The organism is Massilimicrobiota sp. mt181, from assembly GCF_055420065.1.
In genome coordinates this window covers 1-107,845 of sequence record NZ_JBVAYN010000007.1, presented here as the reverse complement: position 1 = coordinate 107,845, position 107,845 = coordinate 1, and the positions used below count along the sequence as shown (strand labels likewise).

106 protein-coding genes, 2 tRNA genes, 1 CRISPR repeat array, 1 riboswitch and 4 other annotated features are annotated in these 107,845 nt (G+C 31.8%); of the genes, 19 read left to right on the top strand and 89 right to left on the bottom strand.

Features of this window, described 5'->3' with window-relative positions:
• Window positions 1-83: 83 nt before the first annotated feature.
• From rplT to ACZYT4_RS05955, 9 genes are all read right to left on the bottom strand, one after another.
• Entirely contained in the window at window positions 84-443 is a 360-nt protein-coding gene (gene rplT / locus ACZYT4_RS05995; protein WP_463783514.1) for a 50S ribosomal protein L20, read from the bottom strand.
• A gap of 18 nt (window positions 444-461) precedes the next feature.
• Entirely contained in the window at window positions 462-656 is a 195-nt protein-coding gene (rpmI, locus tag ACZYT4_RS05990) for a 50S ribosomal protein L35 (protein WP_087243200.1), read from the bottom strand.
• A gap of 16 nt (window positions 657-672) precedes the next feature.
• Entirely contained in the window at window positions 673-1,212 is a 540-nt protein-coding gene (infC, locus tag ACZYT4_RS05985) for a translation initiation factor IF-3 (protein WP_463783512.1), read from the bottom strand.
• 16 nt (window positions 1,213-1,228) lie between these two features.
• Window positions 1,229-1,349 (bottom strand) — a sequence feature (ribosomal protein L20 leader region).
• 44 nt (window positions 1,350-1,393) lie between these two features.
• A complete protein-coding gene (locus ACZYT4_RS05980; RefSeq protein WP_463783510.1) occupies window positions 1,394-2,233 on the bottom strand; it encodes an RluA family pseudouridine synthase in 840 nt (279 codons plus the stop codon).
• Complete coding sequence (locus tag ACZYT4_RS05975; RefSeq protein WP_463783508.1) at window positions 2,223-3,344, bottom strand: glycerate kinase; 1,122 nt, start codon at window positions 3,342-3,344, stop codon at window positions 2,223-2,225. Before ACZYT4_RS05975 ends, ACZYT4_RS05980 begins: the two co-directional genes overlap by 11 nt.
• Before the next feature lie 31 nt (window positions 3,345-3,375).
• A complete protein-coding gene (locus ACZYT4_RS05970; protein WP_463783506.1) occupies window positions 3,376-5,322 on the bottom strand; it encodes a P-type ATPase actuator domain-containing protein in 1,947 nt (648 codons plus the stop codon).
• A 53-nt stretch (window positions 5,323-5,375) separates the two neighbouring features.
• Window positions 5,376-5,621, bottom strand: a complete 246-nt coding sequence (locus ACZYT4_RS05965; protein WP_463783502.1) for a hypothetical protein — start codon at window positions 5,619-5,621, stop codon at window positions 5,376-5,378.
• Between the two features lie 129 nt (window positions 5,622-5,750).
• Window positions 5,751-7,340, bottom strand: a complete 1,590-nt coding sequence (locus ACZYT4_RS05960; RefSeq protein WP_463783500.1) for a peptide chain release factor 3 — start codon at window positions 7,338-7,340, stop codon at window positions 5,751-5,753.
• 61 nt (window positions 7,341-7,401) lie between these two features.
• On the bottom strand, window positions 7,402-8,619 hold the full coding sequence (locus ACZYT4_RS05955; protein WP_463783498.1) for an aminopeptidase: 1,218 nt from the start codon (window positions 8,617-8,619) through the stop codon (window positions 7,402-7,404).
• Window positions 8,620-8,833: 214 nt separating this feature from the next.
• Here ACZYT4_RS05955 and ACZYT4_RS05950 point away from each other — a divergent pair, with 214 nt between their 5' ends.
• Complete coding sequence (locus tag ACZYT4_RS05950; protein WP_463783496.1) at window positions 8,834-9,040, top strand: cold-shock protein; 207 nt, start codon at window positions 8,834-8,836, stop codon at window positions 9,038-9,040.
• A 42-nt stretch (window positions 9,041-9,082) separates the two neighbouring features.
• Here ACZYT4_RS05950 and ACZYT4_RS05945 read toward each other — a convergent pair whose 3' ends face one another.
• From ACZYT4_RS05945 to ACZYT4_RS05835, 23 genes are all read right to left on the bottom strand, one after another.
• On the bottom strand, window positions 9,083-9,460 hold the full coding sequence (locus tag ACZYT4_RS05945; protein ID WP_463783493.1) for a YbaN family protein: 378 nt from the start codon (window positions 9,458-9,460) through the stop codon (window positions 9,083-9,085).
• 11 nt (window positions 9,461-9,471) lie between these two features.
• Window positions 9,472-9,759, bottom strand: coding sequence for a nitrous oxide-stimulated promoter family protein (locus ACZYT4_RS05940; protein ID WP_463783491.1), 288 nt, complete (start codon window positions 9,757-9,759; stop codon window positions 9,472-9,474).
• Window positions 9,759-11,414 carry an amino acid ABC transporter ATP-binding/permease protein gene (locus ACZYT4_RS05935; protein ID WP_463783489.1) on the bottom strand — a complete coding sequence of 552 codons (1,656 nt, stop codon included), beginning with the start codon at window positions 11,412-11,414 and terminating at the stop codon, window positions 9,759-9,761. Before ACZYT4_RS05935 ends, ACZYT4_RS05940 begins: the two co-directional genes overlap by 1 nt.
• Window positions 11,401-13,122, bottom strand: coding sequence for an ABC transporter ATP-binding protein/permease (locus ACZYT4_RS05930; protein ID WP_463783487.1), 1,722 nt, complete (start codon window positions 13,120-13,122; stop codon window positions 11,401-11,403). Before ACZYT4_RS05930 ends, ACZYT4_RS05935 begins: the two co-directional genes overlap by 14 nt.
• Before the next feature lie 107 nt (window positions 13,123-13,229).
• Complete coding sequence (locus ACZYT4_RS05925; RefSeq protein WP_463783482.1) at window positions 13,230-14,036, bottom strand: metallophosphoesterase; 807 nt, start codon at window positions 14,034-14,036, stop codon at window positions 13,230-13,232.
• A 30-nt stretch (window positions 14,037-14,066) separates the two neighbouring features.
• Window positions 14,067-14,642 carry an SMC-Scp complex subunit ScpB gene (gene scpB / locus ACZYT4_RS05920; protein WP_463783480.1) on the bottom strand — a complete coding sequence of 192 codons (576 nt, stop codon included), beginning with the start codon at window positions 14,640-14,642 and terminating at the stop codon, window positions 14,067-14,069.
• Complete coding sequence (locus ACZYT4_RS05915) at window positions 14,642-15,370, bottom strand: segregation/condensation protein A (RefSeq protein ID WP_463783476.1); 729 nt, start codon at window positions 15,368-15,370, stop codon at window positions 14,642-14,644. Before ACZYT4_RS05915 ends, scpB begins: the two co-directional genes overlap by 1 nt.
• Window positions 15,371-15,459: 89 nt before the next feature.
• Window positions 15,460-16,728: an L-cysteine desulfidase family protein gene (locus tag ACZYT4_RS05910; protein WP_463783473.1), complete on the bottom strand. Its 1,269-nt coding sequence runs from the start codon at window positions 16,726-16,728 to the stop codon at window positions 15,460-15,462.
• 117 nt (window positions 16,729-16,845) lie between these two features.
• Entirely contained in the window at window positions 16,846-18,144 is a 1,299-nt protein-coding gene (locus ACZYT4_RS05905; protein ID WP_463783471.1) for a spore germination protein, read from the bottom strand.
• Window positions 18,141-18,491 (bottom strand): stage V sporulation protein AE, encoded by a 351-nt coding sequence (gene spoVAE / locus ACZYT4_RS05900; protein WP_463783468.1) that lies wholly within the window; start codon window positions 18,489-18,491, stop codon window positions 18,141-18,143. The genes ACZYT4_RS05905 and spoVAE overlap by 4 nt, the downstream gene beginning before the upstream one ends.
• Window positions 18,488-19,495, bottom strand: coding sequence for a stage V sporulation protein AD (gene spoVAD, locus ACZYT4_RS05895; RefSeq protein ID WP_463783466.1), 1,008 nt, complete (start codon window positions 19,493-19,495; stop codon window positions 18,488-18,490). Before spoVAD ends, spoVAE begins: the two co-directional genes overlap by 4 nt.
• Window positions 19,473-19,916, bottom strand: a complete 444-nt coding sequence (spoVAC, locus tag ACZYT4_RS05890) for a stage V sporulation protein AC (protein WP_463783464.1) — start codon at window positions 19,914-19,916, stop codon at window positions 19,473-19,475. The genes spoVAD and spoVAC overlap by 23 nt, the downstream gene beginning before the upstream one ends.
• 271 nt (window positions 19,917-20,187) lie before the next feature.
• Window positions 20,188-21,003, bottom strand: a complete 816-nt coding sequence (locus ACZYT4_RS05885; RefSeq protein WP_463783463.1) for a folate family ECF transporter S component — start codon at window positions 21,001-21,003, stop codon at window positions 20,188-20,190.
• A 145-nt stretch (window positions 21,004-21,148) separates the two neighbouring features.
• Complete coding sequence (locus ACZYT4_RS05880; RefSeq protein ID WP_463783461.1) at window positions 21,149-22,540, bottom strand: D-2-hydroxyacid dehydrogenase; 1,392 nt, start codon at window positions 22,538-22,540, stop codon at window positions 21,149-21,151.
• On the bottom strand, window positions 22,512-23,996 hold the full coding sequence (locus ACZYT4_RS05875) for a metallophosphoesterase family protein (protein WP_463783459.1): 1,485 nt from the start codon (window positions 23,994-23,996) through the stop codon (window positions 22,512-22,514). The genes ACZYT4_RS05880 and ACZYT4_RS05875 overlap by 29 nt, the downstream gene beginning before the upstream one ends.
• A gap of 81 nt (window positions 23,997-24,077) precedes the next feature.
• Window positions 24,078-25,463: an asparagine--tRNA ligase gene (asnS, locus tag ACZYT4_RS05870; RefSeq protein ID WP_463783456.1), complete on the bottom strand. Its 1,386-nt coding sequence runs from the start codon at window positions 25,461-25,463 to the stop codon at window positions 24,078-24,080.
• Between the two features lie 33 nt (window positions 25,464-25,496).
• Window positions 25,497-25,709: a binding site (T-box leader), on the bottom strand.
• 37 nt (window positions 25,710-25,746) lie between these two features.
• A complete protein-coding gene (locus ACZYT4_RS05865) occupies window positions 25,747-26,385 on the bottom strand; it encodes a redox-sensing transcriptional repressor Rex (RefSeq protein WP_463783453.1) in 639 nt (212 codons plus the stop codon).
• Window positions 26,385-27,395, bottom strand: coding sequence for a tRNA (adenosine(37)-N6)-threonylcarbamoyltransferase complex transferase subunit TsaD (gene tsaD / locus ACZYT4_RS05860; protein ID WP_463783450.1), 1,011 nt, complete (start codon window positions 27,393-27,395; stop codon window positions 26,385-26,387). Before tsaD ends, ACZYT4_RS05865 begins: the two co-directional genes overlap by 1 nt.
• Entirely contained in the window at window positions 27,392-27,841 is a 450-nt protein-coding gene (rimI, locus tag ACZYT4_RS05855) for a ribosomal protein S18-alanine N-acetyltransferase (protein ID WP_463783446.1), read from the bottom strand. Before rimI ends, tsaD begins: the two co-directional genes overlap by 4 nt.
• Entirely contained in the window at window positions 27,832-28,437 is a 606-nt protein-coding gene (gene tsaB, locus ACZYT4_RS05850; protein ID WP_463783443.1) for a tRNA (adenosine(37)-N6)-threonylcarbamoyltransferase complex dimerization subunit type 1 TsaB, read from the bottom strand. Before tsaB ends, rimI begins: the two co-directional genes overlap by 10 nt.
• Entirely contained in the window at window positions 28,425-28,874 is a 450-nt protein-coding gene (gene tsaE / locus ACZYT4_RS05845) for a tRNA (adenosine(37)-N6)-threonylcarbamoyltransferase complex ATPase subunit type 1 TsaE (RefSeq protein WP_463783441.1), read from the bottom strand. The genes tsaB and tsaE overlap by 13 nt, the downstream gene beginning before the upstream one ends.
• Window positions 28,858-29,421 carry a DUF402 domain-containing protein gene (locus ACZYT4_RS05840; protein ID WP_463783439.1) on the bottom strand — a complete coding sequence of 188 codons (564 nt, stop codon included), beginning with the start codon at window positions 29,419-29,421 and terminating at the stop codon, window positions 28,858-28,860. The genes tsaE and ACZYT4_RS05840 overlap by 17 nt, the downstream gene beginning before the upstream one ends.
• Window positions 29,422-29,556: 135 nt before the next feature.
• Window positions 29,557-30,105, bottom strand: a complete 549-nt coding sequence (locus tag ACZYT4_RS05835) for an energy-coupled thiamine transporter ThiT (RefSeq protein WP_463783437.1) — start codon at window positions 30,103-30,105, stop codon at window positions 29,557-29,559.
• 64 nt (window positions 30,106-30,169) lie between these two features.
• Window positions 30,170-30,269: riboswitch (TPP riboswitch) on the bottom strand.
• Between the two features lie 126 nt (window positions 30,270-30,395).
• Here ACZYT4_RS05835 and ACZYT4_RS05830 point away from each other — a divergent pair.
• Complete coding sequence (locus ACZYT4_RS05830; protein ID WP_463783434.1) at window positions 30,396-31,586, top strand: acetate/propionate family kinase; 1,191 nt, start codon at window positions 30,396-30,398, stop codon at window positions 31,584-31,586.
• 260 nt (window positions 31,587-31,846) lie between these two features.
• Here the strand turns inward: ACZYT4_RS05830 and ACZYT4_RS05825 are convergent, their stop codons facing one another.
• The 4 genes from ACZYT4_RS05825 to ACZYT4_RS05810 form a co-directional block, all read right to left on the bottom strand.
• Window positions 31,847-35,710 (bottom strand): SpaA isopeptide-forming pilin-related protein, encoded by a 3,864-nt coding sequence (locus ACZYT4_RS05825; protein WP_463783432.1) that lies wholly within the window; start codon window positions 35,708-35,710, stop codon window positions 31,847-31,849.
• A gap of 171 nt (window positions 35,711-35,881) precedes the next feature.
• Window positions 35,882-36,193 carry an AzlD domain-containing protein gene (locus ACZYT4_RS05820; RefSeq protein WP_463783430.1) on the bottom strand — a complete coding sequence of 104 codons (312 nt, stop codon included), beginning with the start codon at window positions 36,191-36,193 and terminating at the stop codon, window positions 35,882-35,884.
• Entirely contained in the window at window positions 36,190-36,888 is a 699-nt protein-coding gene (locus ACZYT4_RS05815) for an AzlC family ABC transporter permease (RefSeq protein ID WP_463783427.1), read from the bottom strand. The genes ACZYT4_RS05820 and ACZYT4_RS05815 overlap by 4 nt, the downstream gene beginning before the upstream one ends.
• A gap of 41 nt (window positions 36,889-36,929) precedes the next feature.
• On the bottom strand, window positions 36,930-37,454 hold the full coding sequence (locus ACZYT4_RS05810) for a hypothetical protein (protein WP_463783424.1): 525 nt from the start codon (window positions 37,452-37,454) through the stop codon (window positions 36,930-36,932).
• A 369-nt stretch (window positions 37,455-37,823) separates the two neighbouring features.
• On the opposite strand from ACZYT4_RS05810, the gene glmS reads away from it, so the two are divergent.
• Window positions 37,824-39,626 (top strand): glutamine--fructose-6-phosphate transaminase (isomerizing), encoded by a 1,803-nt coding sequence (gene glmS, locus ACZYT4_RS05805; RefSeq protein WP_463783420.1) that lies wholly within the window; start codon window positions 37,824-37,826, stop codon window positions 39,624-39,626.
• Window positions 39,627-39,673: 47 nt separating this feature from the next.
• Here the strand turns inward: glmS and ACZYT4_RS05800 are convergent, their stop codons facing one another.
• Window positions 39,674-40,120, bottom strand: coding sequence for an Rrf2 family transcriptional regulator (locus ACZYT4_RS05800; RefSeq protein WP_463783418.1), 447 nt, complete (start codon window positions 40,118-40,120; stop codon window positions 39,674-39,676).
• Window positions 40,121-40,310: 190 nt separating this feature from the next.
• On the opposite strand from ACZYT4_RS05800, the gene ACZYT4_RS05795 reads away from it, so the two are divergent.
• The 5 genes from ACZYT4_RS05795 to ACZYT4_RS05775 all read left to right on the top strand — a co-directional run bounded on the left by ACZYT4_RS05795 (window position 40,311) and on the right by ACZYT4_RS05775 (window position 45,511).
• Window positions 40,311-41,558: a hypothetical protein gene (locus ACZYT4_RS05795; protein WP_463783415.1), complete on the top strand. Its 1,248-nt coding sequence runs from the start codon at window positions 40,311-40,313 to the stop codon at window positions 41,556-41,558.
• 69 nt (window positions 41,559-41,627) lie between these two features.
• Window positions 41,628-42,416 (top strand): ZIP family metal transporter, encoded by a 789-nt coding sequence (locus ACZYT4_RS05790; protein ID WP_463783412.1) that lies wholly within the window; start codon window positions 41,628-41,630, stop codon window positions 42,414-42,416.
• A 130-nt stretch (window positions 42,417-42,546) separates the two neighbouring features.
• Window positions 42,547-42,769, top strand: a binding site (T-box leader).
• Window positions 42,770-42,820: 51 nt separating this feature from the next.
• On the top strand, window positions 42,821-43,795 hold the full coding sequence (locus ACZYT4_RS05785; RefSeq protein ID WP_463783411.1) for an ABC transporter substrate-binding protein: 975 nt from the start codon (window positions 42,821-42,823) through the stop codon (window positions 43,793-43,795).
• A 2-nt stretch (window positions 43,796-43,797) separates the two neighbouring features.
• A complete protein-coding gene (locus tag ACZYT4_RS05780; protein WP_463783407.1) occupies window positions 43,798-44,724 on the top strand; it encodes an ABC transporter permease in 927 nt (308 codons plus the stop codon).
• A complete protein-coding gene (locus tag ACZYT4_RS05775; RefSeq protein ID WP_463783405.1) occupies window positions 44,717-45,511 on the top strand; it encodes an ABC transporter ATP-binding protein in 795 nt (264 codons plus the stop codon). The genes ACZYT4_RS05780 and ACZYT4_RS05775 overlap by 8 nt, the downstream gene beginning before the upstream one ends.
• Before the next feature lie 4 nt (window positions 45,512-45,515).
• Here ACZYT4_RS05775 and ACZYT4_RS05770 read toward each other — a convergent pair whose 3' ends face one another.
• A complete protein-coding gene (locus ACZYT4_RS05770; RefSeq protein WP_463783401.1) occupies window positions 45,516-46,151 on the bottom strand; it encodes a DUF421 domain-containing protein in 636 nt (211 codons plus the stop codon).
• Between the two features lie 40 nt (window positions 46,152-46,191).
• On the opposite strand from ACZYT4_RS05770, the gene ACZYT4_RS05765 reads away from it, so the two are divergent.
• Window positions 46,192-46,545 carry a DUF3792 domain-containing protein gene (locus ACZYT4_RS05765; protein ID WP_463783397.1) on the top strand — a complete coding sequence of 118 codons (354 nt, stop codon included), beginning with the start codon at window positions 46,192-46,194 and terminating at the stop codon, window positions 46,543-46,545.
• Window positions 46,546-46,571: 26 nt separating this feature from the next.
• Here the strand turns inward: ACZYT4_RS05765 and ACZYT4_RS05760 are convergent, their stop codons facing one another.
• Window positions 46,572-46,868 (bottom strand): hypothetical protein, encoded by a 297-nt coding sequence (locus ACZYT4_RS05760; RefSeq protein WP_463783394.1) that lies wholly within the window; start codon window positions 46,866-46,868, stop codon window positions 46,572-46,574.
• A gap of 155 nt (window positions 46,869-47,023) precedes the next feature.
• Here ACZYT4_RS05760 and ACZYT4_RS05755 point away from each other — a divergent pair, with 155 nt between their 5' ends.
• Complete coding sequence (locus tag ACZYT4_RS05755; protein WP_463783393.1) at window positions 47,024-47,356, top strand: PTS sugar transporter subunit IIB; 333 nt, start codon at window positions 47,024-47,026, stop codon at window positions 47,354-47,356.
• Window positions 47,357-47,452: 96 nt separating this feature from the next.
• Here ACZYT4_RS05755 and greA read toward each other — a convergent pair whose 3' ends face one another.
• The 11 genes from greA to alaS all read right to left on the bottom strand — a co-directional run bounded on the left by greA (window position 47,453) and on the right by alaS (window position 57,288).
• Window positions 47,453-47,938, bottom strand: coding sequence for a transcription elongation factor GreA (gene greA / locus ACZYT4_RS05750; protein WP_463783391.1), 486 nt, complete (start codon window positions 47,936-47,938; stop codon window positions 47,453-47,455).
• Window positions 47,939-47,986: 48 nt separating this feature from the next.
• The gene (gene udk / locus ACZYT4_RS05745) at window positions 47,987-48,625 is read right to left on the bottom strand and encodes a uridine kinase (RefSeq protein WP_463783390.1); all 639 of its coding nucleotides are present in this window, start codon (window positions 48,623-48,625) and stop codon (window positions 47,987-47,989) included.
• Complete coding sequence (locus tag ACZYT4_RS05740) at window positions 48,622-49,872, bottom strand: peptidase U32 family protein (RefSeq protein ID WP_463783387.1); 1,251 nt, start codon at window positions 49,870-49,872, stop codon at window positions 48,622-48,624. The genes udk and ACZYT4_RS05740 overlap by 4 nt, the downstream gene beginning before the upstream one ends.
• Window positions 49,847-50,779, bottom strand: a complete 933-nt coding sequence (locus ACZYT4_RS05735) for a peptidase U32 family protein (RefSeq protein WP_463783385.1) — start codon at window positions 50,777-50,779, stop codon at window positions 49,847-49,849. The genes ACZYT4_RS05740 and ACZYT4_RS05735 overlap by 26 nt, the downstream gene beginning before the upstream one ends.
• Window positions 50,776-51,375, bottom strand: a complete 600-nt coding sequence (locus ACZYT4_RS05730; RefSeq protein ID WP_463783382.1) for an O-methyltransferase — start codon at window positions 51,373-51,375, stop codon at window positions 50,776-50,778. Before ACZYT4_RS05730 ends, ACZYT4_RS05735 begins: the two co-directional genes overlap by 4 nt.
• 1 nt (window position 51,376) lies before the next feature.
• Window positions 51,377-52,417, bottom strand: a complete 1,041-nt coding sequence (gene mltG / locus ACZYT4_RS05725) for an endolytic transglycosylase MltG (protein ID WP_463783378.1) — start codon at window positions 52,415-52,417, stop codon at window positions 51,377-51,379.
• A 102-nt stretch (window positions 52,418-52,519) separates the two neighbouring features.
• Window positions 52,520-53,599 (bottom strand): lactonase family protein, encoded by a 1,080-nt coding sequence (locus ACZYT4_RS05720; RefSeq protein ID WP_463783374.1) that lies wholly within the window; start codon window positions 53,597-53,599, stop codon window positions 52,520-52,522.
• A 57-nt stretch (window positions 53,600-53,656) separates the two neighbouring features.
• Complete coding sequence (locus ACZYT4_RS05715) at window positions 53,657-53,932, bottom strand: DUF1292 domain-containing protein (protein WP_463783370.1); 276 nt, start codon at window positions 53,930-53,932, stop codon at window positions 53,657-53,659.
• Window positions 53,933-53,934: 2 nt separating this feature from the next.
• Entirely contained in the window at window positions 53,935-54,357 is a 423-nt protein-coding gene (gene ruvX / locus ACZYT4_RS05710) for a Holliday junction resolvase RuvX (protein ID WP_463783367.1), read from the bottom strand.
• On the bottom strand, window positions 54,357-54,614 hold the full coding sequence (locus ACZYT4_RS05705) for an IreB family regulatory phosphoprotein (RefSeq protein ID WP_087243145.1): 258 nt from the start codon (window positions 54,612-54,614) through the stop codon (window positions 54,357-54,359). The genes ruvX and ACZYT4_RS05705 overlap by 1 nt, the downstream gene beginning before the upstream one ends.
• Before the next feature lie 64 nt (window positions 54,615-54,678).
• The gene (gene alaS / locus ACZYT4_RS05700; protein WP_463783361.1) at window positions 54,679-57,288 is read right to left on the bottom strand and encodes an alanine--tRNA ligase; all 2,610 of its coding nucleotides are present in this window, start codon (window positions 57,286-57,288) and stop codon (window positions 54,679-54,681) included.
• Window positions 57,289-57,324: 36 nt separating this feature from the next.
• Window positions 57,325-57,524 (bottom strand) — a binding site (T-box leader).
• A gap of 117 nt (window positions 57,525-57,641) precedes the next feature.
• Here alaS and ACZYT4_RS05695 point away from each other — a divergent pair.
• Window positions 57,642-58,499, top strand: a complete 858-nt coding sequence (locus ACZYT4_RS05695; RefSeq protein WP_463783358.1) for a MurR/RpiR family transcriptional regulator — start codon at window positions 57,642-57,644, stop codon at window positions 58,497-58,499.
• A gap of 56 nt (window positions 58,500-58,555) precedes the next feature.
• Here ACZYT4_RS05695 and ACZYT4_RS05690 read toward each other — a convergent pair whose 3' ends face one another.
• The 10 genes from ACZYT4_RS05690 to ACZYT4_RS05645 all read right to left on the bottom strand — a co-directional run bounded on the left by ACZYT4_RS05690 (window position 58,556) and on the right by ACZYT4_RS05645 (window position 70,519).
• Entirely contained in the window at window positions 58,556-62,176 is a 3,621-nt protein-coding gene (locus tag ACZYT4_RS05690; RefSeq protein WP_463783356.1) for a carbohydrate binding domain-containing protein, read from the bottom strand.
• A 118-nt stretch (window positions 62,177-62,294) separates the two neighbouring features.
• Window positions 62,295-62,639, bottom strand: coding sequence for a dihydrofolate reductase family protein (locus ACZYT4_RS05685; protein ID WP_463783353.1), 345 nt, complete (start codon window positions 62,637-62,639; stop codon window positions 62,295-62,297).
• A 3-nt stretch (window positions 62,640-62,642) separates the two neighbouring features.
• The gene (locus tag ACZYT4_RS05680; RefSeq protein ID WP_463783350.1) at window positions 62,643-62,825 is read right to left on the bottom strand and encodes a dihydrofolate reductase family protein; all 183 of its coding nucleotides are present in this window, start codon (window positions 62,823-62,825) and stop codon (window positions 62,643-62,645) included.
• Window positions 62,822-63,787, bottom strand: a complete 966-nt coding sequence (locus tag ACZYT4_RS05675; protein WP_463783347.1) for a Na/Pi cotransporter family protein — start codon at window positions 63,785-63,787, stop codon at window positions 62,822-62,824. The genes ACZYT4_RS05680 and ACZYT4_RS05675 overlap by 4 nt, the downstream gene beginning before the upstream one ends.
• A gap of 56 nt (window positions 63,788-63,843) precedes the next feature.
• Window positions 63,844-64,881 (bottom strand): AI-2E family transporter, encoded by a 1,038-nt coding sequence (locus ACZYT4_RS05670; protein WP_463783344.1) that lies wholly within the window; start codon window positions 64,879-64,881, stop codon window positions 63,844-63,846.
• A gap of 52 nt (window positions 64,882-64,933) precedes the next feature.
• Window positions 64,934-65,071, bottom strand: coding sequence for a hypothetical protein (locus tag ACZYT4_RS05665; RefSeq protein WP_158093958.1), 138 nt, complete (start codon window positions 65,069-65,071; stop codon window positions 64,934-64,936).
• Between the two features lie 42 nt (window positions 65,072-65,113).
• Window positions 65,114-67,306, bottom strand: coding sequence for an SF1B family DNA helicase RecD2 (gene recD2 / locus ACZYT4_RS05660; RefSeq protein WP_463783342.1), 2,193 nt, complete (start codon window positions 67,304-67,306; stop codon window positions 65,114-65,116).
• Complete coding sequence (gene mnmA, locus ACZYT4_RS05655; protein WP_463783340.1) at window positions 67,306-68,439, bottom strand: tRNA 2-thiouridine(34) synthase MnmA; 1,134 nt, start codon at window positions 68,437-68,439, stop codon at window positions 67,306-67,308. The genes recD2 and mnmA overlap by 1 nt, the downstream gene beginning before the upstream one ends.
• A 124-nt stretch (window positions 68,440-68,563) precedes the next feature.
• Window positions 68,564-69,484: an ROK family protein gene (locus tag ACZYT4_RS05650; protein WP_463783338.1), complete on the bottom strand. Its 921-nt coding sequence runs from the start codon at window positions 69,482-69,484 to the stop codon at window positions 68,564-68,566.
• A gap of 60 nt (window positions 69,485-69,544) precedes the next feature.
• A complete protein-coding gene (locus ACZYT4_RS05645; protein ID WP_463783337.1) occupies window positions 69,545-70,519 on the bottom strand; it encodes an RluA family pseudouridine synthase in 975 nt (324 codons plus the stop codon).
• Between the two features lie 229 nt (window positions 70,520-70,748).
• Here ACZYT4_RS05645 and ACZYT4_RS05640 point away from each other — a divergent pair, with 229 nt between their 5' ends.
• The gene (locus tag ACZYT4_RS05640) at window positions 70,749-71,279 is read left to right on the top strand and encodes an NUDIX hydrolase (protein ID WP_463783334.1); all 531 of its coding nucleotides are present in this window, start codon (window positions 70,749-70,751) and stop codon (window positions 71,277-71,279) included.
• A gap of 47 nt (window positions 71,280-71,326) precedes the next feature.
• On the opposite strand, the gene ACZYT4_RS05635 is transcribed toward ACZYT4_RS05640, so the two are convergent.
• The 3 genes from ACZYT4_RS05635 to ACZYT4_RS05625 form a co-directional block, all read right to left on the bottom strand.
• Window positions 71,327-71,403 (bottom strand) — tRNA-Asp (locus ACZYT4_RS05635).
• A 28-nt stretch (window positions 71,404-71,431) separates the two neighbouring features.
• Window positions 71,432-71,522: transfer RNA gene (locus ACZYT4_RS05630), tRNA-Ser, on the bottom strand.
• A 96-nt stretch (window positions 71,523-71,618) separates the two neighbouring features.
• Window positions 71,619-72,947, bottom strand: a complete 1,329-nt coding sequence (locus ACZYT4_RS05625; RefSeq protein WP_463783333.1) for a 6-phospho-beta-glucosidase — start codon at window positions 72,945-72,947, stop codon at window positions 71,619-71,621.
• 133 nt (window positions 72,948-73,080) lie between these two features.
• Between ACZYT4_RS05625 and ACZYT4_RS05620 the strand changes: the two genes are divergently transcribed.
• Window positions 73,081-74,424, top strand: coding sequence for an aminotransferase-like domain-containing protein (locus ACZYT4_RS05620; RefSeq protein ID WP_463783332.1), 1,344 nt, complete (start codon window positions 73,081-73,083; stop codon window positions 74,422-74,424).
• On the opposite strand, the gene ACZYT4_RS05615 is transcribed toward ACZYT4_RS05620, so the two are convergent.
• The 3 genes from ACZYT4_RS05615 to ACZYT4_RS05605 are packed head-to-tail and all read right to left on the bottom strand — an operon-like array spanning window position 74,419 to window position 76,158.
• A complete protein-coding gene (locus ACZYT4_RS05615; RefSeq protein WP_463783330.1) occupies window positions 74,419-75,345 on the bottom strand; it encodes a magnesium transporter CorA family protein in 927 nt (308 codons plus the stop codon). The two genes, ACZYT4_RS05620 and ACZYT4_RS05615, sit on opposite strands and share 6 nt — an antisense overlap.
• 33 nt (window positions 75,346-75,378) lie before the next feature.
• The gene (locus ACZYT4_RS05610; RefSeq protein ID WP_463783327.1) at window positions 75,379-75,600 is read right to left on the bottom strand and encodes an acyl carrier protein; all 222 of its coding nucleotides are present in this window, start codon (window positions 75,598-75,600) and stop codon (window positions 75,379-75,381) included.
• A 57-nt stretch (window positions 75,601-75,657) separates the two neighbouring features.
• Window positions 75,658-76,158, bottom strand: a complete 501-nt coding sequence (locus ACZYT4_RS05605; RefSeq protein ID WP_463783324.1) for a DMP19 family protein — start codon at window positions 76,156-76,158, stop codon at window positions 75,658-75,660.
• Window positions 76,159-76,257: 99 nt separating this feature from the next.
• On the opposite strand from ACZYT4_RS05605, the gene ACZYT4_RS05600 reads away from it, so the two are divergent.
• Window positions 76,258-77,211 (top strand): biotin--[acetyl-CoA-carboxylase] ligase, encoded by a 954-nt coding sequence (locus tag ACZYT4_RS05600; RefSeq protein WP_463783321.1) that lies wholly within the window; start codon window positions 76,258-76,260, stop codon window positions 77,209-77,211.
• Between the two features lie 10 nt (window positions 77,212-77,221).
• Here ACZYT4_RS05600 and ACZYT4_RS05595 read toward each other — a convergent pair whose 3' ends face one another.
• From ACZYT4_RS05595 to ACZYT4_RS05570, 6 genes are all read right to left on the bottom strand, one after another.
• On the bottom strand, window positions 77,222-78,154 hold the full coding sequence (locus tag ACZYT4_RS05595) for a GTP-binding protein (RefSeq protein WP_463783319.1): 933 nt from the start codon (window positions 78,152-78,154) through the stop codon (window positions 77,222-77,224).
• Between the two features lie 24 nt (window positions 78,155-78,178).
• Window positions 78,179-78,895 carry a DUF554 domain-containing protein gene (locus tag ACZYT4_RS05590; protein WP_463783317.1) on the bottom strand — a complete coding sequence of 239 codons (717 nt, stop codon included), beginning with the start codon at window positions 78,893-78,895 and terminating at the stop codon, window positions 78,179-78,181.
• Window positions 78,896-79,003: 108 nt separating this feature from the next.
• Complete coding sequence (gene ucpA, locus ACZYT4_RS05585; RefSeq protein WP_463783316.1) at window positions 79,004-79,804, bottom strand: SDR family oxidoreductase UcpA; 801 nt, start codon at window positions 79,802-79,804, stop codon at window positions 79,004-79,006.
• A gap of 69 nt (window positions 79,805-79,873) precedes the next feature.
• The gene (locus tag ACZYT4_RS05580; protein WP_463783313.1) at window positions 79,874-80,434 is read right to left on the bottom strand and encodes an RNA 2'-phosphotransferase; all 561 of its coding nucleotides are present in this window, start codon (window positions 80,432-80,434) and stop codon (window positions 79,874-79,876) included.
• A 40-nt stretch (window positions 80,435-80,474) separates the two neighbouring features.
• Window positions 80,475-80,939, bottom strand: coding sequence for a hypothetical protein (locus ACZYT4_RS05575; RefSeq protein ID WP_463783311.1), 465 nt, complete (start codon window positions 80,937-80,939; stop codon window positions 80,475-80,477).
• An 83-nt stretch (window positions 80,940-81,022) separates the two neighbouring features.
• On the bottom strand, window positions 81,023-81,523 hold the full coding sequence (locus ACZYT4_RS05570) for a hypothetical protein (RefSeq protein WP_463783310.1): 501 nt from the start codon (window positions 81,521-81,523) through the stop codon (window positions 81,023-81,025).
• Window positions 81,524-81,705: 182 nt separating this feature from the next.
• Between ACZYT4_RS05570 and ACZYT4_RS05565 the strand changes: the two genes are divergently transcribed.
• Entirely contained in the window at window positions 81,706-83,061 is a 1,356-nt protein-coding gene (locus ACZYT4_RS05565; RefSeq protein WP_463783307.1) for an NCS2 family permease, read from the top strand.
• Between the two features lie 56 nt (window positions 83,062-83,117).
• Here the strand turns inward: ACZYT4_RS05565 and ACZYT4_RS05560 are convergent, their stop codons facing one another.
• From ACZYT4_RS05560 to cas9, 6 genes are all read right to left on the bottom strand, one after another.
• A complete protein-coding gene (locus ACZYT4_RS05560) occupies window positions 83,118-84,575 on the bottom strand; it encodes a DNA-directed RNA polymerase subunit alpha C-terminal domain-containing protein (RefSeq protein WP_463783304.1) in 1,458 nt (485 codons plus the stop codon).
• 10 nt (window positions 84,576-84,585) lie between these two features.
• Window positions 84,586-87,822, bottom strand: coding sequence for a DEAD/DEAH box helicase (locus ACZYT4_RS05555; RefSeq protein ID WP_463783302.1), 3,237 nt, complete (start codon window positions 87,820-87,822; stop codon window positions 84,586-84,588).
• A 94-nt stretch (window positions 87,823-87,916) separates the two neighbouring features.
• Window positions 87,917-89,538: direct repeats of the CRISPR family, unit length 36 nt; unit sequence GTCTTATTCTAGCAAAAATCCATATGGTAACAAAAC.
• Between the two features lie 47 nt (window positions 89,539-89,585).
• A complete protein-coding gene (locus ACZYT4_RS05550) occupies window positions 89,586-90,377 on the bottom strand; it encodes a hypothetical protein (RefSeq protein ID WP_463783299.1) in 792 nt (263 codons plus the stop codon).
• Window positions 90,378-90,430: 53 nt separating this feature from the next.
• Window positions 90,431-90,739 carry a CRISPR-associated endonuclease Cas2 gene (gene cas2, locus ACZYT4_RS05545; protein ID WP_239480190.1) on the bottom strand — a complete coding sequence of 103 codons (309 nt, stop codon included), beginning with the start codon at window positions 90,737-90,739 and terminating at the stop codon, window positions 90,431-90,433.
• 4 nt (window positions 90,740-90,743) lie between these two features.
• Window positions 90,744-91,637 (bottom strand): type II CRISPR-associated endonuclease Cas1, encoded by an 894-nt coding sequence (cas1, locus tag ACZYT4_RS05540; protein WP_205091030.1) that lies wholly within the window; start codon window positions 91,635-91,637, stop codon window positions 90,744-90,746.
• 100 nt (window positions 91,638-91,737) lie between these two features.
• On the bottom strand, window positions 91,738-95,052 hold the full coding sequence (cas9, locus tag ACZYT4_RS05535) for a type II CRISPR RNA-guided endonuclease Cas9 (RefSeq protein ID WP_463783296.1): 3,315 nt from the start codon (window positions 95,050-95,052) through the stop codon (window positions 91,738-91,740).
• A gap of 245 nt (window positions 95,053-95,297) precedes the next feature.
• Between cas9 and ACZYT4_RS05530 the strand changes: the two genes are divergently transcribed.
• The gene (locus ACZYT4_RS05530) at window positions 95,298-95,711 is read left to right on the top strand and encodes a hypothetical protein (RefSeq protein WP_463783294.1); all 414 of its coding nucleotides are present in this window, start codon (window positions 95,298-95,300) and stop codon (window positions 95,709-95,711) included.
• Here ACZYT4_RS05530 and ACZYT4_RS05525 read toward each other — a convergent pair.
• From ACZYT4_RS05525 to ACZYT4_RS05500, 6 genes are all read right to left on the bottom strand, one after another.
• Entirely contained in the window at window positions 95,693-95,971 is a 279-nt protein-coding gene (locus tag ACZYT4_RS05525; RefSeq protein ID WP_463783291.1) for a cell division protein SepF, read from the bottom strand. The genes ACZYT4_RS05530 and ACZYT4_RS05525 overlap by 19 nt on opposite strands.
• A 98-nt stretch (window positions 95,972-96,069) precedes the next feature.
• Window positions 96,070-96,933, bottom strand: a complete 864-nt coding sequence (locus ACZYT4_RS05520) for a hypothetical protein (RefSeq protein ID WP_463783289.1) — start codon at window positions 96,931-96,933, stop codon at window positions 96,070-96,072.
• Between the two features lie 6 nt (window positions 96,934-96,939).
• Window positions 96,940-97,263: a hypothetical protein gene (locus tag ACZYT4_RS05515; RefSeq protein WP_463783288.1), complete on the bottom strand. Its 324-nt coding sequence runs from the start codon at window positions 97,261-97,263 to the stop codon at window positions 96,940-96,942.
• A gap of 48 nt (window positions 97,264-97,311) precedes the next feature.
• Entirely contained in the window at window positions 97,312-97,677 is a 366-nt protein-coding gene (locus tag ACZYT4_RS05510) for a hypothetical protein (RefSeq protein WP_463783286.1), read from the bottom strand.
• 11 nt (window positions 97,678-97,688) lie between these two features.
• Window positions 97,689-98,483, bottom strand: coding sequence for a hypothetical protein (locus ACZYT4_RS05505; protein WP_463783283.1), 795 nt, complete (start codon window positions 98,481-98,483; stop codon window positions 97,689-97,691).
• Window positions 98,484-98,486: 3 nt separating this feature from the next.
• Window positions 98,487-99,461, bottom strand: a complete 975-nt coding sequence (locus ACZYT4_RS05500) for a hypothetical protein (protein WP_463783281.1) — start codon at window positions 99,459-99,461, stop codon at window positions 98,487-98,489.
• Between the two features lie 127 nt (window positions 99,462-99,588).
• On the opposite strand from ACZYT4_RS05500, the gene ACZYT4_RS05495 reads away from it, so the two are divergent.
• On the top strand, window positions 99,589-100,599 hold the full coding sequence (locus ACZYT4_RS05495) for an HAD domain-containing protein (protein WP_289527867.1): 1,011 nt from the start codon (window positions 99,589-99,591) through the stop codon (window positions 100,597-100,599).
• 358 nt (window positions 100,600-100,957) lie between these two features.
• On the opposite strand, the gene ACZYT4_RS05490 is transcribed toward ACZYT4_RS05495, so the two are convergent.
• Window positions 100,958-101,860: a restriction endonuclease gene (locus ACZYT4_RS05490; RefSeq protein ID WP_463783278.1), complete on the bottom strand. Its 903-nt coding sequence runs from the start codon at window positions 101,858-101,860 to the stop codon at window positions 100,958-100,960.
• Between the two features lie 40 nt (window positions 101,861-101,900).
• Complete coding sequence (locus tag ACZYT4_RS05485; RefSeq protein WP_463783275.1) at window positions 101,901-102,512, bottom strand: hypothetical protein; 612 nt, start codon at window positions 102,510-102,512, stop codon at window positions 101,901-101,903.
• Window positions 102,513-102,617: 105 nt separating this feature from the next.
• Between ACZYT4_RS05485 and ACZYT4_RS05480 the strand changes: the two genes are divergently transcribed.
• Together ACZYT4_RS05480 and ACZYT4_RS05475 are read left to right on the top strand one after the other, a co-directional pair.
• Entirely contained in the window at window positions 102,618-103,361 is a 744-nt protein-coding gene (locus tag ACZYT4_RS05480) for a Type 1 glutamine amidotransferase-like domain-containing protein (protein WP_463783273.1), read from the top strand.
• 145 nt (window positions 103,362-103,506) lie between these two features.
• Window positions 103,507-104,766, top strand: a complete 1,260-nt coding sequence (locus tag ACZYT4_RS05475) for a methionine gamma-lyase family protein (RefSeq protein WP_463783271.1) — start codon at window positions 103,507-103,509, stop codon at window positions 104,764-104,766.
• Here ACZYT4_RS05475 and ACZYT4_RS05470 read toward each other — a convergent pair.
• The 3 genes from ACZYT4_RS05470 to pnuC all read right to left on the bottom strand — a co-directional run bounded on the left by ACZYT4_RS05470 (window position 104,763) and on the right by pnuC (window position 107,390).
• Window positions 104,763-105,509: an SDR family NAD(P)-dependent oxidoreductase gene (locus ACZYT4_RS05470; protein ID WP_463783269.1), complete on the bottom strand. Its 747-nt coding sequence runs from the start codon at window positions 105,507-105,509 to the stop codon at window positions 104,763-104,765. The two genes, ACZYT4_RS05475 and ACZYT4_RS05470, sit on opposite strands and share 4 nt — an antisense overlap.
• A gap of 20 nt (window positions 105,510-105,529) precedes the next feature.
• A complete protein-coding gene (gene efp, locus ACZYT4_RS05465) occupies window positions 105,530-106,087 on the bottom strand; it encodes an elongation factor P (protein ID WP_087244004.1) in 558 nt (185 codons plus the stop codon).
• A 73-nt stretch (window positions 106,088-106,160) separates the two neighbouring features.
• Window positions 106,161-107,390 (bottom strand): nicotinamide riboside transporter PnuC, encoded by a 1,230-nt coding sequence (pnuC, locus tag ACZYT4_RS05460; RefSeq protein WP_463783265.1) that lies wholly within the window; start codon window positions 107,388-107,390, stop codon window positions 106,161-106,163.
• Window positions 107,391-107,845 lie beyond the last annotated feature (455 nt).

Below are 107,845 nucleotides of genomic sequence, written 5' to 3'. Positions count from 1 at the left end.
TGTTTTATGATAGGAGTTTTAAAAATTATTCCCATTTTTAACAACCATAAAACATGATAAATAAAAAAGAGGTTATCCCTCTTTTACTGTGCTAATGCTTTTTTAGCTGTATCTACAATAGCTGTAAATCCTTGAGGATCAGCGATTGCAATTTCAGATAACATTTTTCTGTTGATATCAACATTAGCTAATTTTAAACCGTGCATTAATTTTGAATAAGAAATATCATTCATTCTTGCAGCTGCATTAATACGTGCAATCCATAATTTTCTCATTTCACGTTTTAAATTTCTTCTATCTCTATATGCATATTCTAAAGAGTTCATGACTTGTTCATGAGCAGTTTTATATAATGCATGTTTAGAACCAAAATATCCTTTGGCTAATTTTAAGACTTTCTTTCTTCTACGTCTTGTTGTATATCCACCTTTAACTCTTGCCATTTTTTATCCTCCTATTCATTACCCTTGTAATCTTGATTTAATACGTTTCATATCTGAAGGGTGTACTAAAGTTGCTTTTGCTAAATGTTTCTTTTGTTTATGAGTCTTGTTATGAGACAAATGTGAAACATACGCATGTCCACGTTTATATTTTCCTGAACCAGTTCTTTTTAAACGTTTTTTAAGTCCACTGTGAGATTTCATTTTTGGCATAATATAATCCTCCTGTTTATTTTTTCTTTGGCGCTAATATAGCAGTTAATGTTCGTCCCTCTAATTTAGCAGGTTTTTCAATCACACAATAATCTGCACATTCAGCGACGAAATCATCTAGTATCTTTTGACCAATATCAATATGAGCAAGTTGTCTTCCTCTAAAACGAACCGCAATTTTGACTTTGTCACCAGCTTCTAACCATTTTAATGTTCTTTTTAATTTGACATTTTTATCATGAACATCAATTGTTGGTGATAACTGCGTTTCTTTCAAAGAAACTGTTTTTGAATTTTTCTTCATTTCCTTTTGTTTCTTTTGTTGTTCAAAACGATACTTACCATAATCCATAATACGACATACAGGTGTTTTAGCCTTTGGTGCAACACATACCAAATCTAAATCTTGATCATAAGCTGTGTTAATTGCCTGATTACGTGACATAACACCTAATTGGTCTCCGTTTTGATCAATCACTAAAACTTCTTTGAAACGAATCTTTTCATTAACTAAATCCTCATTTGATTGATTGTTATACTTGCTAATAATAGACACCTCCTATAAATTGTGTAGTTTAAATAAAAAGTGAGTACATAAAGCACCCACAAATTGACATTAAGATATTAATCTTAGTGACATAAGCCTAGCATCCTTGACACTCAGGCGAGAAGTAGGCACTTCTTCTTTCCACTACTTTTCATTTACTGCTATATCATAATAGATTTTTTTCCATATGTCAATGATTTTTAAATAGTTTTTCAAATGATTGTGGCGTTTGTGATACAAAACGCATTTGTCTTTTTGTTAATGGATGAATAAACATCAATTCATTGGCATGTAACCCTAGTCGTTTTAAAGGATTTGTTGTGGCATGATATTTATCATCTCCCACAATAGGATGATGTAATGAAGACAGATGAACACGAATCTGATTTTTACGACCTGTATCTAAATTAATTTTTAAAAGACTATATTGTGGTGTAGAAGCAATGACCTGATAATGTGTAATGGCCTTTTTGCCTTTTTGCTTACTGGTGATATAAACGGTCTGTGTTTTAGATTCAGCTAGATAATTTTCAATTGTTCCCTTCTTTTTGGTCATCCTTCCTTCAACAACAGCTATATAGCCACGCGTCTTAACATAATGATTCCAATCACTTGTCAGTATTTCATAAAGCTTTTTTGATTTGACAAACATCAATACACCTGATGTATATTGATCCAAACGATGCACTAAAAAAGTATTTTCCTTTTTTAAAGATAAATAATTTTTAACAATCGCAAAAGCTGTTTTCTGTTTTTCATTGGCTGTTGCTTCACTTAAAAGTCCACATGGTTTATCAATGACAATCAATTCTTTATCTTCATAAAGAATTGGAAAAGGTAAACTTTCTTTTTTCTTGCCAATCTCAACGCTTTGTCCCTTCTTTAAAGGATATGCGTAATGCGTCTGAATATGACCATCAACAAAAATACGTTCATATTTTAAAAAGTTTTTAATATCAGCACGTTTATAAGAAGTTTTCTCCAACAAAAAAGTCATTAACGTTGTCTCATTGTCTACTTTATATGCCATGAATCATATCCTCCATATGGTTGAAAACACATTTTTTGATATTTTCTTTTCCCTCTTTTAAAGCTTGAGAAAGTTCCATTGAAGGTGGTGTAATCGCCCAGACATTTTGAAATCCCAATTTTTTTAAAACATCACGATCCTCAACTTTCCCAGCAAAAGCATAAACCTTCTTGTGATATTTTTGAGCCAACAACAAAACACCATAAGGTGTCTTACCATATTGTGTCTGATAATCCATTTTACCTTCTCCAACAATTACGCAGTCGCATTCCAAAATAGCTTTTTCTAAATCTGTCATTTGACTGACAACACCAAAGCCACGCTGAAGAACACCATGGCATATTAATAAGGCAAAACCTAGTCCACCAGCCGCGCCTGCTCCTGCTTGATGATGAAAAGCCCTACCAAAATGTTCTTCTACAAGTTTAGCATAATGATGCATATTTTGATCAACTTGCTGACAATCCTCTTTTTGAAGACCTTTTTGTCGTCCATAAACATAAGTAGCTCCTTGCTGCCCACAAAGTGGATTGCTGACATCACAGACACCAATCAAATGAACATGCTTTAATCGTTGATCCAAATGAGACCAGTCAATCATTTTTAAATCCTGCAGTCCTGCCATTGTCAGAGTTACACTTTGCTGATGCTCATCTAAAAAAGAAACACCTAATGCTGATAACATCCCTATACCACCATCATTTGTGGCACTTCCACCTAGGCAAATCAAAATACGTGATACAGCAAGGTCTAAAGCTTTTAAAATCAGTTCCCCTAGACCATAAGTTGTTGTCTGTGCTGGATCTTTTTCATTATCATTCAACAATTCTAATCCACAAACTTTAGCACATTCAATAATTGCTGTATCCTTAACAATTCCTATTGGAACTTTTCTTTTACGAAATCTCACATCAGTTACCTCAAATTCTTCAATCCTTCCACCCATGGAAGATATCAAAGTATCCAGTGTCCCTTCACCACCATCGGCCAAAGGAATACATTTTGTTGATATGGTTGCATCATAATGATGAATGGCTTCTTCTATTTGTAAACTTGCTTCTAAAGCGCTCATGCTTTCTTTAAAAGAATCTGGTGCAATAAGAATTTTCATAACTTCACCTCCAAAAAAAGAGTAGATATCTCTACTCTAAAATACATGTTGAATTTCTAATCACAAAAGCTTTCAATAAGATTTCAATCAAGACAATCAGCCATAAAGGAACCAAATGCCAGCTCAATGCGACAATCAACATAATGACTTTCATTGATACCGTCAAAATATTATTGGCAATAGCTATTGTTCGCATTTTTCTAGCAATGACAAATGTCTCATAAACTCTATTTAAGTTGGCATCAATCAAAACAATATCACTGTTTTCAACAACTTTAGGATCAGCCAATCCTCCACGTGAAATACCTACATAACTCTTTTGTAATAATTCAATATCTTTGAATGTATCTCCAATATAAACAACTGGAGAAACCATCTCATCCATCTTTTGCATTTTTTCTTCATTTGTTAAATTATTATAAATCTGATACTGATCATCTTCCAAAGCAACAGGTCCATCATTATAAATAACAAAAGTTCTTCCCATATGCGAAAGTTTCTTAAAAAGATTCAACTCTTCATTTGTCACTTCAACACCATCAAAACGATCATAAACAATTGTCTGAGCAGCATTGATTGAATCCAAACCTAAAGAAGATTCCACAACAATACCATTTTGAAATGCCTTCGCAAAACCTGCCAACATCCCTAAAGACGTTGCCTGATCACTAGAAAGTGCTCCAGAAATAATGAGTAAAATAGCCCCAACATGAATAAAAGAACTATAATCTTCAAAATTAATAATTGGTAAGACAATACCTAAAAATAAACCTAAGACAACCATCACAGGTGTATAAAACTTTGCTAAAATCTTCGTGTATTTTTCTGTTTTTGACTCATAAACAGGCGCAACACTGGCAATATTCATTAAATTCATATAATTTGAACTTTTATAAGTTTCATTCACTTTCACAAAAAGAGGCATTTCACCAACATTGACATCACCACTATGTAATAAACTACCTTTTTTGACAACAACAGGGGTATAAGTACTTGTATTTGTATAAGTACTCATCTCTGAAACACCTTTTTCTACAATTCCCGGTATGGAAACTGTATCTCCTGGGCGCACTAATAAAATATCACCAATTTCCACATCATAAAGTGAAACTTCCTCTTCTTCTTCATCTTTGATACGAATTCCTGTTTCAGGCATTTCGACTGCTGTATCAATCTTATGTAATGAATGTTCTAAAACTTTATTTAAGAATGGTGTTGAAAGTTCATAAATCCCTAAAGCAATACATGTTTCAATATACGCTCCAGAAATAACACCAAAGACCATAGCAATAAAAATCAATAGAGATTCACTCAAAATCTTTTTAGACATGATATCACGCCAAGCATTTCTTAAAAGTGGAATTCCTAACAAAATAACAGTTAACAGCCATAAAAAAGGTGTCATAAAACTTTGATCTCTAGATGTTACCAATGCCAAAGCAATAACAACCAGTAAAATCCCAATACGAATATATGTATGAAGATATTTTTCATTAAATACATCTTGTGAACGAATAGGACGATGATGTTCAATAATTTCAATAGATGGATTGATTTTAAATAATTCTTTACGCAACAAACTTAATACATCACGTTGACTTGATGTTAATAAAAGAAGCTTATTTTGAGCATCATAACGCACATTTTGATAACGATCATCTTTTTCAATTCTTTCAATCAAAACATATATATCATCTTCTGTAATCATATTTTTAAACATAAAATAATATGATCGTTCTTTTTTTTGTGCAAAATCATATTGACGTTTTTTACCATCAACGACTTCTTTGACAATGAGATCTTTATTGATACTTTGAATCAAACTTAATAAAGCATCAATATCAAGACAATAAAAAACAATACTATCTTTACCTATTTTAATATGAGAAACCTGTTCTTTCTCATTTAACTTTAAACTTAAATGATTTAATTCTTCAGTTGATTGAATATTTGAGATTTCAAAAGTCTTTTTTGTCAAAACAATCACCCTTTCTACGACATCATAACATATTTTTTATAAAAAACAAAGAGTTAGCATGATTTATCATAGGATTGACTATGTTTGACAATATGAAAATATTCTTTAAATTCTGCTTCACTACAACTCAATGAAAACTCCTCACCATAAATTTTATAAAAAGTAACTTCCGTGTCACCTGTACGAATCACGCAAGAATAAATCTGATTTTTTTGAAAAATAATCAAATCTTCTTTGCCAACAACCATATGCATATCCTGAATACAACGACAATAACATCGTTTTCCTTCATTAGCCACAGATGACACCTCCTTGTCATTATTCTATCACTTTTGAAATGTCTACAAAAGAGAAATCATTTTGAATGTTATCTAAAAAAATCATAAAAAAAAGAAATCAATCATGATGATTCATTTCTTTTATGATCATTAATTTTGTGAAAATTCTGCTAACTGTAAATCAGGGTTCTTATCCGTTGCCCAACGTACACCCCATTCATTAGAAAACAACAGCAAATATTGTCCTTTGAGATCCTGAACTTTCTTTGTATCAGAAGATAAATTCAATTTCTTGAAATCCACCTGATCATTTTTAATCCAACGTATAAATTGATAAGGAAGTGGTGTACTGATGATATCTACATTATATTCATTTTTTAAACGATATGTTAAAACCTCAAATTGTAAGATACCTACAACACCAACAATGATTTCTTCCATTCCACCACCTAATTCAGTAAAAATCTGAATAGCACCTTCTTGGGCAATCTGTTCTACACCTTTAACAAATTGCTTACGTTTCATTGTGTCTTTATTTCTAATCATCGCAAAATGTTCTGGCGCAAATGTTGGAATACCTTCATAAGCAAATTTATTTTTGGCTGTACATAACGTATCTCCAATTGAAAAGATACCAGGATCAAAAACACCAATAATATCTCCTGAGTAAGCCTCTTCAACTTCTTCACGATTTTCAGCCATTAATTGTTTAGACTGATTTAACTTAATCTTTTTGTTTCCCTGATAATGGAAAACTTCCATCCCTTTGGTAAACTTTCCAGAACAAATACGAATAAAAGCCATACGGTCACGATGCGCCTTATTCATATTGGCCTGAATTTTAAAGACAAAAGCACTGAATTCTTCTGAAAAAGGATCAATTTCTCCAATATTACTTTTGCGTGGTAATGGTGCAGTAGTCATAGCTAAGAAGTGCTTCAGGAAAGGTTCAACACCAAAATTTGTGAGTGCTGATCCAAAACAAACTGGTGAAAGTTCTCCTTTTTGTACACGATCTAAATCAAATTCTACTCCAGCTCCATCCAGTAATTCAATATCATCCTGTAACTGCTGATACAAGCTATCTCCAATAAGCTCTTTTAATGATTCATCGTGAGCACTACGTATTTCTACGTCTACTTCTTTTTTTCCACCCTGAACTGGAATAAAGCGAATCACTTCTTCTTTTTGTCTTTCATAGACACCCTTGAATTCTTTTCCGCATCCAATTGGCCAGTTGATAGCACATGTTTCAACTCCCAATTCACGCTCAATTTCTTCCATTAATTCATAAGGATCTTTGGCTTCTCTATCCATTTTATTAATAAATGTAAAAATAGGAATATGACGCATGGCACATACTTTAAACAACTTACGTGTCTGATCTTCGACCCCTTTAGATCCATCTATAACCATCACAGCACTATCTGCTGCCATCAAAGTACGATATGTATCTTCTGAGAAGTCCTGGTGTCCAGGTGTATCCAAAATATTGATACAAAAACCATCATAATTAAACTGTAATACTGATGATGTGACTGAAATTCCTCTTTGTTTTTCAATATCCATCCAGTCACTGACAGCATGTCTTGACTGTTTTTTTCCTTTAACCATCCCAGCTTCCTGGATAGCTCCTCCATAAAGAAGGAATTTTTCTGTTAAAGTTGTCTTACCAGCATCCGGATGTGAAATAATTGCAAATGTTCTACGCTTTTGAACTTCTTCTCTAAATTCTGACATGATTTCCCTCCTTTATGTCTCCAGAAAAACATATTAATGAAAATCTGAATATTTGTCAATTTTAAAATGCAAAGTTGCCATCTTTAAAAATCACAAATTTTTCTCCATTTTCCAAAATGGCTTCAATCGATAAATCTTTTGTTCCTATCATAAAATCAACATGTGTCAAAGAATCATTAATACCTTGTTGATAAAGTTCTTCTTTACTCATTTGAAGACCATCTTTGATACATTCACCAAAACCTTTTCCAATAGCCAGATGACATGATGCATTTTCATCAAAAAGTGTATTATAGAAAACCAGATTCATACGACGAATTGGAGAATCATAGGGCACAAAGGCCACCTCACCTAAATAATGACTTCCCTCATCCGTTTCAATAATACTTTTTAAAACATCTGCCCCCTGTTGAGCTTCATAATCAATGATACGACCATCTTTAAATGTCATGTAAAACTGATCAACAATATGCCCCTGATAATGCAAAGGCATTGAGCTATAAACTGTTCCATTGACCTGATGAAAATCAGGTGATGTAAAAATTTCTTCTGTTGGCATATTAGGGAAAGAGTAAATACCATCTGTTGTATAACTTCCTCCTCCGGCAAACAGATAATGAGGATTCATACCAATAGTCAAATCCGTTCCCAATCCATTTTGATAATGTAAGGATTGAATTTTCTTTTCATTTAATATTTGAACTCTTCTTTCAAAAGAACGACGATGTTCATTCCATGCTTCAACAGGATCATCCTGGTCACAGCGAGTCGCCTTGAAAATAGCCTTCCATAAAGCCTCAACAGCCTCTTTATCACTCATTTCAGGGAAGACTTTATTCGCCCAACCAACACTTGGAGCAGCAACGATACACCAGCGATTCACACCTAAATCTAGGGCATCATAAAATGGCTGACAAGCCTGACGAACCGCCTTACTCCATGTTTGAATCTTGATTGGATCAATGTCTTTTAATAATTCAGGATCAGATGATTCAATAGAAACCAAAGCAGCATGTCTTGCTGCATATTGGTTGCGAAGTTCCTGAATATAAAGAGGCACTGTTTCAAAATGTTCCTGATGACAATATTCATATCTTAAACGTGAGACTTCTTCATCACGATAATTGACAATAACATCTTTTGCGCCTACTTCGTAAGCTTTTTTTGTAAGTAAACGTACTAACTGATAACTATCTATAGATGCATCAATCAGCAATTCCTGTCCAACTTGTAAATTTACTCCCTGTTTGATAATAAGTTCAGCATATTTTTCTAGCATGATTATCCACCTTTCTCTTATTCAAATGATACCCTAATTCTACCTAAAGTCAACAAGAACTTGTACGAAAAAAAAGTCTATGTTATAATAAAATAGCAAAGGAACATAGCACGTATTTTTAAAAGTATTAGTTATTCTTCAATCCAAAGATCTATTAGTCGTTTAAAAATGAAGTACTGGTTTTTTGCGAATTTTCTTAAGGAGGTACTTCATAATGAGTACAGGTAAAGTCAAATGGTTTAAATCTGATAAAGGTTATGGTTTCATTACTATGGAAGGTGAAGAAAAAGACATTTTCGTTCATTTTTCTTCAATCAACGCTGAAGGATTTAAAACTTTAGAGGAAGGTCAAACTGTTGAATTCGATATCGTTGAAGGAGATAGAGGACCTCAAGCAACTAATGTAACTGTTATCGATTAAACCAAAAAGAAGCCATCATGTGATACATGATGTGCTTCTTTTTTATATTCTCTCTCTTGGAGCAGAGACAGTTTTAATTTTAAAAATGAAATAATAATATTTAAAAACATAAAGAAAAAGAATAAAGATTTTTAATAGAAGATGATCAGTGAAAATCAATGGAAACAGCAACATGAAACTTGCAAAACTTAAAATACAAACTTTTGTTTTCAAAGTCATGGCTCTTTCTTTCACAAACGAATCAAGATGTTTCTGATAAATCTTTGAAGAAACAAACCATTCGTGAACACGCTTGGAACTTCTTGCAAAACAAAAACCTGCTAACAAAAGAAAAGGTGTTGTTGGTAAAATAGGTAATACGATACCGATAACACCAAATCCTAAACTGATGATACCAATGAATAAATAAATATAACGCATATCGTTTCCTCCTAAATTTTCAAAGCATGCCTGATAGCCATAATAGGATGATACAAAATCATTCTAGGACCGCTATATCGCATGACTTTTTTAATTTGTTCCTGCATATCTTGACGATAACAATGAATCTGACATTGACTACAAAAAGTCTTATCTTCCATCCTTGGACATTTTTGAATACGCTCTCTAGCATATTGTGATAATTTTTCCTCTTGAATATCATCATGATGTAAACAATACAAATGAATCATGAGTGTGACAATCTCTATTTCTCTTTGTCTTTTTTTATCTAAATTCATTAACTCATCCTTCCTTGATCCATTGTCATGACTTTTTGAGCGATTTTCATTGTAGATTCACGATGCGATACCAAAATAATCGTTCTTTCTTTTTCATTTTGCAAAGCTTTTAAAATAATAGCTTCATTTAATACATCTAAATTACTTGTTGGTTCATCTAATAAAATACATTCTGCCTGACTTAAAAAAGCTCTTGCTAGACCAAGACGCTGTCTTTCGCCTCCTGATAATGAACTTCCTAACTCACTGACTTTTGTGGCATAGCCATCAGGTAAAGACATAATCCAGTCATGAATGCTTGCCTTTTGACATGCTTTTTGTATATCTTCTAAACTGGCATCAAGTCTGGCAATTCGCAAATTATTTTCAATAGAATCATGAAATAAGACTGTTTCTTGTGTGACATAGGCAAACATATGTCGCATATCAAAAGTATTAATCATCTGAAGCTCTTTTTCACCAATTCTTATCACACCATCTACTGGATCATAAAAACGCATCAGAAGTTTCAACAAAGTTGATTTTCCACTACCACTTTTCCCAATAATTCCTGTGACTTGCCCTTTTTGAAAATCAGTAGTCAAATCATGAATAATTTCATCTTGAGAATCATAATCAAATGAAACATGATCAACATGAATAGTATCAAAAAGAGTTTCTGGTTGCTGCGTCACTTTTGGAATCAACGCTTCTTCTTCCAATAAAGACATAACACGGCGTCCACTGCTAAGTGTTGATAATAAATTATTAGCCAAATTCGACAATGCCATAACTGGCCCAAAGCTAGAAAGCATCAAAACAACGGCCATAATGACACGATAAACACTGATTTCACCTTGGCTATATAACATAAACATGACAACAAACATCACCATGGCAGAGAATGAAATCAATAATTGTGATACAACTGTCTGCTTTGCTTCAATCTTTTTCATACGACCCTGTAATTGTTCTATATCATCACTCTTTTTCATCATATCTTCTAATCTTTTTTGACCTGCATGATATTGAAAAAGAGTAGATAATCCGCGATAGCTTTCTAGTAAGAAACTACTCATGTTACCAATTTCATCACGATTTTTCTGACCAATATCATGTCCCTGATGATGAACATAAAAAGGAATGACAATCGCCATTGTGATGTAGGCAACAAGAGCAATCAGCATCGCGATAGGATGTAAATGTGCAAAAAATTTCAATAGAATAAGAGATGTGAAAAAGGCAATCACAACCGGTGAAATTGTATGGGCATAGAAAACTTCAAGCAATTCTACATCATTTGTAATCAAAGAAATCAAATTTCCTTTATCCTGTCCATCTAATTTTGCAGGAGCAAGGCGTCTTAAAGCCGTATAGACACGATCACGAATGATAGCCAGTAATTTAAAGGCAATATAATGATTGGCTGCCTGTTCTCCATAATGCAAAACACCTCTTAAAATTGCCATAGAAAGTAGTATCATCAATAAATACTCAAGAGGAAAATGTGGATACATACCACTGATTTGTAAAATTGCCATCACAGAAATAACAGGTATACCAATAGCACATAAAAAACCAAGCACTCCTATGAATATCGCTAATAACATAGGCAATGTTAAAGGCTTCACAAGTCTCAACATCTTCAAAATCACTTGGACATTACTCACAACCATACACCTCCAATTCCTGTTGTTTTTGATACATTTTGTGATAAATTCCCCCAGTATTGAAAAGTTCTACATGTGTTCCACTTTCACTTAAACATCCTTTATCCATCACATAGATACAATCACAATCTTTGACAGTCTTTAAACGATGTGTTATGAAAATCACAGTTTTTGTTTTGGACAATTCCTGAATCACTTTAAGAATCTGTTCTTCACTTTCCACATCAATATTACTTGTCGCTTCATCAAAAATATAAAGATCACTATTTTTTAATAGAGCTCTTGCTAGATTTAAACGTTGTTTTTGACCACCTGAAAGGTTGCTTCCACCTTCTAATAAGAAAGTCTTTAAACCATCCTGTTCTTGAAAGAAAAGATCCAAATGAACTTTTTTAAGAACCTGCCATAACTCTTCATCACGATACTGATGAAAAATATCTAAACAGTCTCTTAATGTTCCTTTAAAAATCATTGGATCATGGGTTACATACATCACATGTTCCATAAAATTTTGATCATCAATATCATAACGTTGTTTTCCTTGAATCCATAAATTTCCCTGCTGATAATGATGGTAACCCATAATCAATTTAGCGATTGTACTCTTTCCACTTCCACTTTCCCCAATAATTCCAATAAATTGATGAGGTTGTACTTTTAATGAGACATCTTTTAAAATAGGACGATCCTTCTCATACTGGAAAAAAAGATGGTCCAAACAAATATCAAAATGAGAATCCATTTTCAAATGACCTTGTTTTTCAACTGGTAAATCTAAAATTTTAAAGATTTTCTCACTAGCAGCAATACCATTCATCGCAATATGGAAAAATGATCCAAGCTGTCTTAAAGGAATGAAAAACTCAAATGACATCAGCACAATAAATAAAGCACCAAATAAAGAAAGGGTTTGATGCTGATAATGGAAAATAGCTAGAAAGCTTCCTAACCCAGCCCCACCATAAGCTACAATATCCATAACACTAATGCTGTTTAACTGCATAATCAAAACACGCATTGTGACACGACGGAAATTTTCTGCTTCCTGATTCATCTGTTGTTGTTTATAGCCATCACTCTGATAAATCTTTAAAGTCGTTAATCCTTGAAGATTTTCTAAGAAGCTATCACCAAGAGTTGTATAACTATTCCAGTATTTTGCCAGTAATCTTTTGGCAAATTTCTGTACAAGGACAATGGATATAGGAATCAAAGGCACGCAAATAAATAAAAGTACAGCACTCTTCCAATCCCAAAAAGCTGTTATGATAAATAATGTCAAAGGAGCTAAAACACTATAAAAAAGCTGTGGCACATATAAAGAAAAGTATGTTTCTAACTGATTAATTCCTTCAACAGAAAGCTGCACTAGCTCACTCGTTCTCACATAATCCTGATAATGATTTCCTAAATCTAAAACTTTTTCAAATACACGTTGACGCAAAGTCTTTTTGACAACACTAGCTCCTAAATAGGAATAATGTGTTACCTTCTTTAAAACCAAGGCTCTTATGACTAATAAAATCAACATGCTTATCAAAACATTTATGATCATCTGCATGGTTATCTGATTTTCATACAAATGAATAAATAAAAAACATATCAATAAAGTAAACAGAATATTCATCAATAATGCAATCCATTGACAAAATACCTGTTTAAAAATATATGGTCTCGCGTTTGGCATTTCTTTTAATAATCTTTTGTCAAACATATTTTACTCCCTTCGTCGTTAGCTTTATCTAACTAAAAATATTCTTAATGTTAGCATAGAGTAACTTTTAAGTCAATAAAAAAAGTGATTCACTTTGATCACTTTCTTTACAATAAAGACGGAATATCATAACTGATCCACTGCCCCTTCTCTTTAATCCATCCTTGATATTGATATGTTTGACAATGAAATGCCAGTAAATTTAAATGCTGACTCTGAGCAACTGAAGAATCCAGATATATAAAGTCTCCTAGGCGACAAATACGATGAAATGTAGGATCATTGACTATCTGATGTGTTCCCACATGTCCAGCAATCACTGTTTTATAGAAACTCCCCTTTTCTGGCGGATACTTCATACAAAAAATATTCTCATCAGAAAGATCTTTCCATGCCTCCTCAAATCCCAAAACAACCTCAATTCCTGCATGGACAAATATCTGTTGATAGGCACTTTCATAATAATATGGCAGTTTTTCCAGCCATTCAATCAGATAACCATACTTTTGACAAATTTGCTTTCGACATTGTTGATACATATCTTCCAAAAGAGAATAACGCTCCTGATAATGTTGCGCTGAGTGTTGATAGATGCGTGTGAATTCTTCTTCCCCAATAAAACTTTCTAAAGTCTGAAAATTCTGCTGTATCTGAACTGACAGACGACTTGGACGATTTCGTAAAAATGATAATAGCCATTCTTCATGATTTCCCATCAGTACAATAACCTGTTGCGGATATAATTTTTGAAGCTGATAAATCTTTTCAAGTGTTGTATAGGAATCTCCTCCATCCACATAATCACCTAATAAGACAAGAACATCTCCTATTTCAAAATGTAGGCGTTCTCTTACCATTTCTTCTAACAAATCATATCTACCATGAATATCTGATATTGCATAAATATAAGACATTTTCTCTTCTTCATTTCTAAAAAAAGCACATTAAAGTGCTTTATCCTCAGTATACTTTGTATTAAAAATATCTCCCTGATCAAAATCTTCTTTCATTTCTTTCAGTTCAGGTAACTCATCTAAAGATGTCAAAGAAAAAGCATCCATAAATTCATCTGTCACACCATATAAAATCGGTTTCCCCGGTGTATCTTCTCTTCCGACTTCCTTAATCAATGCCTTAGCAACCAGCTTTCTAATCATAGCATCACAACCAACACCTCTAATTTCTTCAACACCTACACGTGTAATAGGCTGATTATAAGCAATAATCGCTAAAGTTTCTAAAGCAGCATTTGACAATGTATTTTCACTCTGTTCAATCATGCGTTGATAATATTCGTGATGTTGTGGTAGTGTCGCAAATTTATAGACACCTCCAAAGTTGACAAGCTCAAATCCTTTGACTTCTCTTTGATGTTCTATTTGCATTAACTCATCCATATACTGTGTTGCTTCTTTTTTACTTAACTGTAAGACATTACTGATTTGTTTGATTGTTAAACCATCATCTCCAGCCAAAAACAACATTCCTTCGATAACACTTAAGATTTCCTTATCTTCCATCAAGTTCGCTCCTTTAAATAGATATCTTCAAAATTACCATTTTGTTCTATGATCAACTCATTTTTATTGACCAGAACCAATATTGATAAAAATGTAATCACAAAATATATCTTTGTTGGTTCATCAAATAGATCTTCTAATTTGACTTTCTGATTTTTATGTATACGGAAATATTGTCTAATCTGATCACTACGTTCATCAATAGAAATTTCAATACGTGCAATTTTTGATTCTAAAGGTGCCATTAAAGCTTTTCTTTGAAACATTTTTTGCATTGCACGAATGAGATCATAAACTTCAAGATTTTGAGGAATCATTTCACTTGTATCAACCACATAATCATCCATTAAAGCAGGTGCCTTGGTATGAATAAGCTGACGTTTTTCATATTGCTCTTTAAAATCTTCCAAAACATCTTTATATCTTTTATATTCAATCAATCTTTGAATTAACTGTTCACGTGGATCAGGTTGATATTCATCTTCTAACTCAACCTTTTCACTAGGTAAAAGCATTTTACTCTTCATTTCAATGAGCTGGGCAGCCATTACAAGATATTCTGAAACTGTTTCTAATTGTTGTGGATCCATCTGGTCAATATAAGCTAAATATTGATCTGTAATCACTGAAACTTCCAATGTTTCTAAATCCATTTCCTTTTCTTTTATCAAATGTAATAATAAATCTAACGGACCCTGAAAATCATCAAGAACAACTTCGTATGCCATACTTTCACCCCTAACTTTTGTATTATAGCATAAAAAATTCAAAAATACTTTACTATTTTTTAAAAAGAAAACAAGGAAAATCATCCTTGTTAACGGCACATCAATCTAATAATTTCTTTATCTGTTTCTTTCATTCCATCACGTGACAATCGTCCAATATTTTGAATCGTATTTTCTACACCTTTTAAAACCAAACCTTCTCCATCTTTGAATTCACAACCATTTTTATACATGTAATATCCTAAAATACCGGCATCAACACTGCTGGCTATCTTCCCAGCACATGAAGGCTTCGCACCATCACAAACGATTCCTGAAACAATGGCCAAACCATTGACCATAGTATGACAGATGGCTTCATAATCGCCACCTAATAAATAAGCAATCCCACATCCTGCACCAATACCGGCACTGACAGCTCCACAATAGGCTGATAAACGTCCAATACCTGTCTTTTGATGAATTGTACATAGATTTGATACAATCAATGCACGATAAAGGTCTTCTTGGCTTTTCTGATATTCTTTGGCATAGACAATGACTGGTAAAGAGGCACTCATACCCTGATTACCACTTCCTGAATTGATAACTACAGGAAGTTCACAACCACTCATTCTCGCATCACTACCTGCTGCCGCATAAGCTTTAGCCTTGACTTTGACATCATCACCATAAGTCTTTAATAAAATCTTACCAATGTTTGCACCCCAAGAATTTTTTAACCCTTCACAGGCAATCGCATAATTATAATCAATTTGTCTCTGTAGAATATCTTTGATATCCTCTATTTTCACTTGATTAGCAAATTCATATATATCATGGATATTTAATAAACTACGATCAGTCAAGGATTCATCACTAGAAGATACAACACCACAATGATAAAGCACTTGCTGATCTCTTTCAATATAAACAATATGTGTATGATATCCTGCGATTCTCACTTTTGCATCATGATGAGAACCAATCAAATGAATCATCATGTCTAATACATTTTCACTTTCCATTGGCGATATATCAACAGGCACCTGTTCTAACCATTGTTTCATCTGTTGCTTTTGTTCTTCCTGCACATGAGCAATGACTTCTAAAACATTTTCAGTAATTCCAGCAACAACGCCTGCTGCCACACTTGCCGCTATACCTTTAAGACCTCCAGTATTAGGTACAACAACACTTTTCACATTTTTAAGAATATTACCGCTGACTTGAACTTCAGCTTTGACAATGTCATCATCTAAAATATCACGACATTTACTGGCACAATAGGCCAGCGCAATAGGTTCTGTACACCCCATGGCTGGAACCAGTTCCTCTTTTAAAATGCGAATATATTGATGATAGATTTTTTCTTTCATAATTCTGTCTCCCCATTTCTTTCCTATTGTATCATTGTTTATCTAAACAAGAAAGAAAATTCTTCAATTTTTATGTCCTTAGTGAATTTTTGAGAGCACAGAATGATAAAATCAACTTTAAATTTGTGAGGACTCTTTTGAGACTTGATTTTTCTTAGATTGTCTAATTAAGAATTGAAAAAGTGCTTTTCCATCATAAGGATACAATGGATAAAGATAGGAAACACCAAATGTCTTAATCCTTGATAGACTTATCCATAAAATCAGATTAAAAATGACAAAACCAAAAATATTAAAAAACATAATACTTATCAGCATCATGACTTTAATATATTTATTGGTTAATGATAATTCATAATTCGGTGTTGCAAAACCACCTACTGTACCAATCGCACAGAACATTAAAATATCTTCCGAAAAAAAGCCTAACTGAATCGCAAACTCACCCAATAATATGGCTGCTATCAATCCCATTGCATTTGACAAAGATTGAGGGGTATGAACAGTTGCTATTCTTAAAAGTTCTATAGACAATTCCATAATTAAGATTTGAATAAAAAATGAATAATCCCAAACCATAAAAGAGGAAATCAAGGCAAATAGCGGAACCAGATATACAGAAAGAAAAACTGCAGCCATACGAATAAGACGAATAAAAGTCCCAATCAATGGTGTTTGACGATGTTCTTCGACATGTTCTAAAATTTCAAAAAGAGTCGTTGGCAACATCACAACGGAAGAAGATGTATCACATAAAATAGCGATAAAACCATGTTGGATATGTGTTGCAACAATATCAGGTCTTTCACTATACCGTACTAATGGAAAAGGATTGTATCCCTGATTCAATAATACTTCTTCAATAGCACGATCACTCATAATAAATTCCTGGGCCTGAACATCTTCTATACGTTTAAGAAGCTGTTTTAAAATGTGCTGATCAACTTTATTTTCTAAATACACAACAGCAATATCAATAGGATTTTCAGTTCCCATAGTTGTCAAATGAAAGCATAATTCTGGAGATTTAATACGACGACGAATCAAACCTGTATTATTTAAAATCGATTCATTAAATCCATCTTTGGCACCACGAACACTTTTTTCTGTTTCTGGTTCTTCAATGGAACGATTTGGGTAATTTTTTGAATCCATAAGATAGGTTGTTTCTCCATCAAATAATGCACAATTCCCACCCAATAAAGCCTGTTGAATTCTTTGAATATTATTGGTTGAAACGATTTCCACATCCCCCATATTTAAACAGTTCTCCAGATCTTTTCCTTGTCTATTTTCAATGCCTTCAACCAATCGTGAAATTAAAACATCGTTTGATAAACTTGCTAGAAAATAAAGATGAAGCAAGCGTCCTTTAAAATTGAGAATACGATGTTTTAAATCATAAGAATTATTCATGAGCGTGGTTTAAATAAAATAGCGACAAGGAAACCAAACAGAATTGCTGCAGTGATTCCAGCAGCTGTTAAATCAAACATCCCCATAGCAATACCAAAGATGCCATATTCTTTGGTAGCAGCCATAGCGCCATGCATTAAAGAATGACCAAAGCTGGTAATAGGTATCAAAGCCCCTGCATGAAAGATTTCAATCAAGCGATCATAAATATGAAATAAATCTAAAAAAGAACCTAATACAACAAATAGACTGGTAATATGTCCAGGGGTGAAATGGCTATGATCATAAATCAGTTGAGCAATCAAACATATAAGACCACTAAATAAAAAAGCCATGATATAATTCATTCTACCGCCTCCAAACTTATGGCATGGGCAACACAGGGAATACTTTCTTTTTGTGAAGTCATCATAGGTGAAAGCAAAGCTCCGGTCGCCACAACAAGAATACGTTTCATCTTCTTTTCTCTTAATTGAGGATAAAGTGAGCCCATTGTCACCAAAGCACTACAAACACAACCACTCCCACCTTGAAAAACTTCCTGTGAAGATAAATCATAAAGCATACATCCACAATCATTATAATGAACAACATCAATCTTATGACGTAATAGCATTTCCTTTAAAATCTGGTGCCCATACATTGATAAATCTCCAGTCACTACCAAATCATAATCATGGAAAGACCTTTTGAGATCTTGAAAATGATTCATTAAAGTATCAAAAGCTGCTGGTGCCATAGCACGTCCCATATCATTGACATCATTTTGACTGTAATCAATCACTCTGCCAAGTGTTAAAGCTTCGACTCTGACTGGCTGTGGTTGTGAACTTAATAAGGTAGAAACAGCACCTGTTGCAGTAAAGGTTGTTGTCTCTCTTTTTTGAGCACCATATTCTACAGGATAGCGATATTGACGTTCAGCTGTTGCATTATGACTGGAAACCATAGTGACCACTTTTTCCATAAATCCAGCTTCAATAAACAAGGCAGCAGTTGCCATTGATAAAGCAAATCCCGAACAAGCTCCATAAACACCAATAAATGGTCGTGGTAATTCTCTAGCTAGATAATGAACTGTCGTGATCTGATTCATCAAATCACTACCTAAATACAAATCAATATCCTTATATTTCAGACGTTCTCTTTTTAAACAAATATCCAAGGCATCCCTTAACATTTTGCGTTCAGCTTTTTCAAATGATTTTTCACCATAATGATAATCCTGTATACTTTTATCAAAACATGCACCTAATGGTCCCTGATGTTCCAATGGTCCACAGACCGTTCCCGATGATTCAATATATACATGATTGATTTTTAATGAATTACCCAAAAAGCGTAATGACATAACGAATCACTCCCAGCAATGCTGAACTCACAATTCCATAAGTAATCACAGTGCCACCCAATTTAAACATATTACTGCCAATGCCCATGACAAGACCTTCACTTTTGCAATCTAAGGCACTTGATGTCATACTATTTGCAAAACCAGTAATCGGAATAAAAGTTCCAGCCCCAGCTTTTTGAGCCAATTTATCATAAATGCCTAATCCTGTAAGCAAACAACTTATCAGTACTAATGTAATAATCATCATAGGTGTTGCATCTTCTTGACTGATTTTATAGAAATTCATAAAAAATTCTAAAACACCTTGAGCAATGATACCAATCACTCCACCATATAAGAATGCATAAAATGCATTTTTTATTTTATGTCCCGCTGGCTTTAATTCATCAGCCAACTGATCATATTCCTTACGATCCATTTTTTTCACCTCTTACATAGTGTTTACATTTTTTTATATTTCAAACATGATTTTTTTCATAAAAACATAAACTATAAATGAAAGGGATGAAAAATATTGAAAATAAAAAATCTTTTAACTCGTATTTTTGAATATTTTTTTGAAGTTATTGAAGTTGATGAAGATGGTCATGAAATCAAAAAGCAACAGGAATCTTAATATTCTTGTTGCTTTTGATATATATTCTATTTTTAATGCGTGTCAATTTACTAAACAAGCCATAAAAAATGTATTATTTTTCTAAACGTATCCATATTCTTTGTATGAGTGGTATTAAACAATATCCTATAAATATCTCAATTGGTAATACAGCACATTCTTTCACAACTCTTATACATAGTGAAATTGTCCAAGGAATGTGATACATCATATCCAGCCATAATGGTGTTAAACAAAGTGTGACAACAATTTCTGTCGCAACTACACATAATATCCATGTTGAAAAAGTTTTGGCTTCCTGTACATTAATCCTATGTTTAATGATATAAATGATGACAATAAATATCATCATCAATAATAAACATAAAGAAATCAATGTGATTTTTTGTTGAAAATGTAACTGATAAGTCGTTTCTGAAATACTTATGGAATCAAGCTGTCCAATATAAATAGAAGCCCCTATCCCTAAAACAAAAATCAACCCCACAACAATACGTAGTACATTCTGTGGACTGATTTTTTTAGAATGTTCACGAATCAGTGAAGGAATGACACTGACAAGAATTGTTCCTAAAGTAAATCCAAAAAATGGAAATCCAGTAGGAACCAAAATCAAACCAATCACATCACTACATAAACCAACTACAAAGGCATAACTGGGTGATAAAAAATATCCTGCTAACATTAAAGGAATATATTCAAATCCAATCTTAAGACTCTCTGCTCCAAATAATGGAATCATAATAGCTAATCTTTTACAGATAGCCGTTAAAATAATGAAAATGGCTCCAATAACCAGTTTCATAACATTTCCTTTTTCAAAAGGATAAAACTTAAACACATAAAAACCTAAGGCAATAATCACTATTGCAATAATCAATTGTTCCATAACACTATGCTACTGATAACAAATTTTCCTGCTTCGTCCTCATTTCTAGTCCACAGGCGTTAATTCCGATCTGATGACCGTACATGCTTTGCTACTGACGTAGACTCCTCCTTCTTTTTATATTTTTTCTATCATACATCATTTCTTATAGATTGACAATACTGCGATCTTCACCTTTAAGAAAAGCCAAAATATTTTGATAAACTTCATTGACACATCTTTGTCTAGCTTCAATAGATCCCCATGCAATATGTGGTGTTAAAATCACTTTATCCATATCTTGAATCTGATAAATCACATCATCTTCTAATAATGGTTCATGTTCAAAAACATCTAAACCAACACCTGATAGATGTCCTTCATTTAATACCTTAACAAGAGCTTTTTCTTCAATAATGCCACCACGTCCAACATTAATCAGATAAGCTGTCTTTTTCATTTTTCTTAAAGCTTCTTCATTAAATAAATAATGTGTCTGATCATTTAACGGTGCATGAATCGTGATGATATCAGATGTTTTTAATAAAGTATCAAAATCTACCTGCTGATAATCACTTGTTGCATTTTTTCCACTTGTTGAATAATATTGCACTTTAGCCCCCATAGCAGTCGCAATACCTGCAACCTGTCGACCAATATGACCCAATCCAACAATTCCCCATGTCATAGATGACACATCGTGGAAAACATCATCAAAATAGCTAAAACGTTCACTTCTTGCGTACTCTTTTGATTTCACAAAATGATCATAAGCTACATTTTTTTCAACCAAATGCATTAATAAAGCCAATGTATGTTGAGCCACAGTTGTTGTTGAATAATCTTTAACATTTGCAACTTTAATACCATGTTCTCGACAATATGTTAAATCAACATTATTTGTTCCTGTCGCAAACAGACATATCAATTTCAAACGGTTTAAACCTTCCAGAACTTCTTTTGTCATTTGATTTTTATTGGTAATGACAATATCTGCTCCTAAGATACGTCCTCTTATTTCTGAAGGCTTGGTATCTTCATACATCGTCACTTGTCCTAACGAACAAATTTGAGATAAATCTATATCCTTTCCAACAGAAGCACTCTGTAAAACAACAATATGAACATCTTCTTGACGAAGTAAAGTCATAAAATCTTCCAAGGATACATTTTGAAACATCTTTCCTAATTGAATAGCTTCATTTAAATCTAAAATATCTGTTGGTAAAGCCACGCCACACATAGTTGTATCAACAATTTCAAACTTTAAAATACGTTGAATCATAGCTACACCTAAAGCTTTTGAAGTCATTGTCTTATCATTTTCAATATCTTCTAAGATATGTTGTTTAAAATGTTCATCTTTTTGTACACCTTGATATATACATTCCTGAAGTGATGTTAAAGATAAAATATGTTCTCTTATAAAATCATTATAAAGAAGTGGTAAAACCACATCATAAAGTTCTATAGGAACAGGTTGTCCATAACCTTTTGTAAAATTATAAAGTAAAGCTGTTCCTAATTCTTCATCCTTCATGCGATCCACAAGTTTCATGATTATTTCCTCCTTCAAATAAATAAACTTCAACACGCTGCCTTTCTGCTTTGGCTTTATCATCATAAAAAATCATACAGATTTTCATTTTTTTCTCACGCATATCATATTTCATAATATTATAAGAAATATAACGACTGCGACTTTCTTTCAATCCTCCAGTTGCACTACCTGCTCCTATATAGTAACAATCATCTTCTTTTCTAAAAAACGGAAGATGTTTATGTCCATGAAAAACATAATGAATATGTCTTTTTTGAATCCAATCAATCAATAATGGTGCATCCACTAAAACCTTTGAAGTTTCAATGATACGATTGATAAATGTTTTTTCATGCCATTTTGTCTTAATAAACTCTGCTTTGTTAATTGGATAAACATGATGATGCAGCATAAGCAGTAAAGTATAATCTTCAATATGGTCAATTGCTGATAATTCATCATCAATTTCTGCCAATTGTCTTTCTCCAACTTTTCCTCTAGCCAGATTCCCTTCACTGGTTGTATCCATCTTAATAATAATAATTTTCTCCTGTTCCAGAACTTTAATATTCTCTCCTAACAGATAAGCGATAACCTTACTTTTTTGGTTTCTGGCAAAGTTAAAGCCATGCACAATAACATCATGATTTCCCAAAATAAAAGTCACATTCGCTTTATATCTTTTTTTAAGACTGTTCATAAAATCATTCGCCAGATACATATTTTTTCGATTAGGTGATTCCATCAAATCTCCTGTAATCAAAATCTGAATAGGCCATGGAGATGGTAATCTCGGAATCAATTCATCCAAAGATGCATAAAGACGCGTGAGCCCCCTTTGACGTTTATCCTTTCCTAAATGTAAATCACTCAATTGAATAAAATACGCATCATTTTGATAGTAATTATTATAGACTTCAAAAAGATTGACTTCTTGTTCAATATAATGAAACAATTGTTTCATATCTTCCTGCTTATGGATGGGTGCAAAAACAGCTTGCTGTCCCTTAAAAATTAAACATCCAGGCCATAAATCAACATGACGTAAAGCACAGAAAAAAGCAGGAAAAGGATCAAAGAAAGACAGATCACTGCGATGAAAATATCCTGGAATATGATAAAAATATATATGATTATAAGAATTTGTTTCTAAAAAATCATTTGAGACTTCTTGAAATCCAGGGACATATAAGATATGTGTTGCATCTTCATATTCCCGTGCCAAGTTTTCCATTTCTATAGAAAAAGGCTTATGCAAAACATGGTCAACATCTTCTGCTTTCATCAAACGAGATAAAAAAGCATATTCGTCTTCAGTAATAGAGCATAAAACAGGACATTCTATCTGACGTTTATCCAGCCATTGGATAAAATTTTGCATATATTGATAAGATATCATAAAATCTCGCATATAAGCTAATTCATTACGAAAAACAATATTGAAAAAAGTATTGATAAAGATGATTTCATTCACTATTTTTTCACCTCGTGTTTTCATTATACTACAAAATAAAATGAATGAATATGAAAAAATATAACGGTTTTCCGTTATATTTTAAAATTTTAAATTTCTTGGTGTTCTTGGGAATGGTTCAACATCTCTAATGTTTTGCATACCAGTTAAATACATCAAGAAACGATCAAATCCTAAACCAAAACCAGCATGTTTACATCCACCAAATCTTCTTAAATCCATATACCATTGAAGACCTTCTTTAGACATTTGTTTTTCATCCATAATTTTTTCAAGAACTTCATATCTTTCTTCACGTTGGCTTCCTCCAACAAGTTCCCCAATACCTGGAACCAGTAAATCACATGCAGCCACTGTTTTTCCATCATCATTTAAACGCATATAAAAGGCTTTGATTTCTTTTGGATAATCTGTTAGGAACACTGGTCCACCAACAATCTGTTCACAAATATAACGTTCATGTTCACTATTTAAATCCATACCCCATTCAACTTTATTCTCAAATTTAACATCTGCTTTTTCAAGAATTTCAATAGCTTCAGTATAAGTCATACGTTTAAATTCACTATTTTTGACATGTGTAATTCTTTGAATACAATCTTTATCAATCATCTGTTCAAAGAATTTCATTTCCTCAGGTGCATTTTCTAAAACGTAATCAATACAATATTTAACCATGTCTTCAATCAAATCCATATCATCTTCCAAATCGGCAAAAGCAATTTCTGGTTCAATCATCCAAAACTCACTTGCATGACGTGAAGTATTAGAATTTTCAGCTCTAAAAGCAGGTCCAAATGTATAGACATCTCTAAATGCCATACAGAAAGCTTCAACATGAAGCTGTCCTGTAACTGTTAAGAAAGCTTCTTTACCAAAGAAATCTTTATCAAAATTTGTATCATCAATTGTTGTGGCTCTAAACATTTCGCCAGCACCTTCACCATCATTACTTGTAATAATAGGTGTATGAACATAAACGAATCCTTGTGACTGGAAAAATTCATGAATAGCCATAGACAAGACACTTCTTAATCTAAAAATCGCATAAAATGTATTGGCACGAGGACGAAGATGTGGGATTTCACGCATATATTCAAAAGAGTGTCTCTTCTTTTGTAATGGGAAATCATCGTCACAGGCACCTTCTACAACAACTTGGGTTGCTTCAATTTCAAATGGCTGTTTCGCATCAGGTGTCAATTTAAATTTTCCTAATACACGTATAGCACTTCCTGTGCTGATATGTTTTACTTCATCATAATTAGATAAGTTTTCCTGTAAATATACAATCTGACAGTTTCTAAAATACGTTCCATCATTTAATGCAATAAAACCAACTTTACCATTATCACGATTTGTACGTACCCAACCATCTAATTCCACATATTCCAGGCTTTCTGTTTCCATGGCTTCTCCAGCTAACACCATTTCATATAATTCTCTTACAGTCATAAACTCAAACATTGTTTTCTCCTCCTAACAAAAAAAGTCATTCCTTAAAGGAACGACTTGAAATATCGCGGTACCATCCTCATTCATCATCTGACGATCATGCTCTCTTACCATAACGCAGTCTTGCGGGATAGTCTACTCACATTTCTCCTATCCAGTTCATTGAGTGTTCCACATTATATATGTTTCTTTTGCTTTCACCATCCAAAAGTCGCTTTTAAACATGTTTATAAGGTGTTCTCAAATCATAACTTTATAAATATTATTACCATCTTTTTGATGAAATTTCAATACTTTATTCATCATTTGCATGCATTTTTAAAACAAGCTCCTGAATAGCGACAACAACATCCACAGTTTGAACAACAACATCAGGATGAACAGTAAAATGAGTATGTGTAAAATCAACAATGCCTTTGACCCCTAAATCCATCAAACGATCAACAGTTTGTTGAACATCCTGACTAATAGCCAATATAGCAATTTTACAGCCTTCAGGGAAAGTTTTTTCCAAATCATCAATATGTTGAATTTTCACACCAAAACGTTCTCCAACTTTATTTTGATCAGAATCATAACCACAGACAATTTTACCCACTGTATACTGCCAACGATTATATTTTAAAATGGCACTACCCAAATTGCCTACCCCAATCAAAATAATAGGTTCATCTAATCCTAATCCTAAAACATTATTTAAAATATTTATAATATCTTTTGTATCGTAACCGATACCACGTTTTCCTAAAGATTCTTTTGTTGTTAAAAAGCTAAAATCACGACGAATTGTCGTATCTAAGATACCTGTTGCTTCAGCCAATTCGCTTGACAAGAAATTATTTTTCCCTTCATGTTGCATATTGCGCAATGCTTTTAAATACACAGGAAAACGAGACATTGTTGCTTTTGAAATTTTATGTTGTTTTTTTTCCATTATGATTCACCAAGACTTTCCTCTTCTAAATCATATGACGGTTTTACCATTAAGTCAAGCGGTGAAAAACATTGATGTTCAAACATAATACGGGCTGCTGATGCAATCATCGCTGCATTATCCGTACAATAACGCATTGGTGGGAATAAAACAGGTATAGGGCTTTGTTTTGTCAAGGCCTGTCTTAAGCCCTGATTGGCACTGACTCCACCCGCTACAATAATCTGTTTAGCATGGTAATCCTGTGCAGCTTTAATTGTTTTAGAAACGAGTACATCTACAGCAACTTCCTGAAAAGAACATGCTAAATCTTCTGGCACAATGTCTTCTCCACGTTGTTTGGCATTATGGCAAAGATTAATCACAGCTGACTTTAATCCACTAAAAGAAAAATTATAACTTTCATCATTTAACGGAAGTGGCAAGGCATAACTATGTTTTCCTTGTGCTGCCATACGATCAATCACTGGGCCTCCAGGATATGGCAAATGTAAAACACGTCCTACTTTATCATAAGCTTCACCAATGGCATCATCCAATGTTTGACCAATGACTTCAAAAGAGAATTCATGTTCCATATAAACAAGTTCACTATGCCCTCCACTGACAACCAGACAGAGACATGGATATTGAATATCTTCCACCAGCTCATTAGCATAAATATGTCCAGCAATGTGATGAACACCTATCAAAGGTTTATGATAGGCCAAAGCCAAAGTTTTAGCAGCCTGCATACCAACATGCAAAGAACCTACCAGTCCAGGACCTTTCGTCACAGCTATAGCATCAATGTCATGCATATCAATCTGTGCCTGAGATAAGGCTGTTTTTAAAACTGTAGAGACACACTCTACATGCATACGACTGGCAATCTCAGGTACAACGCCCCCAAACAAACGATGGGTATCAATCTGTGAAGCCACAACATTACATAACAATTCTCTTTTATCTTTTAAAATGGCGACAGCCATTTCATCACAACTTGATTCAATAGCTAAAATAAGACTCATCTTTTTCCCTCCATTTCCTTAACCATCAAATAGGCATCTTCATGATTATCCTGATAATAATTTTTTCGTATACTTTGAATCTGAAATCCATTTTTTTGATAAAGCGCAATTGCATGCTGATTGGACTGTCGCACTTCAAGGCTCATAACTTCAACTCCTGATTGTTCAGCTATTTTCATTGCATATGACAGTAACTGCTGCCCAAATCCTTGAGACTGCTTATCCCGACGCACACCAATTGTAGAAATCTGCGCCTGTTCATACATGATCCATAAATCAACATACCCAAAAATCTGTTGTTGATCTTTTAATACAAAAAGATGAGCAAATGGATTCTGATTCAATTCATAATCAAAATCTTCTAATCGCCATGGTGTTTCTATCAATGACTCTTCAATATCAGTGATTTCCTTTAAATCTTCTTTTTTTAAAGGCTCTATAAACATATTTTCTTGGCCTCTACATCTTTGAGATATCGTGGCACCAGTGCATCTACATTATCAACGGCATCTTGTAATTTTGCCAGTTCATGTAAATGAGCTGCTAAATTCACTTCATGAAGTGGAAAGTCAACAACCTCACTTTGTCCAACTACCTGATAACCTTGATAATCATTCATCAATTGAGAAAATTGCGAAATTTCAATCATCTGTTCTGGCATTAACGCTTTGCCATGATTATAGGTACAAACAAAAACTTTTTGACTGCGTGCATCAATGACAGAGACACATTTTTCTAACCCGGCATAAGCCGCCAATGATGAAATAGCTTTTATGCGTACAGAAGAAATGACGCTTAAAGTTTTCGCAATAGTCAAAGCAACTCTTTCTCCCGTATATGATCCTGGTCCTATTGTCACAACCATTTCATCTACATCTAATAATTCTTTATTGTATTTTTTTAATAACTTTTCTAAATAAGGAATAGCATTTTCAGATTGACGTTTTGATCCCAGTTCCTGAATAGATTCTAAACATTTTTCATCTTCATACAAAGCAACTACTAAATACTGATTTGATGTATCCATGATCAGTTGTAACATATTCCCATCTCCTTTAATAATTGCTGATATTTTTCTCCATGTGGAAAAAACTTTAGACTGCGTGTCTGATCTTTATTTTTTGTCATATGTATTTCCAGTTTTTCAGCTGGTAAAATATCCTGAATATATTCAGGCCATTCAATCACACAAACACCATCCGCTTCAAACATTTCTTCAAATCCCAATTCATCATCCTGTCCTTCTAGACGATAGGCATCAAAATGATAAAGTGGCCATTTCCCTTGATATTGTTTAACAATGGTAAAAGTCGGTGAATTAATAATCTTTTGAACTCCCAAACCTTTTCCAATACCTTTTGTAAAAGTTGTTTTCCCAACGCCCAAATCACCTTCCAAGGTAATAATAGCATTTGGAAATAAATGTTGAGCTAATTTTTCTCCAAAATCAATCATTTCCTGTTCATTTTGAAAATCCACTATGATCTCTCCTTTTTTTGTATTCTCCGCTCTGATAAAAATGATACCAATGCTGTGCAAAACCAGGTCTAAATGGTCCAGACATATTCATGGTCATTTCAATAAGCTGGCTCAACTGTTGATGTAAAATATAATCTAATTCATCACTATAATGCATGATAGCCTTATGTTGGCGATACTCTTCTTCATCTAAAATCTTATATTTATAATCAGGAAAAACCTTTAAATCTAAATCATAATCAATATATTTCAAGGCTTCACCATCGTATAATGTTGGAGAGGCAATATTACAATAAAAATGAACACCTGTTTTACGAATCATACAAATCACATTATACCATTTCCTTTTTGGAAAATAACAGATGGCCGGTTCTCTTGTATACCATTTACGACCATCAGACTCTGTAACTAACGTTCTATTATTGACAACAATAAAATGATGTGGTGTTTCTTCTAAAACAAGCCCTTTGTCCCAACAACGATGAATACTTCCATCATGTTTATAACAATGAATAAGAATGTTTTGACCAACAAATGTCTTATTCATAATCATAACCTCTTTCTATAACATTCACATTATACACAAGTTCGCGCTTTTTTTAAAGCAGTTTTACCTGATAAATGAATGGAAGATGCATTTCTTATCTTTAATCAAATAAAAAAATCTCTCATTGAAGAGAGATTATGCAAAAACTCTTTTTAATCGTGAATATAATAATGGAACAGCAATCATACACAACACAAGTGTTGGTGCCACATAGATAATATTATATCCTAATGAATAAACAATTGGATTCATTCCTTCTGGTGCATAAGATGCAAATAAGAAAGCTCCTGATGCAAAATGTGATAAATATTTCAAAACCATCACAAATAAAACACCCCAACAAATAGGAACACCACCAATCTTTGTTGTCTTAACCAATGGCGTTAATCCACATACGGCAAGTGGCAATACATAATCAAGTAAAACTGACCATGGCCCATAATAAGTTGCCAAACCTAAAACAAACTGTAAAATAGAAACTCCAACCCCACAAATAACACCATATCCAGCTCCCATAAGATATCCACACAGCATGATGGCAATGACATCAACGGAGATTGTCCCTCCTTGTGGAAGGGATGGAATGATTTCATTGACATAGCTCAAAACAAGTGTAATGGCCATAAACATGGCAAGTTGGCACATGCTTTTCACTGTCAAATTAACTTTTAAAAATTTTTTCATAACTCTTCTCCTTTCATTCAAGCCACAAATAAAAAAGACTTTTCTACCCACGTAAAAAAGTCACAAAAAACATTATTTGCACTCTCTACGCTGGCATTACCCAGTTCAGATCATAAGGGACAAGGCTTTCACCTTTCTCAGCAAATGCGCCCCTGGCTCATATCTATTATATTCTTTTTTAGAAAAAATACAAACCTTTTTTATAGTGTTTATTGATGGACGTAACATTTTTCTCTAGTTTTTTTATAAATAAATGCTATAATAAAGATGAATTAAGGGAGGATAAGAAAATGGCAAAAATTATTGCAGTGAATGCTGGTAGTTCATCATTAAAATTCCAGTTATTTGAAATGGATGATGAATCTGTCATTACTTCTGGTGTTGTTGAAAGAATTGGTTTAGATGATTCTATTTTTACCATTAAATATAATGGAGAAAAAGAGGTTCGTACTTTACCTATTCCAACACATAAAGAAGCTGTACATTTATTATTAGATACATTATTAGAGAAGAATATTGTTTCTTCATTAGATGATATTAAAGGTGTTGGACACAGAGTTGTTCAAGGGGGTTCTTATTTTAAAGAATCAGCTATTATTGATGAAGATGTTGTTCAAAAAATTGATGAATTAAAAGCTTTAGCACCTTTACATAATCCTGCACACTTAACAGGATATTATGCATTTAAAGAAGCAATTCCTAATGCAGGTGCAGTCGCTGTATTCGATACAGCTTTCCATCAGACACTTGAACCTAGATGTTATATCTATCCTATTCCATATCATTTCTATACAGATTATAAAGTAAGAAAATATGGAGCTCACGGAACTTCTCATTTCTATGTTTCTCAAAAAGTTATTGAAAAACTAGGAAATCCAGAACATTCTAAAATCATTGTTGCTCATTTAGGAGCTGGTGGTTCTTTAACAGCTATTAAAGATGGAAAATCTATCAATACATCTATGGGATTCACACCTCTTGCTGGTATCATGATGGGAACTCGTAGTGGGGATCTGGATCCTTCAATCATTGATTATCTTATTGAACAAGTCGGTATGGATATGAAAGAAGTTATTCATATGCTTAACAAAGAATCTGGTTTACTTGGTGTATCAGGTGTATCAAGTGATTTTAGAGATGTCTTAAATGCTGCAAACGAAGGAAATGAAAGAGCAAAACTTGCGATTGATATTTTCTTTAGAAGAGTTATTGCTTATATCGGTAGATACTTTATTGCATTAGGTGGTTGTGATGCTATTGCCTTTACTGCTGGAATTGGTGAAAATTCTGCTTATGCAAGAAAAGAAATCTTATCACTTGTCAGTGAAGCTTTAGGTATTGTGGTGGATGATGATGCTAATGAAAATGGTGAAGGTGAACGTTTAATTTCAAAACCTGAATCAAAAATCAAAGTTTATGTCATTCCTACAAATGAAGAACTTGTTATTGCAAGAGACACAAAACGTTTATTGAATTTATAAAATGATGAAAAAAGGGGTTTTAGCGAAATCGTAATTTCGTTAAAACCCTTTTTCATTTGCAAGTCATTTAAACTATCATTATCAATCACTCATATATTCCCTATCACATTTCAACGACAACACTTTTTCAATACTCTTTCAATCATGTTCTTTTGATTCTCCAATGATTCTTTAAAAACAAGATTGTTAAAAGCATCCATACGCTTGAATATGTTAATAAAAATATAAAAAGTGCAATCACCATTACATGCATTATCTTTCTATTCATCTTTCTTTTTCTTCATTCTATATGCCATAACAGCAATCAACAAAGAGCTACCACCAACGAATACAAATGCATCCATCATAGCCGTATTATCATCTGTTTGTACAACTTTGACAGGCATTCTTGTATTTTCATACTCTATGCTATAAACATCCCCAATACCTTCAAGCTGATCATCAATTACAATCTTCACGACTTCATCAGATAACTGATAGCCTAAAGGCGCTTTTGTTTCTTTGACATAGACTGTCTGTCCATATTCTAAATCTTCAAAAACTGCTGTTCCCTTTGTTGTATCTGCTTTGACTGTCTTTAGTGGATTTTGACATTTAACATCTGAATAAATGGTAAATTCAAAATCATTATGCATGATATTCTGATGTGTCTTGCTGTCAATCTTATTAACAAGAATGTCAGTCAAAATACGATGATCTGTCATAGTTATTGAGAGATCCTGCTCTCCATCAACAGTGAATGTCACAGATGGAGCTGTTTTGTATCCTTCTGGAGTCTTGATTTCAACAATCATATAAATTTCTCCAACTTGCAACCCCTCAGCATAATGAACTGAGCCATCTGTTGTCCATTGGTTAATCACATTTTTTTGATCATCAACAATCTGCAATATAGCTCCCTTAACCACATTTCCTGATTCATCTAATTTATTGATAGCCACCTGTGTATCTTTCATCACAATTGTCTGTTTATTTTCTGACATTGTAAACTTCACATCTTTTGCATAAGTATATCCAAGTGGTGTCAAATCTTCACGATAGATATAATCTTTTCCAATAACAAGCCCCTTAATCAAATGAGTTCTTCCATCGCTTGTCCATTGTTCAATAATTTCGTCACTTTCCGCATCAATGACAGAATATTCTCCACCTTTGAGTTCTGTACCATTTAAATCCTGTTTAGAGAAATAAGTTTCTGTTAATTTATTTTCAATTGTCTTTTCCACTGTATATTCCTTTGTTGTATTGTCTTTGATATCAAATTCAAAGATAACTGGTTCATCTAAAAGTACATATCCATCCACTGTTGAAATCTCTTCAACCTTGTATCTGGCACCAGTTATTCCAAGTGGTAAACCTGTTAATTCCAGTTTTCCACTTTCATCAATCATATAGATACCATCAGTTGCATTGCCTATACTGACTATATCACCTGTATGATAAATCATTTTTCCTGTTGCTGGATTAACAATATCACTATCAGCAGTGACCTTGAACTGTGCTCCGCCAACAGCTGTATCTTCCTCTCTTTCAAATTCCTTATGTAAAATCAGATGTCCTGTTGGTTTTTCATCAACAAAAGAAACTTCAATGACTGGCTGATGATCCTCATCAAAAATGATATCCTTATTGTCAGAAGAAATATTGACTTTGATATCATCTCCAATAAGGAATCCTTCAGGAGTTTTCAGTTCTTCAATCGTATATTCTCCTGCTTCAAGCATATTATCAAGAACAACATAACCTTTTTCATCTGTTGTCCATTCATCCTTATAAATCATGCCAACTTTTTGTTTGACATAATTTCCCTGACTATCCTTCAACTTAAATGTTGCATGAGATAAAGATATTTTTTGTCCATCTTGATCCACTTTAATGATTTTTAACCATGCCTGAAATGGTGCGTTATTGACCATTCTGTATTCGATTTCCTGATTCTTATCAATAGTTACAAAGAAATCTCCTGCTGAATAATAGTTTTCAGGTGTCTTTGTTTCTTTGACTTGATAAATACCATAAGGAAGATCAATAGATGTATCCCTACCTGTTCGATCAGTCACCAGCACATCATAAGTTCTTGCCTGATCCCAGCCATTCTTTTGCACATCAGAATAAAGCTTAATCGTAAATTCTACACCTTCAAGTCCTTGAACAATACCACTTGATCCGTCAGTCCCCATTTTCGCAACTTCTAGTTTTCCTTTGATGACCTGTTCTTTGGAAACAACACTCTGTGTGACAACCTGCTGACTTGAATTTGAAGATGTCAATGTCACTATCTGAGGATCATCTAACAAATATCCCTCGCTTGGTTTTGTTTCTTCTATGCGATATGAACCCATTGGTAAGTTGGACCATGTCATTTTTGCCTGGCTGTCTGTTTTCTTTGTTCCGATATCACCCCAGACACCATTTCCCACAGTCTTTTGAGAGATTGTTTCATCTTTCTTATAAAGGACTGTTCCATCTGCTGGACTTAGAATATTGTCATTGGCTTTTAAAACATATTCTGCATCTTTCAAGGTTGCATTACCTTGAGCAATATTTCCTGTTTCCTTATCCTGTTTCTCTAATTCAATTTTTCCTAGAACAGGTTCATTATAGATTTCAATAGCATATGTCTTGCCATTTTCAGTCACACTCTGATTCTTTTCCAGTGTCGCAATGACATAGTTTTGTGGTGCCTCTTTTTCACGAATCGTATATATTCCATAATCAAGCAAACCTGTTTTAGCAATACCTTCACTATTTGTAGATATTGTCGCAACAACCTGATTTCCACTTAAGACCTCAAACTTTGTACCTGATTTCTTGACAATCTCTCCTGTCTTTTGGTCTTTCTTGACAACCTGAATATAACCCTGTTTCCAGTTATTCGTTTGTGTAAACGAAGCTGTTTGACCAGCTTTCAACTCTACCGAATGAACTGTTGAATCTAAGACGAGATAATCTGGAACCTTGACTTCCTGTATATAGATGGTTGTTGGTTTCAGTTGATCAATCGTTATCGTTCCATCTTTTCCTGTTGTATAAGTTCCTAGACTCTGACTCATATCTGCGTTATAGGAAATCTTGAACTGTACATCTGCAACATTATTTCCCTTATTATCTTTCTTGGCAATCTTTAAAGCAGAAGTTCCTATCTTGATTTTAAAGAATGCACTCGGTAAGGCACTTTCAAGTTCTCCTGCAATCGCAACTTTTTGATATCTTTCAGAACTGTCCAGACAGAGCAATTGTCTTTTATTGAGATCAAGACTGTTTGTTGCGGAAACAGTTTTTGTGTCAGCAAATGATGTATTGGATGTCACTTTGAGTACATTTCCATTCTTGCTGAATGATAAACCACTAGACTTAAAATCATATCTGCTAAGAACACTATTCTGGTCATTCATCTCCATATAATAATGACTTCCATCAAATTCTGTCATTTCATATGTCTTTGCAAGACTTTCACTCTTCGCCGCAAAGCTTGGAATCTGACCCCATGTTTCTAATGTTTGACTATAAGAATCATAGTATGTCTTCACATTGGATTTTGTCGTTGCATTATTCCAATTCAATGCATTGTAAACTGAAGTCGCTCCACTGGTCGTGACTCCACGATAGCTTCCATCTGCATTTCTTTCTCCTACCATGATTTCCCATACGATAATTTGAGCAGCATACCATTGATAGGTATTACCCTTCACTGACTTCAATGACCCACTCGTATTATAGGAAACATTGATTGTTGTTGGTGCAAGACTCAAGACTCTACTAATAAGTACCTGCTTTTCATAGGCACTCAAATACTTATTTTTCTGAGCTTCCTCAATCAGATCAATCGTATCTGTAGGTGTATACTGTGTACCATCATGAACAGCCTTGCCATGTTCTAAACAATAAAAATACTGTCCATTTGTTGTCAAAAGAACAGTTACACCTTCATCATAAGCACTGGCATCCAAGACAGTGCCATCATTGAGTTTCGCACCTGCCTTGGTCGTCACACCTGCCAGATAGTTGTAGGTGTTCATCTCATAGGTTGCCCCATGAACTTGACCTATGTTCAATGCAAAGATGCAAGATAACACAGATAATAATATCTTTTTCAATCTTCTAAAATGTTTATGCTTATCCATTTTTTAACCTCCTTTTCATCATAAACATCAGTTATTTTTCTTAGACCACCCCCTTTCATAATTCAATTAGCATAAAAAAAGACAGGTTGATTATTCCTGCCTTTAAGATATTGAGTTGTTCATCAATGATTGAAGTTCTCATTGATTTATAAAAGTAAAATAAAATCCCATTTAAAATGGGATCAATATATTGGCTATAAGACTACTTAAAACTGTTGCACATGCTACAAAAACAAGCCCTTTATTGTGATAGGCAAAATAGATGCCTACCAAACCACCAATGATTGCGCTAGGAATATGACCTGTCGCATAAATAATACTAGGAAAAGTCAAAGCCGAAAGAACAGCATAGGGCACATAATAGAGAAGTGAACGAATAAAAACAGAGTGAATTTCCTTTTTAAAGAAAGTAAGTGGTAACATTCTAGGTAAATATGTAACCAGTGCCATAACGAAGACACTCATCAATAAATAAACACTCATATGTTATTCTCCTTGATTGGATAGCGTAAAGCTCCATAAATCGCTGCCAACAATGTTGCTACAATTAATTGAAAACCACTTGATAAATTTTGAAACAAAGGACATTCATAAAGTATTGTTGAAATCACTCCACCTATAATCACCACTTCTAAAATAGCTCTTGACTTAGAAGAAGCTGGAATAATAATGGCTAGAAACATGCCATATAAAGCTAATCCCATAGCATTCTGTAAGACTTTTGGTAAGATATTTGTTAAGGTTTCTCCAACCAACGTTCCACTTGTCCATCCTATAATCGGTATCAAAATAAAACCAGCCATAAACGAAAATGATAAAGTTCTTTGCTCTAAAGATGCTAAAGAAAATGTTTCATCAGTAATACCAAAAGAAATGATCATACGTTGTAAAGTTGACATTTTCTGATCTATTTTTTGACTTAATGACAATGACATCAAAAAATAACGGGCATTGATCATCAACAAAGTCAAAGCAGTTTCCATATAAGAAGCATGAACTAACATCAATGAAACTCCAGCAAACTGCCCTGAAGACGTTAAATTTGTTATAGAAATCAATGTTGCCAAACCTAAAGGCAAACCACTTGAAGCCACAAAAACACCAAAAGAAAAAGAAACAGGGAAATATCCTAAAGCAATTGGTAATGAACGGCGACATCCCTGTAAAAAATCCTCCATAAAATCCCCTCCACATATCCCTTATGATACATGAATCAAAATCACTTATCAAATAGATTTTTTTCAACAAAATCTAAAATCTCTTCTCTGGAAGTTAAAACCTGATAAAAAGCTTTTCTTAAATCTAATCTTTGAATGTCAACAGAACGAATGTCACTTAATTGAATACGGCAATGTGTTGTTATATGTGTATCAGTTTTTATTTTAATATCTTTTTCAAACGCAGGATTTGCTGGTGTTGAGTCTTTTTTAATGGATGTGCATGGAATCACCAACATTTTATATCCCATATCTTTTAAAACATAGCACCAATGTCCATCCATCAGTTCCTTTGGAAAACCTCTACCAATATTGAAATATGCCAGCTCATGGATATGCGGCCTTTTATGTACATGATAGAATGTCTGATTACAATCACCATCTTTGACCAGATGACAATAAAAATATTCCAACTGACTGGTTTGATGCAACAAGGCATAACTGTACTTTTCCACATCATAGATACCAGATTCTTCAAGTTTTTTTAAAGATTTATTCATTTCAAGCAAGTTATGACGTATACTCATAATAACCCTCCTATTATATATATACGCATATTTTTCTCATTTTTCTTTTTTTTAAACCCATTTTTTTCAATCACTTGCTATAAAAATCCTCATATACTATAATGTGTCATTTTTAAAATATGAAAACTATTCCCATATGTTTCATGTATAATAATAAACGTTATTGATGAAGTCATATCATATAAGCGCCAGGACTTTATCTATCTATAAAGTTGACGAGGACCAGATTAATCGAAAGATTCGGCGGATGATCTGGAGGTATGATGCTACCTGAACGATGAACAAAAATAATGAGTGATCATTAAACAAATTTCATCAGGCATCACTTCATTCAATAATAAATATATTGATAATGGAGGAATTATTTTTATGTGTGGAATTACTGCTTATTGCGGTCAGGAAGAAGCTTTGCCATTTTTAATGCAAGGTTTATCAAAATTAGAATACCGTGGTTATGATAGTGCTGGTATTACAACTATTGAAAACAATCAGCTAGTTACAGTCAAATGTAAAGGAAGACTAGAGAATTTAGCAAATATTCTCAAAGACCGTCAATTACACGGACATGTTGGTATTGGGCATACAAGATGGGCAACTCATGGTATCCCATCCAATCTCAATTCTCATCCCCATACCAACCAGGATGAAACAATTGCTTTGGTGCATAATGGAATTATTGAAAACTATCGTGAATTAAAAGATGATTTATTAAAGCAAGGATATCATTTTCAATCTGATACTGATAGTGAAGTTGTTGTCCATCTCTTAGATAGTTTTTATCAAGGAAATTTATTGGAAGCAACACAAAAGGTGCTTCAATGTATTAAAGGAAGTTATGCATTATGTATTCTATCAACATTGGAGCCAGAACATATTATTGTTGTCAAAAAAGACAGCCCTTTGATTATTGGAAAAACTTCAAAAGGTTATGTTGCTGCTAGTGATATTCCAGCACTACTCGAATATACGAAAGATGTTTATTTTTTAGATGATCATGAAATGGCTGTACTTTCTAGTGATCATATTGAATTTTATACATGTGATGGTCAAAAAATTGAAAAAGAGTCAACAGTCATTCCTTATGATCTTGAAGCAGCCAAAAAAGATGGCTATGATACATTTATGTTAAAAGAAATCCATGAGCAGCCACATGTGATTTCAGAAACATTAAGAGGACGTATCAATCATCATCAAATTATTTTAGATGAATTAAAAGATATTGATTTTTCACAATACAATAAAGTTTATTTCGTGGCTTGTGGAACAGCTTATCATGCTTCCATGTGTGGAGCGCATATTTTAGAAAAAGTTGCACGCATTCCTGTTTTTACCAATGTCGCAAGTGAATTTAGATATAATGATCCTTTTATTGATGAAAAGACATTAGCTATTTTTGTATCTCAATCTGGTGAAACAGCTGATACTTTAGCGGCTTTACGTTTAGCCAAAGAAAAAAAAGCAACCACAATCGCGATTGCTAATGTATTAGGAAGTACAATTTCTAGAGATGCTCATTATGTCCTATATACATGTGCCGGTCCTGAAATTGCCGTTGCTTCTACAAAAGCTTATACAACTCAATTGGTTCTTTTGATATTATTAGCTTACTATATTGCTCAAAGACTCGAAAGAAATATCCATGATGATGTCATCGAACAATTAGCATCTATTCCTCAATATGTTGAAAACATCTTAAAAGATGAGCCACTCTTTGCAAAATATGCCGAAATGTTAAAAGATCAGCATGATGCTTATTTTATTGGTAGAAACCTGGATTATGCCAGTGTTTTAGAAGGTGCCTTAAAATTAAAAGAGGTTTCTTATGTCCATGCAGATGCCTATGTGGCAGGTGAATTAAAACATGGTCCTATTGCTTTAATTGAAGATGGTTCTATTGTCATTGCTGTTGCAACTCAACCTCATATTGCCGATAAAACAATCAGCAATATCCAAGAAACAATCGCAAGAGGCGCACAAGTCATCTTATTGACAACGCAAGATATTGAAGTGAAAAATGTAGCCAACACTTACTATCTTCCTCATGTTGCTCCAGCACTTCAAACAATATTAGTAGCCATACCATTACAACTGCTTGCTTATTATACGGCATGCCTAAAGGGCTGTGATGTTGATAAACCACGTAATCTTGCTAAATCTGTAACTGTAGAATAAAAAATTGATGGATTTTTTCCATCAATTTTTTATATACCCCTGAATAATCATGACTGACTTTCTTTATCAATATAATACTTCGTATCCTTAAAAACATCTGCTAAAGTGATTTTTTGAAGTTCATTTTCTAACGCATTTTGAACCTGTTGTAGCTTATCATCTAAAACATGATGAATGTTTCTCCCAACTGGACATTGCTGACTGGGATTTTCATGAAAATGGAACAATTCTCCATTTTCAATACACTCTACAGCATGATAAATATCAAGGAATGTGATCTCTTTGGGACTTTTAGCTAAAGATACACCACCACTTCCTCTTTGAACTTTCACAAGCCCTGCTGCTTTTAATTGCGATAATATATTTCTAATAATCACAGGATTCACATTGACACTTGATGCTAAAAAGTTACTTGTTAATTTTTCTTGATTCTGAAATGTATCAATACATGCAAAAATATGAACTGCAATGGTAAAACGACTTGATATTTGCATTATTTTCACTCCTCTTATCTCTTCTTTCTATTATAAAAGTTTTATGTTGTAATGTCAACTATTACAATTTAATATCATTTCATTTCTTCACCCTTACTCAACTTTTTATATGATTCATTCTCAAAAATCAATCTTTTATTCTTCACAAGAACTTATGAAATTGATATAATAGTAAACGAGGTGATGAATCGTGGAAAAACGTGAACCAAAAGATTTAACAAATTATGACAAACGTTTTGAAGAAGATCCAAGCTCATTTAATGATTTTCAAGCTATGGATTATGTAAAAGAATTGAAAAATCAAGGTCGTACTGATGATGCGATTGAAGCAGGAAGAACTTTCTTACAAGTTGGAGAAGGATTAAGTGGTTTTATTAATCATTATGGTTATGCACTTTATAATAAATACATTAATGTTGATGACGATAAAATCAAAGAAAAAGAAGATTTATTTTTCTCTATCGTTGATGAAATTGCATCTTTATGCAAACAGGAAAAATACTCTCCTTTAGAAGCTACAATCAATAAAGCAATGAAGTATGTCATGAACCAGAAACCTGTTGATTATCAAAAATTATCAGCACTTTTAGATAAATTAGATGTACAGGAATTAAGTATTGATCCATTTATTAATGCCGCTGGTAAAGAGTATGAATCTAAAAAGGAAAAATGGTATCGATTAAAAGTGAGATGTGCCTATGAATTAGCAGATTATAAAAGTTGTGTAGAATATGCCAATATGGCTTTTACGCAACCTATTAAATGGCATTATAACAATTTAAACTGGGTAAAATACTATCGTGCCTCTTCTCTTGTTCATTTACAAAGATATGAAGAAGCCGAAAATGAATTCTTATCATTAGGAAATAAAATTCCAAATGTAGACTCATTCCAGGTTCTTTATGATTTATATATGAATACAGGTAAAGTGAATGAAGCTTATACAAATCTTGTTTATAAATTCTTTAAATCAGGATATACGCTTGATGAATTGGCATTATATGAAAAGATTTTAGAAATGGTTAAAACTGGTAAAAATCAGGAAGTAATTGATTTAGCTAATGCATTCCTTTATCAATTAAAACAGGAAAATCATAAAGATGTTTCTCAAAACAGTATCAATGAACAATATCAACAAATGGATAGCAGTACATTATATGATCGTTTGTACAATCAATTAATGGAACATTTAGATGAATATATTGAACGTTTTGAAGGGAAAGTTGTTTATTATAATAAAGATAAAGAATTTGGAAGTATCTATCAGGAAGATGATGATAACTTATTCTTTAGACAATCTGACTATATCTATGATGAAGTTGTAGAAAAACATGATGTTGTTGAATATAGCCTTATGAAAACATATGATTTTAAAAAGCAAAGACCTTCTAGCAAAGCTATTTTATTAAAAACTTTATATGAAGACATTCAATATTAAGCCATGCCTGTCATGGCTTTTTTTGTCACATCTATTTGCATTTTTCATACTCTATACTGAGGTGAAAAAGTGTTATCAATACTTAAAAACATGCCTGTTCTTATTTTTATAGGGGCTATTGTATTTAATTGGCTATCCACCTTGTTAGGTGCCTGTGTTGTTTATTTTACAAACAAAGAAAATAAGCATCTTGTTTCTGTTGCTATAGGGAGTAGCGCTGGTATTATGATTGCTGCATCTTTCTTTTCATTAATCCTGCCAGCCATGGAACAACTAGAAGGTATGAATAAATGGTATCTCATGATTATTCCTGTGGGATTTTTATGTGGTGTTCTTTTTTTAGCTATATGCGACCATCTTCTTCCCCATGAACATATGATATCCGGAGAAATTGAAGGCGTTCATTCGCATTTTTCTAAAAATCAACTTTTTTTACTGGCAATGACATTACACAATATTCCTGAAGGACTTGCTGTTGGTGTTGCCTTTGCCAGTGCGCATCAGCAATTTCTTCCTGCTCTGATTCTCTCTTTAGGCATTGGTATTCAGAATTTTCCTGAAGGGATGGCTATTTCCTTACCCATGTACCAATATGGCAAAAGTCGCTTTGTATCTATGATGTATGGTCAATTTTCTGGTATTGTTGAAATTCCAGCAGCTGTCTTAGGATATCTTTTCGCAGCATCAATTGAAAATCTTTTACCTTTTGCCCTGAGTTTTGCTGCTGGTGCTATGCTTTTTGTTTGTGTTGAGGATATGATTCCAGAAGCCTGTTGTCAGCATCAGATTGATATTGGTGCTATTTCCTGTATGATTGGTTTCATTATCATGATGACATTAGATATTATGTTATCTTAAATTTGATTATTTTTTTGTTATTTTTATAATTTTATTAAAATAATTTGTTGAATTCATATTTTTTTGATTTATTTTTTTAAAAAATATTGACAAAGTTTTTTTGTTTCATTATGATGATTAGTATATAAAACAAAAAGCAATGATGTGACAGAGTAAAAATTTTTGTGGCATTAGAGATATGACGGATGGTGAAAGTCATACGCAAGAAAATTTTGAATACACCACGGAGCTATTATTCTGATAAGGAATAATCGGGGTCATAACGTTATTTATGAAAAGTTATTCAACTTACAAAGGTTATAATCGTGAGATTATAATAAATTGAGGTGGTATCGCGTTAACTCGCCCTCTTGGGTTGAGTTTTTTTGTTTTATAAATCATAAAAATGAGGAGGAATTGGTATTATGAAAAAATTATCTGTATTATTACTTGCGATGGGTTTACTGTTAAGTGGATGTGCCAGCAACAGCACTGAAGCCAAAGAATTATCGGAAGTCAAAATTGGGGCTATTCAATTTGCTCAACATCCAGCTTTAGATAAAGCCTATGAAGGATTCAAAGATACTTTAATTGAGGCTGGAGTCAAAGAAGAAAACATTGATTTTCAAAATGCAAGTGGGGATCCTTCTAACTGTCAGACAATTGCTGAAAAATTCGTGAATGATGGTGATGATCTCATTTATGCAATTGCTACTGATGCATTACAGGCAGCTGCCAATAAAACAACAGATATTCCTATTGTTGGCGCAGCAGTGACTGATTTTGAAACAGCCGGTGTTGTTGAATCTAATGATAAACCTGGGACAAATGTCACTGGAGCAAGTGATTTAAATCCAATCCAGGAACAATTACAGCTTTTACAAAAATTAGTTCCTGATGCACAAAATATTGCTATTTTCTATTGCAGTGATGAAGCAAACTCAGTATATCAGGGAGAAATCGCTTTAGAAGCAGCTAAAGATTTAGGATTGAATGCTGAAATCGTCACAGTCTCTAATGATTCCAGTGCAATTCAACAGGTTGCTCAATCTATGATTGGAAAATATGATGCTGTGTATATTCCTACTGACAACTTATTAGCTTCTAATATGGCAACTGTCGCTCAAGTGACAAATGAAAATCAGTTACCAGTTATTGTTGGTGAAGAAAGCATGTGTGAAAATGGTGGTTTAGCAACTTTGAGTCTTGATTACTATACAGTTGGTCAAAATGCTGGAAAACAGGCATTAGCTATTTTAAACGGGGAAGCTAAAGTTGAAGAAACACCTATTACATTTGTTAAAGGTGAAGATTGCGAATACTTTGTTAATCAAAAAGTGGCTTCTCAATTAGGTATTGAAATTCCTGATGATTTAAATGCAACAATGATTGGAGAATAATTATGAGTATACTTTTATCATTACAAGGAGCTATTGGTCAAGGTATTCTTTGGGGTATCATGGCTCTAGGAATATATCTGACATTTCGTATTTTAGATATTGCCGATTTGTCTGTTGATGGAAGCTTTGCGACAGGAGGTGCAGTCTGTGCAGTCGCTTTAATATCAGGCATTCATCCTCTTATCGCGATTGTTTTGGCAACTCTTTCTGGATTTGCTGCTGGTTTTATAACAGGATTTTTGCATACCAAATGTAAAATGCCTGCAATTTTAGCAGGAATCTTAACACAGTTAGCACTTTATTCTATTAACCTTAGAATTATGGGAAAAAGCAATATTCCATTGCTTCAATCTTCCACTTTATTTAAAGATTTATCTCAAGTCATTCCACTCACATCACAATGGATTACTATTTTGATAGGAATTGTATTCAGCCTGATTGTTGTTATTGGTATTTATTGGTTTTTAGGAACTGAATTTGGTTCATGTTTAAGAGCCACTGGTAATAATGAAAATATGGTCAGAGCCAATGGTGTGAATACGGATACCATGAAACTTTTTGGTCTTATGTTAAGTAATGGTTTGGTTGCTATGAGTGGTGCTTTGGTTACACAACAACAAAGTGTTGCTGATGTCAAAATGGGAACAGGAGCTATTGTCATTGGATTAGCATCTATTGTTATTGGCGAAGTTATTTTTGGCAAAAAAGCTGGCTTTAAACTTCGTTTAACTTCTATTATTGTTGGTTCTATCATCTATCGTATGATAGTAGCCATTGTTTTACAGATGGGATTAAATACTGATGATTTAAAACTCTTAACTGCCCTGATTGTAGCAATTGCATTAACTGTCCCTGTGATGATCAATAAAAAGAAGCGTCTGACAATGTATAAAAAGTTGACTGGAAAGGAAATGGAAAATCATGCTTAAGTTAGAAAAGGTCTCTAAATCTTTCCATATTGGAACACCAAATGAAAAATGTGTCATTAAGAATTTAGATTTAGAATTAGAACAGGGAGATTTTGTCACAGTTATTGGTGGGAATGGTGCTGGAAAAAGTACTTTATTAAATCTGATTGCGGGTGTTTATCCATTAGATTGTGGTATTATTACACTTGATCATCAGGATATATCTCTTGCCCCTGAATACAAACGTGCTCAAATGATTGGACGTGTATTTCAAGACCCTATGATGGGGACTGCGGCTGATATGCAAATCATTGAAAATTTAGCAATGGCTGCTCGTCGTGGTCAAAAAAGAACATTGCGTTGGGGTGTTACCAAAAAAGAGAAAGAAGAGTATTATGAAGCTGTAAAATCACTTGGTCTAGGCTTAGAAGAACGTCTCACAACCAAAGTTGGTTTACTATCTGGTGGTCAACGTCAAGCCCTTACCCTACTGATGGCTACATTGAATAAGCCTCAATTATTATTACTTGATGAACATACAGCTGCATTAGACCCAGCTACCAGTACAAAAGTATTAAAATTAACAAACGAGATTGTCACACAACAACAATTAACCGCAATGATGGTCACTCATAATATGAGAGATGCAATTGATATTGGAAATCGATTAATTATGATGTATGATGGTCATATTATTTTTGATGTGAAAGGTGAAGCAAAGAAACAATTGACAGTCAATGACTTATTAAAGAAATTTGAAGAAGCCATTGGTGAAGAATTCGTTAATGATAGAATGTTATTAGGCTAGATTTCTAGCCTTTTTTTATAATAAAGAAACGCTCTTTTTCAACAACACAGTAAAAAACCTCATGATAATCAGAGATACCTGCTTCTTTTAATTTTTTCATCAGCCATGCTTCATCACGATTCATTAACTGTAATAATTTATAATTGATTTCTCCATCACTAATGATTGCATCTGGTGCCTTAACCTGACTTTTCTTCTTTTCGATAACGGATAACTGACCATCCGTTTCTAAAACTGCAAAATCAACTTCTGATAAGGACCCTATCCCCTGCTCCCTTAGATGATGTGAAAGATCATTTACACTGTATTTTAAAGAAGCCATTTTCTTTTGATTCAGTTTTCCTTGAAAAACAATAAATGTAGGATGTCCCTCAACCATTTTTTTAAAGAAAGGACTTTTTAAAGAAATAAGTGTAAAAAGTTTATCCATCAGTACAATGACAACGACGGCAATTCCTGCCTGCATAAAGTTCACCTGTTCATTACCAATAGATATTGTCATTAACTCACTGATAATCAAAAAGACAATCAAATCCGAAACACTTAATTTACTCATCTCTTTTTTACCTAGAAAGCGAATCATACAGACCAGTAAAAGATAGGTCCCTAAACTTTCCATAAAAATCTCAATGTATTTCATAAAAATGACTCCTTTGCATAAAGTATATTAGGAGGAAACTATGAAAAAAACAATACAGACTTATTTTTATACATGTCTCATCTTCTTTATTCCCTTTTTACTCATTTCAATTATTCTTTCCATTTTTTCATACTTCATGCAAATTAATCAATTTTTTATCCAAATCATCATTCAAATACTTTCGTATTTCTTTTTAACGATGGCTGCACTTTATTTGACATCCCATCTTCCCCAGCATCGTCTTTTCCACTGTATCTGCTTTGCCATCCTTTATTTATTGATCAGTACTCTTATCCATTTAGGTCAAATTCAATATATACATCTCATTTTAAAACCTGCACTTTTCATTTTCATTGGTGCCATCAAAGAATTACGAACACGTATGATTGCATAAAAAAGGGGCTTTTATCCAAAGTCCCTTTAAAATAATAGTAAACATGAGAAAAATATAGCAACAACAATCAATATGACATATGGCACACGTACCAGACAGGCCAATGATGTATTCTTTTTTAAATCATTAATCATTGAATCTTCCATAACCCCTACAAATAATGTTGCGGCTGCAACATTAAAGAAATTAAGAGGACCTAAATAGAGTTCCAAAGTACTCATAGGAAGAATAAAAGCATAAATACAATCGACAACAACAACGATGATCAGAAAGAGAATCCATAATGTCATCACTGTTTTATTGAACTTACGACTTTCCTGCATAATATCACCACCTATTCCTTGATGTCATTATTATATACTATTTTTATAGAAATAACAAATATTGAAAACATGTTCAAAATATTTATTGGACTTTTTTATAAATTAAACTATAATAAAATAGAGTATGAATTCAATTTCAAGAGGGGGTAAAATTGATGATACATATGGTTTTATGCTGTGCTGCAGCAATGTCTACAAGTTTGTTAGTTGAAAAAATTAAAAAAGAAGCTGAAAATCAGGGAATCGCTATTGATATAGGTGCCTCAGGTGTCCATGAAGTTTTTCATGAAGCTCAAGATGCTGATATTGTCTTATTGGCACCTCAGGTTAAATATATAAAAAAGCAGTTAGAAAGAAATCTTCATGATGTTCCAGTAATGGAAATTTCGATGCGTGATTATGGGACAATGAATGGTAAGAATGTTTTTAATGATGCTTTAGAAGTTATTCATCAAAGAAAAGAGACACAAGAAAAGAAAGGATCATAAAAGTATTGATAGTATGCGAGGAGTGCATGTTTCATGCACTCCTCTTTTTATACAAATATTCTTTTTTCTAAGAAAAAAGATGGTCATTAAGGCCATCTATACATTATATTCAATCTTTAAAATTTTAACTTCATAAGGTTCTGCAACCCCGACAGAGACAATCTCATTCACACCATGATCAAGAATTGCTTTCGCTAATGGTGATTCGTTTGAGATTTTTCCATTTAAAGGATCTGTTTCAAAAGTCCCTACAATTGTAAATGTTTCTTCTTCAGCGTCAGGTTCAGATAAGTCTAAAATTGTAACAGTTGCTCCTGGTTTCGCAACAGTACTATCTAATTGTGACTCATCGATAATTTGCACATGTAATAGCATCTGATCAATTTCTTTGATTCTAGCTTCAATATGTGCCTGTTTATCTCTAGCTGCATCATAGTCAGCGTTTTCTGACAAGTCACCTTGAGAACGTGCTAATTGCAATTCTTCAATAACCTTTGGTCTTTCAACATTAATTAACTGTTCTTTTTCCTGTTTTAACTTTTCTACCCCACTTTGGGTTAATAAAACTGCATCATGATCCATATTTATCCACCTCGCGAACTATACTATAACATAAATACTATAAAATTACTAGCTTTTTTCTTTTTCATCAATAATACTTTTCATTTTTGTAATCAATAAATCTACTGCTACCTGATTATGTCCCCCTTCTGGAATAATCAGATGTGCAAACTTTTTAGAAGGTTCTATAAACTGCTCGTGCATTGGTCTTACAGTCTCTAAATATTGTGAACATATAGAATCAAGACTTCTTCCTCTTTCTTCCATATCTCTTTTCAAACGTCTGATAAAGCGAATATCACTATCCGTATCAACATAAATCAAAATATCACATAACTCTCTGACACGCTGTTCAGCTAAGACAAAGATACCTTCTAAAATAATAATATCTCTTCCTTCAATGACTTCTGTTTTTTGACTACGTGTATGTAAAGTATAATCATAAATAGGCTTTTCTATTCTTTCACCATTTTTTAATTTCTGCAATTGTTCAACTAACAAATCAGTATCAAATGCTAGAGGATGATCATAATTTGTCTCAACACGTTTTTCATAACTCAAATGACTTTGATCTTTATAATAATCATCCTGTTTAACTATTTTGACTTTATGATTACCCTGAAAATAGTCATAAAGCTGTTTGGCTAATGATGTTTTCCCTGATGCACTGCCTCCAGCAATGCCAATAATAACAGTCTGTTGTTTCATGATTGTTTGACCTTTCTGCCCATATCATTAGGTAAAACTTTTTCAGGGATTTCAACATAAAGCAGTTCCATTGGATGATTAGCCACTTCAATCCTTTCTTTATCTTCATTCAAGAGTTTTTCTACTTTAAAAACAAGATTTTCATGATGAGGTGAAAAGACTTCTATCTGATCGCCTACTTTAAAATAATTTCTTTGTTCTATTTGAGCTAGATGTGTTTTCTCATCATAATCCATGATACGCATCACAAATTCCTGAGTCGGATGTTCATCACGTAAATTAAACAGTTGTTCATCCTGCGTTGGATGGTCATAGAAGAAACCATGACAAAAAGCTCTATTAGCTGCTTTTTGCAGTTCCTTTTCATAATAGTCATTCTGCTTAAAAGCATCTGGATCTTCACAGTAACTATCTATAAGCTTACGATATGCCGAAACGACAGTTGCGATATAATGCACAGATTTCATTCTTCCTTCAATCTTGAATGAATCTACACCTAATTCAATGAGTTCACCAATATGATGAACCAAAGACATATCTTTGCTGGACATACTAAATGGCATATCATCTTCCTGATTCACCAATTCTCCATCCTGATACAAATCATAATACCAGCGACAAGATTGAGAACATCCACCACGATTGGCATCACGTCGACTTAAATAATTCGATAACATACATCTTCCCGAATAATGAATACACATCGCGCCATGAATGAAATATTCAATATCAACATCTACTTGATTCATAATTGCCTTTAAATCATCATATGTAACTTCTCTTCCAAGCACAACACGATCCATGCCCATATCCTGATAAAAAGAAATAGCCTGCGAATTAAGAGTCGACAGTTGTGTAGAGACATGAACTTCTAAATTCAAATTCATGGATTTTGCTAAAAACATGATATAAGGGTCAGCTACAATAATAGCAGTCACACCAATCTCATCTAATTGTTTAAGATACTCCTGAATTCCTTTTAAATTATCCTGATGCAAAATAATATTACATGTGACATGAATATGGGCACCATATTCTTTCGCAAATGCAACACCTTCTTGAATATCTTCCAAAGAAAAATTAGAAGCCTGTGAACGCAACGAAAACTCTTTTCCACCCACAAAAACAGCATCAGCTCCATACATAATCGCTACTTTTAATTTTTCCAGATTTCCTGCTGGTGCCAACAGTTCAGGTTTTTTTATGATTTGTCTTTTCCCATTAATGATTTGACTGACTTTTCTCATGATCCATCTTCCTTACATCTTCTAATTTATAAACTGTCTGATCAAATAAAAAACCACGATGAAGAGGTGTTTTTAATTGATAAAGTAAATTCATATATGATTTCACATCTCTATCATATGTATTGTTTTGAAAACTCTTTAGAGCATCACTATATAAAGAAGCCACTTCCACTGCTTCATTTTCATCCATCATCAATGTTTCAATATATAAATATTCAAAATCATGAATCTGATTCAACAAATCCAGCATATATAATCTTTCCTGTGAGAAAATATGTGTCCCTCGTTGATCCTCATAGATATGAAAAATATCTTCTGAATTGCGAGCTTGAATTGTTAAACGTGTCTGACTTGTTAAATCAAACTGTAAATGTGATGCCTGCTGATAGTTTGTTAATAAAGCACGCTTACTGGCTGCTATGTATTCAACCCCGTGAACCTGTAACATTAATGGCATATCTGTCTGTTGAAGAATCTGTAACTGTTCTTCTAATGGAATGACACGTGCCAGTTGAGCACTTGTTACTCCCTGCTGTTTTAAAACCTTTAATGTCATAGCATTGGTATTTAATGTTTCAGGAGCATACATCATATCTAAAGAATAACTATTCTTTTTCACAATCTGCAAAACACCAAAATCTTGAAACAATAAACCTTTGATTCCTATTTTGACAAGCTTATCTATATAATATTGCACATCTTTGATTTCATGTTCATCATATAAAGCATTCATAGCGACATAAAATGAACATTGCGGATATTGTTCAATCATCTGAGACATCTCTTCTAATGAAAAATTATAAGGTGCATAAAAAGAATAATGTCCGCCTAAAACAAATGTATCAATACCCATGGAAACATAATCATAAAGACGCTCTTTTTTATTTAATGATAATATTAATTTCATTGTTTGTCCTTTCTTGTGATCACACAGATGCCATCACCAACTGCATAATAATGAACATCATAATCAGCATTTTGAAAAATCCAATCTTTAAATCTTTTGATTTTTTTCACTAACTGTTTAGTATTTCTATTTTGAATATGATCAATATCAAAAATCATACCATGAAAATCTAAATTATCAACAATAATGATTCCTTTTTCTTTTACAAATGGCACATATTTCTCAAAAAATTTCTGATATTGTGCTTTTGCGGCATCAATAAATAAACAATCATAAGGTGCACATTGTAACTTTTGGCAATCAAAAGTTAAAGCATTATCATGATGAATCACAATTCTTTGATCTAATTGTCTTTCCTGAATATGTTGAACAGCTTCTTGATAACGTTGTTCATCCAATTCGATCGTTTCCACCATCAAATCATCAACATGTGTGACCATCATCATCGCTGAATATCCAATCGCTGAACCAATCTCCAAACATGATGATGCTTGAATGGTTTTTAACTGCTCAATCAAAAAGAGGATTCCCTCTTTTTGCATAACAGGTATATGACGATTCAATGCATCTTTTTCTAATTCCTCTAATGTCATCATCTTAATACCACTTATTCTCCTCTACAACTTTTTGATGTTCTTCATAGGTACGACTATAAATCACTGTTCCATCTTCTTTAGCAAAGAAATAATAATAGTCATGGTGTTCATAATTCAAACAAGATTCAATAGTCACCTTCGAAACAGTACTAATCGGTCCCACTGGTAACCCTGTATACTTATATGTATTATAACGTGAATCAATTTGCGTATGTGCAACTGAAACATCAACACCCGTTCTTTGCCATGCATAATTCACTGTAATATCACTTTGCAGTAACATATCTTTATTCAAACGGTTCATAAAAACACCGGCAATTTTTGGACGATCTTCATCAAATAAAGATTCTCTTTCAACAATTGATGCAAAGGTTAAAAACTGGTGTGGTGTCCATCCCATCTTTTCAATATCATCTTGATAAGCAGACAATTGCTGATCCATCATATCTAAAGCTAATTTCGTCATACTTTTTAAATCTGGTTCTAGTTCTGTAATATAGTATGTTTCCGGATAAAGATATCCTTCTAATGGATAAAGAATATCAGCATCTAATATACTCTCATCAATGAACCAGTATTCATCAATTAATGATTGTAAATAGTCCTGATTATCCCATTGTTTGATGACTTCATCTGCTGATATATTTAATATGTCAGCAAATGATTGTGCAACTTCTGGAATTGTTGTTCCTTCTTTAATTGTTAATCTGGATAAAACAATATATTGAACATCAGGATTTTCAAATATGGAGAAAATATCAGACAATGACATATTTTTATTTAAAATATATGTATTGGCCTGTAAATGATCAAAATGATTCAGTTTTAAAAAAATTTCTCCACATAATTTATTATTAACCAATCCAGCTTCATCCAATGTATCAAGCATTTGTGAAGCTGTTGAACCACTTTCAATCGTCACAATGACTTCTTCATCTTTTGAAGAAACAGCAGAAATGCCATGATTATAAAAAATAATAATTCCTATAATACAGGCAATAATCACTCCGCCTATTATATAAATAATTTTTTTATTCTTCATAAAATATCCTCCATCTTCTACTTATTATAGGTTATTTTACAAGAATTATCAATATTCGCCATTTTTTTATCATTTTCATGAAAAAAAGAGCTTAATAAGCTCTTAAATTCCCCTTCCTTCAATCAGACAAACAGGTTCCCCAATCATATAACTGAAATGTGTTTCAAATAAAACACCTTTAGATTCTCCACGTTTAATTTCAAATGATTCAATAGATCCACCTTTTTGTGAAGCAACAACAACAAATCTATTATCAACAATAATCATTTGAACTGGTTTTTCATCTGTATCTGTGACATCTACTTTTGTCAGCATTCCTGATGGTATATCAACTTCAAAAGTTGTAACTGAATCATGACCACAGTTAGATACCAAAAGATAATCTCCACTATCATTCATAAGAATATCTCCACCTGTATTTGTTCCAACATATTCATCTGTTGGATATGTGACAATTTCCTGAATGAGAGTCATATGTCCATCCTGATAACGATACACATTGACCATACTTGTCAATTCATTTAAGACGTAAGCATATTGTCCATCAGGTGAAAAAATAATCTTCTTTGGCCCTGAACCAGGTTTTACATGGAATGATAATTCATCATTGCGTGATAATCTACCTTTTTCACCAATATCATAGAAAACAATCTCATCTGTTCCTAAGTCACAGACAACCATCCATTTTCCATCCGGTGTCTGATCAATAAAACAAGGATGTGCCTCGCTTTGACGTTTTGGATCAGGTCCATGACCAACATGTTTAATCGTTTGAACAACTTTGACAATCTTCTGTTTCAAAATTGGCACCACAACAACTTCACTGTTATAATAATCAACAGCATAAGCATATGAACGATCAGGATTCACATAGCACCAAACATAAGTCTTTCCATGATTTGTCACCTTTGCTGTGAGTCCAAACTGCAAGTCCATTGATGCATATTGCCATATTCCACCATCCGTTGGTCGTCCAGTCTTGTTTTTATAACAAACAAAAATATAACGTTCACGTTTAAAAATAGACGTTGGGTTTGCTAAAGACTTGTAAAATTTCTTTTTTAAGATTTCCCCATTATCAATATCTAAATGAAATACATATATTCCTCTTGTTAAATCATTCCCATTACTTCCTACAAAGATGGGTTTCACTCTTCTTCTCTTAAAAAATAAAAACGCCATTTTTATCCTCCTTAATAAAGAAAGGTAACTTTCGTTACCCTCCTGATGACAACAAATCTATTCGTTATTATCTTGAGAATCCATCTCTTCTTCATCATCTGCCATGAAGCTATTGAAAACTTCTTCAATCATATCCCATTCATCCGGTGTTTCAATAGGATATAAATGTCCTTCATCATCATAGATTGATGAATAAACCTGTGCATTCTCATCTTCAGCATCATAATATAAAACATATTTTTTGCCTGTATCTTCACTATCAAAAGTAAAAAGGACATCAAATTCTAACTCATTACCATCATCATCAATTACCTGTATTTTATTTACGTCCATGATTATCTCCTTTGACCATCTAAGTATCCCTGTAAGATCTGTACAGCTGCCATTTTATCAATGACTTTTTTTCTTTTTTTACGTGACACATCTGCAAAAATCAATTGATTCTGTGCCATGACAGTTGTCAATCTTTCATCAACTAATACCACTTCAACATCCATCATTTTTTCAAGTCTTTCTTTAAAAGCAATTGAAATCTGTGCTCTTTCACCTAAATCTCCATTCATATGCTTAGGTAACCCGAGCACAATTGTATGAATATGATGCTCTTTGACTATTTCCTGAATATGCTTGGCAGCACTTTTATAATTATTTTCTTCAAAACGATAGGTCTCAACACCATGGGCAATCATGCCAAGAGCATCACTCATTGCAATGCCACATGTTCTTGATCCTAAATCTAATCCTAATATTTTCTCCACTATTTTGACTCCAGATAAAATTTAACTAATTCTTCAATAATTTCATCACGATCAATCTGTTGAATAATTGAACGTGCACCTTTATGGCTTGAAATATAAGCAGGATCATTAGAAATCAGATATCCTGCAATTTGATGAACAGCATTATAACCTCTTTCATCCAAAGCATTAGCAACTGTCATTAAATGAGAATGGATAACTTCTCTTTTAATTTCTTCTGAATTAAATAGACGTGTTTGAGTAAAATCTTTTCCCATTTGTACTACCTCCCATCTATATAATCTATATTACACTAAATAGTCTCAAATTGCTAGTAAAAACTTAGAATTGCATTTTGATTTGTGCAATGGCCTCATCCATTTTTGTGATATCAGTACATCCACCTTGCGCAAAATCAGGTTTTCCACCGCCACGGCCAGATGTCACTTCATTAATTATCTTAATCATATCTCCAGCTTTATAACCATCTTTTACCATTGATTTTGTTAAGGCAACAAAGTAAGATACTTTATCTTCGTATTCATTCACCATCACAACAACACCATGTTCTAACTGATCACGAAGATCAAAAGCCATTTGTTTTGCTGAAGCAACATCCTTGCTTTCTTTCACATATAAGAATTGTACACCATGAATATCTAAAATATTCTTTGATTGTTCTTTTGCAGATAAAACGTTTAATTGTTCTAAATATTGATCTCTTTCTTTTTTGATTTCAGTTGTTTCATCCATAAAATGTTGAACTTTTTCAATCGTTTCATTTTTATTCTTAATTTTCAATAATTTTTGAACTTGATTTAAAGTGTCTTCATTTTTCTTGAAAACCTGATATGCCTGTTTAGATGTAACAGCTTCAATACGTCTAACACCTGAACCAACACTTTCTTCACTGACAATCTTAAAGATTCCAATTTCTAAACTATTATGAACATGGCATCCACCACATAATTCTTTTGAATAATCGCCAACACTGACAACACGGACTTCATCACCATATTTTTCATCAAATAAAGCCATTGCCCTTGACTTCATTGCTTCATCTTTGCTCATATATTGAATATCAACATCTAAACCATTAAAGATTTGTTCATTGACCTGATCTTCTACCTGAAGTAATTGTTCTTCAGTCACCTTTTGTGGATGTGTAAAGTCAAAACGTAATCTTAAATCGTCCACATAAGATCCTGCCTGAGAAACATGATCACCTAAAACATTTTTTAAAGCCTTCTGTAAAAGATGTGTTGCCGTATGATTATATGTGATAAAAGAACGCTTCTTCATATCAACATATAAAGTTAAGCTATCACCAACATGGACTGAACCTTTTTGAACTTCTACAGTATGCAAATGTTGTTGATGTGGTGCTTTGTTTACATATGTCACATTTAATACTGTTGTCTCATTAGACATTGTTCCAGTATCAGCACATTGTCCACCCATTTCTGCATAGAAAGTTGTCTGATCTAAAATAATTTCTCCTTTATCTGTAATTTCATCACATTTAACACCATCTTTAAAAACAGCGATAACCTTAGCCTGAATAGGTGTAGGATCATAAATAAATGTTGAAGGTTGATCAAAAGCCATTAAATCAGGTTTTTGTGAAGACATAGATTCCAAGTCTCCTCTGGCATTTCTAGCACGTTCCTGTTGTGCTTTCATTTCTGCCTTGAATCCTTCTTCATCAACTTCAAAACCAGATTCTTCAGCAATTTCTACAGTTAATTCTAATGGGAAACCATATGTATCATATAATTTAAAAGCATCTTGACCATTTAATAAATGATTTTGGCTTTTTTGTAACATCTGATTCAATAATTTTTCTCCATTTGATAATGTCTTATGGAAAGCTTCTTCTTCTTTTTTAACCAACCCACTGACATATTCCACTTTAGCAGGTAAATAGTCATAGAAATCTTTCATGATATCTGCAACAACACCAACAAGTTCATACATAAATGAGTGATCAATACCAATCTTTTTCCCATAACGTACAGCACGTCTTAAAATTCTTCTTAAAACATAACCTCGTCCTGCATTATCAAATAATGCACCATCACTTAATGCGAAAGTCACAGTACGGATATGGTCAGCAATTACACGATAAGCCATTTTATTTTCTGCATAAGGTACTTTTGCCAGTTTTTCAGTAGCATGAATAATTGGTAAAAACAAATCTGTATCAAAGTTTGTTTCCCCTTCCTGAATAATGCTGACAAGTCTTTCTAAGCCCATTCCAGTATCAATATTTTTTTGTGGTAATTCTTTATAATCCTTACGATCAATAGCAGGATTACAGTCATATTGTGAAAAGACAACATTCCATACTTCAATATAACGATCGTTTTCCATTTCATCAAAGAATAATTTTTCTCCTATTCCTTCTGGATCATATTTTTCTCCTCGGTCATAGAAAATTTCAGAATCCGGTCCTCCAGGTCCTTCACCAATTTCCCAGAAGTTATCATATGTTTTTAAAATATGACTAGGATCTACATGACAAACTTCTGTCCAAATACGATAAGCTTCTTCATCATCTGTATAAACACTGATATAAAGCTTATCTTTATCAAAGCCAATCCATTCTGGGCTTGTTAAAAACTCCCAGGCAAATGGAATTGCTTCTTCCTTAAAATAATCTCCTATAGAAAAATTTCCTAACATCTCAAAAAATGTATGATGTCTTGCTGTCTTTCCAACATTTTCAATATCGTTTGTACGAATAGATTTTTGGGCATTCGCAATACGATTACATGCAGGCTTTTCTGTTCCATCAAAGTATTTTTTTAAAGCGGCAACCCCAGCATTAATCCACAATAATGTTGGATCGTTATGGGGAATTAAAGATGCTCCAGGTTCAATCATATGTCCTTTAGATTTAAAGAAATCCAAAAACATCTGTCGTACCTGATTTCCAGTTAATTGTTTCATGATTTTTCCTCCTTTGAATAAAAAAAGTCATTCCTCAAAAGGAACGACTATTATCGCGGTACCATCCTTATTCATAATGAATACTCATTATGCTCTTTGATCGTTAACGCCGATTTACGTTGATGTTTGCATCACTCTTAGAAGGTAGCTTTCTTTATCATGACCCAGGAATTTTCACCAACCATTCCCTCTCTTGAGAAATCATTATAAATACTTTCCTTCTTCAACGATTTGACTTTGATATTATATCCAATTTATCATCAAAAATCAATATATCTTTTAGTAATTTATAGGTGATAAATCTTTTCATTTTCTTAAAAAATGATAAACTATTTTTAATGGAGGTATGACATATGAGTTTATTAAAAAAATTAGAGCTTGCTAATCAGTTTTCTCCCTCAGAAAAGAGTATTGCTGAATATATTTTGAATCACAGCGAAGAAGTACTTAATTTATCAAGTGTGGAACTTGCCAAAAAAACTTTTACATCACCCGCAACAATTGTGCGTTTATGCCAAAAGCTCAATTTTAAAGGTTATAATGATTTTAAAATCGAATTATCTGCAAATTTACAATATGTTCTTTCACATCAAAGTGATATCAATGCTAATTTTCCATTTCAAAAAAATACGAATCTTTCCCATATTGTGAATACTCTTATCGAATTATATAAAGAAAGTCTTGATGAAACAGTTCAATTATTAAATCAAGAAGATTTACGTCAATCTGTCATTTTATTAGATAATGCACAAATCATTGATATTTATGGAGTTTCTGGACCACTACGAATGGCAAGTGATTTCCAATATAAAATGTTTAGAATCGGTAAAGATGTAAGGATTGCTCCAATGATAAATGAGCAACTATTCCAAGCTGCACAATCCAATCATCATCATTGTGCCATTCTAGTCTCATATTCTGGTGAAACAGAAGAAGTCATTAAAGCTGCCCAAATACTTAAGATGAATCACGTTCCTATGATAGGTATAACATCAATTGGAAACAATCAACTTTCTTCATATTGCCACTATGTTCTCAATTTAGATAGTCGAGAACAAATCTATAATAAAATCTCAACACTGGGCTCTACCCTATCCATCCATTTTATATTTGATATTCTCTATACTGCTATTTTCGCTAGACATTATGACGAAGCCTTTAAAACCAAATATGATTCTGATCAATTAATAGATCATAGAAAAAAATCATAATTCTGTAATTTAACAATTAGAAAAGAAAGATAGTCAATTCTACCTTTCTTTTTATATTACTTCACTTTTTTTATGAACAACCATATACTAATTATTCCAAATATCATACTTATCAAAAACATCGTAAATATTGAACTTGTATCATATGTTTTAACAGAATCACCAGTTTGTATTGAAGATATATTTTTTTCATTTATAACTTCAACATCTTTATCATAAGTATCTTTCTTATCATTATTATAAGAATTGTTCTGATTTTCTTGAGTATCAATAATTGGTAAAGGTGTCTTTTGTATATATATTGTTTTTTCTACTAAATCTGTTTGATCATTCATATAATCAAACTCAATGATATACTCACGAGAATCTGTTTGATAAAAAGCATTGTTTTGACTTTCTTTGAGAATATATTTTATTTTTTCTTTAGCACTTCCATTTTCGTAGTTAAAAATATTATAATTTTGACTTATTGCTTGTCCTTCATTATTTGTTTTTAATATTTCTAGTCTATTTCCATTCACATCACTAATAGTATATTCAATATTTGATAATGGTTTTTGACTATCTTTATCTACAACATTCAAAATTATTTTCCCCATAGATTGTTTATTTTTTATTATCAGACTCTCGCCTTTCATATAATCTTCTGCAGATATTTTTAAATCTTTAACTTTTACATATCCTTTTGCTGCTGATAACTGATGAATAACATATGTTTTCATTGGATTAAGGCCATTTATAATATGCGGTTCTTTTTGCGTTTTCCATTGACTTATAACTTTCCCTGTTTCATCCAGCAATTCGAATTCTGAACCCAAAATATATTCATTAGTTATTTCATCAATATGTTCAATTTGAATTTGGGCTTGTTGCACTTGAGTGTCAGTATCTATTGTTGTTAAAAAGACAATCCCACCACTAGGTAAATTAATATTAATTCCTTTAGAAAAATTAATATTATTATGTATTTCTTTAACAACTGGATAACCTAAATCATCAACTTTTCTATCATCCTCGAAATAACGATATTCATAAATTTTTTGTTGTTGTTCAGAATTATCCTTTAATGTAATTTCTTTAGCAATATTTGAATTATTCACAATCATATATGTCATTTGTCCATCTTCAGTTTTCATTCCTACCGCTCTTAATCCATCCAAATTATCAGACCATGAAGCATTTATAATGGAACAATGACGTGGAAATAGATGTGTCATAAGTGACCAAGTATAAAAATGTGGTCTTATATTTTCCTCCTCTGGTTGATTATACACTCGTCCTGCAATTGAATTCCAAAAGCCCCACTGCTTAAGTGAACGAATATCTGTAGATGGAAAACCATTATCTTGATCATGCATAGCATCATCCATGTCCCATATTGCTACACCAGAAAATCCTCCTCGCATAACTTGAGCAACTGCATCTGCCATGATAACTCCATAACTAAATTCTTTAACATAAGGTTGCGAATCACCATCTGTTTTTCCAGTAACCATACCTATTTCTGTCATATAAAAATCTTTTCCGGTTACAACACTTCTTTGCTCTTTAACTGTTTTTTCTATATCACCATTCGTTATTTCATCAATTGTTGGATACATATGAACATCATATAATCCAATTTTCTGATTCAATAATGTATCATCCTCTAAATTTTTTAACCAAGTATAATTTTCGTCCCATACTGTATCTGGTCCAACGATTTTTACTTGATCTAAAATATCAATTTTCTCAAACTCATCATATAAATAATGAATTCCTGCTGACCATTTATCATAGTCTTGACAATACGACCATTCAGTATTAGCTTCATTAACATAATTAAAATATTTAATACAAGTATATTCTTTTTCATTAATAAGATAATCCATTAATCCAGAAATCATCTTTGCCCATAAGGGACTATCTACAGTCACTCCTGTAAAATCACCTTTAAATCTGTCTGGTGCCTCCCATTCTCCTAATATAACCTCTATATTTCTACTTTCTAAATAATCTAGTTCTTTAATTAACGCTTTCATATCATCGTTTTCAAAATTATATATTGGATTTCCATTTTTATCTATTCCCTCACAATAAGTAGTCGCATAAATCATACATCTTATAAAAGATGGATTCAAATAATCTACACGTTCACATACTAGATTCCACTCATCTTCGGTAAGGGGATGTACTTGATATGGGTCCCACTGTACTCCTAAGCCTTTAAAATCATTAGTAACAATATCATTCACATCAAAATTGACTTCACCGTCTTGTTTTTCATCTATAGTGCTATCTCCAGTTTTTGTAATTATAATATTATCAATATATATTTTTTGTATAATTTCATCACCACTTTTTCCTACATCGAACTGAATTTTTGCATTTTTAGTTATTCCTAGCAAATTGTCTGATTGAATAGAAAATGTGAATTCCATTTTTTGGTACTCTTGTGATAAAGATAATTCTTTATCTTCCAAATATTTCAAATTATAATCATCCGTATCTTGTACACTAAAATGAATTTTGGAATTTTTATCTGCTTTAATATCAAAAGAAATATTATAAACTCCGTTTGTTAAGAAAATATCTTTTTGAAAAAACTGTGCATCCCACCAGTTTTTACCTTGTGAATTTGAAAAAGTAAGAACTCCTTGCTGATTTTCTGTAGTTATATTTAAATCCGAACCATTACTATTATAAATTTCCCATCCAATGGTTCCATGATCAAATGTACCATTAAAAACATATTCATTATTCAGCGTCTCTAATTCTTTAAAACATAAATTATTAATAGTAATATCTTCATTGACAAAATCTGTATTTCCTTCTCCAGAACTTAAATGAAAAGCAACTGATTCTTTAGCGTCATTTCGTTTCGCAAAGCGAAATTCAAAAGAATTATTTCCTTCTTTTAAATTTAATAAAGTACGATTAATAGCCTTAATAGTGTAATCATTTGTATTTTCAATATCAAAACTTAAAGTACCCTCTTTTGAAGAATAAATGTCAAAATTAATTTGATACATTGTTTTCGATTTCAAATCAATATTGTCTTTTTTCAAAGTTAAGTCCCACCAATTTGTATTGGTTTTGTTGATATGAGCCGAAATTTCATCTTCTGTACCACTTAAAGTAGCAGAAACTCCATTTGCTTCATTAAGAATCCAACTTCCGATTTTTTGCACTGGTACTTCAGTAATAGCAACATTTTTAAAAAAATAATCTTTATTTAAATTTTCCTGTTGTCCTATATGAAATACAAGTTGTGATAATCCCTCATCATTCATTGTAAAATCATAATCATATTTTTGATATTTTGTTGATAATGAAAGTTCTGTATCCTCTAATCTTTTTGCATAATTTTCTTGATTTTCTACGGTCACTTTTATACCCACGTCTTCTGTAGCCTTAGCATCAAAAGACAGATGATATTTCTTACCATTTTCCAATTTTATATTTGATTGTTTAAATCCTAATTCCCAATAATTTCCATTACTTTTTTGAGGTGTGAATTTTAATTCATTATTTTTTACCTCAATTGAACCTTCCGTATTTTCTTTATTATTAACATCCCAATTAATATGCCCTTGTGAAAAATCACCATTAACAACAAAATTATCACTTGCATACACATGGTTACAAAGCCCAAAACATAGCATTAAACTCAAAATTATCGATAAAAATTTTTTCATATTTGCCTCCTTTCAAATATATCATAATATATTTTTTGACTTGTACAACAATTTGGAAAGCGTTTTCAAAAGCTTTTCATAATCTTTTCAAAAACAAAAGAAAATATGAAAAACCTTTTCATATTTTCTTCTCATATTCAATATCTACAATGCCATTATAAACATATGTCTTGATTAATGATAAACGCTTTTCATGGTCAAAGTTTTCAAAAAGTCTTGTTCCATTGCCTATCAATGTTGGTATCATAGAAATATGATATTCATCTATCATGTTTTTTTGAATCAAGGGTGTAATAAAATGCTGTCCTCCACAAATCCAGATATCTTTTCCATCCTGTTCCTTTAACTTTTGTACTAAAATACAAATATCATCAGTCACAAATAAAACATGCTGGGAGGAAAGTTCTTCCTGTGGGGAGAGAACATAAATATGAAGGCCTTGATCAAACCAATTGGCATGCATTTTCTATTGAACGACCTCAAAAGCTTTTTCACTCATAATCACACTATCCACATGTTTTAAAAGATGATAGTAACTCTCACTTTGAGGCTGAGATGTATTTTCTCCATGCAACCAATCAATACGTCCATATTGATCAGCAATATATCCATCTAAACTCATCGCAATATATAAAATCACTTTTCTCATTTTTTTCCTTCTTTCACATCATTTTGATGATGATAGGGATAAATCCATTGAATCATTTGAATCAAATAGGGCTCACAGAATAAAACAATCAATGTTGTCATGATATTATAAAATGTATGCATGTTGGCAATTTGATGAAGCGGAGATAGAGGTGTCAGTTGTGCTATCCAATCTATAAGAGGGAAAACTTGACATAACACCAAAAAACTAAGTGCTCCTACCGCATTAAATAAAAAATGAAACAGTGCCAAACGTTTACCATTACGACAACCAGATAAAGAAGCAATAAAACCTGTAATACAAGTCCCCAAATCAAAACCAAATATAAAATACGTTGCCTGATGGAAAGACATTAAATTCTGTGAAACTAAAATCTGTAAGATACCTATTGAAGCTGAAGAACTTTGAATGATGGCTGTAAAAATCATACCTGCACAGACAGCTAACACAGGATTTTGTATATGCATAAGAAAATCAACAAAGGTTGGTGAATGCTGTAAAGGCAACATAGACTGTGCCATCATTTCTAACCCCATAAATAATAATCCTAATGCCACCATGACCTGGCCACATAAATGATAGAATTCCTTTTTCAAAAAATAAAAGAAAACACCAACAAAAGCAATAATGGGTGCAAACATGCCTATGTCTAAGGCAATCATTTGTCCGGTGATGGTCGTGCCAATATTGGCCCCCATCATCACCCATATGGCTCTTTTTAAAGACATAATATGCGCATTCAAAAAACCAATTAAAATCACACTCATCGCTGATGAACTTTGAATTAGACAAGTCAGTAATGTTCCTACACCAATCGCCTTGAATTTATGATTGGTAAGTTTTAATAATATCACTTCCAGTTTCTCTCCAACACCAGCCGTGAGACCCTCTGACAACATTTCCATCCCAAATAAAAATAACGCTAAACCTCCTATCAACCCCAAATAATGAGAGATTGTCACGATTCCACACCTCCTTTATTATCATATATGATAATAAAAGAAAAATTTGTGAAATCTTATTTGATTTCATGATGTATCATTCTTCTCATTTCATCACCAATATGTAAATTTTTAAATAATTCACCAATAAAAATCACATATGATAATAATAATGGAGAAAAAATCATACCAACAATACCAAATAAATCACCAAAGAAAGTTAAAGCAATCAACAATAAAATAGGATGTAAACGAATGCTTTTTGAAAACAGATAAGGTTGTAGATAAGATGATTCTAAATATTGTAAAACCACAATCACAATAAAAGAGGCATAACCAAGATGGGCATCTATAAAAAACGCATAAATCACAACAGGAATTCCCCCAATATAAGGACCCACATAAGGAATGAGATTGGTTATGGATAAAAATAAAGCAATCCATATAGCAAATTGAGGGAAAATAAAGACAAATGGAATCAGACACATGAAAAAGAAAAAGATAAAGTCTAAAATCATGGATTTCATGAATTGATATGTTGTGAGTTTTAACTTCTTTAATGTTTGCATACATATTCCCTGTTTTGCAAAAGGTAAATAAGCAATAGCCTTTTCAATCAAATGAAGATTATCATAAGATAAATAAAAAGAAATCCCTAATCCAATAAATATATTTCCTACCCAGTAAATGACAGTTTGGGTCCAACCATTAAAAACATCAATAAAATAATCAATAACCTGATATTCTTCTAAAAAGCGAATAAAGGCAGAAAAAATGGGATTAACCATAATCTTGCTGTCGCATAAACGATGATAAAAAACCAGACATTGATCCAAAAGATAAGGAATGAAAAAATAACAACACAGAATAAAAAGAAGAGAAAAAGATAAATATAAATGAACAACAACAATCTTTCTAGAAAGACGATCACTTGTAAAATAATCAATGATTGGATCAATTAAAAAATGAAAGAACAAAGCAATAATAACTGGAAAAATCAATTGAAAAATATAAAGTAGCAAATCTCCTATACGAAATAAAGTATAGACATAATAAAGTAAAATAGCACAAATACAAAAAACAATTAGAGAACGGGCAAGATTTTCTTTTTTCATTGGTGGACCTCCATACTAAGAAAAGGACTACATTGAGTCCTTTTTGTACTTCTTAAAGTTGTTCTTTAATCGCTTTTTTGGCTTTATGAACAGTGTGTTCAATATTATCGGCACATGGCATATCACTCATCATAATCATTGCCGCAGCAACAATTCCTGCCGAGAAAAAAGCAACAGCTAATTTTGACATGTTCATTCACTCCTTTAAAAGTACATTCTTAGTATGTCCGAACTATTCAAAATCATACAAAGAAATTTCTTGTGGATGATTCATTCTTGTCATAAGTGTTGTTTTGCGTCTTTCATCCTGAACACGCTGAATACCTTGACAAAATGCCTGATGATGTCCTAAAAAGAAAAGTGACTGTTTGGCACGTGTCAAACCTGTATAAATTAAATTCTTTTTTAACATAATCGTATAGTCTTTTAAAATTGGCATAATGACAATCTTAAACTCATTTCCTTGGGATTTATGAACACTCATACAATAAGCATGCGTTAATGTATAAAATTCCTGTGGTGTATATTCAACAATCACACCATCAAAATCAACGACCATGACATCATTTAAATATTCAAAATTATCTTTATAACAAATTTCAACTAATGTTCCAATATCACCATTAAAAACATTATCTTCTATGCGATTTTTTAATTGTAAAACTTTATCGCCTTCTCTAAATAAACGTTTACCAACTCTCAGTTCATTTTTGAAACCATCCTGAGGATTAAAAAGTTCCTGTAAACAATCGTTAAGTGCATCAATACCAGCCACACCATTATACATTGGTGCTAGAACCTGTATATCATGAACATCGTAACCCTCAGCCATAGCTTTTGATACCAACACAGAAACATATTTGACAACATCATAGGATGCACATGTCTGAAAATGGATATCTTTGTATTGAAAAAAGAGATTTTCATCATACTGATCATTTCTGATACTATGGGCCAACTGAATGATACCACTTTCCTGAGATTGACGATAAATACGATGTAAAGCAATTGTAGGAACACGTCCACAGCTTAATAAATCTTTTAAAACATTTCCTGGTGCAACTGATGGCAGCTGCTGATCATCACCAATCAAAAGAATTTGACTGACTTTACGACATGCTGATAAAAGATGTGAAAACAACAAAGAATCTGCCATAGAAAATTCATCAATAATCAACAAATCGACATCTAATGGATTTTTTTCATTAACCGCAAAAGTATTGGTATGTAAATCCCACTTTAACAAGCGATGAATTGTAGAAGCTTCAATTCCTGTGACTTCTGTTAAACGTTTTGCTGCTCTACCAGTTGGCGCTGCAATAGCTAAAGTCTGATCTGGATTTAAACGTTGATAAAGCTTGATAATCGCATTGACAATCGTTGTCTTTCCAGTTCCTGGACCTCCTGTAATAATCATTGCTGATTGTTTCAAAAAAAGAGTAATCGCTTCTTTTTGAAAATCATCATATTGGATAGATAACTCTTCTTCTAATTCTTTTAAAAGATCTTGAATTTCATCGTCTTCATATTCATATAATGGCGCATGAAGCCATTTTTGAAACGTCTTGGCAATATTTATTTCACTTTGATATAAATCATATGGATAATATCGTCCTTCTTCAAGAATGATTTTTTGTTGATCTAAGACTTCCTGTAAGTTTTCTTCAAATGTTTCATCACTGACTTGAGGGATATAACGATGAAATCTTCTCCTGATAGCATCTATATCATGATAGGTACTGCCATCTTGAAAACAGGCTTCTTTTAAAGCATAAACAATGGCCGCCTGAATACGATGTGAATCATAAAGATCAACACCTATCTTCAAAGCTAAATCATCAGCTGTTTTAAAGCCTATACCATCAATATCATCAATCAGTTGATAAGGATTATTTTGTAAAATATCTAAAGTCTTTTCCTGATAAGTTGCTTGAATTAATGCCAAATGACGTGTACTGATACCATGTCCCATAAAAAACATCAATACTTCCTGATCAAAATCCTGTGAAGATAAAACTCCTGCAATCGTTTCTCGCTTAGTTTCACTCATACCACGGATATGATCTAAAACATGTTTATCCTCTTTAATTTTACTTAAGGCATCTTGACCTAAAGCTTCAACAATAGCAGTTGCCTGTTTTTCACCAATACCTTTAAATAACGGACTAGATAAATAGCGAATGATTTCACTTTCATCATTCGCTAAGACAATTTCATAAGACTGAATCTGAAACTGTTTCCCATATTTAGGATGAATTATGTAATCGCCTTTAAAATGATATTTATCCTGCAAATTCGCATAACTCATATAGCCCGTTGCAAGAATTGGTTTATCTTCCTGTTCACTATCAATATAACAGACAATAAATTTTGTCTCCTCACTATAAAATTTAATGCGACTAATAATTCCTGTATATTCTAACATTATAAATATGTGATCTCCTTTTGATCTTTATAAACCTTTTCAATCGTTCCCCCACCAAGACAAACATCTCCTTGATAAAAAACAGCAGCTTGTCCAGGTGTCACAGCTTTTACTGGATTTTTAAAAGTCACATAAATTGTTGTTTCATCCACAAATCGAATAGAGACATCATTATCTTTTTGGCGATATCTGAATTTAGCAGTACATTCTAAGTCTCCTTCTGGTCTTTGACTGCTGATCCAATTGACATCTGTAATCAGTGCACCTTCACTCATCAACCATTGATTCTGATCTCCCTGGCACACATAGAGTATATTATCATCATATTGTTTTCCAACGACAAACCAGGCATCACCTGGACCACCGATACCTAAACCTTTACGCTGACCAATAGTATAATACATGATTCCCTGATGTTCTCCCACAACTTCATGTGTTTCAATATCCACCATTTTTCCTGGTTTTGCTGGTATATAGTTTTTAAGGAATTCCCTAAAATCTCTTTCACCAATAAAGCAAATACCTGTACTATCTTTTTTATGGGCAACCGGTAACTTCAAATCTTCTGCCAGTTTTCTGACTTCAGGTTTTGTCATATGACCAATTGGAAATAACGAAGAACGTAGTTGTGTCTGATTTAACTGACATAAAAAGTATGTCTGATCCTTATTAGAATCAACACCTCTCAGCATTACAGAATCCGCTCCATCATGATGTTCAACACGCGCATAATGACCAGTCGCAATATAATCAGCATCAATTGACTTGGCATAATCTAAAAAAGCCTTAAATTTAATATGCTTATTACATAAAATATCTGGATTTGGTGTTCTTCCTTTGGCATATTCTTCTAAAAAATAGGTAAAAACATGATCCCAATATTCTTTAATAAAATCAACTCTTCTTAATTCTATCCCTAAATGTTCAGCAACTTTTTTAGCATCATTATAATCTTTTTCCTGTGGACAAATTTCATCATTATTGGTAGGATTTCCTAAAATATCATTATTTAAAGATGAATCCCAATTACGCATAAAAACACCAATAACTTCATATCCCTGTTCTTTTAATACATAAGCAGCAACTGCACTATCAACACCACCGCTTAAACCTAATACGACTCTTTGTTTCATAGGCGCCTCCTTCTTGCATATTCTATCATTTTCTTTACCAATTATAAAGTAAAAATAATGGAAACAAGCAGATAAAAATAAAACTGATAAAGAGTTTTCTAACTACTCTTCATCAGTTTCTCTATTATTTTAATTTTGACATTGGAAGCATTGCAGCACCAATAGCACCACAATCTTCTAATTCTCTTTCTAAAATTGGAATATGTCCTCTCATTCCAACATGAATTTTCGCATTAAATTGTTCAACAAGCTGATCATAGAAATATTTCTTAGATTTCATAACACCACCGCCTAATATAAAGCAATGTGGGTCAACAGTATGGGCAATATCAGCTAACATAGTTGCCAGTTCACTCACACATTCATCAACAATACCTTTTGCCTTGACATCACCTTCATCAGCTAATCTGAAAACATCTCCAGCATGATTGACACGATCTTCACCTAAAATTTCTTTACCTTTACGGGTAATCGCTGTTCCACTCGCTTCACCTTCCACAGCTCCAGGGTTCAATCCACCAAATTTATAACCATTGTTTTTTACAATGATATTTCCAACTTCTCCAGCATGTCCTCTTCCACCAGAAACCAATTGACCATTCACAACAAAGGCTCCACCAATTCCTGTTGAAATTGTAATATAATAACAAGTTGGTTTTCCTTTTCCAGCTCCTAACAAAGCTTCTGCCAATCCAGCAACATTGGCATCATTATCAATAAATACAGGCAAATTAAAGCGGCTTGAAAGTTTTTCGCAGATAGGGTAATTTTCAAATCCAGGCAAATTTGTTGCCATAATCATCACACCATGTTCTGTATCAACAGGCCCAGGCACACCAATACCAATTCCCTGAACATTATGAATGCCTCCACAAACTGAACAATCTAAGCTTTCAATTTGTCTTATAATTTTTGAACAAACATAATCTGGTCCATTTTCTCTTTCAGTTGCATCTTTAACTTCACTATATGATTGTCCATTTTCATCAACCAAAAGAGTACGTACGTTTGTTCCTCCTAAATCAATCCCGATATAATATTTCATCTTAGTTCTCCTTCCCTTGATTTATATTTATTATACAATAAAACCAGCTGTTTTCATAGGTCATTTTGTTAGAAACAAAGCTTTTTTCAAAGCTTCCAGATTCTTTGGTAATGGACAAGTCACTTGATAATCCTGTAAATATTTTAAAGAACCTATTGGCTTGATAAATTTTATGGAATAAGCATGTAAAAACTGATTTTGGAAATGATATGTTTTTTTCAAATAACGATTAAGTTCAAAATCACCATATTTCGCATCACCAATAATAGGATGCCCAACACTCGATAAATGTAAACGGATCTGATGTGTTCTTCCTGTCACAAGTTTGACTTTCAATAATGAATACTTCTGATTACTTTGAATATTTTCAACAATCGTATGCATTTTAAGTGCTCCTGGTGTTGATGGAGACACTATTTTTGCGAGAGATTGTTCACTATCTTTCTTCATATAACCAATCAATTCACGACTGGGCATATAACCTTTACAAATGGTTAAATATGTTTTTTCGATGCAATGACGTTTCTTCATCATTTCATTTAAATCCTGCAAGGCACGCATGGTCTTTCCAAAAATCACAATACCACTTGTATTACGATCCAAGCGATGAACAGGTCCAGGTGTAAATCCCAATGTCTTTTGAGGATCATATTCTCCTTTTTGATACAAATATGTCAAAACCTGATTAGACAATGTATTCATATCTTCATGACTATCTTCATGAACCAATAGGCCTGATGGCTTATTCACAATCAAAACATTGTTATCTTCATATAAAACATCAAATTGAATTTCTAAATCAAATATAGTTTGTGGTTTCGTTAATGCTAAAAAACGATCTTCATATAGAAAAAGCTCAACCTGATCTCCTTTTTTTAAAATATAGTTTTCTTTAACTCTGACACCATTGACTTTCACATCTTTTTTTCTTAACATTTTATAAATCATTTGTGGTGGTGCCTGACACAATAATTTTTTTAAATATTTATCTATTCTTTGGTTTTCATAATTCTCATCTATTAATAATGTTTTCATTTCATCACCACTTTCATTCTATCAAAAAACACTAAAAAAATATACAATTTTATTTGAAAGCCTTTACATCTTTTGAAACTCTGCTATAATTAAATATGTTAAGTGGTTGTCACTTAAACATACCCCCTATTATCACCCTAACGTGTAAATAATAGAGACACAAGAAAGTATGCTCCCCCGCATACTTTCTTTTCGTTTTATGTTATAATGACATCGAGGTGATGAAATCATGGAAAAAGAAATAAATAGATCAATCATTTATGATGGTAAAATTATGCAGGTCACCAGAGAAGAAGTTGAACTTGAAGATGGTCAACATGCCTATCGTGAAGTTGTCTATCATCATGGTGGTGTTTGTATTCTAGCTGTTAAGAATCATCAAATCATATTTGTGAAACAATTTAGATATCCCAATCGCATTCAAACTATCGAAATTCCTGCTGGAAAACTGGAGAAAGATGAAGATCCAAAAGATTGTGCCTTTCGTGAATTAGAAGAAGAAACGAACTATCGTGCCAAGGATATGAAATTCATTATGAAAGTCTTACCTTCTCCCGGTTATACCAGTGAATGGCTTTATCTCTATGAAGCTGTTGATTTTAAGGAAGTTGATGATGCTTTAGAAGGAGATGACGATGAATTTATTGATGTCTTGACATTGGATATAGACGATGCTTATCAAAAAGTCCTTGATGGTGACATTGTAGATGCAAAAACCGTTATAGCTGTTATGTATGCTTATCAAAAATATTATTCATAAAAGCACAAAAAAAGTTATCCAAATAAGGATAACTTGCTTTTTTATATTGGCGGTCTGGACGGGGCTCGAACCCGCGACCTCCGCCGTGACAGGGCGGCATTCTAACCAACTGAACTACCAGACCAATATATCAACTGCCAAGGGTTATACAATGGCGGAGACAGAGGGATTTGAACCCTCGCGCCAGTTTCCCGACCTACACCCTTAGCAGGGGCGCCTCTTCAGCCTCTTGAGTATGTCTCCATCAGTTGCCTTAATATAATAGCATACCTTTTTTCACATTTCAATAGGAAAATGAAAAAACTTTAAAATAAAGAAACTGGAAAAAATCCAGTTTCTTTATTTATTGAAAAATTGTGGTAAATAATCTTTATGAGCTTCTAGTAATTCATCAATCACAATATTAGCAATTTCATCACTTGGACATAAAGGATTCATATTTAAAGCTGTAACAGCCAAATCACGATCACCATGTACTGCTGCTTCAATCACAAGACGTTCAAAAGTTTTCATCATCTGTACATATCCACTAATTGGCAATTTCAATTCACCAGTTGCTAATGGTTTTGGACCATCAGCTGTAATACGACATGCAACTTCTACAGCACTATCTTTTGGTAAATCTGCAATCGCACCATTATTTCTGACATCAACATATTGAATATCACCTTTATTTGTATAGATAGAAGCAATCAGATTACAAGCTGCATCAGAATATTTAGCACCACCGCGCATAGCTAACTGTTCTGGTTTTTCAGCTAACTCTTCATGACTATATAATTCAAATAATTCTTCTTCTGTCTTGCTGACAACTTCTCCACGCACTGTTCCTGTTTTGAATTGTTCCAATTCTTCTTCCAATTGTTCTTTTGTAAAGAAATAATAATTATGATATGGACATGGAATGGCTTTTAAACCTTTAATAAATGATGGAGAATATGGCAATGAAACGAAGTTTTTCATTTGAATTGTATCTTCTGGTTTTAAATAAGCATATTGATGTAATAATTCATCAAAACGTGACACACCATCCACAAAGACATCTGTCGCAAAAATAAAGTGATTAACACCTTGAATCTCCATTGTGACCTGACTTTCTTCTACATTTAACATTTTCGCAAATCCAGCAACCATATTGACTGGAACATTACAAAGACCAATCGCTTTTTTAAAGTTTGTATATCTTAAAATAGCTTCTGTAACCATTCCAGCAGGATTTGTAAAGTTGATTAGCCAAGCATTAGGGCATAGCTCTTCAATATCTTTCACAATATCCAAAATAACTGGAATTGTACGGAACGCTTTAAACATACCTCCTGCCCCATTTGTTTCCTGACCAATCAAACCATGACTTAAAGGAATTCTTTCATCAAGCACACGTGCTGGTAAACGTCCAATACGCATTTGTGTTGTAACAAAATCCGCATCTTTTAAAGCTTCTCTACGATCATAACTTAAAATGACTTTCATTGGCAGTCCTGCTTTTTTCACCATACGTTTTGCGAGAGCACCAACAGTCTCTAATTTTTTACGACCTTCTTCAATATCTACTAACCATAATTCTTTCACTGGTAAGTGATCATATCTTTTAATAAATCCTTCTACTAATTCTGGAGTATAACTACTTCCTCCTCCGATTGTGACAATTTTAACACCATCTTTGTTCATCTTTGACACCTCTTTCTTCTTGATAATTTCATTATATAGACTCCTATAGAAAACACAAGAAAAGGAATAGGTAATTATACCGGTACAATTTATGTAATATATATGTTATGATGATTTTAAGGAGATGAAAAACATGAAAAAATACGAACATTTAGCTATGCTTATAGAAAAAGATATTGCAGACCAGACATATCATCAAGGGGAGCGTTTGCCTTCTATTCATACATTAGCTCAACAATATCACTGCAGTAAAGAAACCGTCATCAAAGCCTATCAGCTATTAATTGATCGTCATCTTATTTACGCGAAAGCACAAAGTGGTTTTTATATTTTGGGAATACCTCTTTTACCTGCCCCTTCATCCCAAATTTTTTCTTTGGAAACAGGAAATCCTATGGTCAAAGCCACATCGCTTGTAGACGCGAAACATTGCCTCTCTTTAGCCATTGAAGAATATAGTGAATCATCATTGAATTTATCTTTACAAGGTGTTCAATCTTTACGAAAGACATTAGCTGACTTCTTTTTTGAAATGGGCATTTATACGCAGGAAAGTTCCATTTATTTAATTCAGGGTGTTACACAAATGTTATCATTTCTTTCATCCATCACATTCCCTAATCATCATTCCTATATTTTGATTGAAGAACCAACGTATAGTTATTATATCCAATTTCTTAAATCTTTATCTCTACCTGTTCTGACCATCAACCGCGATGAAAATGGTATTGATCTTAAAGAACTCAAATCACTTTTTGAAACATATGATATTAAATTTTTCTATACGATTCCTAGAAACCACAATCCCCTTGGCACAACTTATTCAACAAAAATCCGTCAAGGAATTGCCAAACTGGCTCTTCAATACAATGTCTATATTATTGAAGATGATTATTTTGGACACTGTTCATCGTCTTCGCATTACTTACCGATTTTTTATTATATGGAAGGACAAAATTGTATCTATCTGACCAGTTTTTCTAAAACAATTCCTTATATTCGTATTGGAGCCGCTATTATTCACCAAGATTTTCAAGAAACCTTTCAGATGATGATGAATCAGTCTTACTATTATTCTTATCAGCTGCCTTCACTGATTTCTCAGGCAACCTTAGAATCCTATATTAAAAGTTCTCTCTATCAAAAACAAGTCCAGCAATTACAAAATCATCTCAAAAAAGATTATCAGATTATTAAAAAAATCACTCAAAGCTGGGATCATCAGCTCATTAAAGTGATTTCTAGTTATTCCGGTTATTATTTAACCATCCAATTTCTCGTACCCATTAATCTTGATTTATTTCAACAAAATCTAGCTCAAAAACATGTTCACATAGCACGAAATGAAAGATGTTTCTATCACATCTCACATTTTCAAAACTCTATACGTTTAAGTCTAGCACGTATTCATAGTTCTGATTTAAAAGAAGCACTTCCTTTATTTTATCAGACTTTTTTGGACACTATATCTTTATAAAAATTTCTTTTTCTTAAATAAAATAATCAAACCAATCACAACAATCAGACTTAAAGCAATAACAGCTGGATATCCATAAATACTTTTGAGTTCAGGCATGTTTTCAAAATTCATTCCATACCATCCTGCAATCAAGGTTAATGGCAGAAAAATAGTTGTCACAACTGTAAAAAATTGCATGGTCTTATTTAATTTATAATCTTCTCTTGACTGATGAGCCGCATTAGCCTGGTTCAGAATTTCTCTTAACATTTCCACATTTTTGGATAAACGTTCAATACGGCGTGTAAAAATCTCAAAATATCTAGAATCGTCGTCATCAAAAATATGATGATGATTCATCTCCAAATCCTCACCAATCGTCATCAGATTTTCATAATAATTTTTCAACAGCAATAATTCTTTATTGAGCTGCCTTGTTTGATTTGTAAAGTTCATCGAATCTTCCTCATGAGATTCCAATTCTTCGATTTCATCCTGTAATTCTTCGATATATTGATAATCACTTGCCAGTAAATCACTTAAGAAATAATAAACCAGTCTTGTGATGGAAGCATCTTTTTGGAGAACATAATCACTGGATGACTGGAAAACCTGATTAATATGGTGATCTTCATCATCTATCACAACAACCAAAAACAAATTTTTAAAAATAAATAAAGCTAGTGAATCTTTTTTTACAAAAATATCTCGTGCATTAATCAAATGGATTAAACCAAAATAATAATGATATGCAGGGATAATCATATTCTGATGAAACAAAGAAGGATCTTCTAAGCGTTGAATAGAAGCTTTTTCAATGCCAAGTTTTTGATAACAAGATTTTAATTCTTCTAAATCCATCATAGCAATATAACGATGCTGTTCTTGAATATCTTCAATATTGACAACTTCTTTTTGACGATCAATCTGATAAATCATATATTCCCTCCTACAAAAAAAGGGGCTTTACCCCTATTTCTTTGAATCAATTAAATCTAATAAATCTTGAACTGTTTTAATTTTTAATAATTCTTCATCTTCAAATTCTACACCAATTTCTTCTTCTAATTCAAAAACCAAATCAACCAAATCCAAAGAATCAATGCCTAAATCTTTAAATGAAGAGTCTTTTGTAAGTTCCTGACCTTTTAATTTTGATGATAATCTCTCTTTTATTTTATCAAAATAATCCATTTCTATTCACCTCGTTTTCATTATAATCATAAGCTTTTCAAAAAACAATCTCTTTTCTTACATAAAAGCCTCTTTATGTGCCAAAATATATTTTAAACTTAAATCTTCCATGTCTTCTTTTAACTGCTGAAATTCATGATCCAACAAATCAAACAGCCATGGAACTTCACTATAATCAAATCCTTTTAATTCTTCCATTCTTAGTTCTTGATCTTCTGGCACAATACCTTCATGAAAAAGACCATTTGCACGATCAAGTATTAAAGCTGTGCGTTCTGCTTTCATCTCCAATAATGCTTCCACTGTTTCATTAGCAAAATTACCAGAAGGCTGACGATAATACATTTCCATTCCACCACTGGACATCATCAGATAAAAAGTCTGACAAAGATAAAAGACTCTTTCAATTCCATTAAGTTCATTAAGTAAATCTCCGTTTTCACATTTTTGAGAGATAATATTATATAAATCCATAACAATGTGACTATGATCTTGTCTTGATACAATCTCACTGGCTCTTAAAGTCAAATCATCCAGTACATCTTCAATTGTGGGCATATGAACACCTCCTCATATTATTTTATACTTTTTCATTTGAAATGTATAGTCGTAAAAATATGACTTTATCTTTTTTTCAAAGATGCGTATAATACAATTATGGAAAAAGAAATCTTAAAAATATTAAAACAATATCAAAACGAATATGTATCAGGTCAGGATATGAGTCAAAAGCTTCAGGTTTCTCGCATGACAATATCAACAAGCATTAAAAAATTAAAAGAGAAAGGATATCATATTTTATCATCAACAAAAAAAGGATATTGTCTAACTGATGACAATGATGTTTTATTGATTGAAAACATTAAGCCCCATATCCCTTCATTTTTTACTCACATTGAATACCTTGAAAGTGTTGATTCTACGAATGATTATCTCAAAAGAGGAATACATCAACAAGGTGATCTTGTGATTGCGGAATATCAGACCAACGGAAAAGGCAGAAATGGTAAATCATTTCATTCTCCTGCCTATAAGGGGCTTTATTTTTCTTTCTTATTAAAACCCCATTTATCTATTTATGATTCATTAAAGATTACGGCCTGTCTAGCAGTTTCACTGGTTAAAACAATTCAAAAAAATTATTCATTAAAACCTCAAATCAAATGGGTCAATGATATTATGATTGATGATTATAAGGTTGCTGGTATTTTATGTGAAGCTTCTTTAGAAATGAATACTGCTCAAATAGAAAATATGATTGTAGGCATAGGTGTGAATATTCATTCTTATTCTATGCCTGATGAATTAAAACAAAGTGCTGCCTGTTTGGAAGATTTTTGTCCACAATTTGTTTCGCGTGAACAGTTTATCATTGATTTTTTGAATATTTTTTATCAGGATTATCAAAACTTATCTCATCCTGCGCTCTTAGATTTTTATCGTCAACACTCTTATGTGTTAAATCAGAATATTACAGTTTATGAAAACAATCGTACTTACTGCGCATATGTTTTAGACATCAACCAAGATGCCTCATTAAAAATCCAGACTGATGAGGGTATTCGCCAGCTTTCTTCTGGAGAAGTTTCTATACGTAAAAAACATCGTTAACGATGTTTTTTTAATGCTTTATATACTTTTGAATCTGTTCCTGATTTAATTCCTCTCCAATGACAATTAAAATATCTTGACCTATAGAAATAGGTTTTAAGGATATATGATCCTTGGTTGCATTCAGTTCAATCCATTGGTCTTCTACGCTTATAAAACCTTTCATACGAAAGACGTGACCACATGATGTATCGTTGAATATCTGTTGCACTCCCTTTTTTAACTCATCTGGCGTTAAATGATTATTCATAAAATAAAGAGATGTATATGCTTTTTGATAATCTATAGAATATTTCATATAATCATGTAGGGCATATCCTTTATGCATAAAACTTTGAAAATCTTCATCTGTCAAATGCATCCAGTGAGTATTCAAATCACTATCCTGAAGAACTCTTGAACATCGAACTTCCTGAAGCGAGCTTTGTAATAACTGGATTGTTTGTTGGACTTCTTCCTGAGATGCTTCCTGATAATGACTTAGCAGAATACATCCAGCATTAGCAACCTGTGAGGCTAACAGAAAACGTGACGCCTGTGATAAATCCTGTTCAATGCGTGCATCGACAATCGCAAAAACATTTCCAATTTCATACCAGTTTTCTAAAGGCTCTTCATGCAAAACATCAAAAAATTCATCAACATCATAGATACCTGATGGTTCAATCAATAAATAATCATATCGAAGCATCCCCATTGCAATCAATTTCGTTTTAAAACGTCTTTGGTGCGTTTCTTTATCACAACCACCAGAAATCATTTCTAAATCACATTGCGGTCCTAAAGTTTCCTGTAAAAGCATCATATCAACATTAACAGCTCCAAAATCATTTTCAATGATTCCGACTTTATAACCCTGCTTGATTAAATATTGTGCATACTGTTGAATAAATGTTGTTTTTCCCGAACCTAAAAATCCTGTAATTAAATCCACTTTTGTCATATGAATACCTCCATCACTTTCTTGTTAAAAAGCCAATGTGAAAACAATTGTTACAATGAGTGCCGGTAAAAGATTGGCCACTTTTACAGTTTGAGGCCACACCAGATTCACTCCCACACAGAAAATCAAGATATTTCCAACCATATCCAAATGATTCAAAATATCAGTTGTCATAAAGCCTGCTAATCCGGCTGATAAAAAAGTTATAGTACCTTGCAAAAGAACAACTGGGATAAAAGCAAAGATGCATCCTTTTCCCATAGATGATGCCATAATTAAAATAATCACAAAATCTAAGACTGCTTTTGCGAATAATGTCGCATGATTACCATAAATCCCATCCTGAATAGCACCCATGATAGCCATAGCGCCAATACTCACGGTTAATGATGCACTCACAAAGCCATAAACAAATTGGTTGTCCTTTTGACTGCCCGTTTTGATTTTCAGCCAGTTGCCAAATTTTTCAAACATAGCATCAATATCAATGATTTCTCCAATCAAAGCCCCAATCACCATAGAAATAATCACATTCATGGATCCTGCAATACTTAACTTTCCCTCTTCAATAACAAGCATTTGTGATAATGTTCCTGCAAGGGCCAGAAAAATAGTTGAAAAACCGGTTGCTTTCATAATCGTATCCTGATAACGTTCTTTTAAGAAGCGTTTTAAGAAAATACCTAAAACACCACCTATAATAATAGCAAGTCCATTAACAATTGTTCCTAATCCCCTCATGCAATCTCTCCTACTTTCATCTTGTTGACTATTTTATCATATTTTTTTATCAATCACTACTCTCATAATCATAAAAAAAGAGAAGTTGCAGCTTCTCTTCTATATATTCTATTCATTTGTTCCGATACTCATCGTTTCAGGTAAAGTACTTCCGCCATCAATCACAAATTGAGAACCTGTAATATAACTTGATTCATCACTACCTAAAAAGGCAAATAACTCTCCAACTTCAATAGGTTTAGCAAGTCTTCCCATTGGAACACCTTTCGCAATATCTGCAATTGCACTTTCTGGATCATCTGGGTTGGATTCAACAGCCATCTTCTCTACCATAGGTGTTCTGGCATAACCTAGCTGTGAACAGTTCACACGAATATGGCGGCTGGCATATTCAACAGCCAGACATTTTGTTAGTCCAACTAAGGCTGCTTTTGTCATAGCATATGCCGCTTCTCCAGCATCTGCCACAATATCTCCTGTCACTGATGAAGCAATCACAATGCTACCCTTTCCTTGTTTTAACATATAAGGGATGACAGTCTGACAAGTATTCCATACACCTTTGATATTGACATCAATATGAAAATCTCTGATTTCATCACTCATCTCTTCAAATGGTGCCAAACGACAGACACCTGCATTACAGCATGCAATATTCACTTCCCCAAAAGTTTCCACTGTTTTTTGGACAGCTTCTTTCATCTGACTTTTATTAGCCACATTACCTACGTAAGTGATAATATCCGCCTGATATTGATCACGTAATTTCTGGGCAGTCTGTTCAACATCCTTTGATAAATCAATCATACAGATTTTAGCTCCATATTTCACGTAGGCTTCTGCAATTCCTTCACCCAATCCAGCAGCTGCCCCCGTAATAATTGCTACTTTTCCGTCTAATTTTCCCATAAATTCATGTCTCCTTTATTATTATCTATATCTCTATTGTAATCCTTTTGAACATAGCACTCAAACATTTCATGTCTGATTTATATTTTCTATATCTAATAGCTTCATATATTGTAGCGGTACCTTTTTCACAAGCCAGATATGGTTAGCTGAAAGATAAAAAAGAATGCCATCCTGATACATTTGTTTAGCATTGATTTGATAAACAACTGGCTTTCCATGTCTCTTCCCTACCTTTATAGCCGTCTCAATATCTGTTGATAAATGTACATAAAGTCTTGATTTAGAAATCAATCCTTGTTGTTGAATAGAGGACAGATACTTTATAGCTGTTCCATGATATAAAATATCAGGTGGCAATGCTTGTTTGAATTCAACATCAACAGGTATAGAGTGTCCCTGATTGGCACGAATCAACGTATGGTCTTCATTAAAAGCATATCTTTGTTTTGAATCAGTACGGACAATCTCTTCTAATATTTCTCGTTGAAATTGGGGATATCTTTTTTGAATACCTTTGATCAATTCATCTACATGTGCCCAGCCATGTTGATCTAAAGTCAATCCTGCCTGCTCAGGATGATGACGCAAAAGAAATGCCATATAACGGCTTATAGGCGTGAGTTTCATATATAATCACCTTCTTGATATTTATTCTACTTATTTTCTATTACGCCTGACACTCTGGAATATCTTTGATAATACGGCATTCAGACCATTGGATTTTTAGCTTTTTGGCAACTTCCATAACGACACATACATCTTCTAAAGAATCCAATACTGTCTTTAAATGTTGTTCTTGAATACAACGTTGCTGAACTCCATCTTTTTCCACATAATAGAATTTATTAATGATTTTTGAAACGATATCATCAATATATCGATGATAGTTGTGAAGTTGAGATTTGATTTCTTCTTTGGAAGCATCACAATCCTTTAATTTCTGATAAAGTGAATAAGGAATCTCATGAAAAACAATATGCGTTTTTAAGTATTGATGATATCTTTTTTGAAGATAATCTGGCTGTTTCGTTATATGAAGCTGATATAACTGCTGATCTAACTCTTTGATATGAGAAACAACATCATCGATACTACTGTAACCCTTCCATAAGAGTGCATTTGTGACTTTCATCTCAAAAAAAAGCATCTTCATTGCGTAATAAACTTTTTTGATCATGTTTCTCAATTCATCAACATTTTCAATTCCTATTTTTTTCAAATTAACATAAGAAATTGTAAATCTGAAAGAGGAGAAGCTAAAAGTTGAATAGGTATATCTTCACTCATGGATTCAAAAGTATATCCCATTCCTGTTAATAAAGCATATAATAACGAATTGGAATCTAAAGATCCTCTTAAAATAAATTTTTTTATTTCTTCTTGAATAACTTTTTGAAAATTCATATCATATATGATTTTATAAAATTCTGAATAGCTTTCTGGATTTTTTGATTTCAAAGAAACACGAAAAGAAGAATATTGCAAAAGATTCAAAGGATCATCTTCCATTTTTTGAGCAATATCTTGATAATCATGACACTCTTCAACCCCTATTCCATAATAATAACGCGCCAAATCTGTACATATAACAGATTTTTCTAGATTTGAATCAACATGTATCACTTCATGAAATTGTGTGCTCACAAGTGCATCAATACCATGCATAGCTTCCAACTCATAATCTTGATTCAAATATTCTTTCATATAATATCTCATCGTTTTCACCTACATCATTTTGGAATATTACCCTATCTCTATTATACAAGAAAATGATTAATCTTCATAATGATTTTCTTTTCGCTTCAAAATATATGATGAGATGGCATCAATTTGAAAAACTTATAGAAATATGGTAAAGTTTATTCATTCTTGATTTTTATCAGGAGAAGGGAGAAAAAATGGAAAAATTATTTAAATTAAAAGAAAATGGAACGACTATTTCTACTGAAGTGATGGCTGGAATTACTACATTCTTTGCGATGGCTTACATTATCGCAGTTAATCCAAACACTTTATCACAATCAGGTATGGAATGGGGAGCTGTCTTTTTAGCTACAATTATTTCTGCCGTGATTGGAACTTTGATTATGGGACTTGTCGCAAATGTTCCTTATGCGCAAGCACCAGGAATGGGATTGAATGCATTTTTTGTTTATACAGTGTGTTTTCAATTACAATTCACATGGCAACAGGCCTTATCAATGGTGTTTATTTGTGGTTTGATTAATATTTTTATTACTGTTACAAAAATCAGAAAAGTGATTATTAAAGCAATTCCACAATCTTTACAAAATGCTATTGGTGGTGGAATTGGTGTTTTTATTGCTTATTTAGGTTTCTTAAATGTTGGTTTTATTACATTTGATAGTGGTGTCCCTGCTATTGCAACATTAAATCAACCAGTTTTATGGATTTTCTTAATTGGATTGGTTTTGGCAGTTATTTTAACATTAAAAAATGTCAAAGGTGGTATCTTAATTGCGATTATTGTCACAACAATCTTAGGTATTCCTTTTGGTGTGACCACAACAACAGATACTGTCAGCTTTGGAGAAGCCTTAAATGCTTTACCTTCAACATTTGGAGTCATTTTCACTCCTGCAGGTTTACCTTCATTATTTAGCGATATGTCTCGTTTACCTTTAGTTTTGATTACTATTTTTGCATTTAGTATGTCAGATACTTTTGATACAATTGGTACATTTATTGGTACTGGTAGACGTAGTGGTATTTTCTCCAAAGAAGATGAAAAAGCATTAGAAACAAGCAGTGGATTTAGTTCTAAAATGGATAAAGCCTTATTTGCGGATGCTACAGCAACATCTATTGGGGCTATTTTTGGAACTTCCAATACAACAACTTATGTCGAAAGTGCAGCAGGTATTGGGGCTGGTGGTCGTACTGGTTTAACATCTGTTGTGACAGCCATCTGTTTTGCGTTAAGTGCCTTTTTAGCGACTTTTGTGAGTGCTATTCCTTCAGCCGCAACAGCACCAGCTTTAATTATTGTTGGATGTATGATGGTGTCATCATTTGCTGAAATTGACTGGTCAAATTTAGAAGATGCAATTCCAGCTTTCTTTGCAGGAATATTTATGGCTCTTTGTTATAGTATTTCTTATGGTATTGCCAGTGCCTTTATTTTCTATTGTTTAATTAAAATCTTTAAGAAACAAGCCAAAGATATTCACCCTATCATTGCTGGTGTTGCATTATTATTTATCTTAAACTTTATCTTACTTGCGATGATTTAATACAAAAAATTCAGGAGTTGACTTCAATTAGAGCAACTCCTTTTTCATAAAAATATTTAGCTATTATATTTGAGACGAACATATTGAACAAGTTCTTTATATTGATGTTTTAATAAAAACGGATTATCTAATAGTTGCTCTATAAGTTCTTTGGCTTCTAATTGAGAATGATTTTTGATAATCGTGTCTACCTGTGCTTTATATTCATTGAGATCCTTAATAATATAATAAGAATGTGATAATCTTATTTTTTCCATGACCTCTTTGACAACACAGATATCTTCTAATGAATCTATAATCTTTTTCAAGTCATCATATTGAATACACTCATAAATACCAATATCATATACATCTATAGTATCGTTTTCTTCATCATGATAAAATTCTCTTGTCTGATCATTTTCGACATAATAAATTTTACGATTGATTTGTTTAACAACACTTTCAATATAGGCATTATATTGTTGCAAGGCGTGTTGTATATCTTCTTGTGAAGCCTTCTGATTGATTAGCTTTTGATAAATAGAATAAGGAATTTCATAATATGTTATATGAGCACGAAGATAGTCATTATATCTCTTTTGTAAAGCATCTGGCTTTGATGTGAGCGAAAGTTTATAAAAATAATCATCAAGCTTTGGTAAGTGAGGCTCAACATCATCAATATTGCTATAACCCATCCACAAAAGCACATTTATTATTTTTGGAGTAAAAATTGCATCATGATGTTTTAATAAACTTTTTTGATCAACCAAGAAAAAGTCTTGAAAAATGCTAGATACAATACTTTTTATTGCAAAACTTTGCATATCATATACAAATGTTATAGGACTCTTTTTTTGCATAAAATGCAACTCTAAATGATAAGAAGAATTCTGACTCAGAAACTGACAATATGCATCAATAATTTCTTTAACAAGCTTATGAGCCATATTTCTTATTTTATAGAGTCCATCATTTTTCATGACTTGTCTTAAATCATGTAAAGTATGAATTCCTTCTCTTTTTAAGCAATTATAACTACGTACACTTAAATCTAACTTTTCAATAGGCGTACGAAGCCATTCATGAGGTATGCTTTCATGAGATGACTGATAAACATACCCTTTAGCTTTTAATAGAGTATACAATAATGAATCTGAATGCAACTGTTTTTTTAAGACAAACTCTTTGACTTCATCTTCTATGATTTTTTTAAAATCCATGCAATGATGAATTTCCTGAAATTGAGAAAAGTTTTTATAATTTCCATAATCACGTGATGATGGATAGAATTGTAAAAATCGTAATGGATCCATATCTAAATATTGAGCCATTTGACAATAGTCGTGACATTCTTCTTGACCAATACCATAATAATACTGGTTATCAACAGTCGAGCAGGATACAGTTTCTTTTTGTGGAGAAGTCAAATGAATATCTTCATGATTGTAAATGCTGACATAGGCATCATACCCGTCCATAGCTGCTATTTCATATTTTTGATTTAAAAATTCTTTAATATAATATCTCATAACACCCCTCCTACATAGCAAACAACTCTTTCAAATCTTCTGCTGATAATGAAGAAATATTTCCTTCACTGTTTTCTACAAACATGTCTGCTAATTCTTTCTTCTTAGCCTGTAAAACTTGAATTTTTTCTTCAATACTCTCTTTCATAATCAATTGATGAACCATAACATTGTTATGCTGTCCAATACGATAAGCTCGGTCAGTCGCCTGATTTTGAGCAGAAATGTTCCACCATGGATCATAGTGGATAACAGCCTGTGCCTTTGTTAGATTAAGTCCAGTTCCTCCTGCTTTTAGAGAAATCAAAAAGACATCAGCTTCACCTTCCTGAAAACACTGCACAAATTCACGTCTTGTTTCTTTTGAAGTTTCACCTGTTAAAATAAAATAGCGAATTCCATTTAACTTTAATTCTTCTTCCATCAAATCAAAGACTTTTGTAAAAGATGAAAATAATAAGACTTGTTGATGGTTAGCTTTATAGTTACAAATCAAATCCATACAAGCTTTCATCTTAGATGAACTTTGATTTATATTTTCGTAGATCATTCTAGGTTCACAGCAGATTTGTCTTAATTTTGTCAACATCGCTAAAATAGCAATTTTATCAATCTTTTCCATTTGAAACAATTCTTGAAGTTGTGTATTAATTTGAGCGAGATTAGCAAAATACAATTCACTTTCTTGTTGTGTAAAAGGAATCAATTGTGTTTTTTCTATCTTATCAGGTAATTCTAATAAGACATCTTTTTTGTTTCTTCTTAAAATAAATGGTGAAACCATTTTTTGAAGTTGTTGAATTTTCTTTTGATTTTGATTTTTCACAATATCTGTTTCAAATGTTTTTTGAAAATAATGATAGTTATATAAATATTGAGGCATTAGAAAATCAAAAACTGACCATAATTCAGCCAATGAATTTTCAATGGGAGTTCCAGATAATGCCAGTTTATGTAAAGCATGAAGCTGCTTGACAGAAATGGCATTCTTTGTTTTTTGATTTTTAATATATTGTGATTCATCCAAAATCACATATTCAAATTCTATAGAATCATATAACTCTACATCACGACGCATATAATCATAAGAAGTCACATAAAGATGTTTGTCATGAATATTATGTATCATCATTTCTCTTGTTTTCGCATCTGATACAATGCATGTCACAGGTAAGCTTTTTGAAAATTTATGCACTTCATCTTCCCAGTTATAAATTAACGAAGAAGGACAAACAACTAAGCTTGGTTTATTTGTTTCTAATTGATCCAATAAAGCAATGACCTGTAACGTTTTACCAAGTCCCATATCATCAGCCAATATTCCGTTAAATCCTAGTTCATAAAGTGTTCGTAACCACTGATAACCTTCTTTTTGATAATCTCTCAATAGCTGATTGTAGTAGGATGTTAAGGGATAAAGATGTTGTGTATGTTGATGAAATTGTTGAATGAGTTTTTGAAAGGACGCATCTCTTTCGATTTGTATATGTTGCAATTCTGTTACATCATTATCCAACGCAAACACACGATTTTTATTTAAACTTAGACTTCCATTTTGAATATCATTGGCATGAATATGATATTCATCCATCAAATTTGATAATTCCTCCAGATCAGGTGATTCAAGATATAATAATTCTCCATTTTTCAAACGATGAAATTTCTTTTTACGACGATATTTTGACAAAACTTCAGCAATTTCCATTTGCGGAATTTGAGCACTTTCCATATTTAAAGATAAAAGATCATGATCAACTTTAACCCCTACCTGAATCTGATAATGAACTGGTCTTCCCATCTTCTTTAATGCTTCAGAAATATATATTTCACTATATTGTTGGAGAAATTCAATCCCATCATGCATAAATTCATATGTTTTTTCATCATAACTATCAAAATAAACGCACCCATTTTTCTCGTCAATTTGATGACATTGTTGACGTAAATATGTTTCAACGATATCCTGATCAATTGTTGTAATTGTGTCGTTTTGAAATGCATGAATATGATTCTGATTTTCATCTTCATAGTAAATTTTAAAATAAATCTGTTCATTTTCATTGATATCACCATATATTTTAATGAATGTATACGGTGACTGTCCAAGTTCAAAATCACATGTTAAATCAAAATAATTTTGCATGGGTGCCCATATATATTTATAAAAATCATGAAGGTCTTCTTCTTTAATAAACATTGGATTTTCAAATAAATCGAGTAAAATATCAAACGATTTTTCATTTAAATCCATTTGAATACGTTGAATCTTTGTCAATTGTTTAAAAGTAGATATAAAATAAATATACTGTTTTCCAAAATAAAATTGATTTTCATCAATAATTTTAAGTACATAATATTCTTGTTCTTTAACTAAACTAGCTTTTATCGTATAGTCAATATCTTTAAAAAGACAGTGGACTAACCCTAATTCTTTATAGACATCATAAAAATCATCAAGAAATTCACTACGAATATAGACATATCTACCAAAATTTAAAGAACTACGAAAACTAAAGAAATAATTTTCAGGATTAACTTTATTCATTGCAATTTTAGCACGTTCAAGAAATGCAATCTGTTTTAAAGCTTCATCTGTAAAAGATTCACGTGTATGTACAAACTGTAAATATTTACCATACTTCACTTGATCTTTATTTTCTATATGTTCTAAAAATTCATCAACATCTTTAATAATATATTTTTTAGCATTACCAATCTTATAATCAAGATATAAGACATCATCATCTTCATTCAAGATAGCTGTTAAATTATATTTTTCATGTGAAATGGATGAGCTCACTTGATTATGATAATATTCTTTATTCTGTTTAATCAAATCATTCGTTTCCAAAGCACGTATAGCCAAAGCACGTTGAAGTTGTTGTTGATGACGTCTTTCCTGACGCTTTTTTTCTTCTTCAAATTCAGTATTGATATAATGATATGGAAAAGAAGAAATTTCTAATTGGTTTAGTTTCAACAATACAGCTCCAATATGAGCACATGGGCTATCATCTGTACACCAGGTACACTCACACTGATATTCGTGTAAATGATATTCGTTATCAAATGTAAAAGAACAGAGAAATTCTTCTCCCCTGACTTTCACCATAGCTTGAACATAATACAAAGTATCTTCTTGTTTCATATCAATGCTTAAAACATTATCATAACGATCATAACTTCTTGCGATAGATATATTATTGCGATTAGAAAATAATGTTAATAAATTAAACTCAGTTTTCATGTATGAACTCTCCTTACTTTTGCATTATAGCATATTCAACGACAAAAAAACCGTTTTTTTAACGGTTTAATAGAAAATGAATTTTCATTTTTTTAATCTCTCCTAGCAAAAATCCATATGGTAACAAAACGTAATCAAGAGAAGTTGTTGCACTCTTTTTGTCTTATTCTAGCAAAAATCCATATGGTAACAAAACTGGAGATGAAGTTCTTATTGATTTTGTTTAGTCTTATTCTAGTAAAAATCCATATGGTAACAAAACGGAATGAGATAGGGTTCCCTAGTGTTTGAAGTCTTATTCTAGCAAAAATCCATATGGTAACAAAACATATGAAAAAGTCAAAAAGAGTATGTATATGTCTTATTCTAGCAAAAATCCATATGGTAACAAAACAAGAAGATAGTAACACAGTAAATCGCCAATGTCTTATTCTAGCAAAAATCCATATGGTAACAAAACAGCTCAAGGAATGGATGGGTATTCAAAACTGTCTTATTCTAGCAAAAATCCATATGGTAACAAAACCTTACCATTGAACCAACTTTCTGATGCATAGTCTTATTCTAGCAAAAATCCATATGGTAACAAAACTCCAATAATCATGCTCCGTTGCTTTTTTAGGTCTTATTCTAGCAAAAATCCATATGGTAACAAAACAAAGATATGAAGATGGTGCTTCTCGAATTGGTCTTATTCTAGCAAAAATCCATATGGTAACAAAACAATCGTTTGATAAATTATTTAAAAACTTATGTCTTATTCTAGCAAAAATCCATATGGTAACAAAACCGTATAGGGGCTGAGTGACACCTTTCTCTTGTCTTATTCTAGCAAAAATCCATATGGTAACAAAACAATGCCAATAGTAATTGATATATCCACCAGGTCTTATTCTAGCAAAAATCCATATGGTAACAAAACTATGCTGATGTATACACCTTTCTATTGAATGTCTTATTCTAGCAAAAATCCATATGGTAACAAAACACATATTGATGATGGAAATGTTGAGTATTTGTCTTATTCTAGCAAAAATCCATATGGTAACAAAACCATGGGAGAGCATACAGTTTTGAAATGCTCGTCTTATTCTAGCAAAAATCCATATGGTAACAAAACCAGTAATTCCTGTGTCATACCCCCCTGCAAGTCTTATTCTAGCAAAAATCCATATGGTAACAAAACTATTGAATACTTTAACAACATGCTTATCTGGGTCTTATTCTAGCAAAAATCCATATGGTAACAAAACGTTCCCGACTGTATAATATTTATTTCTATGGTCTTATTCTAGCAAAAATCCATATGGTAACAAAACGGAGCGTTCATAGGAAATAAAGGAAAGAAGAGTCTTATTCTAGCAAAAATCCATATGGTAACAAAACCTATTACCTTTCAAACAAACCAACATGCCTGTCTTATTCTAGCAAAAATCCATATGGTAACAAAACTAAACTGATTATTTAGTGCCATGTCATGGAGTCTTATTCTAGCAAAAATCCATATGGTAACAAAACGATTGTATTAATGTTAGTAGGAGTATTTTGGTCTTATTCTAGCAAAAATCCATATGGTAACAAAACCATAGTACACTCGTGAGCCATCATGGCTACGTCTTATTCTAGCAAAAATCCATATGGTAACAAAACGGAATTAAGTTGTTATATCCTGAATTAGCAGTCTTATTCTAGCAAAAATCCATATGGTAACAAAACCTCAAATACATATTATCATATATTTGATTAATTATAAACCATGAATTTTATAAATCATTTGTAATAGATAGTAGGTCTTTATAATACTTGTTTTTTATAATATTATTCATCTTTTCTTTAGCCTCCTTTAAAGTACAAATGCCTTTAGATACAAAGATTTCATAAATTTGTTCATCATTATCACAATCAATATTGATATTTGACATATAATATACATCTTTTAATTCTATCAATACAGTACTCGATGTTAAAATAACAATCACAATACATTGATCTAATAAATGTATATATTCATATATAGATTGTGTTAGCTCTGGTATTTCAATTAAACAAAAGACAGACTTAGTCATATCATTTGAAATGTATTTTATCATTTGTAATTGTAAAATAATAATATTATCATATGATAAATCAAATTCATTTGCTTGTTCATCATTTATCATATAAAGGGGAATTAACAGTTTTAACAATGATTTCGGTGTTTGAGTGATAAATTGACTTGTAATGACTTGTGAATCTAATTCTAATGCAAATGATTCTAATAATATGTTGATTGATTGTATTGTATCAATATAATCACTTTGTGATAAAAGTACTTCTAAATATTTTGATATCAGTGATTTTGTTGATAATTTCAAATCATCTTGTAATGAATATTGATGATGCACATAATAGAATAAACAATCTTTTTTGCTTATTTCATGATCATTAATACTTATTAAAGCTTTACCTGTATTATTTTCTGAATATTCTGTTATTTTAGTATTATGAAAATATTCAAAAATAATCTTCTTTAATTCGTATTTACTTTGATGATTTAATCCTATGCAATACTTCATATGATTGATATGAAATGAAAATTGTCTGCTTCCCTTTTTAATAGTTATCTTTTTCATAATTTTATAAATGAATCAGCATTTATAATTCTTTCTTGATTAGACACTCCACCGACAATGATTTCTATTTTCGAGTATTGTTTCTCTGTTACCATTAGTAATCTAATCTGTCCTTTCTTAGGAACATTTTTTCTTAAGATTTCTACATGTTTCACAGTTGCTTCTCGATTAGGAAATATTTTACAGTATACCGAAAACTGCATCATCATATATCCATTTTTAATTAAATACTTTCTAAAATGAGTATATGTTCTAACCTCTTGTTTTGTCGTCATGGGTAAATCAAAAAATAATATCAATCTCATAAACTCATAAATCATAACAAGCAGGTAAAGGAAAAACAAAAGATCTTTCATTATTTTCCAATTCTTTTAAAATACTTTCAATATAAATATATATTGCATTAGGGATAGTTTGTTTTCTATTATCTATTTTCACTTTTTTATTTGTGAGTTGAATCAAAGCTTCACGATGTTCTTGCTTAAACAATATATCTTCCATCATATTATTCAATACATAATCATCAACAATCGGTCTGAAAACCTCAATAATATCATCACTTAAATTAAACATATTTTGTTTACCTTTATGAAAAATACCTAAATTAGGTAAATAGCCCTTAGCAACAATGATTGAAGATATCAATGATCTAAAAATACTATATCCATAATTTAATCCTATATTGACAATATCATCATTAAAACGAACAAAATTATCGCCAAACATTTCTCTAAAATACATTTTTGCAGATAAACCTTCTCTATTCGTTATATCTCCAGGCTCTACTTCACTTAAAAATTGATAAAGTTTAGTAATGACTTCAAAATCTTTATTATTCTTTTTCAAGATTTCTATCTGATTAAATATTTTTGCTTTAACAATCTTTTGATGAACATTTTTCTTATTTTCATCTGACCAATTGATTTGTTTATTAATATTACCACTTTGTGAAAAATGACCATTAATAGGTAATATATAACTTGTTGGCAAATGATCAATTCCACAAATAATTGTACATACATTTGCTTCCATCAGCTTATTAATTAATGGAACGCTTAAATTCGACCTATAATTATCTATTACTAATATTTGAATATCTGAGATAGGTATAAATAGATCATTATCTTTATATTCTACCTTTAAATTATCTAAATATAATCTCAAATATTCACAATTTTCAATATATATGATTCTATGACTCATGGTACAAAAAAAGGCTCTATACAGAGCCGATTCCGGGATAAACCCTTGTTTTGTTAGGTCATATAAATTTTTGCTAGAATATAACCATATATATAATACACTATTCAAACTCTAATTTCAATACATTTTCTTTAATTTCATACATATTTCCTAATACATCTGTAGCAAATTTGGCTATTTTAATACATGTTCCAACTGTTGGCATTAATTGTTTTTTACAATAACAAGCAATTGGTTTCACTTCAAATGTTCCTTTGTTATCATCATTAGTAGCTGTGAATTTCAATATTTCATAATGAATACCATCGTGATAGTGTGTTACACCACCTTTTTCAATAGCAGCGTCATAAATATACTTAGATCCTTCTTTTTTAACAATACCTATCAATTCATCACGGTGCATAGAACATACAAACTTCCAATCATCTTCAATACCTTTTCTCATCTTTTCATTGTGATACCACATTTCATCAATAACATATTTGTTGATAGATGCTTTATAAAAGACATCTTTATATCTAACTGTTACAAATTTATATTTTCCTTGTGATGAAACATAAAAATCTGTTCTATAAGGACTAATCTGTTTCATAATAACTTTCTTGTTATGTGTTTTGTAATGATTAGTAATAGAAATATGATTTCCTAGTTTTTCTGAGTAGAACTTCATAGAGCGAATAGCTGGACCATTATTCTTTTTTGAATATTTTGTGATTGGTCCAAATTCTTCATAATAAGTTGTTAATGGGCTAATAGATTTCAATTCATACTTACCTTTATTGATAGTATAATATTCTTTTGAATCTTTATAAGTATTGAAATGACTTATGACAACTTCTTTTATCTTTTCAAAAGTTTGAGGGTCTTTGTGAGCCATAATATATTTATCTGTGTCATTATTAATAATGTTATTCACTAAAGCTATTGCAGCTTTTTCTTTTGGATCATAAATGTTTTTAATTCTTTCCACTAACATTTCTGTCCCATCAACATTACGTGTACTATAAATTGTTTCATCTGATATTTGACGATTAGGTTTTGTATCAATCTTATGAGATATTTTAATTAATGGATAATGCATATCTTCTTTTTTCATTAGCCCTAAATTATGCTTATATGATTCTTCATAAATATTTTTCAAAGTTGAAACAAATGAAATATATTCAGGATCAAGATATTTTTTCTCTTCTGGAATTTCAAATAACTCTCCTGTTTTTTCATCATATAATTTATCAAAATCATATTTCATAAGATAACTATTGACTAGGTTCAATTTTTTTAATGATGCAACAATCAATGCATCAATAGCATGATGATAATAATCATTATCTCTTTCTTTTTCTAAATGAATCTTCTTTCTAAATGTATTCGTTGCTTGTCCTTTAATTGTATGCACTTTAGTAGAAATTTCATTATCTTTAAAATAATGTTGCAATGTATTCATAACTGTTCGACATGCATAACTCGTATCGACAAGATTTCGATTAATAAATTCTTGAATATTATCAAATTTAGTAATATCTTTTTCAGATAATAAATATCCTTTCTTCTTAGATTTCATATTCTTGTTATTTCTCACATATGATCGAAACTGTTCTAATGAACCACCAGTAAATTTACCTTTTAAAAATGTTTGAATAGGTGTCATGTTAGACTTTTCCTGGTTTTCTATATGACTGACTAAAACTTTATTTGAATAAGAATCGTCAAGTGAGATAGAAATTGGAATAATATGATCAACTTCATAAGCATGTGGATCATTGATCAAAAGATTTAAGTTAATATCCTTTTGTGTATAAGCAGTTTTTCCATCTTGTTCTAAATAAAGTCTTACTTTTAATTTTGTCAAAGAATTAATATGATCACTTTCAAATCCATTTTGATTGAGTAATTCGTTTACTTGCTTATTGATATTTTCATTAAACTTTTGACTTTCATTTAATCTTTTTCTTCGTTCATCACTATTTTTATCGCGTGTCGTTTCAATGACAATACTATCAAATTCTCCATATTTTTCCCTTAATTTATTGATCACTTTAAAAGTTTCACGATGTGCTCTTTTAGCAACTGGAGATAATATAGCTTCATCATCAGGATAAATCTTTTTCATTCCTTTTAAAGATTTTCTGTTTTTATCATGAAGCTCTAATTGATGCAATAACTGTATTTGATTGAATTCAGTTTTCATCATTTCAACATTCAACTCTCTCATGATTTTCAAAGACAATGAATGATATCCAGAAACGCCTTTCATATTTGCTAAATCATTAGTAACTTCTTCTGGCAAAGATGGATACATTTGCTGAATAGATTCTTTTCTTTCATCTATTCCTTTTGTTTTCGTATTGATATCCATAATTTCATCAACAATCGTTTTATCCTCTATAATATTTTCCAAATGATGATTTTTAAATATTGATAAAACTTTTTTATAGCCTTTAAATTCTGTAAGGATTGTTTTTTCATTTTTATCGATTCTAAAGCCCTTTATTTCATCTTCTGTTACATTTAATAATTTGCATAATTGTTTGACTGTTATATTGCCTTTTTCATTGACAAATTGAATGACTTGTTCTTTATCATCTAAACTTATTTTTTCATTGTTGATTGTTAGATTATTTAAATCATTTAATAAGTTAAATAATTCAGCAGTATATGATTGTTTTGGTGCTCTAAATTCATTTGGATATACACTACATCTTCCACGCATCATGTCGATAAGGTTAACATGTACGAGTTCATCATCAACAATACGATAACTACCATACGGTGTAGGAGATTTCTCACTACCTGGCCCTTGATCATATCGACGTCTTCTTGCGACAATTTGAAGAATTTGTTGTTTCAGGTCATCTTCTAAATCCTGATGATCGAGAATTGTAGATAATTCATGAAGATAATCTTTTGTCTGAAAATTATTATCAATGCCTCTTATTCTACCTTCTTTTTCCAATCTTTCCAGCTGTATTTCACAAACAAAATGTTCTTTTAATAAAGTCGCATTTTTAGAAAGTACTGTCTTAGTAGTTTCTTCATCTTTTGATGCATCAGCACTAATTTCTAAAACAGTTCCTCGACTTTTGGTAATATGTAAAATAGCACAGCATAATTCATCATTGGTAAGTTTTTGAGTTAAACCTTTCATTCTTACCTCATATGGGTTTTGAAATGAAACATATTTTTCACTCAATAATCCGTTTTGCTTAAGCAGCTTTCTCATATCATCTAATCGATTTGTTTTTCTTCTTTTTAAGCGTCTAGCTCCTCTTTTTGTACGTCTTTCTTCATTAGAAGCAGCCGTTCCTTCCTTGAATAATCTTACACCATAATCAACAAATTGATTATTATCAATATCGATAACTCCATATCCTACAGAAGTAATACCAATATCCAGTCCTAAAACTAATCTTCCCATCTTTTTCCCATCCTTTTTGTTTTATAAATATATTATACAAGAAAAACAACAATATTTTAACTTTTATTTCAATTTGCATATCTTGATAGTTTTTCCCACATATATTATTATATTAATTCATTTGTTTAATAGATACTTATTTATGTATCTATTTTAAGTAATAATCATATAAAATATTGTATGGTGAGAAATATGCAATTATTAAATACTTTGAAAACCATGAAAGAGCTTTACCCAGATATTTCATGATTAAAAAAACAATTCAAGATATACAGACATTTGAAAAAAGACTAAAAAATGATAAAGAGTTCATCAATGAAAATCCATTTGCATTCTACTCATTCACAGAATTACTTTATCATTTTATTGAACAAAAATATCCTCATAAAAAAGACTCTTTCATTTATAAAAAAGCTCATATACAAGCAAAACTCTTTTCAAAAATTAGAAATCCAAATTATCATCCCTCTTTTAAAACTGTTGTTGCATTAGGGTTGGCTTTAGAACTCAATATGGGTGATTTTGAACTCCTATTAAGTAGTGCTCATTATGCATTTTCTTTAAATAACAGATTCCATATTGTCATTATCTATTGTATTGAACATAAAATTTATGATTTATTTACAGTAAATGAAATTCTTTATGAAATGGATTTATAATGAATATATTGTGGTAAAAACATGTATATATTCTGATTAATTTGTATTTTTTGAATATTTTTTATATAGATAATTCCATCTACAAAATCTAATACTCTTGTTAAAATGGAATCATCTATATGACATAAGACAATACTATCATTTTTTAAATCATTAGCAACTCCTTTTAATTCGGTTGTTTTTTGTAGTTGATAATAATGAACTGATATTTCATTGAATTCTTCATTATCTTTAAATAACCATTCTTTAATTTGATCCATAAAAACACCTCCTTTATTCACCATTGTATATATAACTCAAGAAATAAGTTCACTTAAAAAGCGAAAATAATACAAAAAAAGATAATAGCATTTCTGTATTATCTTTGTTTAGAATATTTTAACATTTCAGCTTTAAAAGCAGATTTGCGTGAATATTTTTTTATATAGTTATTAATAAAGTTATCTATACTTATTATCTTCTTATTTACGTATAAAATTTCTGCCAGTACAACCAATTGTTTAGCCACTTTATAATAACTGTGACGATGAGTTCCGCCCACAATAGCTTCAGCTCTATTATCCATTTCATTTTCTAACCACTGTATGCATTTTTTCTTAAAGTCAGCATCTATTATATATTTATCTTTCCAAAAAAGAAATAATTGGTTAAACTCTTTTTCATCAACCATCAACATTTGACTTAAATCTCTCATAATAACATCATCAGCCACATAATGTATATTTTCTGGTTTTAAATACATAAGAAGTAGTGGTATCATGTTCCCTTTTAAACTTAATGTCCATCCTAAATAATTCTGATTTTCTTGACATTTATTGATGACTTCTTTGTAATCTCCTAATAAAAAGAGCAAAACCTGCTTTTGAACAGATGTGAGAGTTGCTGTTTTCTGTTCAATGTCATTCGTATCACTATATCGAGCATAACCTATATTGAAAAATGTATTTTTTATAGAAGACACATCACAATTCAATTTATATAATTCTAAACAGGATTTTACTTGAGGATTTGATAAAAATGCTATTTCATATAATTTTTGATCATCCGGAAAATAAGGAATAAGTATTTCAGCTATTTTTGAACGTATGACTAACTTTTCATCCAACTGTTCAAAAGCTTGTGATGCTACTATTCTAACATCTTCCAATTGATGGTTGAATAAATCATTTTCAATTATATCAAGATATAATGAAGGATGCTGTGCACCTATTTTTAAAATCATTTTTGTTCATTGATGAACATTTTTATAAAGAAGACATATGTCTTTTAATAATTTAGCTGCATATACACCAGGCTGTTTTTCTAGAAATGCTATCCATTGTTTATACTCATCCTCACTAAGCATGATTTCTTCTGGACCAAAAGCCACCAAATCACTGAGAACGTATTTAACCTTGCTATGGTTGAAATATGAATACATTTGAGGTATATCAAAATGCAATTGAAAAGCTGTATAGAGATAATAAAGAGAATATTTTTGAATACTGATATCTACCAAATCATTTTCAAATAATTCTTGAAATGATAATTCATAAATATCTCCATAATCCATGATATATTCATAATCTAGACTTTGAATATTTTGAAAGATATCAAAAGCCTATTTGTATTGACAGCAGTTAACATATTGAAAAGCATCATCAATATAATCATTTAATCGATTTAACAACTCACAATTTTTAGAATAGTAAGTTTCAAAATCTCTATCATATCCATAATCAAAGGTTTCTTCTTCATAAGCAGGTATTCGTAAACTCCCTTCTTTTACACCTTCGATAAAATCATAAAATTCAATTTGATGAAAAGTTTTCGTAACAGGATAAAGAAAATTTAAACTATTCAAAATATCTTCTCGTCTATTTTGTGATTGAACTCTCGCATATTGATAAATCCATTGATTCTTTTCTTCTTCACTCATTGTATTTAATCTGTGTTGAATCTGATTCATATAATCTTTATATTCCATAAATCAACTTCCTATTTTTCTAAAGTTTTATCGTTAAAGAAGAAATCCGGTCCATTTTCAATACATACCCTTACATCCAAAAACTGACTAATAAAACGGAAATATCCATTAACACCAAATTCTTTATCAAATGTATCAATACTTACTAATATTCTTGTTAAACATAGAAAAACATTTTTAAAGATATAATCAAACTGTGATTCATCCTTTAAATCAACAAACTTTGATAAATAATCATAGAGTTGTGGATTCACATAAGGATTGCACATTTGTTCTAGACCATCTGCCAGACATAAAAGATCTTCATGGGCATAGTCTGTATAATCACTTGTATAATGATTTTTAAAATCTAATAAACGATTAAGCACAATATGTATAATCTTCTTCGTTTCACGACTATCAATTTTATAAAGCGTATGTATCGCAAGAAAATGAGCTTCTAAACTATAAAGTTCTTCTTCTAATGCTCCTATATCAGATTTCAGTTTTCCATATTGTTTTTGAATATGTCTTAAGTTACGACGTTCTTCCTGTACATCAAATTCATATTCCCCAGGCACATGAAAAATTGGGTTGATTTCGTCTAAAAATGCTTCCCATTTTTCATTACTGAAATCATCAGTTTGTATATTATCTTTAATATACATTTCTAAATAAAACGCTAATAATTCAATAGATCTTTCTTCACCCATTCCTTGATCTAACATCTGTTGATATAACTCTGTTGTTTTTTCAACTAAATGATCTTTTATTTGATTAGTAATCACTTCCATTGTTGCACTTCTTATATATTTTCTTTCTGACATTATTTACACCTCATTTTTATATCTTTCATATTTATCCATAAGTTTTTGTCGTGGCTGAATATGTTTGATTTCAACTCCATATTCATAAGCTTCAATCCATTCTTTGTAGGAATAGAAAATGTCTATCACCATCAATAACGTATATAGACTGATTTCTGGATTTTTTATAATTTCATTTTGAAAATAATACTGTAATGCTTTCTCAAAAGTATCATTATGAAATATAAAAGCCAGTTGATTCATATTGGTAAGCAATTCTTTAGCTTCATACAAACGATCATCATGACGCTTTAACGTTGCTATAAAGTTTCTTTGTGATGTCATAAATCTTTGACAATAATTGAAAACCATATCTCGATATTGCTGTTTTTGAATATAATGATCTAAAACACCAAATAACATAACATGTAAACATTCACGACTCAAATAACAATGTGTTGCTCCATTAACCATCTCAATAATTGATGCTTCATCAATATTCAGTTGAAGCTGACGAACAACATATTCCCCATATAATTTTTCTTGTTCCATACCTATAGATGCAAAAGGATCATCACTTGTAAAAATATACACACCACAACCATAGCTTAACATCTTATAAATTTCACGAATCAATATGACAACTTGTGAAAAATAAGGATGATCTGATGGAACATCTAATAAAATTTTTAAGTATCTTTTGACTTTAAAGCGCCACTTAGGTCTTTCTTTTTTAGGAACAATGCGGTTAGGAGCAATATAATACCCATGATAAGCATCTTGTAAAAAATCCTGAATCTCAACAAATAAATCTGCTAATGAAATGTCTTCATGTTTTGTTGCTTTTTTCTTTCCTTCGCCACTTACAATACTTTTAATTGCATCATCTAATTCTTCTTTTTTTGATTTTGGTAAAGCTTTATAGACTTCTACAAAAGCATCAGTGATTAATTTCTTATCTTTGTCTTTTAATAAATCTCTTAATTCTTTAACCTTCATTCTCTATTCCTTTCTTGATTCTTCATTATTATATCATAATATTTTTCTAAACAGTATCACTTGTTATTTTCCTAATAAAAATTATGTGTTATAATTGCTTATAGCAAATACAAAAAGGAGATTACACATGCATAAATCAAGACAATTTATTAACAAATCTATAAAGACCTATGAAAAAGATATCAGAATTAAAAATCATTTAGACAAAAATATTATCTTTTTAGATATTGATGGGGTTATACAGCCACCCTCTTATGAAAGAAGATTTGATCATGATATGGAGGCGTTACAATATTATCTAGCCAATAAATATAGCGATGATATATATTTGACATTTGATAAATATGATTTAGCAGCTGCGTATTATGACTGGTCATATATAGCATTAGGCTATCTTAAAGAATTGATAGAAGAAACAGGTAGTCATATTGTGTTGCATTCTACATGGGGCAGATATAATACAACGAAACAAATAATTGCTTTATTTAAACTTTATGATTTAGATAATTTCATTATTGATATTATTAATGAAGATAATGATAAAAAAAGATGTATTCATCATTATCTATCTAAACATTTTATTGATTACTTTATCATCATCGATGATGATTATGACTTATTACGAGAATTTGGTTCATATTGTTGTTTAACAAGTCAATATTTTCAACAATCTGATTTTGATTACTGTCAATTTATATTTCAAAACCCATTTTCTTTTTCAACAAAAGAAAAAGATCATATCAAAACATTTGAAATGATATCTTATCCTTCTCAAGAATGTTTAGGTCAAGTTTTCTATAAAGTTCATCAATATGAAGACAATAAAATATGTTTATTTTATATTCATTGTCCTGATCAATACAGAGAAGCTTTATTATGTGAATTTTTCAGTTCAATGAAAGATTGTGATGGTCTTATGAGTGAACAATATCATTTATTAAAAAATCAAAGAATTGGTTATGTCACTTGTGATTATGAATATCATCATCAACGCTGTCATTTTTATTACATAAACCAACGTTTTCATCATTTTAATATTCAAAAGTTCATATCTCAAATCAAAGAAACTTTTCACTCCATAGAATTATATAAACAAGATAATGGTATAAACTTAACAAGATTATTTTCGTTCATTTAAAAAGATTCTAGATTGTCATGCATATATCACTTCAGTTGCATACATATACAATAAAAGTTCCCTATTATTGTTGAAACATGGATTCAGCTAAAAGCCTACCATAAAACAATAAGGGAACTTATATCATGGAGCAGCACTAGCCTATAAGGCTACAATAAGACGTCATCCATGACATTGCCATTATAAAGCTATATTTTATTTTTTCAATAAGAGTTATTATAAAATTTAAATTATTTGATTATTCTGTTTACAATCGTCTTTCTTATAAAAATATCAATGTTAATTTTAGATAGACAATAAAAAAACAATCTCGGTTTATTGAGAGATTGTCACTATATATCATTTATAAATATCAACATTAAACAAGTTCACTATCAAAATAATCCAAATCTAATTGTTTGATTTCATAAGTCTGCACAACACTCACACCTAAATTATATTTCATCATTAAATCCGTTAACATTTTACCATCAACTAAAATGAGTTTAACTTGTAATTGTTTTTTTGCATAATCAATGGCTTCTCTTGTAAAAGTAGATGTTGTAATAAATAATCCCTTTGTACCACCTTGACCAGCTACAGCGCCTAAAAACTTCTGAATTTCTGGTCTTCCCACACTACTTCTATTCCATTTCTTAGCTTGAATATAAATACTATTAAATCCAAACTGATCTTCATTGATAATTCCATCTATACCTTCATCACCACTATAATCAGTTGAAATAATAGATTCTTTATCATAAGCATAACCCATTTTATCTAACAAATCTAAAACAAGTTTTTCAAAGAAAGCCGGATCTTTAGATATAATCATATCCAACAATTCATCACTGACACGTGATGATATCATCTTAATAGATTGATCAATATTTTCTAAAGGCGTAGACTCTTTTGATTTCGTTTGATTTTCAGGTTGTTCATTATGACGATTTACAAACTGTCTAACTTCTTCATATTGCATTAAATAATCATCATCAACATGAATATGAGAAGATAGTATATTTTCCCCTTGAGGTGTAATTTGATAAACACCTCTTTCTACAGAACGAATCAATCCTGCTTTTGTTAAATATGTTTTTGTCCATCCCAAACGATGATAAATCACTGTTTTATGACTATTTTCCATCTTTTGATTTCTTTCATCCTCAGTTAAATGTAATACATCAGATACTTCATCTACCATATCACGTACTCTTAACTGATGATGTTTATTTAATACTTGTAACACTTCATTATACATTTCATTATATTGTGGTATCATTTGTTATCTCCTTTACTTCTTTACAAAATATATAACATTTCTACTTTATTTTATAAATACTATGATCAGCATCTATAAATGTATCATAATAACTTTTGATCACTTGCTTAAAGTGAGCATCTCTTTGATGACATCGACGAATCTGATCTTTTAAAATCGCATTCATATCATAATCTTCCATAATTTCTTCAACACTATTGATATGTCGTAGTTTCCCATATTCTACTATAGATTCAATAATTCCTAATATTTTTTCTTGTGCTTCATTTTTGGGAACGTCATCTAGCACATCGATTCTCTCCATAATAAACCATGGGTCGCATATTTTTTCTATATCATAATGTTTTTTTACTATTTTACATATAAGTTGAAGCAAAGCATCAGAATTTAGTATTTGTGCTTGATCATCAACAGCTTCCCAACTCATCTGATCTTTTTTAAAAAAATAATCATCAGTATCTGTTACACTCATATATTCTTGATACTTATCCAATATGTCTTGTTCAGTATACTGAAAACCTAATTGATTGATTTCTTTTAATAAATCATCAATAGATATATTTTTCATATATTCTTCTCTTTGATGATATCTGATAAAACCATCTTGCATTTGTCTTAACATTGCCCTTTTTTCTTCATCACTTAAATGCATATTGCTCAACTCCCTTTTCTTTCTATGATTATTATAACAGATTTTCCTTATCTATTTATCTTGTTTCGATTATTTTTGTGATAAAATAAACATGAGGTGAAAAATATGGTCATTTTTTTAACGAGTAGTCCTACTGGTCCATTAGATGGTAGTAGACAAGTTGATGGTTTAGATAAGAAAAATCATTTTGTTGATGAATTAAAAAAATATTGGAAAAACAATAGTCGTTGTTGCATGATTGCAGCAAGTCCAGATGCTTATAAACAAAATGATGACATGTGTGATTTCTCTAGAGAAGTCTTTTTAAAAGAAGGTTTATCTTTGCAATGTTTTGATTTGATTGATAGAAGATATAGTGACTTTACAAGAGATGATCTTCAACAATATGATGTCATTATCTTAGGTGGTGGTCATGTTCCTACACAAAATCAATTCATTCAAGACATTCAACTAAGAGAAAAAATCAAAGATTTTCAAGGCATTGTGATAGGTATCAGTGCTGGCAGCATGAATTGTGCTGATATTGTTTATTGTCAACCTGAAGAAGATGGTGAAGCTATAGATTCTCATTTTCAAAGATGGATTCAAGGTCTAGGGCTTACTCATTTCAACATCATTCCTCATTATCAGATGGTCAAAGATAGATACTTGGATGGATTAAGACTATATGAAGACATCACTTATAAAGATAGCATTCATCATCCATTCATTGTATTAGTTGATGGTAGTTATTTACTCATTGATAAACACGAAACAATATATGGTGAAAGTTATCTCATTGTTGATGGACATATTCAACTTATATGTCATGAAGATGAAACAAAACGCATAGATGAAATAGAGTTATAGCATGATTATCGTGTTATAACTTTATTTTTATAAAAATACAATAATTATATATTTAAAGTGATTGAAATATTTTAATTGATTTTAATACAAACTATCAATATTCGTGTATAATAGACAATGGACATTTTATGGGAGGATTATAGACATGATATTAGAACAAATTCATCCAGATATACTGGAAATGGCAAAAGAATCAGATAGTATCTTAAGTGATATTTATAAAAGAATAGATGAAATAGCTTTAACAAACTCTAATCGTATTTTATCAGCATTTATAGAAAATAGAGTTTCTTATTCTGATTTTGCAGATATTAATGGATATGGAAATTACGATGAAGGAAGAGATAAATTAGAAAAAATCTTTGCGACTGTTCTTGGTTGTGAAGATGCTTTAGTTCGCCCTCAGATTATGAGTGGAACAAATGCATTATATTTAACACTTTCTGCTTTATTAAAACATGGCGATACAATGATTTCTTTATCTGGAGCTCCTTATGATTCTTTACAAGAAATGATTGGTTTGAGTGGAAATTCTACACAATCATTAAAGGCTAATGGTGTCAAATATGAACAGATTGAATTACTCAATGATGATTTTGATAATGAGAAAATTGTAGAGAGATTAAAACAGAATAATGTCAAACTTGTTGAAATTCAAAGATCTAGAGGATATTCACATCGTCAATCTCTTTCTATTGCAAAGATTGAACGTATTATTTCTAAAATTCGTGAAGTTAATAAAGATGTCATTATTATGGTAGACAATTGTTATGGTGAGTTAGTAGAAGACAAAGAACCTGGTCATGTTGGAGCTGATGTGGTTGTAGGATCTTTAATGAAAAATCTTGGTGGAGGAATTGCACCAACTGGAGGTTATGTTGCTGGTCAATCTAAATATATCCAAATGGTCGCTGAGCGTTTAACTGCTCCTGGTATTGGAAAAGACTTAGGTGCTAATTTCAACTTAAACAATACTTTCTTTAAAGGATTATTTATGGCTCCTAATGCTGTCAAAAACGCTTTAAAAACAGCTGTGTTTTCTGCTTACATGTTAGAAAAACTTGGATATTCAAACATATCTCCGCGTTATGATGAACCTCGTACAGATATTATTCAAACTTTAGAATTAAAAACAAAAGATAATTTAGTGAACTTTACACAAGGAATACAACAAACAAGTCCTATTGACTCATTTGTAACAGTTTTACCTGCCCCTATGCCTGGTTATCCTTTTGATGAAGTCATGGCAGCAGGTAGCTTTACACAAGGAAGTACCATTGAATTAAGTGCTGATGCCCCTGTTATTGAACCTTATACACTTTACATACAAGGTGGATTAACATTCGAATATGGAAAATTGTCTATTTTACTGGCATTATCAAATATGAAAGGGAAGTTGGATTAACAACTTCCCTTTTGTCCACCATCAATACGTATGACAGTATTATTGATAAAATTAGCTTCATCGCTTATTAAGAATTTCACTAAATAAGCCACTTCTTGAGGATCACCATATCGATTGACCATAATTTTTTCAACTTCTTCTTTTAAAAACTCTTCATCATATCCGTCCAACTCATTTTCTGTTCCTATAAAACCTGGAGCAATACAATTGACATTGACATATGGAGCAAACTCAAAAGCAAGATTATGTGTCATGGAAATTAATGCTGCTTTAGAAGCATCATAATCTATGCACATAGGATAATAAGTATTGATACCATTAGTTGAAGAAATATTAATAATTCTGCCATATTCCTGATCTAACATATGTCGATAAACACGTTTACTGCAATTAAATACACCTACAACATTGACATCTAAAGTCTTTCTAAATTCTTCAGCATTTTTCAAATGAAAAAGATTAGATAAATCAACAGCAGCATTATTAATTAAAATATCAACACCACCTAGTTCTAATTCAATAGAAGATATCATTTGATCAACTTCATCTTCTTTAGACACATCACATTGAATAGCCATGCATCGTACACCATAATTGTCTATAATCATATCTTTTAATGCATGAGCTTCCTTTTTGGATGTGAGATAATTAATCACAATATCATAACCTTGTTTTCCCAGTTCTAAAGCAATGGCTTTTCCAATACCTTGTGCTCCACCTGTAATTAATACAACTTTATTCATCTTTTAAAAAAAGAGCTTAATTAAGCTCTTCCTGCATACTTACCATCTGCTGTAAAAACAACAATTTTTTCTCCTGGTTCAATGAACTGAGGAACACGTAATGATAATCCTGTATCAGTCACAGCATCTTTTGTTTGATTAGATGGTGCTCCTTTAATAGCTGGATCAGTTTCTACAACTGTTAATTCTACTTTTTCTGGTACAGATACTGATAATAAATCACCTTCAAAGAACATTAATGAAACTTCTGAACCTTCAATAATATAATATTGAGTATCTCCAACTTGATCATTAGCTAATTCATATGTTTCATATGTTTCCATATCCATGAAATAGAATGTTGATCCATCCTTATATGAATATTGTGCTGTTTTTCTTGAAATATTAGCTTGATCAAATTTTGTATTTGCATTAAAGTTTCTTTCTTGAATTGCATTTGTTTTTAAGTTTCTCATTTTTGTTTTCAAGATAGCTGCACCTTTTCCAGGTTTGACATGTTGAAAATCTAAAACCTGACAAGGATCACCATCAACGATTAAAGTTAATCCTGTTCTAAAATCTCCTGCTGATATAGCCATATTTTCCACTCCTTATATTTTTAAGATTTTCTTTCACGCTTATTTTATCAATTTTATAGCCACTCTACAAGTCTCATGCAGATATTTGTGCCTGTTTTTCTTGTGAATGTGACTGAATATACTTACTCCACTTGATATAACCATATGTTGTATTTGTAAAGTAACCTAATTTCAGAACTAATAAAACATATTGTCCAGAAATCACATTAATAACTGCTTCAAGGAATGCACAAATATACCATGCAATCCATTGTTCCCTTAATCTAAAGAAAATAAACAATCCATTCGCAATTCCTACAGCTGATGCACAGGCATCAATATATATAATGGCTGTTTCTAATAATTGGTTGTTATAAAAATCTGTTGAGATATCTAAACCACTAATAAAATATCCCACGACAATTGTCCAAACTATAATACCTACAATGACTAAAACTTCTTGGTATCCTTTAAGTTTTCTGACAACTGTTAATTCATTTTCTTCTTCATCTTTATGTCTTGACCAGTTAATATAACTAATAATATCAATTGGTAACCAGAACAATAATGTTGTGACCATTGTCGCAAAACGATACATTAAGACAACACACATTGCTATTTCTACGATTTCTACGAATACAGAAACAAGGAAATTGTATCTTGATTGCTTAGAAATAAGTAACTCACAAAGAATATTTAAGAATGTATCTAGTAAATAAAGCAACATGATGATAATTCCATTAACACCATTTGCACTTTCTTCTGGAAAAATAACAGAAATAATTGTAGCCAATACCATGATTGATAAAAACCATGATTTTTCATATGTTGTAAACTGTTTTGCAAATAATGTCATAATCAAAACAGATATCATCAAAATAAACGAAGCAATTCCAAAGTTAAATACAGGTGTTAATTCATTGGCTTTGACTTGTCCATATGAATGTTGTATTTCCTGATCTGTTATATTTTGATGATCAAAATAGAGCTTCGTTCCATTATCTGTTTCATACTCATATGCTGTAATACTATCATCTTCTAATTGAACGTAATCTTCATATGAATAAGAAACAACTAATTGTTTATCCCCACTTATATATGTAACATCACAAACTGTATTATCCTCACTATAATCTTCTAGTTCCCTATCCCTAGTCATTTCTATACTTTGGATAAACTTTGCATCATTGACATTGGCATTCACCTGGAACATACCATATCCAATAGATACAATAGAAGCAACACATAATAAAATAGAAATAATAACTTCTGCTATACGTAACCCTTTTCTAGGCTCCATATTGGCTTTAAAAAACTTTATCATATCAAACCTTCTCCCCTATCATTTGCATTTATAACATGCTTTCCTATTATAAACTATTTCAGAAGAATAAGATACATATTTATTTAGTATTTATAAAAATTCAAATCCTTAAATTAAATATTATAGAAAGTTTACGTTATTTATTTTCTGTAAAAATTTCAAACAAAACCTTAGCACTCTAGCTATACAGAAGTATATACCCATAATTTCTTATTTAAAGTTGTGTCTATGTTTTAATATCATTAATTTTCACATTTTTAACAATTCATTATATATACATAAGTCTGATCACAGTTATTTTATTATGATTCTCTACAATTCATTTTAACTTCTGAAATCAAAATTCCGTTTTCTTCATTTTTTTCCATTTCAGTAATTAAGTTATCAGAAAACATAATAATATTTCTGTCTATATCAGCAGTATAAAAATCGCTATATTTTTCATGTAATAAATT

Coding starts and splice junctions, on each gene's coding strand:
- rplT (WP_463783514.1), bottom strand. CDS start 443: ATGGCAAGAGTTAAAGGTGGATATACAACAAGACGTAGAAGAAAGAAA.
- rpmI (WP_087243200.1), bottom strand. CDS start 656: ATGCCAAAAATGAAATCTCACAGTGGACTTAAAAAACGTTTAAAAAGA.
- ACZYT4_RS05980 (WP_463783510.1), bottom strand. CDS start 2,233: ATGGCATATAAAGTAGACAATGAGACAACGTTAATGACTTTTTTGTTG.
- ACZYT4_RS05975 (WP_463783508.1), bottom strand. CDS start 3,344: ATGAAAATTCTTATTGCACCAGATTCTTTTAAAGAAAGCATGAGCGCT.
- ACZYT4_RS05960 (WP_463783500.1), bottom strand. CDS start 7,340: ATGTCAGAATTTAGAGAAGAAGTTCAAAAGCGTAGAACATTTGCAATT.
- ACZYT4_RS05955 (WP_463783498.1), bottom strand. CDS start 8,619: ATGCTAGAAAAATATGCTGAACTTATTATCAAACAGGGAGTAAATTTA.
- ACZYT4_RS05950 (WP_463783496.1), top strand. CDS start 8,834: ATGAGTACAGGTAAAGTCAAATGGTTTAAATCTGATAAAGGTTATGGT.
- ACZYT4_RS05945 (WP_463783493.1), bottom strand. CDS start 9,460: ATGCGTTATATTTATTTATTCATTGGTATCATCAGTTTAGGATTTGGT.
- ACZYT4_RS05940 (WP_463783491.1), bottom strand. CDS start 9,759: ATGAATTTAGATAAAAAAAGACAAAGAGAAATAGAGATTGTCACACTC.
- ACZYT4_RS05935 (WP_463783489.1), bottom strand. CDS start 11,414: ATGGTTGTGAGTAATGTCCAAGTGATTTTGAAGATGTTGAGACTTGTG.
- ACZYT4_RS05930 (WP_463783487.1), bottom strand. CDS start 13,122: ATGTTTGACAAAAGATTATTAAAAGAAATGCCAAACGCGAGACCATAT.
- ACZYT4_RS05925 (WP_463783482.1), bottom strand. CDS start 14,036: ATGTCTTATATTTATGCAATATCAGATATTCATGGTAGATATGATTTG.
- scpB (WP_463783480.1), bottom strand. CDS start 14,642: ATGGAAGATAAGGAAATCTTAAGTGTTATCGAAGGAATGTTGTTTTTG.
- ACZYT4_RS05915 (WP_463783476.1), bottom strand. CDS start 15,370: ATGGCATACGAAGTTGTTCTTGATGATTTTCAGGGTCCGTTAGATTTA.
- ACZYT4_RS05910 (WP_463783473.1), bottom strand. CDS start 16,728: ATGAAAGAAAAAATCTATCATCAATATATTCGCATTTTAAAAGAGGAA.
- ACZYT4_RS05905 (WP_463783471.1), bottom strand. CDS start 18,144: ATGAATAATTCTTATGATTTAAAACATCGTATTCTCAATTTTAAAGGA.
- spoVAE (WP_463783468.1), bottom strand. CDS start 18,491: ATGAATTATATCATGGCTTTTTTATTTAGTGGTCTTATATGTTTGATT.
- spoVAD (WP_463783466.1), bottom strand. CDS start 19,495: ATGTCATTACGCTTTTTGGGTAATTCATTAAAAATCAATCATGTATAT.
- spoVAC (WP_463783464.1), bottom strand. CDS start 19,916: ATGGATCGTAAGGAATATGATCAGTTGGCTGATGAATTAAAGCCAGCG.
- ACZYT4_RS05885 (WP_463783463.1), bottom strand. CDS start 21,003: ATGGAACAATTGATTATTGCAATAGTGATTATTGCCTTAGGTTTTTAT.
- ACZYT4_RS05880 (WP_463783461.1), bottom strand. CDS start 22,540: ATGAAACTTGTGGATCGCATGAAGGATGAAGAATTAGGAACAGCTTTA.
- asnS (WP_463783456.1), bottom strand. CDS start 25,463: ATGTTTGAGTTTATGACTGTAAGAGAATTATATGAAATGGTGTTAGCT.
- ACZYT4_RS05865 (WP_463783453.1), bottom strand. CDS start 26,385: ATGGAAAAAAAACAACATAAAATTTCAAAAGCAACAATGTCTCGTTTT.
- tsaD (WP_463783450.1), bottom strand. CDS start 27,395: ATGAGTCTTATTTTAGCTATTGAATCAAGTTGTGATGAAATGGCTGTC.
- rimI (WP_463783446.1), bottom strand. CDS start 27,841: ATGTTTATAGAGCCTTTAAAAAAAGAAGATTTAAAGGAAATCACTGAT.
- tsaB (WP_463783443.1), bottom strand. CDS start 28,437: ATGTTACAACTGATCATGGATACATCAAATCAGTATTTAGTAGTTGCT.
- ACZYT4_RS05840 (WP_463783439.1), bottom strand. CDS start 29,421: ATGAATAAGACATTTGTTGGTCAAAACATTCTTATTCATTGTTATAAA.
- ACZYT4_RS05835 (WP_463783437.1), bottom strand. CDS start 30,105: ATGAAAAAATTTTTAAAAGTTAATTTGACAGTGAAAAGCATGTGCCAA.
- ACZYT4_RS05830 (WP_463783434.1), top strand. CDS start 30,396: ATGGCAAAAATTATTGCAGTGAATGCTGGTAGTTCATCATTAAAATTC.
- ACZYT4_RS05825 (WP_463783432.1), bottom strand. CDS start 35,710: ATGGATAAGCATAAACATTTTAGAAGATTGAAAAAGATATTATTATCT.
- ACZYT4_RS05820 (WP_463783430.1), bottom strand. CDS start 36,193: ATGAGTGTTTATTTATTGATGAGTGTCTTCGTTATGGCACTGGTTACA.
- ACZYT4_RS05815 (WP_463783427.1), bottom strand. CDS start 36,888: ATGGAGGATTTTTTACAGGGATGTCGCCGTTCATTACCAATTGCTTTA.
- ACZYT4_RS05810 (WP_463783424.1), bottom strand. CDS start 37,454: ATGAGTATACGTCATAACTTGCTTGAAATGAATAAATCTTTAAAAAAA.
- glmS (WP_463783420.1), top strand. CDS start 37,824: ATGTGTGGAATTACTGCTTATTGCGGTCAGGAAGAAGCTTTGCCATTT.
- ACZYT4_RS05800 (WP_463783418.1), bottom strand. CDS start 40,120: ATGCAAATATCAAGTCGTTTTACCATTGCAGTTCATATTTTTGCATGT.
- ACZYT4_RS05785 (WP_463783411.1), top strand. CDS start 42,821: ATGAAAAAATTATCTGTATTATTACTTGCGATGGGTTTACTGTTAAGT.
- ACZYT4_RS05780 (WP_463783407.1), top strand. CDS start 43,798: ATGAGTATACTTTTATCATTACAAGGAGCTATTGGTCAAGGTATTCTT.
- ACZYT4_RS05775 (WP_463783405.1), top strand. CDS start 44,717: ATGCTTAAGTTAGAAAAGGTCTCTAAATCTTTCCATATTGGAACACCA.
- ACZYT4_RS05770 (WP_463783401.1), bottom strand. CDS start 46,151: ATGAAATACATTGAGATTTTTATGGAAAGTTTAGGGACCTATCTTTTA.
- ACZYT4_RS05765 (WP_463783397.1), top strand. CDS start 46,192: ATGAAAAAAACAATACAGACTTATTTTTATACATGTCTCATCTTCTTT.
- ACZYT4_RS05760 (WP_463783394.1), bottom strand. CDS start 46,868: ATGCAGGAAAGTCGTAAGTTCAATAAAACAGTGATGACATTATGGATT.
- ACZYT4_RS05755 (WP_463783393.1), top strand. CDS start 47,024: ATGATACATATGGTTTTATGCTGTGCTGCAGCAATGTCTACAAGTTTG.
- greA (WP_463783391.1), bottom strand. CDS start 47,938: ATGGATCATGATGCAGTTTTATTAACCCAAAGTGGGGTAGAAAAGTTA.
- udk (WP_463783390.1), bottom strand. CDS start 48,625: ATGAAACAACAGACTGTTATTATTGGCATTGCTGGAGGCAGTGCATCA.
- ACZYT4_RS05740 (WP_463783387.1), bottom strand. CDS start 49,872: ATGAGAAAAGTCAGTCAAATCATTAATGGGAAAAGACAAATCATAAAA.
- ACZYT4_RS05735 (WP_463783385.1), bottom strand. CDS start 50,779: ATGAAATTAATATTATCATTAAATAAAAAAGAGCGTCTTTATGATTAT.
- ACZYT4_RS05730 (WP_463783382.1), bottom strand. CDS start 51,375: ATGATGACATTAGAGGAATTAGAAAAAGATGCATTGAATCGTCATATA.
- mltG (WP_463783378.1), bottom strand. CDS start 52,417: ATGAAGAATAAAAAAATTATTTATATAATAGGCGGAGTGATTATTGCC.
- ACZYT4_RS05720 (WP_463783374.1), bottom strand. CDS start 53,599: ATGGCGTTTTTATTTTTTAAGAGAAGAAGAGTGAAACCCATCTTTGTA.
- ACZYT4_RS05715 (WP_463783370.1), bottom strand. CDS start 53,932: ATGGACGTAAATAAAATACAGGTAATTGATGATGATGGTAATGAGTTA.
- ACZYT4_RS05705 (WP_087243145.1), bottom strand. CDS start 54,614: ATGGGAAAAGATTTTACTCAAACACGTCTATTTAATTCAGAAGAAATT.
- alaS (WP_463783361.1), bottom strand. CDS start 57,288: ATGAAACAATTAACTGGAAATCAGGTACGACAGATGTTTTTGGATTTC.
- ACZYT4_RS05695 (WP_463783358.1), top strand. CDS start 57,642: ATGAGTTTATTAAAAAAATTAGAGCTTGCTAATCAGTTTTCTCCCTCA.
- ACZYT4_RS05690 (WP_463783356.1), bottom strand. CDS start 62,176: ATGAAAAAATTTTTATCGATAATTTTGAGTTTAATGCTATGTTTTGGG.
- ACZYT4_RS05685 (WP_463783353.1), bottom strand. CDS start 62,639: ATGCATGCCAATTGGTTTGATCAAGGCCTTCATATTTATGTTCTCTCC.
- ACZYT4_RS05680 (WP_463783350.1), bottom strand. CDS start 62,825: ATGAGAAAAGTGATTTTATATATTGCGATGAGTTTAGATGGATATATT.
- ACZYT4_RS05670 (WP_463783344.1), bottom strand. CDS start 64,881: ATGAAAAAAGAAAATCTTGCCCGTTCTCTAATTGTTTTTTGTATTTGT.
- ACZYT4_RS05665 (WP_158093958.1), bottom strand. CDS start 65,071: ATGTCAAAATTAGCTGTTGCTTTTTTCTCGGCAGGAATTGTTGCTGCG.
- recD2 (WP_463783342.1), bottom strand. CDS start 67,306: ATGTTAGAATATACAGGAATTATTAGTCGCATTAAATTTTATAGTGAG.
- mnmA (WP_463783340.1), bottom strand. CDS start 68,439: ATGAAACAAAGAGTCGTATTAGGTTTAAGCGGTGGTGTTGATAGTGCA.
- ACZYT4_RS05650 (WP_463783338.1), bottom strand. CDS start 69,484: ATGAAATATTATATCGGGATTGATTTAGGAGGAACAAACGTACGTACT.
- ACZYT4_RS05645 (WP_463783337.1), bottom strand. CDS start 70,519: ATGAAAACATTATTAATAGATGAGAATTATGAAAACCAAAGAATAGAT.
- ACZYT4_RS05640 (WP_463783334.1), top strand. CDS start 70,749: ATGGAAAAAGAAATAAATAGATCAATCATTTATGATGGTAAAATTATG.
- ACZYT4_RS05625 (WP_463783333.1), bottom strand. CDS start 72,947: ATGAACAAAGATGGTGTTAAAATTGTCACAATCGGAGGAGGAAGTAGT.
- ACZYT4_RS05620 (WP_463783332.1), top strand. CDS start 73,081: ATGAAAAAATACGAACATTTAGCTATGCTTATAGAAAAAGATATTGCA.
- ACZYT4_RS05615 (WP_463783330.1), bottom strand. CDS start 75,345: ATGATTTATCAGATTGATCGTCAAAAAGAAGTTGTCAATATTGAAGAT.
- ACZYT4_RS05610 (WP_463783327.1), bottom strand. CDS start 75,600: ATGGATTATTTTGATAAAATAAAAGAGAGATTATCATCAAAATTAAAA.
- ACZYT4_RS05605 (WP_463783324.1), bottom strand. CDS start 76,158: ATGCCCACAATTGAAGATGTACTGGATGATTTGACTTTAAGAGCCAGT.
- ACZYT4_RS05600 (WP_463783321.1), top strand. CDS start 76,258: ATGGAAAAAGAAATCTTAAAAATATTAAAACAATATCAAAACGAATAT.
- ACZYT4_RS05595 (WP_463783319.1), bottom strand. CDS start 78,154: ATGACAAAAGTGGATTTAATTACAGGATTTTTAGGTTCGGGAAAAACA.
- ACZYT4_RS05590 (WP_463783317.1), bottom strand. CDS start 78,895: ATGAGGGGATTAGGAACAATTGTTAATGGACTTGCTATTATTATAGGT.
- ucpA (WP_463783316.1), bottom strand. CDS start 79,804: ATGGGAAAATTAGACGGAAAAGTAGCAATTATTACGGGGGCAGCTGCT.
- ACZYT4_RS05580 (WP_463783313.1), bottom strand. CDS start 80,434: ATGAAACTCACGCCTATAAGCCGTTATATGGCATTTCTTTTGCGTCAT.
- ACZYT4_RS05575 (WP_463783311.1), bottom strand. CDS start 80,939: ATGAAAGTCACAAATGCACTCTTATGGAAGGGTTACAGTAGTATCGAT.
- ACZYT4_RS05570 (WP_463783310.1), bottom strand. CDS start 81,523: ATGAGATATTATATGAAAGAATATTTGAATCAAGATTATGAGTTGGAA.
- ACZYT4_RS05565 (WP_463783307.1), top strand. CDS start 81,706: ATGGAAAAATTATTTAAATTAAAAGAAAATGGAACGACTATTTCTACT.
- ACZYT4_RS05560 (WP_463783304.1), bottom strand. CDS start 84,575: ATGAGATATTATATTAAAGAATTTTTAAATCAAAAATATGAAATAGCA.
- ACZYT4_RS05555 (WP_463783302.1), bottom strand. CDS start 87,822: ATGAAAACTGAGTTTAATTTATTAACATTATTTTCTAATCGCAATAAT.
- ACZYT4_RS05550 (WP_463783299.1), bottom strand. CDS start 90,377: ATGAAGTATTGCATAGGATTAAATCATCAAAGTAAATACGAATTAAAG.
- cas2 (WP_239480190.1), bottom strand. CDS start 90,739: ATGAGATTGATATTATTTTTTGATTTACCCATGACGACAAAACAAGAG.
- cas1 (WP_205091030.1), bottom strand. CDS start 91,637: ATGAGTCATAGAATCATATATATTGAAAATTGTGAATATTTGAGATTA.
- cas9 (WP_463783296.1), bottom strand. CDS start 95,052: ATGGGAAGATTAGTTTTAGGACTGGATATTGGTATTACTTCTGTAGGA.
- ACZYT4_RS05530 (WP_463783294.1), top strand. CDS start 95,298: ATGATTAAAAAAACAATTCAAGATATACAGACATTTGAAAAAAGACTA.
- ACZYT4_RS05525 (WP_463783291.1), bottom strand. CDS start 95,971: ATGGATCAAATTAAAGAATGGTTATTTAAAGATAATGAAGAATTCAAT.
- ACZYT4_RS05520 (WP_463783289.1), bottom strand. CDS start 96,933: ATGATTTTAAAAATAGGTGCACAGCATCCTTCATTATATCTTGATATA.
- ACZYT4_RS05515 (WP_463783288.1), bottom strand. CDS start 97,263: ATGGATTATGGAGATATTTATGAATTATCATTTCAAGAATTATTTGAA.
- ACZYT4_RS05510 (WP_463783286.1), bottom strand. CDS start 97,677: ATGGAATATAAAGATTATATGAATCAGATTCAACACAGATTAAATACA.
- ACZYT4_RS05505 (WP_463783283.1), bottom strand. CDS start 98,483: ATGTCAGAAAGAAAATATATAAGAAGTGCAACAATGGAAGTGATTACT.
- ACZYT4_RS05500 (WP_463783281.1), bottom strand. CDS start 99,461: ATGAAGGTTAAAGAATTAAGAGATTTATTAAAAGACAAAGATAAGAAA.
- ACZYT4_RS05495 (WP_289527867.1), top strand. CDS start 99,589: ATGCATAAATCAAGACAATTTATTAACAAATCTATAAAGACCTATGAA.
- ACZYT4_RS05490 (WP_463783278.1), bottom strand. CDS start 101,860: ATGATACCACAATATAATGAAATGTATAATGAAGTGTTACAAGTATTA.
- ACZYT4_RS05485 (WP_463783275.1), bottom strand. CDS start 102,512: ATGCATTTAAGTGATGAAGAAAAAAGGGCAATGTTAAGACAAATGCAA.
- ACZYT4_RS05480 (WP_463783273.1), top strand. CDS start 102,618: ATGGTCATTTTTTTAACGAGTAGTCCTACTGGTCCATTAGATGGTAGT.
- ACZYT4_RS05475 (WP_463783271.1), top strand. CDS start 103,507: ATGATATTAGAACAAATTCATCCAGATATACTGGAAATGGCAAAAGAA.
- ACZYT4_RS05470 (WP_463783269.1), bottom strand. CDS start 105,509: ATGAATAAAGTTGTATTAATTACAGGTGGAGCACAAGGTATTGGAAAA.
- efp (WP_087244004.1), bottom strand. CDS start 106,087: ATGGCTATATCAGCAGGAGATTTTAGAACAGGATTAACTTTAATCGTT.
- pnuC (WP_463783265.1), bottom strand. CDS start 107,390: ATGATAAAGTTTTTTAAAGCCAATATGGAGCCTAGAAAAGGGTTACGT.